This window comes from Rhodococcus sp. C1 (genome assembly GCF_020809065.1).
In the GTDB taxonomy this organism is placed as follows: domain Bacteria; phylum Actinomycetota; class Actinomycetes; order Mycobacteriales; family Mycobacteriaceae; genus Rhodococcus_F; species Rhodococcus_F qingshengii.
Window position 1 is genome coordinate 2,130,939 of record NZ_CP078080.1, and the last position, 114,389, is coordinate 2,245,327.

The window sequence follows — 114,389 nt, forward strand, 5'->3', positions numbered from 1 at the left end:
CGGTGCGGTGGTATCCCTTGGGATGGGGACCCCGGATGGTCATGTCTCCCGGGGATGGGAAGTAGGTGTCGCGCAGGCCGATCGGCGCGAAGATACGTCGATTCATCTCCTCGGCGAGGGGGCGGCCGGTAACCTTCTGTACGAGTAGGCCGGCCAGAATGTAGTTGGTGTTGCTGTACCCCCAACTCGTTCCGGGCGGTGCGTCGGCGGGGTGTTGGAACGCGACGTCGAGCAAATCGTGGGGGTCGGCGTAGCGGTATCTGATCTCTTCGTCATTGACGTGTATTCCGTAATCGGGGAGTCCGCTGGTGTGTTGGAGGAGTTGGCGGATGGTGATGTTGTGGCCGTCGATCCCGTCTCCGCGGACGAGTCCGGGTAGGTAGGTCTCGATGGGGGTGTCGAGTTCGATCTTTCCTTCGGCGACCAGTTGCAGGACCACTACTGCGGTGAAGGTTTTGGTGTTGCTGCCGATTCGTATCTGGCCGTTGGGGGGTACCTCTGATCCGGTGGTCAGATCACCGACTCCTGCGGTGTAGTTGCGGGAGTTGCCGTTTCGGTCTTGGATGCTTGCGAGGGCGGCGGGTAGTCCGTCCTCGCTCACCAGCGCGTCGAGGGAGCGTTGAACCGCGTCGGACTCGGTGGAGGAAGAACCGACGGTATCGGGACTGAGGGCGGATGACGGCGAGCAGGACGCCAGCGTCATGGCACCGAGGGCCGCCGCGGCAACGACCGAAAAGGTCCGGTGCCGTTTGCGGTCCTGCGGGCGATCTGAGGAAGGGAAGCCCTTTCGAATATTGTTATGCATCAGTAGAACTCCTGAGGATTGGTAGGGTTCGGGACATCGTTCGCTCGGGAAGAATTGTTGTTCGATGTTGCGTGCGAAGTCGTGCACGAACATGTTTCCTTCACTCCTCGCACATCGCTGCGTCGACAACTCGCTGTGCTGCTACGAAGGCGTCCTCGCTCATCGGGATGTGATTGAGCGTGAGAGTCACAGCGCGTCCTGTGGTATCGACTCCGCCCGAGGTGCCGAAGCCGGGAATTCCGCCGCCGTGACCCCAGATCTCCTTCCCGCAGGAGCTGTTCACGCGGACTAGTCCGAGTCCGTAGCTGTCCTGCGGGCTCCTGTCGAACGGCACGGTGTGTTTCATCTCGGCGAGCCTGTCATTCGAGACGAGTTCGCCGCGTAGCAAAGCCGTGAAGAAAGTGTTGAGGTCGGCGCCCGTTGCGACCATCGCACCTGAGGTGTCGGCCCACGACACGTCGCCATCGGTGACATCGACCTGAATGCCGTCAATCGGGTGATAGCCCTGTGCATGAGAACCGCGGATCTGTGTCTCGCGGGAGGCGGGAAAATAGGTGTCCATCAGTCCGAGCGGATCGATTATGCGGGTGGTGATCTCCTGCGCGGCAGGGCGTCCTGTGACCTTCTCGATGAGCATCCCGAGCAGAATGTAGTTCGTGTTCGAATAGACAGCCTTGTCTTTGGCTGCCGGGCCGGGTGGAAGAGACATCGCGATATCGACCAGTTCAGTGGGGGAGAAGTGCTCCGGTGGTTGTGCGCTTGTCCCCACCAGCAGCTGGCCGGGCTTGATGTCTTCCGGCCGTGCTCCGCCGGCGGCGAGGTAGTCCGTCAGTCCACTGGTGTGCTGCAAGAGATCTCGAATGGTGACTCGGTTGCCGTCGTTCCCGTTGCCTACGATCGTTCCGGGCAGGTAATGCTCGATGCTCATATCGAGGTCGAGCAGTCCGTCGTCGACGAGTTGCATGACGACGGTCGAGACGAAGGCCTTTGTGTTGCTGCCGATTCGGACCCGCGCATCATCGGGGATAGGCTCGCCGGTGGCGGTGTTTCCCATTCCTGCACGAATGATGCGAGTGCCCCGCGACGGGTCGGAGATCACGAGTTGTGCGCCGGGGATCCCCTGCTTGATGACGCCGTCGAGCGCCTGTTGCACGGCAGCGTCGCTTTGCCGAGTGGAATCAGTGGAGTCAGTGGTGTCACCACATCCGCTCACGCCCAATATGAGGGCTGCAGCGGTGACTGCCGGAAGCACGGTGAGCAAGGGGCGACGTCGAAGAGTGGTCATTGGTTGTGGTCTCCTGTTCGTCGAATCTCGTGGTGAGTTCCACATGCAGAGAACAGTATTGACGTGCATACGCGTCCTCCATGGTGCGAAGTGCAGTCTCTCGGTGGTGCGTGCCGGAGCGTACGGGGTGTAGCTGGCTGCACCTCGGAGTCCCGCGTCTCGCGGCCGATACTGTCGGTTTGACGAGCTATTTCGGAGTAGGCGGCCTTTGGTGATTGACAGGAGGCCTCAGCGACAAAGGGCGATATCCACCGCGTGTTCGAGTTTTCTCCGGGTGGCGTCGTCGACTACTTGCATGCTGACCGCGATGTTCGCTTCGCGTCCGTCGTCGGTAGCGCCCCCGCGTGTCTCGTATCCAGGGAAACTGCCGCCGTGGCTCCAGGACAGGCCGCCACACGGTAGCGGACGGCTGACCAATCCAAGTCCGTAGCGGGCATCGGGTCCGAAGGTTTCCTCCGCGGGGACGGTTGTGCGCATCTGGTCGAGTTGGGCTGCGGGGAGCAGTCGTCCGTCGAGGAGTGCGTGGAGAAACTGGTTGAGGTCCGAGGTGGTGGAGATCAATTGCCCTGCGGCCCATCCCCACGAGGGGTCTATCTCTGTGATGTCGACGGGAGGCGCGTCCGATGACTCCCGGTAGTAGCCGCGGGGGTGAAGTTCCGAGATCTTCTCGTCGTATCGTTCAGGAAAGTATGTGTGCTGCAGATCGATCGGCGCGAAGATTCGCCGGTTCATCTCCTCGGCGAGGGGTTTTTCAGTGATCTTCTGTACGAGTAGGCCGGCGAGGACGTAGTTGGTGTTGCTGTACTTCCAACTCGTTCCGGGGGCGAAGTCGGCAGGATGTTCGAGCGCGATGTCGAGAAGTTCGCGTGGGTCGTAATATCGGACTTCGTCTTCCAGGTAGTTGCTGTAGTTGGGGAGTCCGCTGGTGTGTTGGAGGAGTTGGCGGATGGTGATGTTGTGGCCGTCGATCCCGTCTCCGCGGACGAGTCCGGGTAGGTAGGTCTCGATGGGGGTGTCGAGTTCGATCTTTCCTTCGGCGACCAGTTGCAGGACCACTACTGCGGTGAAGGTTTTGGTGTTGCTGCCGATTCGTATCTGGCCGTTGGGGGGTACCTCTGATCCGGTGGTCAGGTCACCGACTCCTGCGGTGTAGTTGCGGGAGTTGCCGTTTCGGTCTTGGATGCTTGCGAGGGCGGCGGGTAGTCCGTCCTCGCTCACCAGTGCGTCGAGGGAGCGTTGAACCGCGTCGGACTCGGTGGAGGAAGAACCGACGGTATCGGGACTGAGGGCGGATGACGGCGAGCAGGACGCCAGCGTCATGGCACCGAGGGCCGCCGCGGCAACGACCGAAAAGGTCCGGTGCCGTTTGCGGTCCTGCGGGCGATCTGAGGAAGGGAAGCCCTTTCGAATATTGTTATGCATCAGTAGAACTCCTGAGGATTGGTAGGGTTCGGGACATCGTTCGCTCGGGAAGAATTGTTGTTCGATGTTGCGTGCGAAGTCGTGCACGAACATGTTTCCTTCACTCCTCGCACATCGCTGCGTCGACAACTCGCTGTGCTGCTACGAAGGCGTCCTCGCTCATCGGGATGTGATTGAGCGTGAGAGTCACAGCGCGTCCTGTGGTATCGACTCCGCCCGAGGTGCCGAAGCCGGGAATTCCGCCGCCGTGACCCCAGATCTCCTTCCCGCAGGAGCTGTTCACGCGGACTAGTCCGAGTCCGTAGCTGTCCTGCGGGCTCCTGTCGAACGGCACGGTGTGTTTCATCTCGGCGAGCCTGTCATTCGAGACGAGTTCGCCGCGTAGCAAAGCCGTGAAGAAAGTGTTGAGGTCGGCGCCCGTTGCGACCATCGCACCTGAGGTGTCGGCCCACGACACGTCGCCATCGGTGACATCGACCTGAATGCCGTCAATCGGGTGATAGCCCTGTGCATGAGAACCGCGGATCTGTGTCTCGCGGGAGGCGGGAAAATAGGTGTCCATCAGTCCGAGCGGATCGATTATGCGGGTGGTGATCTCCTGCGCGGCAGGGCGTCCTGTGACCTTCTCGATGAGCATCCCGAGCAGAATGTAGTTCGTGTTCGAATAGACAGCCTTGTCTTTGGCTGCCGGGCCGGGTGGAAGAGACATCGCGATATCGACCAGTTCAGTGGGGGAGAAGTGCTCCGGTGGTTGTGCGCTTGTCCCCACCAGCAGCTGGCCGGGCTTGATGTCTTCCGGCCGTGCTCCGCCGGCGGCGAGGTAGTCCGTCAGTCCACTGGTGTGCTGCAAGAGATCTCGAATGGTGACTCGGTTGCCGTCGTTCCCGTTGCCTACGATCGTTCCGGGCAGGTAATGCTCGATGCTCATATCGAGGTCGAGCAGTCCGTCGTCGACGAGTTGCATGACGACGGTCGAGACGAAGGCCTTTGTGTTGCTGCCGATTCGGACCCGCGCATCATCGGGGATAGGCTCGCCGGTGGCGGTGTTTCCCATTCCTGCACGAATGATGCGAGTGCCCCGCGACGGGTCGGAGATCACGAGTTGTGCGCCGGGGATCCCCTGCTTGATGACGCCGTCGAGCGCCTGTTGCACGGCAGCGTCGCTTTGCCGAGTGGAATCAGTGGAGTCAGTGGTGTCACCACATCCGCTCACGCCCAATATGAGGGCTGCAGCGGTGACTGCCGGAAGCACGGTGAGCAAGGGGCGACGTCGAAGAGTGGTCATTGGTTGTGGTCTCCTGTTCGTCGAATCTCGTGGTGAGTTCCACATGCAGAGAACAGTATTGACGTGCATACGCGTCCTCCATGGTGCGAAGTGCAGTCTCTCGGTGGTGCGTGCCGGAGCGTACGGGGTGTAGCTGGCTGCACCTCGGAGTCCCGCGTCTCGCGGCCGATACTGTCGGTTTGACGAGCTATTTCGGAGTAGGCGGCCTTTGGTGATTGACAGGAGGCCTCAGCGACAAAGGGCGATATCCACCGCGTGTTCGAGTTTTCTCCGGGTGGCGTCGTCGACTACTTGCATGCTGACCGCGATGTTCGCTTCGCGTCCGTCGTCGGTAGCGCCCCCGCGTGTCTCGTATCCAGGGAAACTGCCGCCGTGGCTCCAGGACAGGCCGCCACACGGTAGCGGACGGCTGACCAATCCAAGTCCGTAGCGGGCATCGGGTCCGAAGGTTTCCTCCGCGGGGACGGTTGTGCGCATCTGGTCGAGTTGGGCTGCGGGGAGCAGTCGTCCGTCGAGGAGTGCGTGGAGAAACTGGTTGAGGTCCGAGGTGGTGGAGATCAATTGCCCTGCGGCCCATCCCCACGAGGGGTCTATCTCTGTGATGTCGACGGGAGGCGCGTCCGATGACTCCCGGTAGTAGCCGCGGGGGTGAAGTTCCGAGATCTTCTCGTCGTATCGTTCAGGAAAGTATGTGTGCTGCAGATCGATCGGCGCGAAGATTCGCCGGTTCATCTCCTCGGCGAGGGGTTTTTCAGTGATCTTCTGTACGAGTAGGCCGGCGAGGACGTAGTTGGTGTTGCTGTACTTCCAACTCGTTCCGGGGGCGAAGTCGGCAGGATGTTCGAGCGCGATGTCGAGAAGTTCGCGTGGGTCGTAATATCGGACTTCGTCTTCCAGGTAGTTGCTGTAGTTGGGGAGTCCGCTGGTGTGTTGGAGGAGTTGGCGGATGGTGATGTTGTGGCCGTCGATCCCGTCTCCGCGGACGAGTCCGGGTAGGTAGGTCTCGATGGGGGTGTCGAGTTCGATCTTTCCTTCGGCGACCAGTTGCAGGACCACTACTGCGGTGAAGGTTTTGGTGTTGCTGCCGATTCGTATCTGGCCGTTGGGGGGTACCTCTGATCCGGTGGTCAGGTCACCGACTCCTGCGGTGTAGTTGTGGGAGTTGCCGTTTCGGTCTTGGATGCTTGCGAGGGCGGCGGGTAGTCCGTCCTCGCTCACCAGTGCGTCGAGTGAGTGTTGAACCGCATCGTGCCGCGCAGCGACGGTATCGGCGGACGACGAGCACGCACCGAGGGTGACCACGCTGAGAGTCATTGCGACGGAACAGAGGGCGCGGTGCCGTTTCCGGCTTTGTCTTTGGGGTGAGGGAGGTTGGCCCTGTCGACTGTGGCGGCGCATCAGTAGAACTCCTTGGAGAGATTGATCGGTCTGGACACGATCCTGTCCGCTGGAGGATTGGTCGCGCATCGCTCCGACGCGGGAAAACCATCTCCCTCGATCGGGGGAGGCCATCGCCGAGCGGCCCAGTCATACTTGTCGAATCATGATCACCGGACTACGACCGCTGATGCGAGGCTCTACATACTCAGCTGTACTTTTCGCCTTTTGTGGTGTGTTGGCAAGCCTGCCACTTCTGGTGGTTGCGATGTTGCCTGCTCTCGCGTGGCAATCCGCACCCGAGTTCGTCCGGGTGCTTTCGGTCCTGCTCATATGGGTGACTTTGGTAGGAGCACTCGGCCTGGTGCATCCTGTGCGACGCGCGCTCATCGTTTCTGCCCGCCGACTGCTGCAGGTGTCGCTGCCGAGTCCAGCGCTCGGACACCGTACTCCTAACCTCTCGGACATTGATCGCTGGCGGGCCCCGCTCTGGATTGTCCTGCATGTCATGGTGGGTTGGCTGGCGGCGCTCGCGACCAGCGTCCTTTTCATCATGGGTATTTCGCTCCCGGGGAACTGGCTCGGCGGCACGGCGCGAATCAGTCTGTTCGATACGTCGGTTGACGTGACGGGTGGATGGACCTGGGTCGTGGCGGCCGGCTGCCTCCTGCTTGCGGTAGGAATTTGTGTCCTGGTGGCAACACTGCTGAGATGGCTGGCGCCACGACTGTTGGGGCCGTCCACGGCCGAACGGCTCGCGCTGGCGGAAGAACGTGAACTGCAACTGGCCGAACGTAATCGGGTCGCTCACGAGTTGCACGACTCGATCGGACACACGCTCACCGCCGCCACGATCCAGGCGGCGGTGGCCGGCGAGGTGCTTGCCTCCGATCCTGCCGCAGCGAGGGCCGCCATGCGTAGCATCGAGGAGTCGACACGGGCAGCGCTCGAGGACCTGGACTACGTACTGGGTGTACTTCGCGAGGAGAGGCCTGGGGCTGTACCTTCTCGGACGCTGTCGGACTTGCCTGCGTTAATTGATCGGTTGCGGCATGCGGGGGCGGTTGTGGAGGTGAACCTTTCGGGTGACCTTTCACAGATCCAGGGGACACTCTCTCGCGCGGCGTACCGGATCCTGCAAGAGGGGACGACCAATGCTCTGCGGCACGGGGACAGCGGGCCGATCGAAATCACGGTGGCAGTCGGCTCGGAGAGCGTCGAGCTCAGAGTGGTCAACAGCATCGGGGCAGTGACCGGGGGAAAGGCAGACGTAGTTCGAAGATCAGGGCGCGGCCTGGCAGGTTTGGCCGAGCGCGTGCGACTCTTGAACGGTGAGTTCAAGGCTGGACCGGACGGAGCCCAGGGCTGGCGATTGAGTGTTCAGTTGCCGGTACGGGTGGCACGATGACCGAAGCCAATTGGAGTGAGGACGCCGCCAACCCTGCAAGCATGCCAGTCACCCTGCTGATTGCGGATGACGACGACGTTACCCGCAGCGGCCTGCGTATGCTGCTCGCAGCTCAGCCCGGGATTGTGGTCGTCGGCGAGGCTTCCGACGGTATCGAAGCAGTGGAGCTTTCGCGGCAACTTCGTCCGGATGTGGTGCTGATGGACGTGCGGATGCCGCTGCGCAACGGAATAGAGGCAACTCGGCACCTCCAGGCCGAGTGCACCGAACCGCCGAAAGTCTTGGTAATCACCACTTTCGAAAACGATGGCTACGTCACGGCCGCACTCAGTGCGGGCGCGAGTGGCTTCGTGCTGAAGCGGCTCCCAGTCCCGCAGATCGCAGCGGCAGTACGTGTGGTGGCGGCGGGCGAAGTGATCCTGTTCCCTGCCGCGCTACGCCGGATGGTTACGCCCCGCCCGTTGGTCTCCGCTGAGGCGTTCCCGAATGCAGCGCTGACAGCAAAGGAGGAAGAGGTATTGCGGTTGATGGCCACCGGGCTGTCCAACTCGGATATTGCTCAGGTTCTGGTTGTGAGCCTGGAGACAGTGAAAACGCATGTCGGGAACGTGCTGGCAAAGCTCGGTGCTCAGAATCGGACGCACGCTGTCGTCATCGCCTACGAGTCTGGTCTGGTGGTCCCGGGGTCAGGCACCGATACGGAACCCTGTGCAACTGGCGGTTGATTGATTTTGTCAGCGTGACCCGGTGAGGATTCGCCGACTGAACCTACAGATCCGTTCCTCTTGCCGAAACGCTCCGAGACGAAGTCACACCACCGGTCACCAGTGCGTACCGGGCACGAGTCGGGCGGCACGACGGCCGAGTTTGCGGATGCGCGAGCGCGAGTGGTGCTGTCGCGCCGGTGTTGCCGGAGCGTCTGCCGGAGTTTCCTTGTCTACCTGACCCTTTGCCGCCGGAGAATCGGGGAAGGCCTGGTACATCTGGTTGAGAATTCGGTCCTTGGTGTGCGGTGCGAACAGGGTTCCCAGATCACCCAGGGTTCCCAGTGGTACGTCGATGCGTTTGGGGCGGTCGATCAGCGCGCGGATCACCATTGCCGCAGCCTTTTCCGGGCTGGTGATCGGGCCGTTGTTGTATTCGCCGGTCGGAGCGATCATCGGTGTTTCGACCAGGGGCATGTGGATGGTCGTGAAAGTGATTCCGTCCGCCAGGGTTTCAGAGGCGGCTACGTCCGAGAAACCGTCGAGGGCGGCCTTGCTCGCCACGTAGGCCGAGAATCTAGGCGTTGCCGCCTGGACTCCCGCGCTGCTGATGTTCACGATGTGGCCGAAGCGGCGAGAACGCATGGTCGGTAACAAGGCGAGCACCAATCGCACAGCGCCGAAGTAGTTCACTGCCATCGTTCGTTCGTAGTCGTGGAAACGATCAGTGGAGTGGTAAATGCCGCGCCGGATGGATCGGCCGGCGTTGTTTACCAACATGTCTACGTGATCGTGTTCTGTCAGAATGCTTTTGATCGTGTGCTGGACCGACTCGTCGTCGGTGATGTCGCAGGGGTAACCGAACGCCTTGCCTCCGGCTGATCGAATCTCCAGTACCGCGGCATCGAGTTCGTCGGTGCGGCGTGCGATCAGGAGAACGGTGGCGCCTTTCTGAGCGGCGGCAATGGCCGATGCCTTGCCGATTCCGGAAGAGCCTCCGGTGATCAGAACGATCCGACCGACGAGTGGTCCTTCGGGATTGTTACGTCGTGCGCGATTGGGATCGAGGTTTGCGCGCCAGTACTTCCACAACACAGTGGAGTACGACCCGAACTCGGGGACCGCCAGTCCCGATCCGGCCAGGGCGGCAACGGTTCTCTCCGAGGTGAAGGTCGGCGCCATCGTCATGTTGTCGAGCAATGCTGCAGGCATGCCGATGCGATCGAGGAAGACCTTCCGTGCCGATTCCGCCGAGTCCATCGGCAAGGGCGAGACAAAGGGTTTGGCGATCACGCCCGGAAGGCTGAGTGCGGGCCGGGGTGCTCCGGCGGCCTTGGCGAGTCCGGCATAGATTTCGCGTACCGGTTGAGGTTTCGGATTCACGAGATGGAATGCTTCGCCGTCGTGGCCGGGTGCGTGCATCAATTCGACGAGGCCGGCGGCTACGTAATCGACGGGCACCACATTGGTTGCGCCGAGGTTGGGGATCGGGACGGGGAGTGCTGCAGGTAGTTTCGCGAGTAGCGCCAGTCCTGGAAACAAGTAGTACGGACCGTCGATCTTGTCCATCTCCCCGGTGACGGAGTTGCCGACCACGGCAGACGGCCGATAAACACGCCAGGTGAGGCCTTCTCGTTCTCGAACGAGCTTCTCGGCCTCGAACTTGGTTCGGTGGTAGGGCGTCGGAAAGCCTTGGCCGCAATCGAAATCGGTCTCGCTGAACGTGCCCGGATAGTCGCCTGCGACTGCGACCGATGACACGTGATGAAGGGTGGCTCCCAGTTTCGCAGCAAGTTCGACCACGGAGCGTGTGCCCTCGACATTCGTCGAAGCCTGCTCGTCTCCGGCGGTGATGTCGTAGATCGCGCCGAGGTGAAGGACGTGGTCGGCAGGTGGGGGAGAATCGATGCCCAGCCCAGGCTCGGTCAGATCTCCAATGAGCGGATGCACGCGATCGCCGCCGGGAATTGCCGACACCTGTTCTTCGAGTTTGGCGACAGAACCGGCTCTGACCAGCACATGGATCTGAGCAGTTTGATCACGCTCGAGCAGGAGTGGCAGTGCAGCTCGTCCGAGAAATCCAGTACCGCCAGTGACGATGTATGTGGCCATAGTCGGTAACTTACTCCAAAGTAAGATCAGCGGCTAGAGGGAAACGAACATCAATGCGTCATGACCCCGTCCTCGGCGTCGAAGTCGATGCCCGCGGAGATGATTCCGGAGAACAAGAAGGCGACGGCAAGCGCAAGAGCGGGGATTGCAAGGATCCATTCGAAAATTGTCATGCTCCAAGTCTGACGAAATCAGCTTCGGAGAACATCGCCCTGCGGAGCGATTTAGACGATCGGGCAGTCATCCTCGAGGACGACTGCCCGATCAGGGAAATCCACTAGGTCTGTTGCTGAAGAGTTTCGGGCGCGTGGGGGTGCGCCCTCGTCCTTGCGTCGCGTGACGTGATTTCGGATGAGATGTGGGCGGCCGTTGTTCCGAGGGTGTGAAGGCCACGTGCCGTCCGCCAGTAGACCGGCGCACCATCGTCGAGGCGATGGCGTGGACAGGCCGGCAAACCCTAGGCCGGTTCAGCGCCCGACAAGTCCTCGACCCTATACGGGGTCGTTCCTTCGAACAGAACACCGATCCCGAAAGGATCGGCCATCTCGAGCCTTGACTCAGCGAACCGCAGCAGCCAGGTTCCGTCAGCCCAGATCACCGCCTCAGGTTCGCCGAACAGTGACTCCGTGGCGTCCAACTCCACGAGTTCGGAGTGGCGGAGGCCGAACTGTGGCCCACGCAGCTGTTGACGCAGGTAATCGGCGGCGACTTCGGCAAACTCACCGAACCGGGCCATCACGGTCGCAGCGAGCTCACACACCGCAGACTCCGGCACGGTGGCCGGCTCGATAACCAGACTCACCGGCCTGGAGTCACCGACCCCCTGGACATCGATGATCGATGTCCAGCACGCCAACGAATCGTCCGAGTCGACACGCGAAAACACTGCTGAGCCGACCACAACACTCTCAGGTAAGTCATCCACGACCCCTAGTCAAACACGGCTCTCCGCAGGATCCCAGGCACTCTTCAGTGACATGATCCAGTCGCGATCAGTGGCCGATGCCGACCTTCGCGTGAACCTTTTTCATCCACACAGGAGCCCACCAGTTCGCTTCGCCCATCAACTTCACGAGCGAGGGCACGAGCAACATGCGGATGATGGTCGCGTCGACGATCAGCGCGACGATCATGCCGACGCCCAGGAACTTCATCACTGACAGCCCTGACATTGCGAAGGCCCCCGTCACCACTATCAGGAGTAAGGCGGCAGCCGTCACGATGCGGCCGGTGCGCTCGGTTCCGAACTTAACGGCTTCCTCTGTCGTCGCTCCCGCGTTCTTGGCCTCGACCATCCGTGACATCAGGAAAACCTCGTAGTCCGTGGACAATCCGAAGACCACCGCCAGGATGAGCACGACAAACGTAGCCTCCAGCGGAGTTTGACTGACCCCGAGGAGTTCGACGCCGTGTCCGTCCTGGAAGACGAAGGTGAGGACACCGAAGGTGGTCGCGAGGCTCAGGGCTGCCATCAGCACCGCCTTGATCGGCAGCACCACCGAACCGAACGCGAGGAACAACAGGATCAGGGTGGATCCGACCATGATGAGGATCATCACCGGTAGCCAGTGCAGGACGGCGTTGTTGCCGTCGTCGACCATGGCTTGACCGCCGCCGACAAGCAGCACCGTTCCGTCGGGAGCGGAGATTGCACGCAGATCTGTCACTGCGGCGCTCTGTGATTGGGGTGTAGAGCCCTCGCTGTAGAGAGCCTGAACCGCGACGAGTTGATTGGTGCTCGCGACGACGGTCGCCTGACCGATGCCCTCGACTTGACCGGCGGACTCGGCGATCGCCGCACCTTCGGCCGGGGTGAGAGTGTTCCCGTCCTCGGCCTGAAGGATCATCGTTGCGCCATTTCCGGTTTGCGGGAAGTCGTTGACCAACGTGTCCATCGCGACGCGAGCGGGGTCGTTGTCCGGTAGTGCGGTGTACGAGAGTTCTCCCAGCCGGGCGCCGAGCAGCGGCGAGGCCATCACGAGCAGCACAGCCACGATCGTCACCGAGACTGCGACCGGACGCTTCATCACCCACGTGACGACGCGGCCCCAGAACTTGCGCGAGCGTTCCTCGCCGCGTTGCGCCGCATCCTTGCGCCATGTCAGGGCGTTGATGCGATGCCCCAGAATGGCAAGCAGCGCAGGCACAGCGGTCAGCGACAGGACGGCCGCGCTCAATACCGCAGCGATCGCGCCGAAGCCCAGAGACCGGATGACGGCCTGGGGGAAAACGAGCATGCCGCTGAACGCACAGATCAGCAGTAGACCCGAGAACATGACGGTGCGACCCGCCGTCAGAACTGTCCGCTGAGCAGCCGCTCCCGGGTCCGAGCCCGAATTCAGTTCTTCACGGAACCGGCCGACCACGAACAGTCCGTAGTCGATGGCCAGTCCCAACCCGAGAAGAGAAGCGACGTTGATCGAGAACGAGGACACATCGGTGATCAGCGTGAGGATTCGCAGAACCGCCAAGGCGCTCAAGACACTGAGTACACCCACGAATACCGGAACCGCCGCAGCGACGATGCCGCCGAAGATGAAGACCAACAGCACCAGAGTGATCGGAATGGCGATGGCTTCGGCGACCACCAGGTCCTTCTCGAGCTTGGTGTTGAATGCGACGCCGACGACGGTGTTACCCGCGAATTGTGCCTCGGCACCTTCGACTTCGAGCTTCGGCAGGAGATCGGCGAAAGTGGCGGGCGTGACGCCCGAGTCCGGTGCCAACGTGATCGCAACGGCCGCCATGGATCCGTCGTTCGAGAGCAGGCTGGCCTTCGCTGCGGCGTCTGTTCCCCAATACGATTTCACCGAAGCGGTCGGCACTTCGGTTTTGAACTGGTCGACGGCGGCTGTCACTGCCGGCCCGATGTCGTCCAGAGTCTTGCCGTCCGTGGGCGAGTAGATCGCGATGATGTCCGGGGTCTGCGGTCCGAGATTGTCTTCGATGATGTCGGCGACCTTCGCGGAGTCGCTGCCCGGATCGATGAAGCCGCCCTGGCTGAGCTTGCCGAACACTCCGAGTCCCCACACCCCACTGATGAGAACTATCAGAACCGCGAGGCTCAGTACCCACCATTTCCGGGCGACGACGGTTTGGGCCCAGCGTGTCATGTATCAACTCCGGTGTGTGGGGGCGTCTGGCCAGATCGACTGTAGTGGGCGTTTGGTCTTGAATCGGAAACGTCATGCATACTGCTCGAAGCACTTGCAAGCCACGCGTGTGGGGGAAGCCGGTCCGAATCCGGCGCTGACCCGCAACGGTAGGTCGATTCTCGGTAGTCACCGAGTGTCGGCAAGCCCGATTACCCGCCGCGCGGTGTGCGACATCCATTCGTCGTGGTCTACGAAAAGGAAGTCCAGCAGGAGCTCTGGCCGAGGATCAGCGTGCGGGCGGAGTTGTCTGTCGGATTCTCATTCGTGGCTCAGAGCCCTTACGAGGTCCCCGTGTCACTTCAGTTCTCCCCGTCCCGCGCCGCCGCTGTTCTCATCGCGGTCGCCTTGGTTTCGGCAGGTTGTTCCAAAGGTCAGGAATCAGAGTCGGCGTCTGCTGCGGAATCCTTCGCACAGCCGGTGTCCGTGACCAACTGCGATCGCGAGATGACCTTCGATTCGCCGCCGCAGCGCATCGTGTCTTTGAACGGACACGTCACCGAAGCCCTCATCGAGATCGGCGCGGGTGATCGGATTGTCGGGCGGGCGTACAGCGACAACCCGCCAACTGCCGAGACCGCCGATGTATTCAACAAGATTCCCAGCCTTTCCGATACGTTCCCCAGCATGGAACAGGTCCTCGACGTCGATCCGGACTTCGTGGTCGGAGGAATGACCAGTGCCTTCAACGAGAAGCAGGGCCGTTCCCGAGACGCCTTCGGCGAGCGCGGAATCAACACCTTCTTGTTCTCCGAATACTGTGGCACCGGTTTCCCCGACATCGGATTGCTCGAGAACGACTACACGCAACTCGGTCGAGTCCTGGGCGTCGAAGATTCCGCCCGCGAGGTCGCAGAGGAGATCAGCGATGGTCTCGATTCCGTCCGCGCTTCGGTCGGAGACGCGGCGCCGGTACCGACCTTCTTCTACGACAGCGGTGACCAGGTTCCGACGACCATCGGCGGAGTCGGCGTCGGTCAATTGGTCGCGGAATACTCCGGCGTCTCGAACATCTTCGCCGAAGGGACAAAGCCCTACATCGACGCATCGTGGGAAGCTGTTGCCGAGCGTGCACCCCAGGCGATCGTGGTCATCGACTACGGCGACAAGACAGCCGAGCAGAAGATCGACTTCCTCCGTGCCCAGCCGTTGATGGCGACCACCCCTGCTGTGCAGCAGAACCGGTTCGTCGTGGTTCCTCTCGCTGACCTGTTCGAGAGTTCACGGTTGGTGCGTTCGGCACAGACCATCGCAACAGCCTTCCATTCAGGCGCTGACGCGGCGAAGTGACCCGCACGCGTTACGGGTACGGCGCCCTGCTTGTCGGCTTGGCGGTCGCCTTGGCGATCGTCCTGGGGTTGGCCGTCTCCTTGGGATCGGTTCGCATTCCCGTCGGTGACGTCTGGGCGATAGTCGGAGCCCGTTTGGCGCCAGGGACTTTCGAGACGTGGTGGACCGCGGCGCGGGAGTCGATCGTGATCGACTCCCGCCTGCCACGTGCACTCACTGCCGCGGTGGTGGGTGCTTCGTTGGCGATGTCGGGTGCTGTTGCTCAGGCTGTCACACGGAATCCTCTTGCCGACCCGTATCTGCTCGGAGTCTCGTCGGGCGCGGGATTCATGGTGGTGCTCGTGTCGGTGCTGGGTTTCGGCGCCGGCCTCCTCGGGGTTTTCACGATTCCGGTCGCAGCATTCGTCGGGGCGATGATCCCGTTGTTTCTCGCACTGCTGATCGGCGGCCGGTATCCGCAGCCGACCGCGATCATTTTGGTGGGTGTCGCGCTCGCCCAGATATTCTCGGCGCTCATCACCTTTTGCATCCTGGTATTGGCCGATGATCGGCACGTGACGTCGGTGATGCACTGGATTGCCGGCGGATTCGGTGATGCACGATGGTCGACGCTGATCTTCCCGACGATCACACTGGCCGTCGTCGGCACAGCCCTTCTGTTCAGTTCGCGGTGGATGGACGTTTTGCAGACCGGTGACGACGGGGCTGCTGCACTCGGTATGAACGTCCGACGGTTCCGTGTGTTGTCCTTGCTCGCGGTCTCCGTACTGGCGGGCGCAGCAGTCAGCGTTGCCGGTGGAATCGGTTTCATCGGTCTGCTGATCCCGCATCTGGCCGGCTTCATCGTCGGCACCAGAGCAATTCGACTGCTCCCTGCTGCAGCCCTGCTGGGCGCCGTCGCGATGGTTGCCGCGGATACCGCTGCGCGCTCGGTGGCACAATCCACTGAAGTTCCGGTCGGAGTGATCACGGCCCTCGTGGGTGCACCGATCTTCGTCTGGATGCTCTACCGGCAGTATCGGAGGCTCGAACAGTGACACAGGCCAGAACAGTGACACTCCCGAAAGACTCCGAAACTGCGCCCCTGCTCGAACTCGTCGAGACCCGGGCGCGGCTCGGAAATCGCGAAGTGTTGCGCGGCATCACTTTCGCAGTCAAGTCCGGTGAAATATTGGGCTTGGTCGGGCCGAACGGCAGTGGCAAGACGACGGCGCTGCGCTGCTGCTACAACGCTTTGACGCCGACAGGTGGCGCAGTTCTGATCGATCAAGTCGACTCGACGACGCTCTCGCGTAAGGACATCGCCCGAACTGTCTCGGCAAGTGTTCAGGAACCCACTGTCTCGGCAGGACTGTCGGTTCGTGAATCGATCGCGCTCGGACGAACTCCGCACCGCAGCTGGTTGGACCGAAGCACGGAGCGCGATACCACCATCGTGGACCGGTGCATCGAGCAGGTCGGTTTGGTCGAGCTTGCCGGACGAGACGTATCGACCCTGTCGGGTGGTGAGCGGCAACGTGTCTCGATAGCTCGCGCATTGGCTCAGGAGCCCAAGGTTCTGTTGTTGGACGAGCCGACCAATCATCTCGATCTTCGTCACCAGTTGATCGTGATGGAACTGCTTACCGAACTTGCGTCGGCGGGGCTCGCAGTTGTGGTCACGATGCACGATCTACGGTTGGCAGTCGAGTACTGCGACAACCTTGCCGTGCTCACCGAAGGTGAACTCCGCGCGTGTGGGTCTACGGTCGAGGTGTTGGACGAGCCGTTGTTGGCCGAGGTTTTCGGCATCAGGGCGCGAGTCGAACGCGGAGTACGTCCGCGGATGGAGATATTGGGGCTGGCATGACGGAATCGGTGGCCGGGATCTACGCCCGTATGGCAGTAGCTGTGCCGTTCTTCGACAACCTGAGCGCGTATCCGGATACGGTGCCCGCGGTGTTGATGACCGACCCCCAGTGGTTGGCAGCACGTGTCGCCGATACGGCAGAGCGATGGGGGAGTGCGGACAGTCGAGTGAACGGCACGTTGTGGTGGTACTCGGCCAGCTCGACGCTGACCGGCATTCCGATCGGAACCGGGATGGTCACCGGGTTCGCGGCCGATCCATCGTTGGACGGTGGGCGGATCTTCTTGCGTGACAACGGCTATCTGGGCGGTTTTGCTGCCGGATCGGTCATTCCGATCTCGCGGAGTGTGGCGGAGTTGGGCCACGCGATGTTCCGCTCGCTCAATCCCGTGATCGAGGTACTCGCCGAGGTGTCCGGCGTTCGGCAGCAGGCGCTGTGGGCGATCACAACGGACTCCATCGCCAATCGCAGCCTCGATGCCGCCGGTAATGCGCGGGAGCGCGGAAGTGCATTTGCGGCCGGTCTGATCGAAGTTCTCCGCGGTGAGAACCCGGGCATTCCGGTCCCGCGTTTCGTGGACGTGGATCGCAGAGAATCTGCTGTGCGCGTAAGTAATCCATTGACCCCGGTGGCATTCGGGCGACGCAGATTCACGCAGCGGGCGTCGTGCTGCCTGATCTACGAGGTACCCGGTGAAGGCAAATGCACCAGTTGCCCGAAGCGCGCACCCGAAGATCGGGTGCGCGCCTTGGCCGCTCTGGTGTGACTGTGGGTGGGCGGATTCAGGTGTTATCGGATCAGTGAGCTGCGACCTTGGAACGGTCGAGTCCCAGCGCGTCGGTCATCGTGAAGAACAGGTCCGTCTGGTCCGTGAGACCGCTGACGTTGGCCGCATGCGGGCCGAAAGCTGCTACGCGCAACTGAGTTCCGGTGTGTCCTTCGGACTCGACGGCCGGATCCTCGGACGTTCCGTAGCTGATCGTCATCTCCGAGCCGTCCTTCGTGGTCAGCTTGCGGGTCAGTCCGGGGTAGACGATTTCCTGGGCGCGCTCGACCGGGATGTTCTGGTCCTTGGCGATGGTGGCGATGTCGTCGGCGCTGACATTGGTGACGATCTGGCTGGTGTGAGCGTGGTCGGCTGTGACGATGACCAGGGTTTCTCCGTCGGTCTTCGCAAATTCGAGTGCCTTCTGCACAGCTTCGTCGAGGTCGACGGTTTCACCGATCTGACCGCATGCGTTGGCTGCGTGATCCTGCTTGTCGATCGAGGCACCTTCGACCTGGAGGAAGAATCCGTTGTCGTTGACCTTCAGTAGGTCGATGGCCTTCTGAGTCATGTCCGCGAGCTTGGGCACGTCGGAGGTTCGCTTGGGGTTGTCGACGCAGGTTTCGGCGGGCTGCAGGTAACCGTCGCGGGTGGCGACGGATCCTTCCCAGCGGACGGGCATGTTGCCGTCGGCGAACAAGCCGAGCACGGGTGCATCCTGATCGGCCTTGCCGACCTCGTTCATCTCGGCGGCGTTCTTCACCAGCTGGTAGCCACGGGCGGCGGCCTGCTCATTGAGTGTCTTGCCCTGCCAGTCACCGGCTTTCGCGGTCTCAGCGAAGGACTTGGCGCCGCCGGCGAAGGTGACGTCGGCGCGGGTGTCGAGGAGTTGTTCGCTGATCGATCCCTTGCCGCCGTTCTCGAGGGCGTTCTCCGGGCAGGACTTGGACGTCGCCTCCGGTCCGTAGCACTTGCGGCCACTGACGTGCGCGACCTGCACTGCGGGGGTGGCGTCCTGCACCTCGGCGGTGGAGACGTTGCCGGTGGCCTTGCCGTTCGCCTTGGCGATCTCGAGGACGGTCGACTGGGCCTGCCCCTTGATGTCGACCGAAATCGCGCCGTTGTAGGTCTTGGTGCCGGTGGACCATGCCGATCCGCTGGCTGCGGAGTCGGTGACGTAGTCGGGCTTGCCGTCCTTGGTCAGTGCGTAGTGTGTGTACTGGCCGGTGATCGGCAGGGCGTCGAGGCCGGGGAAGCTGCCCGCAGCGCCTTCGGCGTAGTTGCGTGCGGCGGTGATCTCCGAGTCGCCCATGCCGTCCCCGATCAGGAGGATGACGTTCTTCGCGCCGGAGGCATTGACGGCGTCGCGCACTGCGGCCGACTGATCACCGTCGATGCGACGAGCGCCACCGTTCGAGGACAGTTCGCCGGTCGCGGCGCGATCGACGGTCGCGCCGTTCGAGCCGGTGGCCTCGTCGGCGCTGCTGCTGCAGCCGGCAGCGGCCAGAACGGCGACGGCGCCGGCGACGGCCGTCAACCTACGTGTGTTGCGCGAGAACGACATACGAGTAGTACTCCTGGAAACAGTATGGATGGAGATTATGAACGCCGCTAATGATCTGGGGCGAAAGTGAACGGAGTGCAGACATGCGTACATCTGAATGTGACGAGACGGTGAGGGTTGAGATTCGCTCTGTTGACTGTGGGTGAGTGACCTGTCAGACTGAATCTGCATCGAACATCAGTTCGATGCATGTGGTGCGTCTTCCCTTTCGGCATCCTCGAGCAGTCGGTCGTCCCTGACGGCCGACTCGATCAGGTGCGAGGTCAGTGTGGGTTGGGGAAATGGGCCGCCGACGTGGTCCGAGATGGAACGGGTGCTTTCCGGACGACCCGGCCGTGTGGAACACGAGGATTTGTTTCCGGGCGATGGAAGCGACAGCCCCGCCTGGTCAAGAAAGCGCGGCGAGTACCACGCGGGCGAGCTCACCCGTGGTGCCGGTGTAATTCCTTACGCAGAACTGCACGCTCACTCGGCCTTCAGTTTCCTCGACGGTGCATCACCGCCGGAAGAGCTGGTCGAGGAAGCAGTGCGTCTCGGGCTCGAAGCTATCGCCGTCACCGATCACGACGGCTTCTACGGCGTGGTGAGGTTTGCGGAAGCCGCACGTGAATGGGGAATGCGCACCGTGTTCGGGGCCGAGTTGTCTCTGGATTCGGTACCCAGAACCGGCACGGCAGATCCCGGTGGAACGCACCTCCTGGTACTTGCCCGTGGGCAGGAAGGGTATCGTCGGCTCTCGCGGGAGATCGCTGCCGCGCATCTGGCGGGCGGCGAGAAGGGCAAACTGCAGTACGACTACGACGTGCTGACCGAAGCGGCCGGTGGCCACTGGCAGATCCTGACCGGGTGCCGGAAAGGTCATGTGCGGCAAGCCTTGACGTCGGATGGTCGCGAAGCAGCGGCGGATGCCTTGGGGGATCTGGTCGAGCGTTTCGGGGCGGAGCGAGTGTCGGTGGAACTCACTCATCATGGGTTGGCGGAGGACGACGAGCGCAATGCCGTTCTGGCCGAATTGGCGAGAGAGCATGGACTACGTACGGTGGCGACCACCGCCGCGCACTTCGCCGCTCCTCCGCGTCGACGCCTCGCCATGGCAATGGCGGCTGTGCGGTCGCGTCAAAGCTTGGACGAGGCAGCAGGATGGTTGGCCCCTACCGGCGGAGCGCACCTGCGGTCCGGCGCGGAGATGGCGGCACTGTTCTCGCTCTATCCCGAGGCTGTCAGTGGTGCCGCCGATCTTGGTCGTGAGTGCGCTTTCGATCTCAAGCTCATCGCGCCCAAATTGCCACCGTTCGACGTGCCAGCCGGGCATACCGAGGCGTCGTGGTTGCGTGAGCTCACCATGGTGGGGGCGCTGGAACGCTACGGACCGCCGGAAGGTGCACCGAAGGCATACAAACAGCTCGAACATGAACTTGCCATCATCGAGGGATTGAACTTTCCCGGATATTTCCTGGTGGTGCATGACATCGTGTCGTTCTGCAAGAACAACGACATCCTCTGTCAGGGAAGAGGTTCCGCTGCGAACTCGGCGGTGTGTTACGCGATCGGCATCACCAATGTCGATCCGGTTCGCAACAAACTGCTGTTCGAGAGGTTTCTTTCGCCTGAACGTGACGGCCCGCCGGACATCGACGTGGACATCGAGTCGGATCGCCGGGAAGAGGCGATCCAGCACGTGTACGCGAAGTACGGGCGTACGTATGCCGCGCAGGTAGCCAATGTCATCACCTATCGAGGAAAGTCGTCGGTGCGGGACATGGCTCGGGCGCTGGGCTTTTCGCAGGGACAGCAAGATGCGTGGAGTAAGCAGGTCGGCCGGTGGGGTGGTATCGACAAGAATGCGGATACCGATATTCCGCGTCCGGTACTCGAACTGGCGGCGCAGATCGAAGGCTATCCGCGGCACCTCGGTATCCACTCAGGCGGCATGGTCATCTGCGATCGTCCCATCGCCGACGTCTGCCCGGTGGAGTGGGCGCGGATGGCCAATCGCAGTGTCCTGCAATGGGACAAGGACGATTGCGCTGCCGCTGGGCTGGTCAAGTTCGATCTGCTCGGCCTCGGCATGCTCTCAGCTTTGCACTACATGATGGATCTGGTGGCCGAACACAAAGGCATCACAGTCGATCTGGCGCAACTCGATCTGTCGGAAACAGCGGTGTACGAGATGTTGCAGCGGGCAGATTCGGTGGGGGTGTTCCAAGTGGAATCACGTGCGCAGATGGCGACACTGCCGCGTCTGAAGCCTCGAAACTTCTACGACCTGGTAGTCGAGGTCGCGCTCATCCGTCCGGGGCCGATCCAAGGCGGATCAGTGCATCCGTACATTCGTCGGCGCAACAAACTCGAACCTGTGTCCTACGACCATCCGTCGCTCGAGAAGGCACTCGAACGCACGTTGGGGGTTCCGCTGTTCCAGGAACAGTTGATGCAGATGGCCGTCGACGTTGCGGGCTTCACGCCGTCCGAGGCCGATCAATTGCGTCGGGCAATGGGATCGAAACGCTCCACCGAGAAGATGGAACAACTGCGTGCGAGGTTCTATCAGGGCATGCGAGACCTACACGGCATCGGTGACGAGGTTGCCGACCGGATCTACGAAAAGCTGTATGCATTCGCTAATTTCGGTTTCCCGGAAAGCCATTCACAGAGTTTTGCCGCGCTGGTCTTCTACTCCTCGTGGTTCAAACTTCATCATCCCGCTGCGTTCTGCGCCGGACTTCTGCGCGCGCAGCCCATGGGTTTCTACTCGCCGCAGTCCTTGGTTGCCGATGCGCGCCGGCACGGAGTGCAGGTACACGGTGCAGACATCAATGTCAGCCTCGCGCATGCCACCGTCGAGGCAGGTGGATTCGAGGTTCGGCTGGGGCTGGGGGAAGTGCGCAACATCGGCGATGCACTCGCCGAGAAAATTGTCGAACAGCGCGACCTCGGTGGACCGTTCACGTCGTTTCTCGATCTGACGGGGCGGGTGGAACTGACTACCGCACAAGCTGAATCGCTGGCGACCGCCGGTGCGCTAGCCAGCTTCGGTATCTCGCGTAGAGAAGCGCTGTGGGCAGCGGGCGCTGCGGCGGGGGAGCGCCCCGACCGCTTGCCCGGTATCGGTGCGTCGGTCACAGCTCCCACCTTGCCCGGCATGAGCGACGTCGAATTGGCGGCGGCGGATGTCTGGGCGACAGGAGTATCTCCCGACACGTACCCGACACAATTCCTCCGCCCACAGCTCGACGCGCTCGGCGTGGTGCCGGCGTCGAGACTTCTCGACATCCCGGACGGTGACCGTGTGCTGGTGGGGGGAGCAGTCACACACCGGCAGCGTCCGGCCACAGCTGCGGGCGTCACGTTCATCAACCTCGAGGACGAAACCGGCATGGTCAACGTCGTGTGTTCGGTGGGGTTGTGGGCAAAGTACCGAAAATTGGCAAATACGGCGCCGGCGTTGCTTATTCGAGGGAAGGTGCAGAATGCAGAAGGCGCTGTCACCGTCGTGGCAGACCGGATGCAGCTGATGGATCTGCGAGTCACGGCCAAATCGCGAGACTTCCGTTAACGCCTGATTCTGGCCACCGTGTTAGTGCCGAGAGACAATTTTGTGCCGAGAGGACAAATGTGGAGCTCAACTCTGACCTCCGAGCATATGGTGCGGGTCACATTTGCTCCCTAGGGTTGTCGCTTGAGCGCGATCGATTCACCACACGCAGCCGCGGTCAGTTGCCTTGCGCGTGAATATCGTCGCCTTCCAAACGCGCTGAACCAAAAGCACTTCGAGTCGAAGAGGAACTTCATGAGCACAGCGATTCTCGTCGCACACGTACACCCCGCCGATCCGTCTTCGGAGGATGCGTTCAACCGCTGGTACGACGACGTGCATATTCCGCAGGTCGTCGAACGAGTGCCCGGAGTTGTCTCCGCCTCCAGATTCTTCCTGGCGGATGTGCAGTTGCTGCCCGAGGATGCATTGCCCGCGCGCCGCTACCTGAGCATCTATCAACTCGACACGGAAGATCTCGCGGGCACCGCGCAGGCGTTGGGAAGTGCTTTGGGCGACGGAACTCTCGACATGTCCGAGGCCATCGCGACCACCGGCGACACCGGACCCGAATTGCTTTTCTACGTCCCGACCGAGAATTGAAGGGGAACGCTGACATGTCCGATCTTCTCGCGAACAAAGTTGCAATTGTCACCGGCGCAGGTGCCGGAATCGGCGCCGCCATTGCCCGGGCGTTCGGGGCGGAGGGCGCGAGGGTCGTGGTCTCCGACATCAACGGTGGCGCAGCACAGGCAGTGGCGGACTCGATCGACGGAGCTATCGCTGTCACAACTGATGTCACCGACGAACAGCAGGTCAAGGATCTCGTCGCCAGAGCGGTCGAAGAGTTCGGCGGACTGAACGTCGTAGTACCCAACGCCGGTATCGCCACCACGACCCCGCTGATCGAGACCTCGTTCGAGGACTGGCGGAAAGTGATGTCGGTCAACCTCGATGGAGTGTTCTTGACAGTGCGTCATTCGCTGCCCGCTCTCGTCGCATCCGGTGGCGGTTCGATCGTGAACATCTCGTCGATCTCGTCGACCACCGGCTCGCCTTTGATCGGCAGCTATGCCGCAGCCAAAGCAGCAGTTCGCAATCTCACCGAAACCCTGTCAGCCGAACTTCGCTTCCACGGAATCCGCGCGAATGCATTGCTGCCCGGATTCATCGATACCGACCTGGTCAAGAGTCACCAGCAGGATTTCGAGAATGCCCTCGGCCTCGAGTCCGGGGGATTCGACGACTTGATGGTCACGAAGCAGACGCGCTATGGCCGGACCGAGGAAGTTGCCGCCGCCGCAGTGTTCTTTGCGAGCGACCAGTCGTCGTGGTGCAACGGCAGCAGCCTGGTTCTCGACGGAGGGTTCACCGCTTCTCTCCTCTGAGCAGCAGAACCCTTTCCGAACGTCACCCGATCACCATTCGTGCGAGGATCCACACCATGACCAACCGCGCCGTGTACGTACTCCCGCCTGGAGGATTGAACAACCTCGAATCGAGGACGATCGAGACCCCGGGCCCGGGTGCGGGTGAGGTGACGATCGCGATCCACGCGAATTCGCTCAACCACCATGACTACCTCGTGGCGACCGGAGAGATAGCAACCGACGGTCCGCGGATCCTGTTGTCCGATGCTGCCGGGGAGGTCGTTGCGGTCGGAGACGGCGTAACGCAGTTCAGCGTCGGAGATCGCGTGATGAGCACCTATTTGCCGCATTGGCGGAGCGGCACACCGGATTTCGACGGATTCGGAAATTCGCCGGGTGACGGTGTCGACGGGTTCGCCCGCGACACCGTCACCGTGCCGGTATCTGCTGTGACAGTGATGCCGCGAAACTACACCTACGAGGAAGCCGCTACCTTGCCCACCGCAGGTTTGTCAGCGTGGCGCGCACTATTTGCCGGAGTCCCGATCATCCCAGGGTCGTCGGTGTTGATCCCTGGGACCAGCACGGTGGCGCTGTTTGCCGTCCAGCTGGCCAAAGCTGTTGGAGCTCAGGTGATCGCAACGTCGTCGGCCCCCGACAAGATGGCACGATTGGTCGAGCTCGGTGCCGATCACGTGGTCAACTACCGTGAGCGCCCGGACTGGGGTTCGGAAGCGATGCGGCTCAGCGGCGGGATCGACCTCGTCCTCGACGTCGGCGGGCCGTCCACCCTCGGCCAATCTCTGGCGGCAGTCCGACCAGGCGGGCGAATCTGCGCGCTTGGCATCATGAACGGCCCCTCGTCGTCGATCGACCTGACTTCGCTACTGACCAAACAGGTCACCATCGAAGGTGTTCTGGTGGGCAGTCGTGCACATCAGGAGGAGATGGTCGCCGGGCTGGAGAGCCTGGCGCTTCGTCCCGTCATAGATTCTTCCTACAGCCTCGACCGCCTCGCTGACGCTTTCGAGCAGCAGAAATCCGGGCAGGCCTACGGCAAGATCGTCATCACAAACCCTTGATCGCTTGCCGGTCCCAACGGGGATCGGTGAGGATTTCCGCCGAGTCGCCGACAAATGCACGTGCGGCAGTCTGGTCGCCGCTCAGGGTGAATCTCAGCCACGCGGTGAGGTAGCCCCGGAATCCTTCGCCATCTGCGGCCCAATTGTGGCCGACGCCAAGCAGTCTGCCGCGGACCGCCGGTCCGGCGGTTTTGTCGAAGTACTCAGCTTGCGGATCGGCGGTGGAGACCGGGTCGTCGGCGCCGGTCATGAAGAACGTCGGTCCGGTCAACTGGGCCACGTCGATCACGTCGACAGGTCGCGAGGCCCACCACGGGTCAGGCAAATCGAGTACCGCCGTGGCGGTGATCAGATTCGCGGACTGGGTTGCCGCGTTGATCGCGCCACCGGCGCCCTGGGAGTGTCCGACCGAGGCAATGTTGTCGGTGTCGATCCGCTGGTGAAAAATGCTCTCAGCGTTGGTGTTCTGATCGACGACGTACTGGGCAGCCCCCAAGATCTCCGTCCCGTCGCCGGTGACGCTGCTGTCGGCCACCACAACGACAAAACCCCAAGAAGCGAGATGCTGCAGGAGCGCTTCGTACTCTTCGTAAGTCGCATAGCTGCCGTTGCCGAAGGTGACGACGGGATGCCGATTGCCATCAGACGACAAGCCGGCTGGGTAGAACAGTTGGTACCCGGGAACTGAATCGGCAGCCACTTCATGCGCACCCTTGGCTGCATACAGATCGCTGATCGATTCCGACGCGATGGATTCGGTGGTCGCGACTTCGGGAGTTGTCGGAACCCCCGCGGTGGCATGAGTGACGGCACCGGAGAGTGCCAGCACACACGATGCAGTCACGACGGCGAACGAGTACGTGGTTCGAGAAGGCATGGGCACAAGTATGTCTTGTACGGTCGCGGTCGGTCAGGCCGAGACGGGTGTGTGCCGATCTTCGCCGATTCGATCTCGAATGAGGAAGACGGCGATCACCCCGAAGACGACCAAGAGGACCGTCAGTAGAGAGGTGATGGCGGCGGCGCCGCTCACTTCCGTGGTCACCGAAGTGTCCAGCCCGCCGGTCGAGAGAATTGTGGTGGGGTCGGTGAGGCCGTGTAACACGATTGCGGCCCAGATCGTGCCCGTCACACGCATTGTCAGGTACATGCACATACCGAAACCGAAGGTGTAGACCACGGTGACCAGAACGGTTGACGCCTTCATCCCGGCGATGAGGTTGACGGTGTGCATGAGTGCAAACACCAGTGAAGACACGACGGCGACAAAGCGTTCCCGGTGGCCGGCGTCGCGCAACATCTTCACTGCCAGGCCACGGGTGGCCAATTCCTCGGTCAGGCCGACGCACGCACCGAGCACCAGCAGGGCGATTACCTCGCCGGTGGTCCAGGCGCTCCAATCCGTTCCCGCCAGATGCGCAACAATGGCGGCGACCACGATGATCGGACCGATCCACATCCAACCCCGCCCACGAATGGGTTGTGGGCCGAAGACGCCGCGCAGCCAGCCGACCTTTGTCGTGAAAACCAGCAGGGCGATCCCGCCGATCGCGATGGGCAATGCGACGCCGAGGAGGATGCTGGAGGCGCTTGCCACGACATTGTCCGTATCGATCTGGTCTGCAAAAACCCTGGAGGTAACCTGCCCGACAGCAAGATAGAACGCCAGGTAGACGACGATCAGCAGGAGCACTTTCCACACGGTGGGGCGACTCCAAAAACCGGACTTTTCGGGAACCGTATTGGTCATTGTCAGATCGTAAAGGGAGCTGCACGAAAACGCGCGGGTACCGTCTATTCGGACAGCAGCGAACACGAAGGCAGGCGCAGAAGAAATGTTGGAAGTCGATTTGAATGCACTGGACACGGCTTTGGCGGCGGGTGAGCCGTTGATCGACGTCCGTGAGGCCGACGAGTTCGCTCAGGTCCGAGTTCCCGGTGCGACGCTCATTCCGCTCAGCGAATTCGTCTCTCGCGTGGGTGAAATTCCGGACGCGGAAACGGTGTACATCATCTGCGCCGTCGGTGGTCGGAGCTTGCAAGCCGCTGAGTATCTGCAGGCTCGCGGCATCAATGCCGTTTCGGTGGCCGGTGGAACGATGGCGTGGTACCAGTCGGGGCGCCAGGTCGAGACCGGCGAATAGTGCGTAACTGTTGGGGCAGCTCCCGTTTACGGAGCCGCCCCAACACGTCACTTCCGCCAGAACAGGTGGTGCGTCACGCCGCTCGGGCTCGGCACAACGTCGAGGTTGAAGCGGTCGAGTAACTCGTCAGGTGTCTCCCACAGTCGTAGACCGGATCCGAATTCGATCGGGGAGACAGCGATGTGCATCGTGTCGACCAGATCGGCGTCGAGGAATTCACGGATAGTGCTGACTCCGCCGCCGAGTCGAACGTCCTTGCCCTGCGCTGCCTCACGTGCCTGCGCGAGGGCCGTCGCGGGGTCGGCGTCGACGAAGTGGAATGTCGTGTCCGATAGCGTGAACGACGGCCGCACGTGGTGGGTCAAGACAAAAACCGGGGTGTGGAACGGTGGCTCGTCGCCCCACCAGCCCTGCCACTCGAGATTCTCCCAAGGGCCGCGGTAGGGTGAGAATTTGTTGCGGCCCATGATTTCGGCGCCGATGTTGTTGGAGAAGTCCCGCGTGAAATAGTCGTCGAGGCCTCGGCTGCCGCCGGGATCGGTGCGATTGGGCCAGCTGGCCGTAGCTCCTGCCCACGCAAACATTTCACCGTGGTCCAGGCCGAACGGGCTCTCGAAGCTCTGGTCCGGACCGCAGGCTATTCCGTCACTCGAAACGCCGAAATTCTGCACTCGCAATAACTGACTCACCGTGTACTCCTGCTCTCGACAATGGTCTACGTGAGTACAGACCGTACGGCGAGCCAAAACTCATCGGTGCGAATTCATGCAGCCGCCGGTAGAACTCCACTGCGGATCGACCGGACGGTCCTGACCGCGACGGTTGCCCAGATGGGGATCAGTACGGTCAGCAGGGCAAGTGCGATTCCCAGGATCAGGGTGGAACCGGTGGCGACTCCGAAGGCATTCGCTCCGACGGCACATGCTCCGATGGGGAAGGTGAAGCTCCACCAGCCGAGCGAGAAGTCCAAGCCGCGGCGCAGTGCGTGGATGGTGACGACGGTGACGGTGACAAACGCGATCACGCCGATGATTCCGACGACGGTTCCGTAGGCGATCCCGAATTCGTGCAGGGTGTCGGCATGCTCGGGGCTGAGTGCATGCCGTGAGGCGGCGGCCAACAGGTTGGATGCCGCGATCGACTGTCCGATCACGCCCAACGGAATCCACAGTGAGGGAATGGCATTGAACGGGATCACGTCGACGCCGGCCGAACGGTTGCGTGCGAACTGCCTGGCGACGGCTACCAGAATGCCGATGGCGGCGGTCAGCGCCAGAGCGAACAGGATGTAGCAGAAAACCAGTACCGCGATGCGTGGAGCGCCTTCGGGCATGTGGGTGCTGACCGCTGCGCCGGTGGTGGCCGAGACCATCGGAGGTACGACGGGCATGAGCCAGAACGGCATTGCCGTCGCCATCCCGGCATCTCGAACGAGTCGAATCATCATCACGACGTAGGTGACCAGGCCGAGTGCCGTGCCGAGTGTCCACAGTGTCAGCGACACGGTGATCGCCACGTCGTGGCCGAGGAAGTCCGGGCCGGTGATGCCGGTTGCGGATCCCACGGTCAGCAGTGCCATTGCGACGGCGCCGTAGAAGGGGAACATCGCGGGGCTGTGCAGGTAGGCGAGGGCCTGACATCGATGTTGTGACCAATGGGTGGCAAATGCTCCGATCAAGGCGCACAGTACGAGAACCGCCAGAACCCAGAAGATCTCGGAGACCAGTTTCAAGCCCTCGATCTCCGGTTCGAGCGAAGCGGCGGCCACCGACACGATTCCCGTTCCCATCGCTGCCGCGAACCAGTTCGGAGTGATGTGGGCGAAGGTGGAACTCGTTGTGGTGGTCATGTATTTCACTGTCGTCTCATCCGGTCCGTACCGGTAGACCGGTTGTTCTTGAATGCCCACAAACTCGCCTTGTGGGTCTAATCTTGGGACTATGTCGTTGTCTCCTCGGGTGCCGGAACTCAGTGCCCTCGACGTCCTCCTTTCCGTAGGGCGTCTGGGCAGCATGGGTGCTGCCGGCCGGGAGCACGGACTCAGTCAGCAGGCGGTCAGCGCCCGGGTGCGTTCGGTCGAACGCCAACTCGGAATCAAGGTGTTCGATCGAGCGGCGACCGGTGTTCGTCCCACCGCCGAGGGCGGTCTGATTCTCGAGTGGGCAAGTCACATCCTCGTCAGTGCCGAGGAAATGGCATCGGGAGTTGCCGCACTTCGCGGTGAACGTGATGCTGCCGTCACGGTTGCCGCCAGCATGACCATCGCCGAGTATCTGGTTCCCGGATGGACGGTCGCGATGCGGCACAAGTTCCCCAACGTCGTGGCGTCGGTGAGCTTGCACAATTCCTCGGACGTCTCTGCTCAAGTTCAGGCCGGCCAGGCCGATATCGGATTTGTCGAAGGGCCGGATGTGCCGTCGGCGCTCGCGTCGTGCGAAGTAGCGCGTGATCACCTCGTCGTGGTTGTGCCGCCGGGACACGACTGGGCGAATGGTGTGCCCGTTCCGGTCGAGGAACTCGCACGCACACCGCTGATTCAGCGAGAATCAGGGTCCGGTACGCGCCTGACGCTCGAGAATGCTGTTCCCGATTGTGTGCCGCCGCTGCTCGAGCTCACCTCGTGTACCGCTGTCAAGGCTGCGGTGGTGGCAGGCAACGCCCCGGCTGTTCTGTCGTCGCTGGCAGTTGCCGCCGACCTGACGGACGGCCGACTGGTCGCGGTCAACGTCGACGGCTTGCGGATGCCGCGTCGACTCCAAGCCGTCTGGGATCCCGATCGCGGATTGCGCGGTGCGGCAAGAGATTTCCTCGATATAGCGCTCGGATCCAACACCGCTGTTCATTCACGCTGACGGCTACGGCCGCTATCGGACGGTGTCGATCCCCGCGAGGATGAGCTCGATGCCTGCCAGAAACTGTTCTCGGTCGTCGTGGTCGCGCAACTGCGCCGTCACCTGATTGAGGAACGGGTACTTCGCAGAGTCGAGTTCTTCCCATCGCGTGGCGACGCCCGCGAGGAAAGCGGACCGATCTGTCTCACGGGGGAGCAGACGGGCGCCCGCGGCGTACTGTCCGGCGAGACCGAGCACGTAGTTCAGGAGCGCGGACGCGCAGTCGAACTGTGCCGATTCGGGAACGCCGAGCGCCTGGAGTTGCTCGCCGAGACTTTCGAAGATCTGCATCACCGCTGATTGCCACGGTTCACGTGAGAGTTGGGTGCCGACCCAGGGGTGGGCGTCGATCGCGTCGAACACGCCGAGGGTGATGGTCCGGATCGCCTCCCGTGGGGCTGCACCTTCGGTTGCACCGGTTGTCACGCGGGCGATGACGTCGTCGGTCGCCGCGGCGAGCAGTTCGCTCTTGTTGGCAACGTGCCAGTAAATCGCCCCGCTACCTGTTGCCAGGCGTGCGGAGAGTGCGCGAAATGTCAGCGCGGCTTCGCCCTCGTCGTCGAGGATCTCGATCGCAGCCTCGACGATTCGCTCCTTCGAGAGCGCATCCGTACGTCGTTCGGTCCGCTGATTCCTGGTCGCCATGCGAACCATCTTGACATATCTGGAACGCCGTTCCAAGATGTCATTGGAACGACGTTCCAATCGAAGCCTGAAAGGAAACAAACATGAGCAACTCGATAACGATCATCGGGGCGGGCCTCGGCGGTCTGACCCTCGCGCGTGTCCTTCACGTTCATGGAATTCGGTCGAAGATCTACGAGGCGGAACTGTCGGCAGAAGCTCGCACGCAGGGCGGTCAACTCGACATCCACGAACACAACGGTCAGGCCGCGCTCGACGCTGCCGGCCTTACCGACGAGTTCCGCGCGATCATCCACGCGGGCGGCGCCGCGTCGCGCGTACTCGATCAACACGCCGCCGTGCTCCTCGACGAACCCGACGACGGCACGGGAGCACGTCCCGAGGTGCTGCGCGGCGACCTCCGTCGAATCCTGATTGATTCCCTTCCGGACTACACGATCGAATGGGGACGCAAAGTCGACACTGTGCGCTCGCTCGGAGATGATCGCCACGAGTTGACCTTCGTCGACGGTTCGACAGTGACCACCGACTTTCTCGTCGGTGCAGACGGTGCCTGGTCGAAGGTCCGGCCGCTGCTCTCCGATGCGAAGCCGGAATACGTCGGCACCACGTTCGTCGAGACCTACCTCTACGACGTCGACGAGAAGCATTCGGCTGCAGCCGAAGCCGTCGGGGACGGGGCGATGTACGCGCCCGCACCAGGAAAAGCGATCGCCGCGCATCGAGAGGCGGGAGACATCGTGCACACCTACGTTCAGCTGAACCGTCCGGCGGAGTGGTTTGCCGGTATCGATTTCACCGACGCCGCCGCTGCGACAGCGCGGGTCGCGGCCGAGTTCGACGGTTGGGCACCGGAACTCACGGCGCTGATCACCGATGGCGAAACCGCTCCGATTCCGCGCGCGATCCATGCACTTCCCGACGAGCACCGATGGGATCGCGTGCCTGGGGTGACGCTTCTCGGTGACGCGGCGCACCTGATGTCCCCGTCCGGTGAGGGTGCGAACTTGGCGATGTTCGACGGCGCCGAACTGGGAAAGGCGATCGCCACGCACCCCGACGACATCGAAGGGGCACTCGCCGAGTACGAAGAAGCGATGTTCGTGCGCAGCGCATCCGAGGCCGCGGACTCGCACGTGATCCTTGATCTCTGCCTCGGTGAAGGCACACCGTATTCACTGGTCGATTTCTTCACCGGCGCTGCTTCCATATCCGGATAATGGGCGAATGCCTGTTGATTCCACTCCTTGGTCTGCCGCGATTGCGCACGTGAGCGGTCTCTCGAAGGGCGGCCCGTTGGATCGAAATCACCGGGTGACGTTGCACTTTCATCCGGACCTCCCGTCTGAACGTGGTCTGACACTGGCCTCGATCGCACGTCAAGGCACCTATGTGACCCAGCTCGAGACTCGAACGAGCAACGGCGGACTGACGGCGCATCACGGCGGCGATCGTTGGCGTTGGGAGAGTCGGATATTCGGCGGAGCTTACGACGAGCGAGAGCCCTCGGAACGGCCGAAGTACGGAGCGTTGAACTTCTCCGCCGATCCCTACGGGGCATCCCCTCGGTTCGGCTCGTCCTACTTCCGGCTTGCCGAGCACACACTCGACCGCACCACCTTCTGCTTTCCCGACAGCGTCTTCGAGCCTGATCTCTTCGGAACGGCCGAAGCGATGAGCTTGGTCGACGCCGCACGGGCTGCCGAGCTCGACGATCCGCTCGACCACTACATCGAGGCGCACGTCCACGGCGCCGTCGACATCGGAACGGACGTCGAGGCGCTCGTTCTGGATCCGAGTTACCGGGGCACACTGATCGAAGAGATCGCCCACTCGCTCACGTGCCCGGTGCTGTGGCACGAGGGATACGCGGTCGATGTCGACGAGATAGCCGAACATCCCGAATACCGGGGAGCGGCCGTGATCGACCTTGCCCGAGAAATTGCGCACGGCAGGCGGCTGACGCCTGCCGTACTGGGGCTCGCACGGGGTGCATCCTTCGATCCGCAGGACGTCAAGAAGGTTTGGCACTACATCGCTCGATTCGGCGGCAGAGCGTAGAACTGGGCATTCGCGTACAGCTGCCCGTCGACGACCGCCGGTCCCGGGACCGCACATCGGTCCGAAGGGCGCGGTGAGGAAAGAGTGATTGATACGCAACATCGAGCATGAACTCCCGAAACAACTGCATCCGAAGATAGAAGTCGACCTTGATCCTCGGTCGAAGGGATGCATGAATCGATGGGCGCTCAACTCACCACCACCAGTGTCGACACACTCTGCGCGTACTGCGGGGTCGGCTGTGGTCTTGTCCTCGACATCATCACCGATCCGGAGACGGGACGTCGGAAGGCTGCGAAGTCTTCCGGTCTGAAGACACATCCCACCAACTTCGGGCGTCTGTGCACCAAAGGCACCACGACCGCAGACATGCTCGCAGGCCCGGGGCGCATGGAATCTGCATATCGCCGTCCGCGCCGAGGTGATGCGATCGAAGCGGCGGACATGGCCGCAGTCATCACTGACACCGCCCAGCGCCTGCGGGCAATCATCGACGAGCACGGTCCCGACGCGTTTGCGTTGTACGTGTCCGGGCAGATGTCACTCGAAGCTCAGTACCTGTCGAACAAACTGGCCAAGGGCTTCATCGGGACCAATCAGATCGAATCGAATTCCCGACTGTGCATGGCAAGTGCCGGCACCGGATACAAGCAATCGCTCGGGGCCGACGGACCGCCCGGTTCCTATCAGGACTTCGAACATGCCGACGTGTTCTTCGTGACCGGCGCGAACATGGCGGACTGCCATCCGATCCTCTTCCTTCGAATGCAGGAGCGGGTCAAGGCGGGCGCGAAGTTGATCGTCGTCGATCCTCGACGCACCGCCACCGCCGACAAGGCGAACTTGTTCCTGCAGATCGCTCCCGGCACCGATCTCGCGCTACTCAACGGACTACTCCACCTGCTCGTCGTAAACGGCCACACCGATCCGGACTTCATCGCCGACTTCACCGAAGGCTGGGAGGTCATGCCCAGTTTCCTCGCGGAGTACACTCCTGCGAAGGTCAGCGAGATCACCGGTATCTCCGAAGCCGACATCCACACGGCAGCGCAGTGGATCGGTGAGGCCGCCAACTGGATGAGCTGTTGGACAATGGGTTTGAACCAGAGCACCCACGGCACGTGGAACACCAACGCCATCTGCAACCTTCACCTCGCGACCGGTGCGATCTGCAAGCCCGGCAGCGGTCCGTTCTCGTTGACCGGTCAGCCGAACGCCATGGGTGGGCGTGAAATGGGCTACATGGGGCCAGGTTTGCCAGGTCAGCGCGCCGTGATGGTCGACGCCGATCGCGACTTCGTCGAGGACCGATGGGGGATCCCGCAGGGCTCGCTGCGCACCGACATCGGCGGTGGCACCATCGACATGTTCTCCCGAATGGCGGCGGGCGACATCAAAGCGTGCTGGATCATCTGCACCAATCCCGTTGCGACGGTAGCCAACCGCAAGACCGTCATCGACGGCTTGGAGAAGGCCCACCTCGTCATCACCCAGGATGCTTTCCTGGGCACCGAGACCAACGAATACGCCGATGTTCTGCTGCCTGCTTCGCTGTGGACAGAGTCCGACGGAGTGATGATCAATTCCGAACGCAACCTGACGCTCTTTCAGCAGGCACTGGATCCGGTTGGGCAGGCGCTGCCTGATTGGCAGATCATCGCCCGGATCGCCTGCGAGATGGGGTACGCCGAAGCGTTCACCTACACCTGTGCCGAAGAGGTGTTCGAAGAGATCAAGCAGTTCTGGAATCCGAAGACCGGCTACGACTTACGCGGCGTCACCTACGAGCGCCTCCGCAAGACATCGATTCAGTGGCCATGCCCGCCAGACAGTGATCAGGACCGTCATCCCATCCGATACGTCAATGACGGTGTCAGTCAAAGGCTCCTGATCCGCGAGGACGGCAGCACTCCGCGGCTCGCATTTCCCACCGCCACTGGCCGTGCGATGTTCTTCGCACGGCCGCACATGCTTCCCGCCGAAATGCCCGACGACGACTACCCCTTCCTGCTCAACACCGGTCGTCTCGCGCACCAGTGGCACACCATGACCAAGACCGGCAAGGTGGCCAAGTTGAACAGGCTCAACCCAGGTCCCTTCGTCGAGATCCATCCCGACGACGCCGCCAGGCTCGGCATCGTCGACCAGGATGCGATCGAGGTTGCCTCACGCCGCGGTCGCGCTGTGCTTCCGGCTGTTGTCACCGACCGAGTGCGTCCGGGGAACTGCTTTGCCCCATTTCACTGGAACGACGCCTTCGGTGAATATCTGTCCATCAACGCCGTCACCAACGACGCCATCGACCCTGCCTCGCAGCAACCGGAGTTCAAAGCCTGCGCTGTCACTATGACGAAGGTCGCCGTGAACACACCTGAAACAGTGCTCGCCGAGGCGCCGCTGGTGGCTTCCGCGCCAGCTGATCGGGCTTTGTCGCGAACTGATGTCCTCGCGGATGTCATCGGTCAAACAGGAACACCTGCAGTGGTATTCGATGCGCTCCAGCAGAGCTACCTGGCCGGTCTTCTCGCCGCGTTGCGTGCGGACGCCGATCGCACTGCCGGGGTCCCGACGTTGCCGTCGACGGCGCCGTTCGACGCCGAAAAGCGGATGTGGGTCGACGGTGTACTGGCCGGCCTGTACTCGCGAACCGCGCTCCCTGACACCGACGGGCCCGCGTTGTCCTCGGCTCCGGGCATTGCGACAGAACGCGCGCCGATCGTGGTGCTCTGGGCATCGCAGACCGGAAATGCGGAAGAATTTGCCGCCGCCTGCGCTGCTCGCCTTGGGGAAGTTGGCTTGCCCGTGGTGATGCATGCAATGGACGAGTTCCAGGCCGCCGACCTGGCGGCCACCCGAGAGGTCCTGTTGATCACCAGTACCTCCGGTGACGGCGAATCCCCGGACAACGGCAGCGGTTTCTGGGATGCGTTGGCTGCTGACACGGCGCCCCGCATGGCCGAGACACGGTATGCAGTCATCGCTTTCGGCGACTCGAACTATGACGACTTCTGTGGGCATGGACGAAAGCTTGACGCCCGCCTTGCTGAACTGGGGGCCAGTCGTATCGTCGATCGCGCCGACTGTGAGCCCGATTTCGAGGACACCGCTGCTGGATGGCTGGACTCTGTCACGGCTGAACTTCAGCGCTCGGCGGCTGGTGAGACGGCCGACGTCGTCGTTGCAAAGAAGAATTCTGGGACAACCGTTGCAACCCCGCCGATTTCACCGGCGATGCCGGCGCCGCTGCAGTACAACAAGAAGGCGCCACTGACCACAGCCTTGACGCGCAATGTCGTGCTCAACCGTCCGGGTTCTTCCAAAGACGTGCGGCAGTTGGGCTTTCACCTTCCAGGTGACACGGTCAGTTACGAAGCCGGCGACGCTCTCGGAGTCTGGCCCCGAAACAGCTCTCCGTTCGTCGACGAGTGGCTCACCCTTACTGGCCTCGACGGTGACGAGACCGTCGAACTGGGGCAGTACGGGGAAATGACGCTGCGTACCGCGCTCACCGAGCGCCTGGAGATCACTCGAATCTCGACCGACATGATTCGATTCGTGCATCAACGAACCCGCGATTCGGACCTGGCCGAGTTGTTGAAGCCGGAGAATGTCTCCACGTTCAAAGACTGGTCGTGGGGACGACAGTCCGTCGACATTCTCGCGCAGTCGCCCGTTCGTGCCTCGACCGACGAATGGCTCTCGCTGCTCAAACCGATTCAGCCGCGGCTGTATTCGATATCTTCCAGTCCGAAGGAGAACCCACGCGAAGTGCAGTTGACGGTGTCCGCGGTGCGATACAACGTTGCGGGTGTCCCACGGCGTGGAGTGTGCTCGACTTACCTCGCCGACCACGCTCACGATGACGACATCGGTATCTACGTGCAGAAGTCGACCCACTTCCGGCCACCTTCCGATCCCGAGACCCCGATGATCATGGTCGGTCCGGGGACCGGCATTGCACCGTTCCGTGCCTTCCTGCATGAGCGGCGGGCATTGGGGCACACGGGCCCGAACTGGCTGTTCTTCGGAGAACAGCACGCCGCGACCGACTTCTACTACCGCGAAGAAATCGAAGAATTGCGGAAAGACGGATTCCTCACCGAACTCGACCTCGCGTTTTCCCGGGATCAAGCCGACAAGGTCTACGTGCAGGACCGGATGCGTGAGCGGGGTGCGCTGCTGTGGGAGTGGTTGCAGAAGGGAGCGCACTTCTACGTCTGCGGCGATGCCAACCGGATGGCCAAGGACGTCGACAGTGCCCTCAACGGGGTGGTCGCTCAACACGGAAAACTGGCTCCTCGCAGTGCCGAGGCATACGTGAAGGCTCTTTCGGCGGAGAAGCGCTATGTCCGGGACGTCTACTGACGTCGATCAGACAGCGCCCTTGAACCCGTGCTGACGCCAGGCCTCGTACGTCACGAGGGCGGCAGCGTTGGACAGGTTGAGGGACCGGCGTCCGGGCAGCATCGGGATACGCAGGCGCTCGGTGACGTGTTCGTCCGCCAATACTTCTTCGGACAGTCCGGTGGGTTCGGGCCCGAACAGCAGGACGTCGCCGGGTTGGTAGGCGATATCGGCATACGACGTGGTCGCGTGCGCGGTGAAGGCGAACACGCGAGCGGGGGTGACGGCTTCCCAGGCAGCGGTCAGGTTTTCGTGGACCGTGACAGTCGCCAGGTCGTGGTAGTCCAAGCCTGCGCGCTTGAGCTTCGGCTCCGACAAGTCGAACCCGAGAGGGGCGACCAGGTGGAGTTCGCAACCGGTGCCCGCGACCATGCGGATCGCGTTTCCGGTGTTGGGTGGGATGCGGGGCTCGTGGAACATCAGCTTGAACACAACCGGACTGTATCATCTCACTTTGTGTCAACCTCTGCGAATCCTAGCCGTGTCCTCGGTCGATTGCGGATCTCCCGCGCCACTGAAGAGTCAACTTCTATCGAGCGGCAACGCGAGATCATCTCCCAGTGGGCCGATACCCACGGTCACACCGTGGTTGCTTGGGCAGTGGATGAGGACGTATCGGGGTCTGTCGATGCGTTCGACACCCCGGCTCTGGGTCCGTGGTTGACGGACCCGAGCAAGATGCACGAGTGGGACATCATCGTGGCGTGGAAGCTCGACCGGCTCGGCAGGAACGCTATCCAGCTCAACAAGCTGTTCGGCTGGTGCGGTGGGCACGGTAAGACGCTGGTCTCGTGCTCCGAGTCGATAGATCTCGGAACCTGGGCAGGTCGGATGCTGGCCGGTGTCATCGCTGGTCTTGCAGAGGGGGAGCTGGAGGCTATCCGGGAGCGGACCTTGGCATCACGGGCCAAGCTCCGAGAGCGTGCCCGGTGGGCTGGAGGTAAACCCCCGTTCGGGTACACAGCTGTCAAACGGACAGACGGCCAAGGCTGGGCCTTGGAGATTGACCCCCTGGCTTCGACGCTCGTGCGTCGGATCGTCGACTCTGTGCTCGATGACCAGCCATTCACGGCAACCGCCAGAAACTTGAATGAGGAGGGTGTTCTCACCCCAGGTGACTACTACCGCACCGTGAGAGCTGGTACTCCGTCGTTGCACAAAGACGACGGAATCATCGAACCTCGGTCCAAGTGGGCACCGACCACTATCCGGCAGCTACTCCGGTCCAAGGCTCTCCGAGGACACGTTCACCACAACGGCGAGACGGTTCGTGGTGACGATGGTCAGCCGCTCCAGATGGCTGAACCGCTTGTGACGACTGACGAATGGGAACTAATCCAGGCGTACCTGGACCGGAGAGCCGAGTCTCGCAAGGGGATCAAACGATCCGAGTCCAGCCCGCTATCTGGTGTAGCGGTCTGCCTGGTGTGTGGGAACCCTCTGCACCACACCCGGCACAAAACCAAAGGTCACTACTACCGGTACTACCGTTGCGCTGAGAAGCACACGACACAGATCCCAGCCGCGTACCTGGAGGAGCTGGTAGAGGAGCATTGCCTCCGTCAGGTCGGGGACATGGAGGTCCGGGAGCGTGTCTGGGTTCCTGGTGACTCTCGGGATGCGGACCTGAAAAACGCTCAGTCGGCTCTGGATGAGTTGACCAAGGCTCTCGGGGGTATGAGGTCAGCTCAGGCTGTTCAACGGATCCACGAGCAGCTCCTGGCTGTTGACACCCGGATCATCGCTCTCGAATCGACCCCAGTTCGTGAGGCCCGGTGGGAGTACCGGGCTACCGGCGGCACGTACCTTGACGCTTGGGGAGCAGCCAACACCGATGGTCGGCGCGAACTACTCCTCAGGTCCGGTATCACTGTTGCCGTACACCTGGAGACCGGAGGGGTCCGTCGGTCGAAGTTCCACGATGGAACAGTGTCCGCTGATATCCGCATTCCCGTGGGCTTCTACGAGTCACTCGGGCTGCAGAGGCCCGAGGGCATCACCGGGACGTTCGAGGCGATGACCGAGTTCGACATCGCCGGGGTTGAGATCCAGGATCGTACGGCGGTGTTCACGTCGAAGTCCGGCGAGCGGGTCGAGTTCCCGCTGGAGTGACCGGGCACCGGGGCCGGCCAAAAAACACGGCAGGCCCCAACACCCTCGAATCCTGTAGCAGACCCCTTCTGGGACCTGAGGTCCACGCTGAGCCACTTTTTATCGTTTCTGGTACCCATAGGCAACCCGAGTTGTTCAGGCGCTGACGGCGCAATGGCTACAGATTCCGAACAGGTGGCGGTTGCCACACTCAGGGACAGTTTCCTGCCGATCGCAGGCATATACATATTGAGGGCCGAGTGAGGACCTGGGAGGCCCACATGGCGGCGGTGAACTACACCACACGTTGTGACTGGGTTCAGAAATAGACAGACATATAACAAATAGACAGACATATAACACTGAGAAGAGAAACAGGCCCGGTGAACTGAGTCACATATAGGGGTGGTTTTCGGCCTGTTGGCCTCGAGTGGAACCCATATACAGGTTGTAGGGGTTGAGGAGATCCAGACCGGCCATGAGGGCCCGGTCGAGTGAGCCCGACCCAGTGAACTACGCCACACGTAGTGCTTGAACCCGACCTCTCGGTCGCGAGTGGAAGGCATATACAAGTGAACAGAAAAGGGAGGGAGTTCCTCCCTCCTGCTATGGATCGCGTCACAAACAGGGACAGATTCTTGCAAATCTCACCCATATACGGTGGGAGAAGAAAAACGGGGGAGATGAAGAGGGGAAGTTCCTCCCCTTCTAAGAGCCGCCTGAAGCGGCTCATCTTCTAGTACCGGCCTTCAAGGGCCGGTTATCAGTATGAACCTGCAACTGCAGGTTCTTCTGCCGCGCCTGATGCGCGGCTACCAATTCTTGCTGGCCGCTCCCCGTCGGGGTGAGCGCCGCATCCGGGTGTTCCCCAGGCACCCGAGGTCGGTCGGTGTAGTTCTCTCCTCCGTCGACCGCCCTGAACTTCCCGAGGTGGACTTGTTCTCCTGACCTCGGTAGGCCGCTGGCCTGATTCACCAGCGGATAAGGGACTTAACCGTCCCGTTCTCCCCGTGGGGGGAGTTGCTCGAGAGCCCCGGCCTGCTGGTCATGCAGGCCGGGGTTTTTCTCGGCCTGCATCACATGAGTACTCACGCTGAAATAGAGGCACTATGCCCGACACCCAGTGCCCTCAGGGGCACGAGATCCGAACATCTGCCGACCGAGACGGCGGTGGTTACTGCCGCCGCTGCAGATCCGAGCGCGAGAAGCGCCAACGGATCGGCAAGTCCGCAGCTTGGACTGTTGTCCGCGCTTTCGAAAGCGCAGGCGTCCGGTTCCAGGACGACGGCGTACCCATCGAACCCGCCGAGGTAGTCCGACAACTGTCCGAGGCCTACGCAGCCGGTGCGTTCGACACGCACCCCGACTGACCGCCTACGAAATCCAACCAGCCCAAGGAGGCAACCGCCGATGGCGAACATCCCCGAGAACACACAACTGCACGCGCTGCCCGCGTACTGGCGTGAGCAGATCCGCAAGCTGCGAAGCGAGAACTTCGAGCTGAGGAAACGGCTGAAGCAACAGTCGAACCAACACATCGCCGAGCTGGAGGCTCGCCTCGATGCCTGAGACGCTCGCGATCATCCAGTGGGACCAGGCGTACAACCGCAACGGCAACGGCAAGCTGCCACGCGCCGTCCTGAATGTGATTCGTACGTACATGAACAACCGCACCCTGACCGGCTGGGTCACAGCCGAGACCCTGGCTGAGGGCACCGGGATGACGGTGCGGAACGTGCGGAAGCAGATCGCCGCCAACGTGGCGGCTGGCTGGATCGAGATTGTCGAGTCCGGCAACTCATCGAAAGCCACCGTGTACCGACTGACGTACCCAGACCCTGAACCACAGTTCACGGTTCCTGACCACGAGACCGTGTCCGAGAGTTCACGGTCTACCCCGGAACGGTGTCCCACAGTTCACGGTAACCGTGTCCCACAGTTCACCCCTACTACTCCTAGAACTTCTCCTCAAGAGAAGTTCTCTACTACTCCTAGGACGGGGAACTCTGGTTCACCCTTCGGGGAACCCGACCTCCCCGACCTGAAGAGACAGAACGAGACCGGCCATGAGAGCCGGTCTCTTGCGGTTGAGGGTTCAGAACCAACTGCAGAGAATCGGCCGGCTGATTCTGAACCTGCATCTGCTGGGGCCGCCGAGGCCCCCGAGGAGTACCGGCCTATCGGCCTGCAACCGCTGGCCCGGTCATCGAGTGTTGACCCATTCGTCAGCGAGCCTGCCTGGCGAGCTGAGGTAGTCGTGAGCGAGAAGCGAGCGGCTCGACTGCTCGAGCCTGCATCCGCATCACACCGGATCCCTGATCCGTTCCCGAGCTGACCACAACTTGACATACCCGAGGCCACGACCCACGTCGTGGCCTTTCGCATATCCAGAGGAGAGAACACATGGACGCACTGACCGAGGCAGTCGTACGAGCTGCCGAGCACCGAGGCCCGGAACGGGTCTGGAACGTCGGCCCCGAGGCCGTCGTCAGCCTGAGCCCTGGCAAGGGCCATCCGTTCGACGGCCTGACCATCACCCACTGGACGGAGGGCTAATGAGCACGCCAGAAACTAACACCCCGACTCCCAGCTCTGAGGGCAACGCTGAGGGAGTTTCTACCGATTCCGGTAACGCGGGTACCCCCGAGGTCGAGAACGGCCCTCGGAAAGACAATCGCGAAGCTCGGTACCGAACCGAGCGGAACGCTGCCCGAGGGGAGTTGGCCACCGCTGCAGCTCGCATCGAACGGATGCAGCGTGCCGAGGTCGAACGACTAGCCGCAGACGCAGGCCTCAGCCACGCGTCCGACGTGTTCACCCTCAGCGGCAACGGACCGGCTGACTACCTCGACGACGACGGCAACGTCGACCCGGCCCGCGTGGCGGCTGATGTCGCCGCCGTCCTGACCGAGCGTCCTGGTCTGCGGAAGAAGGCTCCCGTGTTCGATCCTTCCCAGGGCTTTGGCGGCCCGCCGAAACCGCAGCCTGAAGAGCCATCGCTCGCCGCGATGATCAAGGGCACCGTCGCGGATCCCTGGTCTGCACGCCAGTAATTGAACTCCCGCTCTGCACACCGTCCGTGGCGGCAGTGGAGCGACTAAGCCTCTGTGAGGCAACAAAATCCGAGTCTGTGGCTCGGTGACTTCCAACACCAATCCAGGCCTCTGGCATCGAGCCAGCTGCCTTTCTCATGTCCACAGGAGGACACATGACTGTTTTTAACTCCAACCTCGCCAACGCCTGGACCCCCGAGGACTACGGCAAGTCCATCGACCTGGTTGTGGACGCTGAGTCCATCGCGTTCCTGGTCGCAACCGTCACCAACACCGACAAGCACACAATCCGGTTCCCAATCCTGGTCGACGACGCCGCGACCGGCTGGGTTGCGGAGAAGGCAACCATCCCGCTGACCGATCCCGAGACCGGCGAACTGGTCGTGACCCCGACCAAGGTCGCTGGTCGTGTCGAACTCTCCAACGAGTCCGTCATGGACTCCGACCCCGAGGTTCTGGACGAGACGGCCAAGGGCCTCGGGCGTAGCCTGGCCAAGCGGATTGACAGTGCATTCTTCGGCGACGCGATCACCCACGGCCCGAGTGGTCTGCTGTCGCTGACTGATGCTCAGGTGGTCGACGCCGGCGCATTCACCAACCTGGACCCTTTTCACGACGCGAAGCTGGAGGCGTTCAACAACAACGCCGAACTGACGCAATTCGTGCTGGCTCCCGATGTCGCGAATACCCTCGCCAAGGTCAAGACCGCTAGCGGCTCGAACGCTGGCCTGCTCGAGACCGTGGACGACGGTGTCCGCCTGGCTGGTGTTCCGGTCTACGTCTCCCGTGCCGTCACACCGGGCAACGCCTGGGGTCTGGACAAGAAGCAGATCCGCACGGTTCGCCGACTGGGCACGACCATCGTTGCGGACGGCAGCGCGTCGTTCGAATCCGACGCGACCCAGCTTCGCGCTACGTCCCGCGTCGGCTTCGGGTTCGCTAACCCGGCTGGCATCGTGCGTCTCTACGCCGCCGCCTAGTCGTGCTCTTGCCGGAGCGGCCCATCCTCGTGATGAGGGCCGCTTCGGCGGGGCCTTGGCCGCTACAGCGCCCGAAGTGAGGAATGCGTGGTCATTCTGGCACGTCGTCAGGGATTTTTTTGGCGAGGTAACCAAAAAACAGCTGGGCACCCCCCAATCCCAGATCCTTGAGTCGCTGATAGGCATCGTCGAGACCGCTCTCGTAGTCTGACTCAAGCTGTCGCGATAGGTTATCCCTCTTCGCATTCACCAGGGAGACAAGATTGTTTAGCGTTTCATCGTCCTTCGACTGGCGGAAGCTGATGATAAACTGAGACGCTAGCGACACAAGCAGAATTGCTCCATAAATAGCGGACAGTAGAGCCGCTAAGATTGCCACGTCCCCGGTCGATGTTATTTGAGGGACGGTGGTTACAAACATCGATGCCATGGAGTAGAACAGAAACTTCACGAACGACGCAGCACCTTCAACTTTGAATTGATCGGGACTTGCAACGTAAATGGAGTAGTTGATCGCCGCGAGAAGCACGATCGATTGGAGGAAAAGCCATACATAGGTCAACGCATTCAAAACAAATATTGAAAGACTACGTCGATAGCGTTGGAGAAGTACTGCGTAGAATCCGAGGAGTTTCACCGCGAGAAGGCCCGTAGAAACACTGTTCACAAACTGTTCGAGCTGCCCTTTATCGAACCGCTCGACTTTATCACTTCGGAGTTCTGGATCCAGCATGAAGGTGTTGAGAGTAGCAGGACGCGTAACTCCGGCTATGATCATTTGCTGATATTGAAGAAATTTCGATGCCCGCACTCCGGAAATCAGCGCTTGTGAATAATGATACAAAATTGCTACAGACAGCACTATTGCACATATAACGGACAGCCAGGCGGTTGTACTCATGAGTGCCACGAATAGTACGGTTACCTCGACCGCACGAAGGAAGAATCTCATACGGAAGCGTTTAAATAAAGATGCAATGACGGTCGCGAGCGCCAGTAGTAGATTCCAGCTATGTATAGCGATCAGCAGTTTTGGCATCTTCCAGAATAAGAGCACTAACGGGAATGCGGCAGCGTAGAGCAATGCCCATACGCCGCGCTTGTGTAGAACGAGGACTGTCGCGAGCAAGAGCAGTATAACCAATGCCCGGAAATCTGCAATCTTATTCCATGGTTCACCAAGCCGGTCTGCGAGATAGCGATCGTAGTCGAAGAAGAGCAGCTTGGTCAGACCTAAGGTCCACAACAGGGACCCCAGTATATCGCCGACAATGAATACGCTACGCCATGATCGGCGCTTAGATGGAGCAGGTTTATCTGTCTCCGACTCGGTGGTAGTCGAGTCTTCGACGACGGTCGGATCAATTTTGTCCCAGATAGAAACTGTCACTTCGTCCCCCACCTTGCGCCTTTTGACTCGTCGTGCACAGCTCTGTGCCTGCTAATACTTGCGGAGCCATCCTATCCGCAGCGCACCCCAGGCCCCTGCGGTTTGCCCCAGGGGGGTTACCCCTACCCCCCAACAAAGACCGGGACGTTATGCGCCTGAGCCATCGGATGCTGTGGCATCGAGGTGAATTGTCGGCATGCCGATGCCGGACCCGCCTGTTTTTCTGCCCCTGATATTTCCCTGACCTGCATATATGGCCCTTCGAGGGCCTCTCAAACGACCACTTAAGGAGGCCTTATGGCCGACAAACCCCCCATTCCGAGGGCTCCCACGGGCCTTTTTGCCCGTGGAAGGCAGCTCTGGAGGGAGCTGCACGACGTCTACGACTTCGCAGATGCACCCGAGAAGACCGCCATCCTGGAAGAGGCGTGCCGCACCGCCGACGTGGTCAAGCGACTGCAGGCGATCGTGGACTCAGCCGACGAGATCCGCGTCCGAGGCTCCCAGGGGCAGCCGGTGTCCCTGCCCGAGCTGCAGGAGCTGCGCCAGTACCGGGCGCTGATGGTGCAACTGCTCAAGGCGCTCGGGTGTCCCGACGACGAGGACACCCTGACCCGGTCCGAGCTGGGCAAGCTCGGCGCTGCAGGTCGTTGGAAGCCGGGTGCCTGATGGGACGACCGAAACGCCACACCCGCACCCGGTCAGCCTCGAGCCCTGAGGCTTTGGCTGCCCTTCTCCCGAACGAAATCAAGTCACTCGAGGGTCTGTGTACCCCCAGTGATCACCTGGCGCTGCGGGTACACGTCGTCGACTGGCTCAGCTACGCCGTACCAGGTCAGGACCAGGTTTTGGTCTCAACCGTGATGGGCGCAGCCGGTTTGTCGGCTGCTGACTTCTACCGGCAAGCACTCGGGGCCGGCCAAAAGCAGGCAGGCGCTCCACACTACGAAAGCGAGACTTAATGACGTATGCATCAGCGGCTGACGTAACCACACTGTGGGCCAAAGAACCCGAGCCTGAGGTTATCTCGCTTATCGAGCGCCGACTCGAACAGGTCGAACGAATGATCAAGCGCCGAATCCCTGATCTGGCCGTACGGATCACGGCTGGAGACATCGACGAGGCCGACGTAGTCGACATCGAGGCCGACTCGGTTCTACGCGTCGTCCGCAACCCTGACGGGTACTTGAGCGAGACCGACGGTGGATACACCTACCAGCTTCAATCGGATCTCTCCAGTGGCAAGCTGACAATCACCGACGAGGAGTGGGAGATCCTCGGCGTCAAACCCGCCACCCGAATGACGGTCATCGTCCCCAATCTCGTTGCACCCGTGCGAGGTCCGTTGTTCGGATCGGGGGGCTAGTCGTGAGGCTTCTATGCCTCCATGCCGTCGTCACTTGATGCCGTTGAGGTAGGCGATCGCAGACCGAAGCCTGTCGGTGTCGTCTTCGAAGTGTCCGATCCCAGCGTTGCAACTGAAGCAGAGTAGGCCTCTAACCTTGCTGGAAGTGTGGCAATGATCTACGTGCAAGTACCCATATCCTCTGCCCTCTTCTTCAGCCCCGCATATCGCACAAACACCTCCCTGCTCAGCGAACATGCGGTCGTAGTCGGCTGCAGTGATTCCGTACTTCGTGAGATACCTGTTGTTGCGGTGCCATGCAGCTAGACAGGTAGTGCAGTACGACAGCCGCCTGCCGCTGGGCGATGTCATCTCTGCACGTGGCACTGATTTCATGCACCCAGGGCAAACAAGGATGGGTGCGTTTCGAGTGCAGTCCCGGCACCTTTTCGCACGGATGTCGCACGGTCCTTGGCACGTTAGGCACGTGCCCTGTCCGTCTCGATATTTACCTGGCACAGACACTTTCATCTACTTAATGCGTGAACACGTGACGATGTCACTGTGTGACTACTCGACTACTCGATGGTTGCTTGGTGGCCTCGTTGACCACCGAATCCGTCGGTCTGAACCGGAGGGAACGGCTACTCAGTAGCTGGGTGGATCTCTGGTGGAGGAATCACCTTGCCGATCCGCATCGGCTTTGCCTTGCGAGCAGGTGCAGTCCCTTTTAGTTCCCATCGCCCTCGGAGCTCCAGGTGTGGGCTTGCACGGTCAAGTACGTGCTGGAACAGGTAGCCGTCATCATCGGTGAACTCGATACGTGGGAACGGGTAGTGAGACTCCCGAATCGTAGGGGGGATCGCCAGGTACTCGACACCACGGGATTCCGAGTCGGGCACGAACGGTGCGTAGTCGGCGAACTCGGAATTGGTCGGCATGCAAATGAACTCGGTAAGGATCTCCGGTGGATCTGGCCGCATGGCAACCAGGCCGATCCACCTCACATCGTGGATCGGATGTCCGGACCGGTTGGTGAGGGTGACAGACCAGCCGGACACTCCGCCCGCGGTTTCACCTGGGATTGTGCGGACCTGGACAGCTCCGGTCCTACGCGTCACCCGTGCGCGTTCGTCGGCCACGCGGTCTTGTTGTTCAGCTTGCTGCTCTGTTCGGGTCCGCAGAAGTTGCCGCAACGTCACGTACGCCATAGACGCAGCAGCCGCAGTGCCGAGCCCACCTACCCAGGTACCGAGGGGTCCGAGCTGGATCTCCCAGTCTTCCAACCGGCCTACCGCCGCGAGGGATAGGCCGATGGAGACGAGTCCGAGGATAAGGGCGACGATGCCGATGGTCCGTGAACTGGTATTCCATAGGCGGGTCCAGGAGGTTCTCCAGAGAGTCACCGAGCAAATGTAGCCGCTGGTACCGACGCAGCAGCAGAGTGCGGAGCCCTTCGGGCACTGCACAGAACCGAGCGGAGCACCCAAGGGTGCCGGTGTCGTAAACCCCACCCCGGAACAACCCACGAACCATGCCCCGATATCGCGTCTCGGCAACACCAGTAGCCCATCCGCAGAATGCGAACAGGCTGGCGCTGACCCTCGCAGCGTCCGGCCGGAACCATCCACGAGAGCGCCCGTGCCGGTTCACGGGATTAATAACACCGGGAGTGTCTAGTTACGAGGTCGGGACACCCGGAGACGACCTGGCAGGCCAAAGGCCCGCACCGCACCCCCAGGGATTGCGCCCTGGGAGGCGGAACGGGTCGTTAGCTGGCGCGGTGGGTGCCGGACTCAAACAGGGCCACGCCCTGGCTGCGCTCCCGGATGAAATCGACAGGAGGAGCGGTCTTTCCGAGGTCGACACGCTCGGGATACGTGCTCTCAACCTCGCAGGTGACAGTGGATACAGCTATGCTGCGAGAACGGTTCATAACGGGTCTCTTCCGTTGTGTCCTAGACCCTGGTCAGGTGCGGAAACACCTGCCGGGGTCGTTTCATTAGTGGGGCCTACCTGGGGTTATCCAGTTGCGCTAAAGCTGCAATCCCACTCGTGGAACATCACTCGGAACACTCGAGGAACTGTACCGGGCGGCATATCGGTGCCCGCGTCTGCGAGAAGAGCGGTGGAGAAGTGTGGGCGAGTTGGTAACAAACCGGCCAGTCCGTGCGAACCTATTTCCGGCACTCTTCTCAGAACGGACATTTCATGAACCCTCCCGCCGGTTGGAACCCCGACCCCTTCGACCCCACGATCGACCGTTACTGGGACGGTCAGCAGTGGACCGCGCAGACACGGCCCAAGGGCGTCGACGCACCCACTCAGGCTTTCGGCACTCCCACGCAGGTCTTCGGCGCACCCGGATCGGCGGTGCCGGACACTAGCGCCGAGGAAGGCAAGACGCGGCGTAAGTGGCCGTGGATCGCCGGCGCGGCAGTCGTGGGGCTGGTTGCCATCGCCGCGGCGACGGGAGCGGGCAAGTCGGAAGAATCGACGACGCCTGCTGCGACCTCTTCGACGACAGCTGCAGCGACGACAACCAAGAGCACGGTCCCGTCGACGACGAAGACCACGACTTCGTCCCTCTTGCCGACGACGACAACGATCGTGCCGCCACCGACGACAACCACCGTGGCAATTGTGCCGCTGGTTCCGCAGGTCCCGGAGACCACGACTACGCCGTATGTTCCGCCCGCTCCTGCGTACACACCGCCGAAGACAACAGAACCGGCGTACGTTCCGCCGCCGGCCAAGGTGCCCGACGCGGGGGTGTATTACGCCAACTGTGCAGCCGTGCGAGCGGCCGGTGCTGCCCCGATCTACCGCGGCGATCCCGGCTATTCGTCCAAGCTTGATCGTGACGGTGACGGCGTGGCCTGCGAGACCTAGGCGATCGAACCGGTGTCGGTGCGGCGGGGCAGTATGGACGGCATGCTCCCCGAAGAATCCGACGATGTCGTCGGCGAAGATTATTCAGACGCGCGGCTGGCCGGGCAGAAGTGGCGTCAGCGCACTTTCACCAATTGCAATTTCCGAGATGCCGATCTCACGGGACTCACGACGGAGTCGGTGGTGTTCACGGACTGTGATTTCACCGGCACCGATCTGGGGGAGTCCGTGCACACGGGAACTGCGTTTCGCTCGTGCAATTTTGCTCGGACCAGCCTGTGGCACAGCACGTTCCGAAACTGCAGTCTGCTCGGGTCGACGTTCGACGGTTGCCGCATCCGGCCGTTGACGCTCGACGAAGTCGACTTCTCGTTGACCTCACTCGGTGGGGCGGACCTGAGGAAGATCGACTTCACCTCATGCCGATTCCGTGAAGCGAACCTGGTTCGGGCCGACATGCGGGGCGCGGTGCTGGCGTCGGCGGATCTGTCCGGTGCTCGTACGGGTGGACTCAAACTCGAAGGTGCAGATCTGCGCGGTGCGCGGATCGATCCGAGCCTGTGGACGTCCGCGTCCGTCGGAAACGCGCAGATCGAGTTGATGCAGGCGGTGGCGTACGCGTCGGCGCACGGTCTTGTCGTCGACATGAAGTAGCAGCGCCTAGCTCTCCACGCGCTCCTCGAGGCGCACCGTCACCAGCTCGCCGGTCTCCTTGCCGATGGCTTTGCGAAGATCGGCTTTGACCGGCAGCTTGTGGTTACCGTCTCCCAACGCCATGAACGAACTCTGGAACGGATGTCCGTCGATCGTCCCGCGCACCTTGACCAGGCCGCGGGTGCCGAAGAACTCGGCGGACTCCGGCCAGATCACATAAGTCCACCCGCCCTTGGCGTCGCTCTTCTGCAGGGTGGCCGTGAATTCCTTGTCCAGCAACATGATGTCGGTCCTTTCGAACTCGTCCCAGTCGATCAGCGGATGAATTCCCGTGCGAGCAGATCCATCAACAGTCCGTCCTTCCACGCACCGTGGCGATCTCGCGAATACTCGCGCATCACCCCGACGTCCTTGAAGCCCACCGATCGGTAGCACGCGATGGCGACGGAGTTGTCGACTTCCGGGTCGATGACCAGACGGTGGAATGCGAGGTCGTCGATCAGGTGGGCACACAGCACCCGTATCGATTCGCGACCGAACCCTCGGCCGTGGAAGTCGGGATCGAGGAACAAGTCGAGCCCGGCGTGGCGGAAGTCGGGGTTGTCTTCCGCTTCGTACCACTGGATGAAGCCGATCAGGTGGTCGCCGTGGAAGATGCTGTAGTGCGTGGTGCCAGCCTCCGGCGCTGCAGGCCAGTCGTCGTCGGGATTTTGCCACCAGTGCACGACGTCCGGGTGCAGGTGAATTGCTCGCAGACGGGCGTGATGATCGGGCGCGACGGGGGAGAGGAGCACCCTCGGGCCGCGTAGTTCCGGAGCCGTTGTCACTCATCGACCCTAACCTGGAACAATGGTCGCCGTGACTGCAACGATCCTCGACGGCAAAGCTACCCGCGACGAAATCTTCGAAGACCTGAAGGTGCGGGTGAGCGCTCTGAAGGCAGAGGGCATCACACCCGGCTTGGGCACCATCCTGGTGGGCGACGACCCCGGATCCGCGGCTTACGTGCGCGGCAAGCACAACGACTGCGCCAAGGTCGGTATCAATTCTTTGCGACGCGACCTGCCTGCCGACATCACGCAGGAGCAGCTCAACGCGACGATCGACGAGCTCAATGCCAATCCCGAGTGCACCGGCTACATCGTGCAGTTGCCGCTTCCCAAGCACCTTGACGAGAACGCAGCCCTCGAGCGCATCGACCCCGACAAGGACGCCGACGGCTTGCACCCGGTCAACCTCGGTCGACTGGTGTTGGGCAAGGAAGCCCCGCTGCCGTGCACCCCGCGTGGAATCCTGCATCTCCTGCGCCGCTACGAGGTCCCTATTGCAGGCGCACACGTGGTGGTAGTCGGACGAGGCGTCACAGTCGGTCGCCCGATCGGATTGCTGCTGACTCGTCGTAGCGAGAACGCGACGGTCACGCTCTGCCACACCGGTACCCGCGATCTCGCGGCCGAGGTTCGCCGCGCCGACATCATCGTCGCCGCCGCCGGCGTTCCCGGTCTCATCACCGCCGACATGGTCAAGCCTGGAGCAGCGGTTCTCGATGTCGGCGTCAGTCGCACCGACGACGGCCTGCGCGGCGACGTCGCAGCCGACGTCAGCGAGGTCGCCGGCTTCGTCTCACCCAACCCCGGTGGTGTCGGACCGCTGACCCGCGCGTTCCTGATCACCAACGTGGTCGAACGCGCCGAGCGGGTTCTGGCCGAGGCCTGAGTCCGATGTCCTCACTGGTCGGCCTCGCGAAGAAGAATCTGCCCATGCTCGCGGTCCTCGCCGTGATCGCGGCAGCGGTTGTTCTCGTGCTGGCCGACCGGTGGCGCCGCGGCGCCCTCGTCTTCGGTGTTGCCGTCATCATCGGAGCTGCCGCTCGGTGGTTCGTTCCCGAGAACCGTGTGGGGTTGCTCGCGGTGCGTGGAAGGGTCTTCGACACCGCGGCGATGGGCGTTATGGGTGTGCTGATCGCGACGCTCGCCCTGACCATCGATCCGCTCGGTACCGACTGAGAAGATCAGCCCCCGTAGAACGAGCGAATGTCGATATCACTCAAAGGGATCCACTCCGGTGAATGTGCGGATGTCGACTTCTTTCCAGCCTTGACCGGTGCACTCCGTAACGTCACCGCAAGTGCAGGTTCCTCGTCGATTCGCCCGGCGAGGGCGTAGATCGCGGCGAGATGGTGAACGCACGGCGAGCGTCTACCTGAGCAGTCGCAGCTGGCAGTGCACTCCGAAAGATCAACGGCTACTGCGATATTTCGAGCCTGCAGTTCGGTGACGATGCTGTCCGGCAGTTCGCCGGTGGAGACGGATCTGTTCGCCTTTCCAGCCGAACGGAGAAGGCTCTTCACTGCAGCGATCTCGGATTTGGTCCAGAGCGGGACACCAATCGTCACTGACGAAGTTTTTGCCTTGGTGCTCACCTCGGCGACGACGGTCCCCGACGAGACGACGGTGAACTCCACGGAACCGTTGCGTGCCAGGGTGCGAGCCGTCGGCAGGGACGGGTTCGGACCGGACGCCGCGGTCCGCTCCACCGTGCGCAGCCACGCTCGACCCCAAGCGGTGACGCCGAATTCGTTGGCCATCAGATGATCACCGCGCCGTCGAGTTCGAGAAGTTCACGCAGTTCGGTGTCGGGGAGATCGGCCAGCGCGGCCTCGACGTTCCCGGAGACAGCATCGGCCACAACTCGTTTGGACTCGTGCATCGCTGCTATGTGATCCTCCACGGTACCGCCCGTCACCAAGGTGTGGACGTTGACGGTGCGTTTCTGGCCGATGCGGTGTGCCCGGTCGGTTGCTTGATCCTCGACGGCTGGGTTCCACCACCGGTCGTAGTGCACGACATGACTTGCGCGCGTGAGGTTGAGGCCGAAGCCGGCGGCGCGCAAGCTCAGAATCAGAACCGGTGGTGAATCCGTCTCGTTCTGGAACGCGTCGACCATCGCGTCTCGTTTGTCGGTGTTCAGGCCGCCGTGGAGGAAAGGCACGGCACCGATACCCAGTTCGGCTCCCAGGTGTCGCGAGAGCATCTCGCCCATCGTCCGGTACTGCGTGAATATCAGTGCGCGATCGCCGTCGTCGACGATCTCGGCGATCATTTCCGTTGCGCGGTCGAGCTTTCCGGATCTTCCGTAGAGGTCGTCCGTATCGCCGGTGACCTGCGCCGGGTGATTGCATACCTGCTTGAGAGTGGTCAGAAGCGCAAGGATGTTGCCACGCCGGGCAATTCCCGTGCCCAATCCGGAGTCGAACGCATCGGCAACTGCCGACCGGTAGATGCGCGCCTGTTCCGACGTCAGAGTGCACGAGACCGTGGAGAACTGCTTGGGCGGAAGATCCTTGGCCACTGTGTCTTTGGTTCTGCGCAGAATGAAGGGATCGATGACCGCGGCAAGCCTGGTCGCCGCGGTGGCCGATCGACCGGATTCGATCGGTACGGCAAAGCGTTGACGAAACCGTGCGCGAGTTCCGAGGACGTCGGGATTGGCGACGCGAAAGAGCGACCACAATTCTTCGAGACGGTTCTCCACCGGCGTGCCGGTCATCGCTACCTTGACGTCCGCCGACAACTGCATTGCTGCTTTCGCGGCGAGGGAAGCGGGGTTCTTGATCTGTTGCGCCTCGTCGAAGACCACTGAACTCCAATGGACCGGGGCCAATTGGGCTGCGTCGGAACGCAAGACGCTGTAGCTGGTCAGAACCGTAGTGCCGGCGGGGATACGAGTGGGAAGTGCACGGGCGGCCCCGTGATGAACGTGCAGTGGCAGATGCGGAGCGAATCGCTCGATCTCGCGGCGCCAGTTTCCTATCACCGAGGTGGGACACACAACCAGATGCGGACCGTCGCCGGCGCGGATCGCGATCATCGAAATCGCTTGCAGTGTCTTACCCAAACCCATCTCGTCGGCCAAGATCCCACCGCCCGAACCCGACAGAGCCGTCAGCCAGGCAACTCCCTGCATTTGATACGGGCGCAGAGTCGCCTGAATCTTTGCTCGGCGAAGACTCTCGATGGCCGCGCGCGCTTCCGTGAACAACCGCACCGTGGACGCGGCGCTTCGGATCTTCGTGTCGTCGCGCTCGATAGCGGCATGCGCTGCGGTCGGAATGTCATGTGCGCCGGTGTCGATGACGCGCTTCCACGCGAGCAGCGACGATCCGAGGTCGCCGCGACCAGCATCGAGGTTGTGGAACGCGTCGATCGCGGTGGTGAGGTCGAGCAGTTGCGCTTCGACGTCGGTTGCTGTGATCGACTCGTCGACCGGGATCGCAAGCCTGCACACGCCCGGCGACCCGGTCGGCATCCCCAGTGCCGACAGCCGCGCTGCCGGGTCTGCGTCACCCCAGAACGCGAAGGACATGTGCTCGGGAATGTACGTAGCCTGCAGGCGCGTCGAGCATGGCTGATTCACGTTCGCCGATGCTAGCCGCGCCGGCTCACGTTCGCCAATGAGAATGTCGGGAAAACCCGCAGATCAGCTGTGGTTTTCCCGACATTGACGAATCCTGAAAACGTGGCTCTGTGCCGAATCAGCGAGCCGTACGCGCGAACTCCATCGTTCGGCGAAGCAGTCCGGCGACGGCGTCCGCCTCCGTCAGGAAGCCGTCGTGGCCGTCCTTGGACTTGAGAATCTCGAGGCCGCTGCACGTGGAAATTCCGTCGGCGATCTCCTCCTGCAAGCGAAGGGGATACAGCCGATCCGAGTCGACGCCGCCCACCACGACCGGTGCCGTGATCGATGCCAACGCCGCCGCAACACCGCCGCGTCCACGACCGATGTCGTGCCGGTTCATGGCCTCGGTCAGTAGGACGTACGTGCTCGGGTCGAAGCGGTCGACCAGCTTGTCTGCCTGATGTTCCAGGTAACTTTGTACGGCGTATCGTCCACCGTTCCAAGGATTTTCGTCGTTCTGAGCGGAGTTCTCGAAGCGTGCGTCCAGTTCGGACTCGGTGCGGTACGTCAGGTGCGCGATGCGACGGGCGATGCCGAGTCCGGTGCGAGGTGCCCGCCCCGTTCCGTGGTAGTCACCGCCCTGCCAATCCGGATCGGAGACGATGGCAGCGATCTGCGTCGTCTGGGTGCCGATCTGATCTGCAGTGGCCCGTGAACCGGTTGCGAGAACCAACGCGGAGCGAATGCCGTCCGGGTAGGTAACTGCCCATTCGAGGGTGCGCATGCCCCCCATGGATCCGCCGACTACCGAGGCCAACTGGTCGATCCCGAGGAGATCGACGAGCTTCTTCTCCGCCGCGATCTGATCCCGGATGGAGATCTCCGGGAACCTGCTGCCCCACGGCTTGCCGTCGTCGGCCGGCGAACTGGGACCGGTCGTGCCGCGACAACCACCGAGGACATTGGTTGCGATGACGCACCATTCGCCGGTGTCGATCGGTTCGCCGGGGCCGACCATCCCGTTCCACCAGCCGGGGGAGGGCTGATTCGCGGAGATCGGTCCGGTGACGTGTGAGTCTCCGGTCAGTGCGTGCTCGACGAGTACGACGTTGTCGCGGTTCGGGGAAAGCTCACCCCACCGCTGAACGGCGAGCGAAACCGATGGGAGCACCGCGCCGCTCTCGAGTTCCAAGGCACCGATGTCGACGAACCCCACCTGGCCGTCGGGTGGGGGCAGGAGGTCGATCCTGGGCTCCAATTCGTTCACGGTCACGAGTTTGCCACCGCTGCCAGGCCGACGGTGAGATCGGCGAGGATGTCGTCGATTCCTTCGATGCCGACCGCGAGGCGGACGAGCCCGGGTGTGACACCGGAGGCGAGCTGCTCTTCGGGGGTGAGCTGCGAGTGTGTCGTCGAGGCGGGGTGGATCACGAGTGAGCGAACGTCACCGATGTTGGCGACGTGGCTGTGCAGCGTCAGGGCGTTGACGAACGTCTTGCCCGCATCGATACCGCCGGGCAGCTCGAAGGTGACGATGGCGCCGGTTCCCTTGGGCGTCAGCTGCTTTCCACGTTCGAACCATGGCGAGGAGGGAAGTCCCGCGTAGGAAACGGAAGCCACCTCACCGTGGCCGTCGAGGAATTCGGCGACCTTCTGTGCATTGGATACGTGGCGCTCGATGCGCAGGCTCAAGGTTTCGATACCCTGCGCGATGAGGAACGCGTTGAACGGCGCCACGGCGGAACCGAGATCGCGCAGCAGTTGGACGCGGGCCTTGAGTGCGAACGCCGGCGCGCCGAGGTCCGCGAAGGTGACGCCGTGGTAGCTGGGATCAGGCGTCGTGAAGTTCGTGTGGCGACCCTGCGTCCAGTCGAAAGTGCCACCGTCGACGATGACGCCGGCGATCGCGGTGCCGTGTCCACCAAGGTATTTGGTGGCGGAGTGAACGACGATGTCGGCGCCGTGTTCGAGTGGGCGAAGCAGGTACGGCGTCGCGACTGTGTTGTCCACGATCAACGGAAGACCGTTCTCGTGGGCCAGTGACGAGATACCGGGTAGGTCGAGGATGTGGTTCTTCGGATTGGCGATCGTTTCGCCGTAGAACGCCTTCGTATTCGGGCGAATGGCTTCGCGCCACTGCTCGAGATTGTCGGGATCCTCGACGAACGTGACTTCGATACCCAGCTTGCGAAGGGTGTAGTGCAGGAGGTTGTACGTGCCGCCGTACAGGTACGGGCTGGAGACGATGTGGTCGCCGGCCTCGGCGATGTTGAGGATCGCGATGGTCTCGGCGGCCTGACCCGAGGAGAGGAGGAGTGCGGCGACTCCGCCTTCGAGGGCAGCGATGCGCTGCTCGACGGCGTCCTGTGTGGGATTCATGATCCGCGTGTAGATGTTGCCCGGCTCGGCGAGGCCGAACAGTGCAGCAGCGTGATCGGTGCTGTCGAAGACGTAGCTGGTGGTCTGGTAGATCGGCAGAGCGCGCGCATTGGTGGCGGTGTCCGCTGTTTGTCCGGCGTGCACCTGCTTGGTCTCGAACGACCAGTTCGCGGTCGGATCCGAAGTTGCTGCGGCGTCGGCTGTGTTGTCGGTCATGATTTGTTCACTCCAGTGGTCTGACGGATAGATGTCGGACGGGGGCGAATGATCGCCGCCCCGTGCTGGGGTCTATCTACAAGTGCGACACATACTGAAATACCTCCGTGGGGCTCGGCCCGGTCTGGGGTCCGTCCCTGTCGGACCCGCGCTTGTCACCCGAATTGCGGTGGAACTGCGCGAGCAGATCCACGTCGGGAAACCTGGTCATCACCCGGGGCACCCCACCGCGGTTGGAGGGTTGCCGTCCAGCGAGCCGGGGCTTGACGCTGGCACTCATGACCAAGTCGGATTCTACCGGGAAGTGAGCGCAGTCCTGACACGGGGCGAAATGTGAGCCGCAACCGCACGCGAGGCAGAGCGACGCAGCCCACTAGCAGGCAAAAGTTACTCGCGAGTAGAGACCGATGAGTGGACCTGCCGGTTGCGGCCTCACGGGTTAGCAGTACGCTTGTCTTGTTTGGGACTCATCTCCCGAGATCAGTCCACACCGTCTAGGTTTGATAATCGAACCGTTCGCGGACCCACTCACAAAGTGTGACCGCAACCGTGTAACCAGGGAAACTTCCTAGGAGGACGCGAAGCACCCATGTCCAAAATCAAGGTTGAGGGCACCGTCGTCGAACTCGACGGCGATGAGATGACGCGCATTATCTGGCAGTTCATCAAAGACAAGTTGATCCATCCGTATCTCGATGTGAACCTCGAGTACTACGACCTCGGTATCGAGTACCGCGACGAGACCGACGACCAGGTCACCATCGACGCAGCGCACGCGATCCAGAAGCACGGCGTCGGCGTCAAATGCGCCACGATCACGCCGGACGAGGCACGTGTCGAGGAATTCGGTCTCAAGAAGATGTGGCGTTCCCCGAACGGAACGATCCGCAACATTCTCGGCGGCACGATCTTCCGCGCACCGATCATCATCTCCAACGTTCCGCGACTCGTTCCGGGCTGGACCAAGCCGATCATCATCGGCCGTCACGCATTCGGCGACCAGTACCGCGCCACAGACTTCAAGGTCCCCGGCCCCGGCAAGGTGATGATCACCTACACGCCTGAGGACGGCAGCGCACCGATCGAGCACGAACTGGTCAACTTCCCCGAAGAGGGCGGCGTCGTCCAGGGGCAGTACAACTTCACCACGTCCATCCGTGACTTCGCTCGCGCGTCGCTCACCTACGGACTGCAGCAGAACTACCCGGTGTACCTGTCCACCAAGAACACCATTCTCAAGGCGTACGACGGTGCCTTCAAGGACATCTTCCAGCACGTCTACGAGACCGAGTTCAAGGCTGAGTTCGATGCTGCAGGTCTGACCTACGAGCACCGCCTCATCGACGACATGGTCGCTTCCGCACTCAAGTGGGAGGGCGGATACGTCTGGGCATGCAAGAACTACGACGGCGACGTCCAGTCCGACACCGTGGCCCAGGGCTTCGGTTCGCTCGGCCTCATGACGTCGGTTCTGCTGACACCGGACGGAAAGACCTGTGAGGCAGAGGCTGCTCACGGCACCGTGACGCGTCACTACCGTCAGCACCAGCAGGGCAAGCCCACCTCGACCAACCCGATCGCGTCCATCTTCGCGTGGACCCGCGGGCTCGAGCATCGTGGCAAGCTCGACAGCACCCCTGAGGTCATCGGCTTCGCGCAGGCGCTCGAAGACGTTGTCATCAAGACCGTCGAAAGCGGCCAGATGACCAAGGACCTCTCGATGCTGGTCGGCGGCGATCAGGGCTACCTGACCACCGAGGAGTTCCTCGGCGCGCTCGACGTGAACCTGCAGAAGGCCATGGCCGCGAAGTAGATTCACCGCTTCACCTGTCAAATGGGACGTCTGGGAAACCGGGCGTCCCATTTGTGTTCGCGGTCTCAAGTGAGTGAACTCACCCGCTCTCACTTGGAAGTTCAACCAGGTGTGAGACCACAATTGATCAGTGACTTCGTCTACCCTCTCCCTTTCTGACACCTCGACACCCGGGGTTCGTTCCGCCAGAGGTCCGGCGATGCTCGCTCTTGCCCTCGGCGGTTTCGGTATCGGCACCACCGAGTTCGTCGCCATGGGATTGCTCCCGGAAATGGCAACCGGGCTCGGTGTCTCGGAACCCATCGCGGGCCACGTGATCTCGGCATACGCGCTCGGGGTTGTCGTCGGTGCTCCACTGATCGCTGCACTCACCGCACGAGTACCGCGCCGCACCCTGTTGATCGCACTCATGGTCGCGTTCACCGTCGGCAATGCCGCCTCGGTTTTCGCGCCCTCGTACACGACGCTGATGATGGCCCGCTTCGTCGCCGGATTGCCGCACGGCGCCTACTTCGGAGTCGCCGCATTGGTCGCAGCTCACCTGGCCGAACCGGGAAAACGCGCGAAGGCCGTCGCGATGGTGATGATGGGTCTCTCCGTGGCCAACGTGATCGGTGTGCCGGTCGCGGCCTGGATCGGCCAGGCACTCGGCTGGCGCAGTGCCTTCGCCTTGGTCGCCGTGATCGGGGTGGCAACGGTTGCTTCGCTGTTCGTCTGGATTCCGCGTTTGGACGGCATGCCGGTGACGAATCCGATCACCGAACTCGGGGCACTGGGCCGCGTTCAGGTGTGGATGACCCTGATCGTGGGCATGGTCGGATTCGGCGGGATGTTTGCCGTCTACACCTACATCAGTACGACTCTCACCGACGTGTCCGGGCTTGGCGCTTCGTTCATTCCCCTCGCACTCATGCTGTACGGACTGGGCATGGTGGCCGGCAACTTCGTCGGTGGATACCTCGCGGATCGCGCACTGATGAAGGGCTTGTTCCTGTCGATGGGATCCCTCGTGGTCATCCTCGCGATCTTCGTTATCGCCGTGCGCAATCCGTATACGGCGCTCGTCTTCGTCTTCCTCATCGGGCTCGCCGGGTCGTCGATGGTGCCTGGCCTCCAGACACGGTTGATGGATGTCGCCGAGGATGCTCAGACCTTGGCCGCGTCTCTCAATCACGCCGCACTCAACATCGCCAACGCCTTCGGAGCGTGGATCGGCGGCGTCGTCATCGCAGCCGGTTACGGGTACACCGCGCCCGCAGCGGTGGGGTCGTTGCTGGCCGTCGCTGGTCTCGTCGTGCTGGCGGTAGCGGTGATTCTGCAGCGTAGGGCCGCGCGCTGACCTGGGCGCCCATCCGCGTCGGTGGAATCGGCTACGGTGCTTGCCGTGCCACAAACTGCTGACTCCCACATTCTTGCGCCCCACACCATCACGTCCGTGAACGTCAACGGCGTTCGAGCAGCGGCCCGTAAGGGCATGCTCGACTGGCTGGAGAAGACGTCGGCGGATTTCATCTGCCTTCAGGAAACGCGTGCGTCGGACGACCAGCTTCGCGAGACTCTCGAGCCGGCACTCGGCAAAGGATGGTTCCTGGTCTCCGCCGAGCCGTCCGCGAAGGGACGCAACGGAGTCGCGGTGCTCTCACGCACGGAACCTGACGCGGTGCGGATCGGTCACGGGGACGACGAGTTTCTCGACGCCGGTCGATACATCGAAGCCGACTTCGCCGATCTGACCGTCGCGAGCCTGTACTTGCCCTCAGGTGAGGCGCTCACGCCGAAGCAGGAGGAGAAGGAGCGGTTCATGGCATCCTTCGCAGTTCACCTCGCCTCCACCGCTGCGGCGGCCGAGGCTGCCGATCGTCACGTGGTGGTCAGCGGCGATTGGAACATCGCGCACACCGAACTCGACCTCAAGAACTGGAAGACCAACAAGAAGTCCTCGGGATTCCTCCCCGAGGAGCGCGCCTGGATGGATCTGCTGTTCGCCGAAGATTCCGCGTGGGTGGACGTCTTCCGCACCCTCCATCCGGGTGTCGACGGCCCGTACTCGTGGTGGTCGTACCGCGGAAAGGCATTCGACAACGATTCGGGTTGGCGTATCGATTACCAGGTTGCCACTCGCGGATACGCCGAGCGGGCCAAGGTCGCGCTCGTGGAACGCGCTGAGTCCTACGACCTCCGTTGGTCGGATCATGCGCCTGTCACCGTCTCGTACCGATAGAGACGCGTATGTCTGAAGGTCTGAAAATGCCGAGCGCAAAGACGCGCAACGCCATCATCACCGTCGTGGTGGCGGTGGTTGCGCTCGTACTGGCGGTCACCCTTTCTTCACGTGACTCCGACAGTTCGGCGTCGTCGGTGACGAAGTCCTCGAGTGCCCAGTCCTCGACTGTTCAAGCCAAGCCTGGCGCCACCACCAAGGCCGCGCCGTCGAGTTCCGCGCCCTCGAATTCCGCTGCCAAGCCAACGCAGCAGACAAGCACCGATGCGCCGGCACGAGTGCTCGCCACGCTGGTCGAGATCGACGCCGGGAGGTGGCCGGATTCCGCCAATGCGCCGGGCACCAAGGGCGGCATCACCTTCCGCAACAGCGAAGGCCGCCTACCCGCTGTCGGTGCCGGTGGCGGACGTGTCGTCTATCAGGAATGGGACGTGAACCCGAAGAAGAACGGCCAAGGACGCGACGCCGAGCGAATCGTCACCGGCAACGACGGTTCGGCGTGGTACACCCTCGATCACTACGACACGTTTGTGAGGATTCGCTGATGTCCGACTCGTCTACGGTCAGCGTGGCGCAGTGGCTGGATCCGTATTCGGATGTGGCTTCGGTGGCGCTGCAGAGCGACCCGGCCGTTGCAGATGATCTTGCACGTCAACTCCGTGCCGAGAATTTTGTCGTTCGGGTGGTTCGCGGAGAGAACATGCGGACAACGGCGCAGGTCTTCGACGAGTTTGCGGCAGCCTTCCAGTTTCCGTCCCACTTCGGGCGAAACAAAGACGCTTTCGACGATGTCATGCGCGATCTCGACGACGTCCTCGGACTCGGCGCCGGATATGTAGTTGTGGTCCGAGGCGCGGGTTCTCTACTGTCCGAGCAACAGGATCAGTTGGAGTGGTTCCGCGAAACGATGGACTTCTACGCCGAAGAATGGGAACCCGTCGTTTTCCGGACCGTCTACCAGTTCGGTGCGGAGGACCTCACCGCCCACGGTGAAGACCTCGTCGAACTCGACTACCCGGGCACCACGCCACTGCACTGATTTCCACTCGTGAAAAGATCGGAACCATGTCGACCCCTGCAGAACAGAAGCCCACCGCAAAGCCTCGCGTGCTTTCCGGAATCCAGCCGACGTCGGATTCTTTCCACCTCGGCAACTACCTGGGTGCGCTGCAGCAGTGGGTTCCGTTGCAGGACGATTTCGACGCTTTCTACTTCATTCCGGATCTTCACGCCATCACGGTGACGCAGGACCCGAAGGAATTGCGTCGTCGCACCAAGGTTGCGGTGGCTCAGCTCCTTGCGGTGGGGATCGATCCGGATCGGGCGACGCTGTTCGTACAGAGTCAGGTTCCCGAGCACGCACAGTTGGCGTGGGTCCTGAACTGCATCACCGGTTTCGGTGAAGCCAGCCGTATGACGCAGTTCAAGGACAAGTCCGCCAAGCAAGGCAGCGACAACGCCAGTGTCGGCTTGTTCACGTATCCGGTTCTGATGGCCGCGGACATCCTTCTGTACCGCCCGCAGCGAGTCCCCGTGGGTGAGGATCAGCGTCAGCACCTCGAACTCGCACGCGATCTGGCCGGACGGTTCAACACCCGCTACGGCAAGGCGTTCGTCGTTCCCGAGCCGCAGATCATCAAGGGCACGGCAAAGATCTACGACCTGCAGGATCCAACCGCGAAGATGAGCAAGTCCGCTGCCAGTGCGGCCGGACTGATCAATCTGCTCGACGATCCGAAGGTGTCGGCGAAGAAGATCAAGTCGGCCGTCACCGACAACGAGCGCGAGATTCGTTTCGACCCGCAGGCCAAGCCGGGCGTCAGCAACCTGCTCACCATTCAGTCGGCTCTCTCGGGAGTACCGATCGAGACTCTGGTGGCCGGTTACGAGGGCAAGGGATACGGCGACCTCAAGACCGATACCGCTGACGTGCTGACCGAGTTCGTCACCCCACTCAAGGCGAAGGTCGACGGTTACCTTGCCGACGAGGCAGAGCTGGATCGCATCATCGCGGCCGGAGCGCACCGCGCCCGTGAGGTGTCTTCACGCACTCTCGCCGCTGTCTATGACAAGGTCGGATTCCTGGCACCGAAGGGCTGACTTACGCGAATTCGGACTCACGACGCCTGACCGAACATGAGGGGGACGGCAATGGCTGACACGGACGACGACGCACCGAGCTTCCTCGAGAAGCAACGGGCAGCGCGACCCTGGCTCGATCATCTGGTTCGCGCGGCCGGACGGTTTCAAGAGCAAAAAGGCGACTATTACGCTGCTGGTATCACGTACTTCAGCGTTCTCGCGTTGATTCCGATCATGATGGTCGCGTTTGCAGTGGCCGGTTTCGTATTGGCCGGGCATCCCGAGTACCTGGAGTCGATTCAGGAGCAGATCACCAAGAGCATTCCGGGCAGCTTGGGTGACACCATCAACACGCTGATCGATTCGGCCATCGACTCGCGCGCGAGCGTCGGAATCTTCGGCCTCCTGGGTGCTGCGTACGCGGGTCTCGGTTGGATGGCAAATGTTCGCGACGCGCTGACGGCGATGTGGGAGAGCAAGCGCGAGCCGAAGGGTTTCGTACGTACCAAACTTGGTGACGCAGGGGCCCTCGTCGGTCTGGCTCTCGCCATGGTCGTCTCACTGGGAATGTCGGCGCTGAGCAGTGGGCCGGTTGCGACTCAGATCGTGAAATGGCTCAACCTCGAGAACATCACCGGTGTCGGCGTGGGGCTCAGAGTTGTTTCACTGTTGCTCTCCCTCCTGGCGACGTGGGCGGTGTTCCTGTGGGTGATCGCCCGGCTGCCGCGCGAGCCTGTCACGCTGCGTAGCGCTGCGCAGGCAGCGGTTATCGCCGCGATCGTGTTCGAGATCTTCAAGCAGGTGGGTGCGATCTACCTCGCTGCCGTCACCAACGGACCAGCGGGCGTGGCATTCGGTCCGATCATCGGTTTGCTCGTGTTCGTGTTCACGGCGTCACGGATGCTGCTGTTCTGCACGGCGTGGGCGGCGACGACCAAGGAAAGTATGGCCCTGGCGTTCGTTCCGCCGCCGGATCCCGCAGTGATCTCGCCGCGAATCGTTGTCAGTGACGGTGCTTCACCGTCTCGCGTGGCTGCGCTGATCGCCACGGGTGCGGTTGCCGGCCTGGGTCTTTCGGGCTTCATGCGTCGTCGGCCGCGCTAGCGCCTCCGACGGTTGAGGGCAACGGCTCCCGCCACCAGCGCGATCACCACTACTCCGCCGACCGCACCGATGAGTATGCGGTCAGTGGTGTCGGATTCGGCGTCGGTAGCGGTGGGTGCAGCCGAGATCGAGCCTGGTGCAGCGGCAGACGGTGTGCGAGTGACATCGGGCGAGGCATCGTCGGTGGATCGGTCCGTCAACGAGCCGACGGTTGTGCTCGCGGGGAGCGCATATCCGTAGTCGAGTAGACGGGCAGCTTGTTCCCACGGACGGATCGGCTTGGCTTCGCCGCCCATCAATGTCACCAGTAGTTTCCGGCCGTTACGCTCCGCGCCACCCACATACGTGTGGCGGGCGTCGTCGGTGAAGCCGGTCTTGCCGCCCAATGCGCCGTCGTAGTTGTAGAGCAGCTGATTGTCGTTGGCGAGAGTGAATCCGGGGCGGTCCTGATCGTCGGGAATCGTCGGATCCTTGGGGAAGCCGGGAAATTCGACGGTCTCGGTATGGATCAGACCGGCAAACGTCGGATTCTGCAGGGCGGTATGGAAAATCACGGCCAGGTCGTACGGCGAGCTGCTCATCCCCGGGCCGTCGAGTCCGGATGGAGTTGCCGTGCGAGTGTCGAGGGCGCCGAGTTCGGCCGCGAGCGCGTTCATTTTCGACACGGCTGCAGCGTCACCGCCGAGTTGGCGGGCAAGAGCATGCGCGGCATCGTTTCCCGACGCCATGACCAGACCCTGCATCAGTTGCCGGTTGGTGTACTTGCCGCCCTTTCCGATGCCGACAGCGCTACCTTCAGCGTCCGCGTCTTCGGCCGTTGCGGTGATTTCGGTGTCGAGATCGAGTTCGTCGAGCGCGACGAGAGCCAACAGCATCTTGATGGTGCTGGCCGGGCGGTAGCGACCGTGCGGATCTTTGGCGGCGAGAACCTCGCCGGTTTCGGCGTCCGCGAGTACCCATCCGGATGCCGCGATGTCGGCTGGGAGCGGGGGAGCGCCGTCAGGAAGTACGACGCCACACTCGCCGAGCTTGTCTCCACCGACGGGGCTTTCCGGAATCGGGACGGCAGTCGGGGCCGTGGATCCGGGCGCGGGTGCTTCGGAGAGATCGATCGCCGGCGCCGGACTACTCGTGAACGGGCAGCTGTCGGTGTTGGGTGTTGTGAACGGTGCCTCGGTGGTGGTGGTGGGCGGCGGCGGGGCCGGTTGGGCGCCGGCCACTCCCGAGGTCCCTACGACACCGGTAAACGCAATGCTCCCTGAGAGCACTGTTCCGGCTACTGCCACTGCACACTTTCGACGCCACATCATCGATATACGAGGGTATGCGAACCTGAGGGAACGTCCGAATCGCCACGCAAGCAGAGGGATCGAAAACAGGCGATTCGGTTTGTACATCGGTCATAGTGGATGGATGAACTTCGCAGGCACGCGTGGACGCCAGACGCTCGCGGCAATGACGCTCGTTGGAGCATTGACCGCTGTCGTCGGATGTTCCGGCGATTCGGAACCGTCGGCCGAGAGCCAAATCTCTGCGGTCGTCGGTCAGAGTTTCGAATTCATGGCCGAAAGGGACTGGGAGGCAGTGGACAGCACTCAATGCAGTTCGATGCGCAGCGAGAGTCCGCGAGTCGAAGAGTCGCCGTTCGACGACGCACTTGCCAGTCTGAGGCTGGACGGAGTGGAGAACATCGTCGTGAACGGGGATTCGGCGACAGCCAACACCCGCCATTACAGCACCGAGGATCCGTCCGAGATGATGCGCGAAGACATCACGTTGATCAAGGAGAACGGTGCCTGGGTTGTGTGCTGACGTCTTTATGTGGTGACAATCGGAGATCGCCGCCGATGAGTTCCACCACCACGCAGAGTCTGTAACAGTGGGGTAGTCGGCTACTCGAATGGCGCACACGCACTGACGACAGGGGATCGGTATGGGCAAGATCGTGGTGACAGAATTCGTGTCCTTGGACATGGTGATGGAAGCTCCCGGTGGCGAACCGGGTTATGCGCACACTGGATGGGTCTTTCCGTACCAGGAGGGCGATCAGATGAAGTTCAAACTCGACGAAACCCTCGCCGCGGACGTCCTTCTGCTCGGGCGGCGGACCTACGAGAGCTTCGCCGGTGCCTGGCCCGAGCGCGAGGACGACCAAGGCTTTGCGGACAAGATGAACGAGATGCCCAAGTACGTCGTCACGAGTTCGACCGAACCGCTCGAATGGAACAACTCGACGGCGCTCGACGGTCCCATCGAGGAATCTGTCCCGAAGCTCAAGGAGCAGATCGACGGCGAGATCTTGGTCGCGGGAAGTCGGACGCTCGTCCACGCGTTGTTGCTGGCCGGTCTGGTCGACGAGCTTCGTCTGATGGTCTTCCCGGTCATTCTCGGGTCCGGCGGGAGAGTGTTCCCCGAATCGGCCGACAAGATCGTCCTCGAGTTGAAGGACGATCGTCGGTACGAATCCGGAGTTCAGGTACTGACGTACCACCCCACGGTCACGTAGACCTCTCGAAAACATCTGTGGCCGAGCCTCTTCGAGAGTCTCGGCCACAGATGTCTTGTCGGCTAACTGTTCTCGGGGAAGCCGAGGTTGATGCCGCCGTGGCTAGGGTCGAGCCAGCGACTGGTGACGGCTTTACCTCGCGTGAAGAAATGAACACCTTCTGTCCCGTGAGCGTGGGTGTCACCGAAGAGGCTGTTCTTCCAGCCGCCGAAGCTGTAGTAGGCCATGGGAACCGGGATGGGGACGTTGATGCCGATCATGCCGACCTCCACCTCGTTCTGGAAGCGTCGGGCAGCGCCGCCGTCGTTGGTGAAGATGGCGGTGCCGTTTCCGTACGGGTTGTTGTTGATCAGTTCGAGGGCTTGGTCGTAGGTATCGACACGCACGACGGAGAGGACAGGCCCGAAGATTTCGTCGGTGTAGATCGACATGTCGGTGGTGACGTGGTCGATGAGGGTGGGCCCGAGCCAGAAGCCGTCCGGTCCACCATCGGCCTGAACTGTGCGTCCGTCGACCACGATCGTGGCACCGTCCTTCTCCCCGGCATCGACATAGGACGCGACCTTGTCGCGATGGGCCTTGGTGACGAGCGGACCCATGTCGGAGTTCTTGGTGCCGTCACCGGTGACGAGGGGAGTGGTGCGTTCGACGATCTTGGCAACCAGTTCGTCGGCGATGTCGCCGACTGCAACCAGGGCGGAGATCGCCATGCATCGTTCGCCCGCGGAGCCGAATCCCGCGTTGACCATTGCGTCGGCGGCGAGGTCGAGGTCGGCGTCCGGCAGAACGATGGCGTGGTTCTTGGCGCCGCCGAGTGCTTGCACGCGTTTGCCGTTGGCGGTGCCGGTGGCATAGACGTACTGGGCGATGGGGGTGGATCCGACAAACGAAATCGCTTTGACTGCTTTGTTTTCCAGAAGTTCGTCGACGGCGAGCTTGTCACCTTGGAGGACGTTGAAGACGCCGGGGGGCAGACCGGCTTCGGCCCAGAGTTCGGCGAGCCAGATCGCCGCGGTGGGGTCCTTCTCCGAGGGCTTGAGAATCACGGTGTTCCCGGCGGCGATGGCGACCGGGAAGAACCACATGGGGACCATCGCGGGAAAGTTGAAGGGCGAGATGATGCCGACGGGGCCGAGGGGTTGGCGGATGGAGTAGACGTCGACCTTGGTCGATGCATTCTCGGTGTATCCGCCCTTGAGGAGATGCGGTATTCCGCAAGCGAATTCGACAACTTCCTGCCCGCGGCTGATTTCGCCGAGGGCGTCGGAGAGAACCTTGCCGTGCTCGGCTGTGATGATCTCGGCGAGTTCACCTTTGCGAGCATTGAGGAGTTCGCGGAAGCTGAACAGTACCTGTGTGCGCCGGGCCAGTGAGGTGTCACGCCAGGCGGGGAAGGCCGCCGCAGCCGCGTCGATGACAGCGCGGGCGTCCTCGAGGTTCGCCAGGGCCAGTCGGCCGGTGATCTGTCCGGTGGCGGGGTTGGTGACGGTGGCGGTGTCCTCGGACGTTCCGGCGAACGGCTTGCCGTCCAGCCAGTGCGCGATGACGCGAGTATCAGTGCTGGTCATGGTATTTCCTAGTGGTCTGGTGACTCAGGAGTTCGGGGAGGTGTACTTGGCGACGTAGTCGTTCATCGTCTCGCGCTGGTACCGGGAAACCTCGTGCGCGTTTTCGTTCTCGGCGAAGACGCTCGACACCATCACGGTGTTCTCACGTTCGTAGAAGCCGAGTTTGCCGAGACCGCCGAAGAATTCGTCCCAGTTGACGTCTCCGTCACCGATTTTGAGATGCTGATGCACTCGAACGGCATTGCCTGGCGGGTTGGTGATGTAGCGCAGTCCGTGGGAACGGTGATGATCCATGGTGTCCGCCACGTGAACGAGTCGGACCATGTCGCCGGCGGCCTCCATGATGGCGGGAAGGTCCCCACCCATGTGGAATTGGTGGCACGCCACGATCACCATGCCGAGGTTCTTGGAGTTCACACCACGGATCGTGCGGATCGCGGCTAGTCCGTCTTCGACAAAATCGTCCGGGTGGGGGTCGATCAGGACGTCGATTCCCTCGCGTTCGATGATCGGAACCAGTTCCTCCATCGAACGATAGAACGCACGCTCGGACTCTTCGGCCTTTTCGGGGCGGCCGGAGAATTCGGTGTTCATGACGTTGACACCGAGATCGACCGTGATCTGGATGGCCCGCTTCCAGTAACGCACGGCTGCTTCGCGGGCGTCCTCGTCCGGGCCGGACCAGCGAAGGACCGGGAGTACCGACGCGATGCCGACCCCAGCACTCGCGCAAGCTTTCCGAAATTTGGCGACGAGCGCGTCGTCGGCTTTCGGGTGATTGAAGAACGGGATCATGTCGACGTGCGGTGTGAGCTGCAGGTACTCGTACCCGAGATCGGCAACAACCTGAGGTAGCTCGAGTAGTGAGTAATCGTGATGGAAAGGTGTGGGGTCGAGTGCGACCTTCATCGCTAAGCTCCGGCCACAGAGTCGCGCGCAACCATGTCCACGACGACGCGCTGACCCGTCTCCAGAGACTTCACACCGGCGGCGCAGACAGCGGCCGCGGCGTACCCGTCCCAAGCACCTGGTCCGTCGATGTAGTTGCCGGTGCCGGCGCCCGTCTTCACTGCCTTGATCCACCGGGCGAACTCGGTGTCGTAGGCCTGCCCGAAGCGTTCGCGGAATCCTGGGGTGATCTGCCCACTCCAGTTGCCGGGCTTGGTCTTTCGGATCAGTCCCACGTCGAGTCCGATCATCGCGCTTCCGAGTTCGCCGACAACTTCGGTGCGCACCTCGTAGGCAACTCCGGTGGTGACAAACACCTCGGCGTCGACGTGTCTGCCGGACTCGGTCTCGAATATCGCGATCTGTGGGTCTTGAATGCCCTCGGGAGCAAGCGAATTCGCGGCCGGTCGGATGATCTGCACTGAGGTGATCTCTTCGTCGAGCAGGAATCGTGTCACGTCGACCTCGTGGACGAGTGAGTCCTTGACGATCATCGCGCTGTCGAAGCCGTTCGGAACCGCAGGATTGCGGTGCGCGCAGTGCACAACGAGAGGGCGACCGAGATCGCCGCTGTCGATCAAATCCTTGAGCTGGGTGTATTCGTGGTCGAACCGGCGCATGAAACCAACCTGGATCAGTCTTTTTCCCAGCGCTGCTTCGGCTTTGACGATCGTGAGCGAACTGTCCGCGTCGGTGGTCAGCGGCTTTTCGCAGAGAACAGGCTTGCCCGCTTCGAGGCAGGCAAGAACCTGCTTCTCATGGGTCGGGCCCGGGGTTGCGAGAACAACGGCGTCGACGTCCTCGGCTGCGATGGCATCGAACGGATCGACGACGACGCGCGCCCCTGGCGTCAGTGCTGCGATTTCCTCGGCGCGGGCGAGAGAGTAGTCGTTGACGACGGTGACGCGGGCACCGCCGATTTTGTTGGTGATGCGGTCGACGTGATCGGCCCCCATGATGCCGACGCCGAGCACTGCGATCCGGAGATCCTGGTTGTCAGACATGCGGTGGTACTCCTCGATTGTGTTGCTCAGTTGAAACGGACGGCGGGGACGCCACAGGTGGACAGGTATTTCTGAGTGCGCGCTGCGATGGGCAGCGGTGTGTCGGGATGGCAGGGATACATGTCCTGCTCGACGATCGCGAACACGTCGATGCCGAGCTTCTCGATGGCCTCCAGAAGCGGCGGCATGTCGGGGATTCCGCGCGGCGGTTCGATCATGGCACCGAGTTTGACGGCCTCACCGAACGGCAGGTCCTCCGCCTCAACCTTGGCGACTATCGCCGGATCCACCTGTTTGAGGTGTAGGTACCCGATGCGCTCCGGATGTTTGTTGATAATTGCGAGATTGTCGCCGCCGCAGTAGCTGATGTGGCCGGTGTCGAGACACAGATTCACGAAACGCTCGTCGGTCCCTTCGAGGAACTTGTAGACGTTGTCTTCGATGTCGACGTGACTGTCGGCATGAGGATGGTACTGCGCCATGACGCCGTACTCCTCGAGCATTGCCTTCCCGAGAGCGTTCATGCCGTCGGTTTTCTTACGCCACTGCTCGGGCGTCAGATTGCGGTCTTCGAGTACCGCTCCGGTGGAAGGGTCGCGCCACATCTCAGGGATGACCACCACGTGCTTGCCGCCGACGGCTGCGGTCAACTTGGCGACGTCCTTGATCTGATTCCAGACGGCATCCCAGGAATCGTCCTGGTGCAGGTGTTCGAAAACGGTACCGGCCGAAAGCTTCAGGCCGCGGGCGCCGAGTTCGTCCGTCAACTTGGCTGGATCGGTCGGAAGGTATCCGAACGGGCCGAGTTCGATCCATTCGTATCCCGACGCGGATACCTCGTCGAGGAATCGTGTGTAAGGGGTCTGCTGTGGATCGTCCGGAAACCACACGCCCCAGGAGTCGGGGGCTGATCCGACGCGAATCGCGCTCATGTCTAGATTCCTTTCGCGGGCAAGCTTTATGGGGTGTGGTTGTGCGGAATTTTCATTCGGATGGACGGAGGTACGGTCGCTGGATCTTCTTCCAGGACTCGTAAGTTGTCCGTGCCTTCTTGGTGGACTCCAGTTCGGAGGTGGCCGATACCGGTACATCCCACCAGGATTCGCTATCCGGGGCGCCGATCAGCGGATCGGTTTCGACGTGGATGACGGTGCTGGTGTCGCTTGCTTTGGCAACCTTGATCGCGTCGGCGAACTCGGCAGCGGTGTTGGCGCGGATGACGTCGACACCGAGGCTGGCAGCGTTCGCGGCCAGATCGACCGGGAGAACCCCTCCGTCGAGACGTCCGTCATTCGAGCGGTAGCGGTACTGCGTGCCGAAGCGCTGGGAACCCAGCGACTCGGACAGTGAACCGATGGAGGCAAATCCGTGATTCTGCACCAGGACGACGATGACCTTGAGGCGTTCCTGTACGGCGGTGACCAATTCGGTGGCCATCATCAGATAGGAACCGTCTCCGACCATCACGAACACGTCGCGATCGGGGCACGCCATGCGGACGCCTAGACCGCCGGCAACTTCGTATCCCATGCACGAGTACCCGTATTCGACGTGATACCCCTTGGAATCACGGGTTCGCCACAGCTTGTGGAGGTCACCCGGCATGGACCCGGCAGCGCACACCACGACGTCACGTGGATCGGACAGTGTGTTGACCAGGCCGATCACCTGATTCTGATTCAGTGACCCGTCGGCAGCGGGTTCGGCTGGGTTGTAGACGGATTCGACGATCGCATCCCAATCGCGAGCGAGGTCACCGATCCTGGACGCATATTCGTCGTCCACCCGGTAGTCGTTCAGTGCAAGTGCCAGCGCGTCGAGTGCCTCACGTGCGTCGGCGACAACGCTGACTCCGCCCTGCTTCACGGAGTCCAGTGATGCGACGTTGATGTTGACGAAGCGAACGTCGGGATTGGTGAACGCGGTGCGGGACGCGCTCGTGAAATCGCTGTACCGCGTACCGATTCCGATGACGACGTCAGCCTCGGTGGCCAGTGCGTTTGCAGCCGTAGTGCCGGTGGACCCCACCGCCCCGACGGATTGTGGATGGTCGTAGACCAATGAACCCTTGCCGGCCTGGCTCTGCCCCACGGGGATTCCGGTCTGCGCGCAGAACGCTGCCAGAGAGTCGGTGGCCTGGCTGTAGATCACGCCGCCGCCGGCGACGATCAGTGGCTTGCGAGCCGAGCGGATGATCGCGGCGGCGCGTTCGATCACCGATCGTTCGGGGAGCGGGCGGGCCACGTGCCACACCCGTTCGGCGAAGAAGGACTCGGGCCAGTCGAAAGCCTCGGCCTGCACGTCCTGCGGGATGGCGATGGTGACCGCGCCGGTCTCGACGGGATCAGTGAGAACGCGCATCCCGGCGAGCAGAGCGCTCGGCAACTGCTCCGGGCGCCATACCCGATCGAAGTATCGTGAGACGGGTTTGAAAGCGTCGTTGACTGTGACGTCGCCGCTCGACGGGAGTTCGAGTTCCTGTAAGACGGGGGCACTGGCGCGGGTCGCGAAAGTGTCTGCGGGAAGGAGTAATACAGGTAGACGATTGATGGTGGCCAGTGCCGCGCCGGTGATCATATTGGTGGCACCGGGGCCGACGCTGGACGAGACCGCCCACGTCTGCAGGCGGTCCTTCATGCGGGCGTGCGCGACAGCCGAGTGCACCATCGCCTGTTCATTGCGGCCGAGCACGTAGGGGAGTGTCGGCTCACGGCCGGCGTCGAGATCCTGGATCTCGGCCTGCAAGAGTGCCTGTCCCAGTCCGGCGACGTTGCCGTGCCCGAAGATTCCGAAGCAGCCGGCGAACAGCTTGGTGCGCTGGCCGTCGCGTTCGGTGTACTGGTTGGCGAGGAAGCGGACGACAGCTTGAGAAACAGTGAGGTATACGGTCGGCTCGTCGCGAGGTGGACGATTGCCTGTTGCGTTGTTGGTGGGTGCCACAGCTTTCACTTCCGTCAGTTGTGGGACTGCAACGGCAGTCGAGGGTCGATGTCCTGGTGATCCCAGCTTCCACGTAGCCAGGTGTGTTGCGGATCGTCACAGATGTTCCACGCCCGGATCTCGCCCGAACCTGCCATGACATTGAGGTAGTACATGTGGTGGCCCGGCGCTGCGATGGACGGGCCGTGATAGCCGTGCGGCACGAGGACGACGTCGCCCGAGCGGACTTCCTCGAGCACCTCGATAGGTCTCTCGGCGGTTCCGTACACGCGGTGGTAGCCGAAACCTTCGGTCCCGGTGGGGCTTCTGTCGATCTCGAAGTAGTAGATCTCTTCCAGGGCCGATTCGACGTCGCTGTTCTCGTCGTGTTTGTGGCTGGGATACGATGACCAGTTCCCGCCGGGGGTGATGACCTCACACGCGATGATGGAGTCGGCCTCGAAAGTGTCTGCGGTGGCGAAGTTGTGAACCTGTCGGCTGCAGTTCCCGGCACCGCGGAGCTCGACCGCAACTCCTGAAGCCGGACCGTAGCGATGGGGGAGCTTTGCGCCGGCGCGCGCTCCGCACAGAGCGAAGCGGCCCCCGTCAGCGCTGCTGACCGAGTAGTCGGCGTCGCGTCCTACGTACGCGAAATCGCTCGGGCCGTCGAAAACCGATGCGCGGCCAGTGAGGGGAATCTCCGTCCCCTCGGCAACAACCACGGCCGAACCCGCAAGTGGAACGACGATGATTTCGTTCTCGCCGGACCGCAGGTGGACGTTCGCACCCGGGGCGAGTTCGAGTATCCACAAGCTGGATTCGGTCCACCCGGCAGACTCCGGCGTGACCACTGTCGTGAAATCACCGTCGGCGGACGATCCGGCGGGGACGTAGTACTTGCTGAACATCTTGCTCCTGCCAGGTCGGTTCTAGTGGACTAGCTTGACTGCGGTGTCGACGGCCGCGGTCACGTCGCCGTCGGGTGGGTATAGCAGCGCGCGTCCGACGATCAGTCCGCGCACGGACGGCAGCTGAAGTGCAGCGTCCCACTTTGCGTACGTTTCTTCCGGCGCGATCTGCGGATCGCCGCCCAACAGGAGCGTCGGGAGGGTGGTCGCATCCATGACGCGTTCCATCTCGTCGACGACCGGCAGTTTCATCCACGTGTACGCCGAGGTGGAGCCGAGGCCCTGGGAGATATGGATGGACTTGATGACGGCGTCGGGGCTGAGATCGTTGACCACCTTGCCGTTTACGCGACTAGAGAGGAACGGCTCGAGCATCGCGATCAGTCCGGCCGCGGCCAGTTCGTCCACGGCTTCCGCACATGCCGTCATGGTGGGCAGAGTGCCCGCGTCGTCGAGTGCGATGCGCAGCAGCATCTTTCCGCCGTTCATACCGAACTTTGCGGTACCGGCCGCGGTGTAACCCGTCATGCGGTCGTCGAGTTCGAAGCTGGCGCCTGCCAGGCCGCCGCGGTTCATCGACGAGAAGACGACCTTGTCGTCGAGGGCGCCGAGGAGGAGCAGATCGTCGAGTATGTCCGCGGTGCCGAGAACGCCGTCGACTCCGGGATTGTCGAGAGCAGTGCGCAACCGGTCCAGCAGATCGGTACGACTGTTCATCGCTGTCGGCTTGCCACCGACAGACAGTGCCCCACGGGCCGGGTGATCGGCCGCGACGATCATGAGCCGGCCATTGCCTCGAACAGTGGCGCGAGGAGTTCGCGCTGCCCAGGCCTTTTCGATGATCTGCGGATCGCTCGCACGCAGTTCCGTCACTTCGGCGTAGGTGGTGGCGAGGGGGCGGGCGGCGAGCTTGTCAGACATTGACTGCCTCCGTGGCTGTGGCTTCGGCGAGATCGTGGACTTCTTCGGCGGTCGGCATCGCAGTGGAGCATTCGAGCCGAGATGCGACTATCGCGCCGGCCGCGTTGGCGTAGCGCAGTACCTTCTCCAGCGGCCACCCGGCCAACAGTCCGTGGCACAGTGATCCGCCGAAGCTGTCGCCTGCTCCCAGCCCGTTGACCACGTCGACGGCGTTGGGCGGCACGGTGATCGATTGCTTTCGTGTTTTGCCGAGTACACCCTTCGGGCCCTGCTTCACGATGGCCAGTTCGACTCCGAGGTCGAGAAGCGCGTCGGCGGCCTTGTTCGGGTTGGTCTCACCGACCGCGATCTCGCACTCTTCGCGGTTTCCGACGGCTACTGCCACGTGCGCGAGAGCGCGCTGCACCTGAGTGGTTGCTTCCTGGGGCGTCGACCAGAACATCGGGCGGTAGTCCAGATCCAGAACCGTCAGCGGGCGTCGTTCGCGGGCTTCCCAGGCCGCGAAGTGTGCACTGCGACTCGGTTCTTCGGACAGCCCCGTCACAGTCGACCAGTAGAGGGACGCTGTTCGAACGGCGTCGAGGTCGATGTCTTCCGGGGTGATCCGAAGATCGGGCGCGTGCGGCTTGCGGTAGAAGTACAGCGGAAAGTCGTCAGGAGGGAAGATCTCGCAGAACGTCACCGGTGTCGGGTACTCGGAATTGGTGACGACAAACCTGTTGTCGACGCCCAGACGTGCCAACTCGCGTGTGACGAACTTCCCGAAAGGATCGCTGCCTACGCCGGAGATCAGTGCTGCTCGCCGGCCGAGGCGTGCAGCCGCCACCGAGACATTGGCTGCGCTGCCGCCGAGGAACTTGCCGAACGTCTCGACGTCCTCGAGTCCGACACCGGTCTGAAGTGGGTAGATGTCCACCCCCGATCGGCCGATGGCAAGCACGTCGAAGGGTGCGTCAGGGATGTGTGACCCGCTCTGGTGAGTGTTGATGCTTGTCAAAACTGACTCCCGAGAGTTCGTGGTGGGTTGCCCACGCAGGGCACCGATGTATGACTGAAACTGTGCGCCGCGACACAGCGATTGTCAATAGTTTGTCTGGACATTATGACTTGCGGTCAAGTGAATGTTAGTGTTCGCATACACTGCCGAGAGAAGTAGCGTCGATACGGCGCCTTCCCAAGACAGATCGGAGTTGGCCGTGGTCGCAGCACTCGCCGTCGAGTTGGACCGCTCGAGCCCGGTGCCGCTGTATTTTCAGCTGGCACAGGCAATCGAGGGCGCTATTCTCGGTGGCGAACTTGCCCCAGGTGATCGCTTCGAGAATGAACTGGCGTTGGCCAAACGGCTCAATCTCTCACGTCCGACCACTCGACGCGCGATCCAGGAGCTGGTGGACAAGGGACTACTTGTTCGCAAGCGGGGAGTCGGAACTCAGGTGGTGCAAAGTCCGGTGCACCGCCCGGTCGAGCTCACCAGCCTGTTCGACGACCTTGCGAGGGCCGGCCAGGCGCCGACGACCAAGCTGCTCGAGTTCACGGTGGGAGTTCCCGCCGAGGACGTTGCCGCGGAACTCAACCTCGAACCTGACGCCGAAGTGGCCACCATCAGGCGTCTGCGAAGCACCAACGGCGAACCGCTTGCCGTGATGACCAACTACATTCCGGTGGACATCGCACCCGATCCCGAGGAGTTGGAGACGCAGGGGCTGTACCAAACCTTGCGAACTCGCGGCGTTCACATCCGTGTGGCGCGGCAGCGAATCGGCGCTCGGGCGGCGACTCGCGAAGAAGCAGGATTGCTCGACGAGAAAGTGGGTGCTGCCCTCTTGACCATGAGCCGCACTGCATTTGACGATTCAGGTAGCGCCGTCGAGTACGGCAGCCACTGCTACCGAGCGTCGCGTTACTACTTCGACACCACCGTGGTCGACCGCTAGATCTCGATCCCGGTGACACGAGTACCCGCCTGACCGAGTCAGTGGGGGTGATTTGTGATCCCAGCATTTCTGCGATCCTTCGATCATTTGACCCGAACGGAGCCTCATGACAGGCATTTCAGTAGCAGTTGCCGGATTCGGATGGATGGGCCGCGTCCACACGCAGGCGTATCTGCGTCTGCGGCAGCACTATCCGCAGCTTCCCGTGATCCGCCTGGCCGCCGTCGCCGACGAGGTGCCTGGCAGAGGGGAGGAAGCAGCGGACCAATTCGGTTTCGAAGCTTTCACCCAGGATTGGCGCGATATCGCAGCCGATCCGGCCATCGACGCGGTGAGCATCACGGCCCCGAACTTCTTGCACCGTGAAATCGGCGTCGCAATGGCAGAGGCCGGCAAACACATCTGGATCGAGAAGCCCGTCGGCTTGTCCACGGAAGACGCCAAAGCTGTTGCCGTAGCAGTCTCGAAGGCCGGTGTGCAGTCGACCGTCGGCTTCAACTACCGAAACGCGCCGGCTGTGGCCCTGGCAAAGAGCCTGATCGACTCAGGGGAGTTGGGCACGATCACGCACTCGCGTTTTCGTTTCCTCAGCGACTATGCGGCCCACCCTGAAGGTGCTTTGAGTTGGCGATACGAGCGTGAGCGCGGCGGCGCCGGCGTCCTGGGCGACTTGGCTTCGCACGGCATCGATCTGATTCGTCATCTTCTCGGTGACGTCGACGCTCTCGTTGCGGATACTGCGATCTTCATCCCGGAGCGTGCGCGTCCGTCCGCCGCTACCAGTGGACATGCGCGGGCCAGCGGTGGGGAGATGGGGGCTGTCGAGAACGAAGACTTCGTCAGCGCACTGCTGCGCCTCGGGTCGGGTGGCCGGTGCACCCTCGAAGCATGCCGCGTCGCCGTGGGAGAGCAGAACAATTACGGATTCGAGATTCACGGCACGAAAGGTGCCGTGTTCTGGGACTACCGCCGGATGGGTGAACTGGGCACCAGCCTCGGCTCGAAGTACCAGGACCAATCCGTCACGACGGTTCTGGTCGGCCCCGAGTCCGGTGAGTTCGGCCGCTTCCAGCCTGGCGCGGCCAACGCGATGGGCTACGACGACCTGAAAGTGATCGAGGCTCGCAATTTCATCGCCTCGATCGTGGACGGAGCGCCGCAGGGCGCGACCATCGCTGATGCAGTCGCGTCCGCACAGGCTCTGGACGCGATGGTCGCCTCGGTGACCTCCGGCAGCTGGATTTCTCTCGGCTGATCGACAGCTCCTCCGAAAGGCTCTGGTGCAGTGACATTTCCCCGCGGACTGGCGCTGCTCGTGGCAGCAGCGCTGTTCATGGAGATGCTGGACGCGACGATTCTCGCAACGGCACTGCCGTCGATCGCCCAATCTTTCGGAGTTGATGCCGTCGACGTCAATGTCGCCGTTTCTTCGTACCTCCTGGTGTTGGCCGTCCTGATCCCGGCGAGCGGATGGATGGCCGACAGATTCGGAACGCGACGTGTCTTCATCTCTGCCATAGCCGTTTTCACGGTGGCGTCGGTGGGATGTGCACTGAGCACCTCCCTCCCGATGCTGGTGGGAATGCGTGCTTTACAAGGGGTAGGCGGCGCCATGATGGTGCCGGTAGGGCGGCTCGCAGTATTGCGGGTGACGTCGAAGGCGGAACTCGTACGGGCTATCGCCTACTTGACGTGGCCGGCGCTCACAGCGCCGGTTCTTGCGCCCGCTGTGGGTGGAGCCATCGTGTCGATCGCTTCGTGGCGCTGGATCTTTCTGATCAACGTTCCGATCGGGATCGTCGGGTTTCTGCTGGCATTGCGCATGGTGCCCGACATTCGGGAGGCGCAGGAACGGAGCCTTGACTGGCTGGGATTGGTGGTGATCGGAGCAGGCGTCGCAGTGCTTGTTGTGGCGCTCGAGAGCGTGCACAGTGCCGGAACCGACTGGCTAAGAGTGGGCCTCGGGATCGTTGCGGCTCTGATCTTGTTGAGCTTGGCCGTCATTCACCTCGTCCGGTCGGATCACCCGCTCATCGCGCTCGGCGTCCTCCGGCTTCGATCGTTTCGGCTCGTCGCGTCGAGCGGCTCGCTGTACCGGCTCGTGATCATGGGCGTGCCGTTTGTGCTGCCGTTGTTGTTCCAAGTGGGATTCGGAATGTCGGCGTTCAAGGCCGGTCTGCTGGTGATGGCTCTGTTCGCGGGGAATATCGCGATCAAACCGCTCACCACTCCGCTCATGCGCAGATTCGGGATCAGACTAGTTCTGGTGGGAAACGGAGTTCTGTCGGTGGTGTGCTTCGGTGCGCTGGTACTGATCTCGTCGACGACACCGGACGTCGTAATCGCTGTCGCACTGTTTGTCAGTGGCGCGTTGCGATCCATCGGGTTCACCGCGTACAACAGCTTGGCGTTCGCCGACGTCGACTCGGGTGAGCTGACCGATGCCAATACTCTGCATGCAACGCTGCAAGAGTTGGCATCCGGTCTAGGTATTGCACTGTCCGCGTTGGTGATCACGCTCTGCACACCGTTGGCGGAGTCGGGGGATCTGAGCGGCGGAGTGCCGTTTTCTCTGACGCTGGGTGTTCTCGGGGCCATGCTGGTGCCGACGGTGATCGAGAGTTGGCGGCTCCCACGCGATACAGGTGCTGTGGTGTTGGTGCGCCGATGATGAAGCGTCTTCCGCCACCTTCATGATAACGCGGGACCCGGGGCTTGCGGCAAGGCCCCGGTGATGGTGCACACTCGTCTGCTGCGAGCAAGCAAAAGCCTTGCCCGGAGGAGGGGATCGCATGAGTGACGTCATCATTGTCGGTGCTGGACCAACTGGATTGATGCTGGCAGGTGAGCTCCGGCTGCAGGGCGTCGATGTCGTCGTCGTGGACAAGGACGAGGAGCCGACTCAGTTCGTCCGTGCCCTCGGCATCCATGTGCGCAGCATCGAAATCATGGAGCAGCGCGGGTTGCTGGACAAGTTCCTCGCGCACGGCCGCAAGTATCCGCTCGGTGGATTCTTCGCGGGGATCAGCAAACCGGCACCGGCGCACCTCGATACTGCGCACGGGTACGTACTGGGCATTCCTCAGCCCGAGATCGACAGGATTCTTGCCGAACATGCCACCGAAGTCGGTGCGGACATTCAGCGAGGGAAGCGCGTCGTCGCGATCCGTCAAGATACCGATAGCGTCACAGCGGAATTGTCCGACGGCACAACACTTCACGCGCGTTATCTCGTGGGCTGCGACGGCGGCCGCAGCACTGTTCGGAAGCTGATCGACGTCGGGTTTCCCGGCGAGCCGTCGAGCGCCGACACGTTGATCGGCGAAATGGACGTGACCATGCCGGCTGATGAACTGGCCGCCGTTGTCGCCGAAATCCGGGAAACGCACAAACGATTCGGAGTCGGTCCCGCCGGCAATGGTGCTTTTCGCGTCGTGGTACCCGCGGCCGAAGTTGCCGACGGTCGCGCGGTTCCCACCACCCTCGACGACATCAAACAACAGCTACTGGCCATTGCGGGTACCGACTTCGGTGTGCACTCGCCGCGGTGGCTCTCGCGCTTCGGTGACGCCACCCGTCTGGCGGAGCACTACCGGCGCGACCGGGTGTTCCTCGCCGGCGACGCCGCACACATCCACCCACCGATGGGCGGACAAGGCCTCAATCTCGGTGTCCAAGATGCCTTCAACCTCGGCTGGAAGCTCGCCGCAGAGATTAACGGTTGGGCGCCGGAGAGCCTGCTCGATACTTACGAATCGGAACGGCGTCCGGTGGCTGCCGACGTCCTCGACAACACGCGCGCGCAGGCGGAGCTGATCTCCACCGCAGCCGGTCCACAAGCCGTGCGGCGCTTGATCTCCGAGCTGATGGAATTCGAAGACGTCAAGCGCTATCTGACCGAGAAGATCACTGCGATCTCGATTCGCTACGACTTCGGCGAAGGTGACGACCTACTCGGTCGGAGGCTGCGGAACATCGCGTTGACGCGCGGCAACCTGTACGACCTGATGCGATCCGGCCGCGGACTTCTTCTCGACCAGGGTGGCCAACTGTCCGTCGATGGTTGGAGCGATCGCGCCGACCACATCGTTGACACAAGCACTGAATTGAACGCTCCGGCTGTCCTGCTTCGGCCGGACGGTCATGTGGCATGGGTCGGGGATTCGCAGGCGGAGTTGGATACTCAGCTGTCCATGTGGTTCGGCCGGCCAACGGCGTAGGGCTATCTGGTTCCACCTCTAAGCCGACTGGTCGCTTGACACGCCGGCCAATGGGCTGTGTATTGGTCCGATACTTCGTCGTGGTCGCGATAGAGCTGTTTGCGTTTGCGCGTTGGAAGTCGGTCGCCGAAGACAATGCCGTTGATGTGGTCAGTCTCGTGTTGGAAGCAGCGCCCGAGGGTGCCACCTGCAGTGATTTCGATCGAGTTGCCGTATTGATCGTTTCCGCGACAGGTGGAGAAGTCGGGTCGTGCGAGGTCAGTGTATGAACCGGGAAGGGACAGACAGCCTTCGCCGTAGTCGACTAGCTGCCGGTGGACTCCTTCAGGAAGGTCGACGACCGGATTGCAGACGACGCCGGTGCGTTGCGTCCCTACTTCGTCGGTGCAGTCGTAGATGAACACCGCGAGGTCGACGCCGATCTGTTGAGCTGCGAGTCCTGCGCCGTGTGCGGCGGTGTTGGTAGCGAACATGTCTGCCAGCAGATCTTGGAGATCGCTGCCGAATTCAGTCACTGGCCGAGCAGGCGCATGAAGGACAGGGGTGCCCCAGCGAATGATCGGTTGCGCGGTACCTAGGCGGAGAAGTTCGGAGACAGGCATGAGGTTCATGTTCCGCTCTGCTCCTGCCCAACGCAACGAGAGTGTTCGCGTTCGACCGTTGTGTTTCTCACTGCAGTACATTGCCGATTTACTCTCGGGCGTCGCGGACCGCTGTCTGAACATTGGATCTGGTGCAACTTTCACTCAGCTCGCTTGGCGGTCCCTTCGCCTCCACGCTGTCGAGCCTGACCTGGGTTGATGTGGAGTCGAACACCCTCGTAGGTGACTGTGTACGGCACGTCGTCGTCCGGGTCGCCGGAGTCCGCAGGGTCCGGTAGTTCCGCGATCTGTTCGATGACGGTCTGGGCTCGCGCAGCGCCGGGATCGAACATCTCCTGAAACGGCCCGACGAACGATCCGCCGAGTCCGCGGCGCTTCGCCCGGACAGCCGCCCACCCGAATACGGCCAACGGGCCGATCATGGCGAACAGCACTAACAAGTCCCACCCCATGCTTCGAGCGTACCGACCGACCGCCTTCAAACGGCATTTCGGCCATTCCGGACGGCGCATGGCCCAACATCAGTGCGAAAAACGCGCGGCTATTCGACACAGGGACTCCTTCGCTGTGGTCAGGCCGTCCTGCCAAGTCTCCTCAGCTCATTCGTCTCTCGGACTGTGCCTTCAGTAGATCGGCCAGTCGATCAGGTGAGATCCGCTCGCGAACCGCCTCCGTCACGAGTTCGGCCTGCGTCTGAGGCGCGAGGCCGTCGATCGGTTGGTCTCGGTCCAGATTGGTCGGGAAGGCGTAGCCCTCGGCCGAGGCGGCGACGGCGCACCGAACTGCCTCGTCGGACCCCGCCTCGCTGAGAGCGAGCAGTGCAGGATAGATCGCGTTGACGAGTGCCTCCCGGTCGATGGTTCCGAGGGCTCGACCGAAGGCCGACGACACCTGGAGAAGATTTGCCATACGCAGGACGTCCGCGGACTTGTTGTGGCCGGCGGCGTGGAATAGTGCTGGGTTGAAGAAGACGGCATCTCCCTTCTTCAAAGGTAATTGGACGTAGTTGGCTTCGAAGAACTCCTTGAACTCGGGACGCTCGAACGCGAGGTATCCGGATTCGTATTGCTGGGAGTACGGCAGATACTTCGTCGGGCCCGTTTCGGCAGGCATATCCACGTGGGCGACGGCACCTTGCAGGGTGAGGGCCGGGGTCAATCGGTGAACATGCGCCCGAAACTTTGCGGCTACGTCGCTCGACATGAAGCCGAGGTGGTAGTCGCGATGTGGATTCTGTGCGGCGCCACCGGGATTGACGACGTTGACGTCTGACGTCACCTGATACATGGGGCCGAGCCAGGCTTCCGAAGCTAAAGCGACAATGCTGTTTGCGTAGTAGTCGACGTAAGCCTTGGGATCTTCGAGCGCCAACTTCAGTTGTGCTCCCCAGATCCGGTCATTGGCTCCGGGTTTGGCGAAGTGATCCCCGGACGTCGCGCCGGATTCGTGTTGGCGCGCAATGAGTTCACGGAAGACCGCACTGGCGCGATCCAATACCTCCGCGTCGAACGCGCCTTGGAAGACCGTGATGCCTGGACCGGTGAGTAACGCGCGGGCGATCTCGTCCTGAATCTCCGCCCGGATTTCAGGATTCGACAATTTGTCGACCAGAGCATCCGAGCGGTAGAGAAGAACGCCGTCGGCCACCGAATGGGCGTACGGGTAATCGGCGGGGTCTGTCTCGTGTGCGACCAGAGCGGCGAAGTCTTCGATGTTGCAATCTTCTCGGTGCAACCTACCCGCGGACGGCACGGTGTTGTCGGTCAGTGCTCGAGTCATTCGGGGACCTTTCCTGCAGTGTTCAAGATGCGCTGTACCTCAAAGACTGCCAAGGAGAAGCCATCGAAACTACCCCCGAAATCCATCAAAAAGACCTCAGAATTCTTCGCTCAATAGCTTGATCCAGTTCCAATTTAGCTGGACAACATAATGTCCTTACATATTTCGAGATTCGACTCTACAGTTCGAGGCATGACAACTTCTACTGTTCTGGAACTTCCTCGCACCCGGGTTGCCGATCCGATCGACGCCCCGACTTTGTGCTGGGGGATCCTCGGTCCCGGCTGGATTGCACAGCGCTTCGTGGAATCCCTGCAGACCGATACAGCTCAAGAGGTGGCGGCAGTTGCTTCGCGCGGACTGGCCCGAGCTCAGGCCTTCGCGGACCAATGGGGGATCCGATGCGCTCACGGTAGCTACGGCGCTTTGCTTGCGTCCGAGGAGGTGGACGTCGTCTATGTTGCAACGCCGCACACAGCCCATTTCGATTGTGCGATGGCTGCATTGGATCACGGCAAGCATGTCGTGATCGAAAAACCGCTTGCCTTGAACGGTGCACAGGGGCGTGCCATTCGAGAGAGGGCAACGGCGCTCGGACTGTTCTGTATGGAAGCGATGTGGACGTCGTTCTTGCCCAAGTTCGACGTGATCGACCAGATCATCGAGGCTGGATTTCTGGGAACCATACGTACGGTTCTGGCAGATCACGGTGAACGGTTCGAGACCGATCACCGTATTTACGATCCGGCGCTCGCGGGCGGGCCGCTTCTCGACCTCGGGACCTATCCGGTCAGTCTTGCGCATCGCGTACTAGGTGTTCCGAGTTCGGTTCTCGCTCTCGGCCAACCGGCCAACCACCAAGTGAACGGCCAGATTTCCGCGGTGCTCTCGTGGTCCGGTGTAGCTCAGGCCAGTCTGAGCACCACCATCCTCGCTGACACGCCCAACACCGCGTCGATCTGCGGTGACAAGGGGATGATCATTCTGGACTCGACGTTCTACCGCCCCGGGTCCTTTACGGTCCGGCTCGGAGACGGAAGATCTGCGCGCTACGACGACCCGGTCGACGGATACGTCGGAGGTCTCGCGTTCGAGGCGGCCGAGGCGGCGCGGCGGATCACCGCCGGGGATATCGAGTCGCCGGTCCATCCGCTCGACGCGGCCATTGCGACGCTCGACATCCTCGACGAGATCCGCCGTCAGGTAGGGATCACGTTCCCGGGGGAGGCCTAGAGTGTGAAGGCGTTCCGGAAAGCAGTGAGTGCGGTGTCACTGTCTCCGGATGCCCAGCCCTCCAATCCGATCGTGCCGGTGTAACCCTGCTCGGCGAGAACGCGTGCGATGGCTGGGTAGTTGATCTCGCCGGTTCCGGGTTCGCATCGGCCGGGTACGTCGGCCACCTGAATCTCGCCGATGTTGTCACCACAACGCCGCACGAGTTCGATGAGGTTTCCTTCGCCGATCTGTGCGTGGTAGAGGTCGAGCATCATCTTGAGGTTGGGGTGTGAGACGGATTCCACCAGTGCCAGAGTGTCTTTGGCTCTGGCCATCGGTACGCCAGGGTGATCGACGATCGTATTGAGATTCTCGAGGCAGAAGACGACTCCGGCGTCTTCACCCAGTCGCGCGATCTTCTCGAGAGCGCGTTGGGCCGTCAGCCACATCGCTCCCGTAGTTCGATACTGCGGGCGCGCGGCCTGTCCGTCGATCAGCTCGCCGGTATGGAAGTTCAGCCGAGGAACGCCGAGTTTCGCTGCCGGCGTGAGGCATAGCGCCGCTGTACGTACGAGTTCGGCGCTGCCCGCTTCGTCGAACAAATCGCCGTGAAGATAGCCGGTCATCGAGGAGAACCGAGCCCCGGTGGCGACCAGAGCATCGAGGTCCTTGTCTTGCCAACTCCAGATCTCGGCTGCGAACCCCGCCTCCGAGATCCGCCGAATGCGTTCGACGACAGGGAGTTCGGTGAACGTCATCTCGGCAGAGACTGCCAAATCGAAGGGGCTCACTGCGGCACCGACAGCAGCGATACGGGCAGTCCGGTTTCCACGGATTCTTTTGCAGCCAGTGCGATTTCCAGGGCGTTGCGAGCATCGAGACCGTCGACCGACGGCGCGCTGCCGGAGCGGATGCAGTCTGCGAAGTGCGCTAGCTGGGCAACATAGGCGTCGTGAAACAGTTCGATGTTCACCCGAGGTGTGTCGGCCCGAACGCCCGGTGAGCTGTAATGACGCATCGCGGTCCGCGTGACCTCGCCTGCACTCACCATTCCACCGGAACCGAAAACCTCGCCGCGAACGTCGTAACCGTAGGTGGCCTGGAAGTTGGCCTCGGCCGACGCGAAGGCGCCGTTGTCGAACCGCAACTGAACCATCGACGTATCGAGGTACCCCTGCTCCTTGTACTGCGGATGGACGAGAGCATCGGCCTGCGCGAACACCTCGACGACGCGTGCCCCCGGGTTGAGCCAGAGCAGGGCGTCGAAGTCGTGAAACAGTGTCTCGTTGAAGATCGTCCACGGCTTGACTCGAGAGGCGACGTCGGCGGTGATTCCCGGATCGCGAGTCAGAGAGCGAAGTAGCTGCGGTGTCCCGATCCCACCGGAGGTGATCACGTCGTGTGCCGCGGCGAAGTCGGCGGCGAAGCGCCGGTTGAAACCGACCTGCAGCGCAACATTGTTCGCGGCGCATGCGCCGATTGCGCGATCGGCGTCCTCGAGTGTCAAAGCCATCGGCTTTTCGCAGAAGACATGCTTGCCGGCCTCCGCTGCTGCTACCACGAGATCGGTGTGAGTTGATGCGGGCGTACTGATGAGCACCGCTTCGACGGTCGGATCGGTAATCAGCTCAAGGGCGTCGGTGTACGCGCGGGCGTCGGGACTGACACGTTCGATCAACGACGCCGCAGCGCCGGGCGCAGGATCGGCGACGGCGACGAGACGGGTGCCGGGGATACGCAGCGCGACGGACTCGCCGTGGAAACGGCCGATCCATCCAGCGCCGATCAGACCGACTGCAACAGAGGCAGACATGGGGGCTCCGTTCGGAGTGAGGATGAGGAACTAGATCGTTCTAGTCGTGTCAGTAAAGCGCTGGTTGCCTCGTGCGTCAACGTTTCGGCGTGTATTCGCTGGAACGATCTAGTCTGTGGAGGTGAACAGTCGACGCCCCACCTTGCAAGACGTAGCAGACCTGGCCGGTGTGTCACGCGCACTGGTGTCCATCGTCATTCGCGATGTCCCGGGTGCCAGCGATGCGACGCGGGTACGGGTCAAGGCGGCCGCGGACGAACTCGGCTATCGACCCGACAACGCGGCGCGACTGCTGCGCCAGCATCGCAGCCGCCTGATCGGTGTCAGTTATGTTGCCGCGCAAACCTTTCACGCGGAGCTGCTCGACGAGATCTACGACGCAGCCGAACGCTTGCGCTACGACGTCGTTCTCAGCGCCGTCTCGGACCGCAGGCCTGGCTCGCGCGCCGTGCGCACCCTGCTCGACGACCGATGCGAGGCGATCTTGCTGTTGGGTTCGCAGGCGCCGGAATCGGAGATCGTCGACCTGGCGGCCAAGGTTCCCGTCGTCGTGCTCGCCCGGAAGATGCCCTCAGCACATGTGGACGTTGTCCGCACGGACGACGAGGCGGGCGCCGTGATGGCCGTGAATCATCTCGTCGGACTCGGGCACCGCTCGATTGTCCATGTCGACGGCGGACGCGGTCCGGGCGCCCAGGAGAGGCGTCAGGGCTACCGGAAGGCCATGCGGGCGGCCGGACTGGAATCGCGGATACTTCCCGGCGGCCTCACGGAGGAGTTCGGCGCGGACGCCGCGCGGTCGATGGTCGAACAAGGGATTCCCGGTGCGGTCTTCGCTTTCAATGATCGTTGCGCGCTAGGAGTCCTGGACGTCTTCTTGCGTGCGGGAGTCTCGGTGCCCGGCGACGTCTCCGTGATCGGATTCGACAACAGTGCATTGGCAGGTTTGGCGCACATCGATCTGACCAGCGTCGGGCAGGACACGGCGTTTCTGGGTGGCGCCGCGGTGGAGCGAATCTCCGAACGTCTCGACGCCGGAAGTGGACTCTTGGGCAAGGACATAGTCGCGCAACCACAACTTGTAGTTCGAGGTTCAACTGGACCTGCAGCGCGTTGACCTGGCCTTTCCGCTCCCTTCAGTTTGTCTGGTCTTTGATAAGCAGTCCTAATGTCAGAACAAACTATTGACATTCGACTGTGACGGGTATTACATCTTTCACATACAACCGAGCACCATCCGTTCGCGGGCCGTTGGTTGATGTCGAGAGGGAGTTCACATGTCGTTTCTCACGGGACGCAAGAGCGTTGCCGTACTGGCCGGAGCCTCAGTCGTGGTCTTGGGTCTGGCCGCCTGTTCCAGCACCGGCGGTAAGCCGGATTCATCCGGATCCGGAATGGGCGCGGGTACGGCGGACACGCCCCGCGCCACCATTGCGATGATCACCCACGAAGTGCCCGGTGACACGTTCTGGGATCTGGTGCGCAAGGGAGCCGAAACCGCAGCGGCCAAGGACAACATCGAACTTCGGTACTCCGCCGATCCCGAGGCACCGAATCAGGCCAACTTGGTTCAGAGCGCGATCGACAGCAAGGTCGACGGGATCGCCGTCACCCTCGCGAAGCCCGACGCCATGGTTGCCGCGGTCCAAAGTGCCACCGCCGCGGGCATTCCGGTGGTCGCCCTCAACTCGGGCCTCGAAACCTGGAAGGACATGGGCGTCAAGGAGTACTTCGGTCAGGACGAGTCGATTGCCGGTGAAGCTGCCGGCGAGCGACTCAACACCGAAGGAGCCACCAAGGTGCTGTGCGTGATTCAGGAGCAGGGCAACGTGAGCCTCGAATCACGGTGCGCCGGTGTGAAGAAGTCGTTCAAGGGAACGACGGAGATTCTCAACGTCAACGGCAAGGACATGCCGTCGGTGGAGTCGACCATCACCGCGAAACTTCAACAGGACCCGGCAATCGATCGAGTTCTCGCGCTCGGTGCGCCGTTCGCATTGACGTCCGTGACGTCGGTCGGCAATGCGGGCAGCAAGGCTAAGGTCGTCACCTTCGACACCAACGCGGCGCTCGTCGACGCCATCAAATCCGGTGACGTGCAGTGGGCAGTGGACCAGCAACCCTTCCTGCAGGGCTACCTCGCCATCGATTCGCTGTGGCTTTACCTCAATAACGGCAACGTGATCGGTGGTGGCTTGCCCACCCTGACCGGACCCGCGTTCATCGACAACACCAACATCGACTCGGTCGCCGAGTACGCCAAGAACGGAACTCGCTGATCCGGGCGCACGGAGGGCTGAGAGTCCGCCCTCCGTGCGCCTGTCCAGCACGGAAGGGAAATCATGTCCACTCAGGCAGATCTCGACCTTGCCGCCCATAAAGTCGTGACCGATGAACGGGTGAAGGAGCAAAAGCGCATTCAGCGTCTGCTGCTCCGCCCGGAGATGGGTTCACTTGTCGGCGCCATCGCCATCTTCATCTTCTTCTGTATCGTCGCGGCACCGTTCCGTACGCCGGAAGCGCTTGCGACAGTGCTCTACTCCAGCTCCACGATCGGCATCATGGCTTGCGCGGTCGCCCTGCTCATGATCGGCGGCGAGTTCGACCTCTCCGCCGGCGTCGCAGTCACCACGTCCTCGCTCGCCGCGTCGATGATCGCCTACAACCTGCACCTCAACCTGTGGGTGGGCGCGATTCTGGCGCTGGTCGTCTCGCTCGCCGTCGGATTCTTCAACGGCTACCTCGTCATGAAGACGAAGATTCCCAGCTTCCTCATCACCTTGAGTTCGTTCCTGATGTTGACCGGCATCAACCTGGCCGTCACCAAGCTCGTGAGTGGTCAGGTGGCCACACCCAGCGTCTCCGACATGGCCGGATTCGATTCCGCGAAAAAGGTATTCGCGTCGTCGTTCTCGGTCTTCGGGGTGTCCGTCAAGATCACGGTCGTGTGGTGGCTGCTGTTCACCGCGATTGCAACATTTGTTTTGTTCAAGACCAAGATCGGCAACTGGATCTTCGCGGTCGGCGGCAATCAGGACAGTGCCCGCGCGATCGGTGTCCCGGTGACCGCAGTCAAGATCGGTTTGTTCATGACCGTCGGCTTTGCTGCCTGGTTCGTGGGCATGCATCTGCTGTTCTCGTTCAACACCGTTCAGTCCGGTCAGGGTGTCGGTAACGAGTTCCTGTACATCATCGCCGCAGTCATCGGCGGTTGCCTGCTCACCGGTGGTTACGGAACCGCGATCGGCGCTGCGATCGGCGCATTCATCTTCGGTATGACCAACCAGGGCATCGTCTACGCAGGCTGGAACCCGGACTGGTTCAAGTTCTTCCTCGGCGCCATGCTGCTCTTCGCGGTCATCGCCAACAACGCATTCCGCAACTACGCTGCGAAAAGGTGACACATGAGTACCACAGCTGAAGTTCCCGCTCTCTCGAACTCGGGCGGCAACGTGCCACTGATCGAGCTCAAGGACGTCGGTAAGCAATACGGAAACATCATCGCGCTCAAGGGAATCAACCTGCGCGTCGGTGCGGGTGAAGTAACAGGCGTGCTCGGTGACAACGGCGCAGGCAAGTCCACGCTGATCAAGATCATCGCCGGTCTGCACCAACAGAGCGAAGGTGAACTACTCGTCGACGGTGAACCGACAACGTTCCACTCGCCGAAAGAAGCTCTCGGCAAAGGCATCGCGACGGTCTATCAGGACCTCGCCGTCGTTGCGTTGATGCCGGTGTGGCGCAACTTCTTCCTCGGGCAGGAACTGCGCAAGGGCGGTCTGATCAAGTCGCTCGACGCCAACGCCATGCGCGCGACGACTCTTTCGGAACTCTCGAAGATGGGCATCGAACTACCTGACGTCGACGCACCGATCGGTAGTCTCTCGGGCGGTCAGCGTCAGTGTGTTGCCATCGCCCGCGCCATCTTCTTCGGCGCGCGCGTGCTGATTCTCGACGAGCCGACAGCAGCGCTCGGCGTCAAACAGTCGGGAATGGTGTTGCGCTACATCACCGCTGCCAAGGAACAGGGATTCGGCGTCATCTTCATCACGCACAATCCGCACCACGCGTACATGGTCGGCGATCACTTCGTGCTCCTCAACCGAGGCAGGCAGAAGCTCGACGCCAAGTACGACGACATCTCACTCGAAGAACTGACCAAGGAGATGGCGGGCGGTGACGAGCTCGAGACGCTGACCCACGAGCTTCGCCGCTAGATCAAAACCTCGCGACTACAGCCTCGGTTCGAATCGAACCGAGGCTGTAGTCGTTTCGTCACAGGATGGTCGTCGGCCGAACCCCGAGGCCGGAATGCATGTACGCCTCGTCGATCATCGTCATGTTGGCTACCGCGTCGCCCGGCCCGATCGGCAGCGCCGAGACCCCGGACAGATGATCGGCGAACGCTTCGAGTTGATAGGTGTACGACGACTTCGTGCCCAGATGCTCGACGCTCGTGCGCCCACCGGCCGTGACGGAGACACGGTCGTCGATGTCCGGCTGCAGGAAGTTGTGTACCAGGACGTCTCCTTCAGTGCCGAATACTCGGAAGGTGAAGTGATACCGCTCGTCCAACATCGTGGTCACCACGGATGCCGTGGCGCCGCTGGGGTATTCGAGTTCGATGTCGAACCACGAATCAACCCTCGGAGCATATTCCTCGTGGCGGGTCTCGGTCACCACTGGCGCACCACCACAGACGTCACTCAGCGTCCGGGAAGCATGTAACCCGTAGCAGCCCAGGTCCATCAGTGACCCGCCTGCCAAGGCGAGCTCCCACCGCGGGTCGTTCTCGGATGGTGTGGGCATCCGCAGTACGGTTTCCACCCGAGTGACCGCGCCGACGGCGCCGCTTCGAACCAGATCCAGCAGGCGCCGGTTCACCGGATGAAAGAGGTAGTGGAACCCCTCGAGCAGCGTCACGCCGCTCACGCGTGCTGCCTCGGCTACAGCACGCGCTTCCACCGCGTTGCTCGAAAACGGTTTCTCCGTCAGCACGTGCTTGCCGGCCTGAACGGCGGCGAGATTCCACGGTCCGTGCAGGCTGTTGGGCAGCGCGTTGTAGACGACATCCACCTCCGGATCCGAGATCAGCTCGGCGTACGAACCGACCACCCGTTCGATCCCATGCTGGGCCGCATAGGCTCTGGCCCGCTCGGGGTCGCGTGCGGCAACGGCCACCAGGCGGTGCCCGGTGGCCGTTGCAGGTTTGATCATCGCGTTCTCGGCGATGCGTGAGGCTCCCAGAATGCCTATCCGCAGCGGGGTAGGAGGTGTCACAGAACCGACCGCAGATACTCGACGCTCGCTCGCACATCGCGCACCGGTCCCTCGTCCGACGGCGCTTCGGCCAGAATGGTGTCCTGCTCGAGCACGTACCACCCGTCGAAACCGTGGCGCTGCAATATGGCTGTGACACCGGCGATGTCGACGTCGCCGCCACCGAGTGGACGGTACATTCCCGCCTTCACGCCGTCGGTGTAGGTGAGCTCACCTCTGCGAACGCGTGATGCGAGGGCATCGTCGACGTCCTTGAGATGCACGTGGGTGATGCGCTCGGGAGCTTGACGCGCCAGGTCGACCGGATCGGTGCCGCCGATCAACAGGTGGCCGGTATCCAGGCACAGGGGGATGGCCGAGCCGTCGAGCACTCGCAGGACCTCGTCGCGCTGCTCGATCATCGTTCCGACGTGAGGGTGGACAACTGCCCTGATTCCGCGCTCGGCCGCGGCGTCGGTGAGGCGATCGAGATTGTGCAGCAGGGTTTTCCAACTCTGCTCGTCCAGTTCCGGGCGTGAATCGTAGCCGTCGGAACCCGTCGCGGCGGCCAGGACCAAAACCTCGGCACCCGAGGCGACGAAACCATCGAGGATGGGGGAGATGCCGGGAACCGGATCATGATCGCGATCATGCAGCAGTACCGGTGCGAACCCGCCGACTGCGCTCAGATCGTGATCCGCGAGCACCTTGGCCATTTCGGCGGGTGCAGTCGGCAGAAAGCCCTCCGGTCCGATTTCCGTTGCCGCCAGACCGACTTCGCGCATTTCCCGGAGGACTTGCGCAGGGTCGAGCTGGTAGCCCCAGCCCGGGACTTCGCACACGCCCCAGGAGATCGGTGCGCCGGCGATGCGAGGAGTGCTCATGTGTGTGCCTCATTCTTGTCGTGAAGGAACAGATCTTTGACTTCGGTGATCGTGACGGGCCGACCCTCGCGCAGAGAGTGCGTTGCAGCTTCGGAGATCCAGGCCGACTCGACCGCATCTGCGGGCGTGCACGGTGATTCCCGACGCCCGGCGACAACGCCGAGGAATGCTTCGAGTTCCGCACGGTAGGCGGACGTGAAGCGGTCCATGAAGAACGTGTACGGCTCCTTCGAGGGGAACGATGTTTCGGGGTCGAGGGAGCGGAGTGGCAAGCGGTCGTCCAGCCCGGCAACGACGGAGTCCGCCGAGCCGAGTACCTCGAGTCGGCAGTCGTAGCCGCGGCCGTTGTAGCGGGTATTCGACACGACCGCGATGGTTCCGCCTTCGAAAGTGAGAACCGTTGCGGCGGTGTCGACGTCACCGGCATCGGCGATCCCGCGATCACCCTGATTCGAGCCGGTGGCAAAAACAGTGGTGACTTCGCGGCCGCTGATCCACCGTACGATGTCGAAGTCGTGGATCGAGCAGTCGCGGAAGATGCCGCCTGAGTGTTCGACGTACGAGATCGGCGGGGGAGCGGGGTCGAGGGTGGTCGATCGGAGAGTGTGGATCCAACCGAGTTCTCCGGATCGAACCGCGTCGTACGCCGCCACAAATGACGGGTCGAATCGGCGCTGAAATCCGATCTGGACTGGTACCGACGTCTGCTCGGCAGTCGCGAGCACACGAACGGAGGATTCGATGGAGTCGGCTACCGGCTTTTCGCAGAACGTCGGGATGTCTAGGCGAACAGCGGCTTCGATCAATTCGGCATGTGAACTCGACGGCGCAGCGATCAGAACGCCGTCGATGCCTGACGCTAGGAGCGCGTCGGGATCGGCAGCGGACTCCACGTCGAGTTCGCTTGCCACGTCCGAGGTTCGACGTGCGTCGACATCGGTGACAACCAGTGCGTCGACGCCGTTTAGCGTCAGCAGGTTTCGGGCGTGGTAGCTGCCGATTCGTCCGAGGCCGACGACTCCGATACGAGCGCCCATCAGTCCAGCCCTCCGAAGACGTTCTGGTCCCAGTCGATGATCGAACCCGTCACGACTCCGCTGCGATCGGAGAGCAGGAAGACGACGAAGTCGGCGATTTCGTCGACCTGTCCGAGCTTGCCCATGGGGAGGGTGCTGCCCGCACGTTTCTGCCAGTCGTCACCAGCGTCGTGAAAAGCTCTCTGCGTGAGGTCTTCACCCTCGGTCTGTGTCCACCCGATGTCGAGACCGTTGATCCGGATTCGATCCCAGCGATGCGCATGGGCGGCGTTGCGGGTCAGCCCCGCCAGCCCGGCCTTCGCTGCCACGTACGGCGCGAGATACGGTTGCCCGCCGAGTTCGGACGTGGAGATGATGTTGACGATGGACCCGGGGACCGCACGCTCGCGCATGTCTTTGACTGCTGCCTGCATCGTGAAGAACGGACCGCGAAGGTTCACCGCGATGTGCTGGTCGAAGAGTTCTTCGGTGGTGTCGAGCAGCGTTCCACGTGAAGTGAGCCCGGCGGAATTGACCAGAGCATCCACGCGGCCGAAGTGAGAGATCGTCTCGGCCACGCTGTCGAGCGCGGAATCCGTTTGTGCCACATCGGCTTCGATGAAGTGAGTTCCCGGAAGTTCTGTCTCGAGAGCCTTTCCGACGTCCGGGCGTCGGCCGGTGAAAGCCACCTGAGCGCCCTCACGGACTGCGGCGCGTACGATTCCGGCGCCGACGCCTTGCGAGCCGCCACTGACCAGTAAGACGGTGTCGGCCAGGAGTGCGGGCCTGGTTACGCCCGGCGTAGAAGTCATGGGTTTAGTCTGGCTGTGACGAAGACCTCGAGCAACAGCAAAAAACCATCAAATATCCATCATTGTGAGGTAGTTGTGGCGCATCGATTCAAAGTACGGGAGATCGCTCAGCAGTCGGGCCTGAGTGAGGCCACCGTCGACCGGGTGCTCAACGACCGTCCTGGAGTTCGCGACGGCACACGATCGGAGGTTCGCCAGGCGATCACGGACCTGGAACGTCAACGCTCGCAACTGAAACTGGTCGGTCGCACGTTCATCGTCGACGTCGTGTTGCAAACTCCTGCAAGGTTTTCCGACGCCGTCCGTGACGCGCTCGAGGCCGAACTGCCCACCCTTGCACCCGCTGTAGTTCGTTCCAGGTTTCACTTTCGTGAAACCGGTTCGGTAGAAGCGATGACGTCGACGCTCGACAAGATTCGCCGGCGTGGCTCCCACGGAGTCATCGTCAAGGCTCCCGACACTCCGGAAGTCGTGGCGGCGATCGACCGGTTGGTGGCGGCAAGGATTCCGGTCGTCACGTTGGTGACCGACGTTGCCGGCAGCAGGCGAGCCGCCTACATCGGCATCGACAACCGAGCCGCTGGAGCCACCGCCGCGTACTTGATAGATCAGTGGCTGGGGGATCGGGAAGGCAACGTGCTGGTCAGCATGAGCAGTGGGTTCTTCCGCGGGGAGGAAGAACGGGAGATGGGATTTCGCTCCGCCATCCGAGTCTCGGCTCCGCATCGACGGTTGATCGACATTCCGAACAGTGACGGTCTGGATCAGACGAGTAGGAAACTGGTGCGAGCGGCACTCGAATCCGATCCGCAGATCCGTGCCGTGTATTCGATCGGTGGTGGCAACCTGGCCACGGTCGACGCGTTCGACGAACTGAACCGTGAGTGCAGTGTCTTCATCGCCCACGATCTCGACGGTGACAATCGAAAGTTGCTGGGGGAGAGGCGAATATCAGCGGTGCTCCACCACGATCTGCGTGCGGATGTTCGCACTGCCTGTCAGGTGGTCATGAAGGAACACGGCGCCATGGGCGCCCACTTCGGTTTTACGACGTCACCGGTTCAGGTCGTGACTCCGCTCAACATGCCCCCGACATAGCTGTGCGCGGTCAAGGAGTCCGGAGACTCCCTAACCGCGCACAGGCCGAAGGCCTAACGAGCTAGGAGCAGCGTGCCCAAGTTTCTGAACGATTCGATTGCCCGATGCAGATAACCTGAGGTCAGTGGTAACAGCGCGTCGCTTTACGTCGAAGCGTTAGCGACGGCTTCGATTGCGGTTGTTTGAAAGACTCCTTCGGTCAGTCGGCCCTGATCGCGCAGACGAACGAGTAGCGGAATGTTCGTGAGTCTGTTGAGGAAGTTTCCGTAGTCAGGAACCCGTTCGAGTGGATCTGTTCCGAGATCGAAATCGCGGCGTAGCGCGGCGGTTCCGGCGCGAATGGTGTCGCCAGCGGTGGTGTTGTCAGAGGTTGCGTCGATTCGTCGCAGCATCGCCGTAGCGCGGTCCCTGACACAACCCGTGGGATGGTCATCCGCGAAATCCTTGATGATGCGCTCTACTCGTTGTTCGCGTCGGGAGTCGATCTCGCGTTCGCGGGCCAGTCGCAGGGTGTCCGTGAGTTTCTCGATGAGGGAGGCGAAGTTTGCGTCGAGGTCGCCTACGCCGTTGGGCTGGGTCTCATCACCGTCATGCTCTTTGAGGAAACCAAGGAGCTCCTTTGCGAAGCCGGCCTTACCTATCTCGGTTCCAAATGTTGCTTTGAAGGCTTTCGCGACGGCATCCCACATCGAGATCGTGCCAGCTTGGATTTCAGTCTGGATGGCGATGTCCGTGAGGCGGCTTGCCTCGGTCTCATCCAGGCTCAGGAGGTGCTTTGCATAGAGGCGTGCCGAAATGCCGGCCAGCGTGAGCGGAACTAAGTCTTCGGGTTCCATTATGGTCACTCCGGATTCACACTTCGCTCCGATTTCGGTCGCCCAATCGCCAACCATGACGATTAGATCGTCTGTCACCGTGGGCTTTCCCTTGGCGCCGCCTTTGTGGATCTGGGCCCTCGCGGTAACTCCGGCCGTGTCGCTGTCGAGGAGAACCGCGCACGCAGGTTTGTACTGATCGCGGCCGCGAGCGAGGTAGAGCATGTACGCGACGTTGGAGCCTCCCGGAACGAGAGTGACCTGGTTGAGATCGAGGCACTTGCTGGGTGCGGTTCCGCTGCGGCGGACCCTAGCGTTCATTCCTGCGATCAGGATCTGGTCGGCGATCCCTTCTACGAACAAATTGTCGCCCCCGACGAAGGCCGTCTCTGCTACGAAAGCGCCCAACGATGTTCGTAGTGGCTCGTAATGATTCTGGGTGGCGTCCTTGACGAGGCGGGTTCCTTCGTCGCGAGCACCCTTGTCCACGACGCGGACGCGGTGGCCAGCGTTTCGGTTGATCAGAAATGGGGAGTGGGTGACATACACGACCTGGTCGGTCCGGTCCGAGTCTTCCGGATGAGCGTGATCTTCGAGTACGCGCAGGAGGTCCTGTTGACCGAGGGCAGATAGGTAGGCATCTGGTTCGTCCATCAGGAGGACCTCTGGTCGCCCCTCGGGGCGGTCGTGAGACCGTAGCTGAACGTAGTAGCTGAGGAAGTAGGTGAGTCCGCGGCTGCGTTCACTGAAGGAATAGTCTGTGCCGGTGCGGTCGCGGATGGTGAAAACAAGTTCGTGCTCTCGTGGGGAGACTCGGAGTTGGAAATCTTCGTCCTGGCTCCACCATTTCGAGATGTTCAGGTGGCGGGCGATCGACTTGTTCATCTCTTGGATGAGAGCGTTGACGAGACCCTCCTTCTCGTTTGCAATGGCCTCCTGGAGATCCTTGAATGCCGAAGGGTCGATCCGAGCGACTTTCGTGAGCAGTAGCCGACCCAGTTTCTGCTGTTCGGTCTCACCCGGATCGGTCGCCGTCAAAATCTCGACCAGTGCCACCGATCTGGGCGCGATGTCTTCGATGGACCTGATCTCGTTGAGGGTTTCGAGGAGTTCGTGCCGTCGAGTCCGACTGGCCACGAGTGTGGCAGTTTGGGCGAGGGCGGCGATGGAAACCGAGTCGGGTAGGTCGATTTGCGTCTTGAGGTGATGGGCATGAGGAAGCAGCTCCTCAAGGCCTTTGCGTTGATCGTCGTCGAGCGCAATGCGCTGCCCTGCATCGTTGAGGACCTCGACCGCGTCAGGGTTGGGGCGGAGCATTAGTAGGTCGCCGTTGGAGTGCAAAGGAATCTCCAGTGCCGTTAGCGCCTCTGTGTCATTTGCGGTGAGGGCGAAGACAGCACCAACTTCAGGGAACAGCCGCTGGCCCTTCTCGACGGAGAACAGCGTTGAGTATCGGCAGAAGTCGTTCTGGCTGTGGTTCTTTCCGGTGAGAAGAATGTTGATGGCGTCGAGCAAGTGTGACTTACCGGACTCGTTGGCTCCGACGACGGAGGTGATGTCGTGTTCGAGGCCAATTGACACGTGTGGAAGCCATCCATCGGCAGTCATCTGCCAGTCATTGCGTCTCGCGCCTGGAATCGCCTTCAACTCGTAGTCGTAGTTGAACGACTTGTACCATCGAATCAGCATCTTGCGGATGCGCATCTTGGGGTGCCTATTCCGTCGGGTTCTTGGCTGGGTTGCCTTTGATTCGTTCTGCGCGCTCTTCTGCGTAGCGAGGTGCGAGCGCCTCCATTTGCTGCATCACCTGGATGATCGCTTCCGGCTGCTTGTCCGGCGGGTAGCCGTACTTGCGAAGCAATCTCTTGATGCTGGCCCGCAGTTTGGCTTTGACGTCTTCGCGGACGGTCCAGTCGGTACGGGTGTCGCGCCGCATGGCGGCCACCAGATCTCGGGCGATGTGGGCGAGTACGTCGTCGCCCATCACGTCGACGGCTGCCTCGTTCTGCGCCACGACATCATAGAAGGCAAGTTCGTCGGATTCGAGCGGGGGTTCAAATTTCTTGCCGCGGTCTGCCTCGGCCACAACCTCTTTAGCCATCTCGACCAACTCGGCAATGACTTCGGCGGCGGTGAGCTGCTGATTGGTGTAGCGCGTCATCAGATCGTTGATCCGCTCGGAGAACAGTTTGCGCCGCACCTCGTTGCCTCGGGTGACAGCTGCCGACTTCTCGAGCAGGCTGGCCTTGAGCGCTTCGATTGCCAAGTGCGCCTTGCTGGGCTCGGACGCCTCTTTCTGCCACGTGGGCGTGAGAGCGTCCAGACGCGGTAGTTCCAGACCGGCTTCGCGATAGATGTCGATGACACCGGTGGAGGCCGCCGACGTGACGATGATGTCGCCGAGTCGGCGGAGAATGTCGTCGGGAATCGGCTCACCACGCGACACCCGTTCCTGAGCGTCGAGCTTGGCCATCCAGGTGCGGACCTCCTCGTGGAAGCGCACCTCGAACCGAACGGTTTCCAACTCGGTGGTTCCCGCGGCCAGTGCCCAGGCGCGGGCGAGCTTCGCAGACTGATTGCGGTACGACTCACCCAGTGGCCGCGCCTCCGGGTCCTCCGGATCAGTGTTGCCCGGCGTCAGCGGTGATCGCAGCTTGGTTGTCACGGAGAGCACCGCTTTGATCCAACCGCTCTTGGCATCCGCGTTGAAGATCGACTTCCACTCGTCGCCGACCAGCTCGGAGAGTGAGGACAGCAAGTCGTGGACGATTTGCGCGGCCTCGTCCGCAGTCCGCCCCACAACGCGGTCGCCGGTCTGATCGGTATCGCGTGTGAACTCGGCAAGAGCCTTCGTGAGGTTTTCCGCCAGCGGTGCGTACGCGACGAGCAATCCATCCTGCTTGCCGCGATAGGTACGGTTCACCCGAGCCAACGTCTGCATGAGCAAAGCGCCCTTGAGCGGACGGTCCAGATACAAGGTGTGCAGTGCCGGAGCGTCGAATCCGGTGAGCATCATGTCTTTGACAATGACGATCTCGAGATCGTCATCAGGGTTCTTGGTCCTCTTCTTCACTGCTGCAGTAGCACTGGGACGACGCATGTGCTTTTTGATCAATGCCGAATCGGACGGATTTGCCGTGTAGACGACCTTGATTTTTCCCTTGTCGTCGGCGTCGTCATGCCACTCCGGTCGCAGCGAGACGATCTCGTCGTAGAGGCGAGCCGCGATGTTACGGGTAGCGCAGACGATCATCGCCTTGCCGGACCCGCCGATGAAGGGGCGCATCGCCTCGCGCCGCGTCTCCCAATGCTTGACGAAGTCGTCGGCGAGTACCTCGAGCCGCTGTGGAGCGCCGTACACGGTGTCGAGTACGGCGACACTGCGCTGGAGGCGGTCTTTGTCTGCCTGGTCGAGCTGCCCGGTTGCTTCCTCCGCGGCGTCGTCCAGATCGTCGTCGTCGACACCGTCGACTCGAACGAGTTTGATCAATCGAGGCTCGAACGACACGGGAACGGTCGCACCGTCTGCGACAGCCCGGTGCAGGTCGTAAACGTCGATGTCGTCGCCGAAGACCTTGCGAGTATCGCGCTCACCCTCGGCGATCGGTGTGCCGGTGAAGGCGATCAACGTCGCATTCGGAAGTGCGTTTTTCAGGTGTGCGGCGTAGCCGTCGATGGAATCGTAGTGGCTGCGATGCGCCTCGTCGGCCATCACAATGATGTTGCGCCGATCCGACAGCATCGGGTGATCGGCGCCGGCCTCACGCTCGTCTTTGGACAGCCCGAACTTCTGGAGTGTCGTGAAGTAGATTCCGCCGGTGCGTCGTTCGGTGAGCTGCTCGCGGAGCTGTTCCCGGGAAGCCACCTGCTGTGGCGACTGAGGTAGCAAGGTGCTGCGCTGGAAGCCGTCGAACAGTTGGGTATCGAGTTCCGTGCGGTCGGTGATCACCACAATGGTTGGATTGGCCAGACGCGGATGGCGCATCACCTTGGCGGAGTAAAGCTCCATTTCCATCGACTTGCCCGAACCCTGCGTGTGCCACACCACGCCGGCACGGCCGTCGCTGTCGACTGCGCGGACAGTGCTCGCCACAGCTTTGGTGACAGCAAAGTATTGGTGGGGCTTGGCAATTCGCTTGGTGAGCCCCGACGCGTCCTCGTCGAAGGCGATATAGTCACGCACCAACTGTCCGAAGCGTTCGACGTTGAACACGCCTGCGAGTGTCAAACCGAGTTCGGTGACGGGATCGCCGTCTTGCGCAGCTTCACCGGGGCCGACGAGCCGGCCGTCGTCGTCGACGTTCCACGGCGCAAAGTGGTGCCATGGAGTGAACGGAGTGCCGTAGCGGGCGGTGACACCGTCGCTGGCAACCACGACGGCAGCGAAGCGGAAAGCCATCGGGAACTCGTGCAGGTATGTCTGCAGCTGATTGAAAGCGCCTTCGGCACTGGTGTTCTTGGCCCCGGCCTTTTTGAGTTCGATGACAGCCAGCGGCAGTCCGTTGACGTAGAGGACCACGTCGAAGCGGCGCTCGTACTCACGATTGCGGATGGTTACCTGGTTGACCACATGGTAGCGGTTCTTGGCCGGATCCCCGGAGAAGAATCGAATCGTGGGGTTGACCTGGCTACCGTTCTCGTCGACGTAGGTGATACCTCGATATCCGTCGGTGAGAACGCGGTGCAGCCGGTAGTTCTCCGAAATTGCATCTTGAGACTGCGGAGTCAGGACTTCGGCGATAGCCTGCTGCAGATACTCTTCTGGCACTTCGGGATTGAGGTTACGTAAGGCCGTATTGAGGGTTCCCCGAAGAACGATCTCGTGCCATGATTCTCGTTCACCTGAGCCGGGCGCAACCTCCGCTCCGTGTACTGGCTGCCATTCGAGGTCGCCGAGTTCATCGAGAACCCACTGTTCCCAAGCTGCTTCATTCATCGGGTCACCCACGTCAAACCTCCTGCTCGACTTGCTTTTCAGCATCCTTGACGGTGATCTTCCCGCTCATGAGAAGTGGGAGGAGTTCGTCGCGAGTATTGGCAAGTGTCTCAGATTCGCGCTCAGCTATGGTGGCGCGTCCAAGTAATGCCGATAGTTTCGCTTCGAGTCTGAGGGTTTCGCTTCCAGACGGCATCGGCAGCATTGTCGATCGAACATCTGATCCGTTGATGGACGCGAAAACAGTTCCACCTCCTTGGAACTCGTCCCATACCGTCTCAAATGCGCGCATCGAGAAAAATAGTGTGGCCGGTTGCGAGTCGGAAGCGATACTTGCAAGTCCGCGCCCAATAGCGGTGTCACCAACCGCAAGGTTTGTCTTGCCGACCGGTGCTCGGACTGCGAACAGGACGGCGCCATCTGGTGCTGTCCTGGCCGGATGCAAAGTGAATATGCGCTTGGCGGGGTAAACTGCCCCGAAATCGCGCACACCTTGAAAGAACGGAATTCCGATGCCGTCGTCGTTAAGGTACTCCCCCCGCGGCGAGGTGCCCATTGTGATTGTTGCTAGCTCGGCCAACGCTGTGGGCGCAAGGTCACAGGCTTGCACCATCGACTCACCCAACTCCAATATTAGCGTCACTAGACGCTGATTGGCTGCGATCTTGTCGTCCAGTGCGCCGAGTACCTCAACGATGGCCTTCATCTCTCGATTGCTTAGAATTGGAACCGGCAGTCTTCCAAGTATCTCAGAATTCATCGACAGCATCGTGGAGCCTGAGGCGTGCCTAATTAGCCATTCGCGCGATGCGCGGGCCTGCAATACATACCCGTATGCGCGAGCGCTCAATTCGTTCTCGAATCGAACTGCAATTGCGTCACTTCCGAGAAATAGCCTGCCAAATCGGGGGTCGACCCAGGAGGAACGATCGACCGTACCCTTCCTAGAGACGACTACGTCGCGGGGATCAAGTATGTACTGAGGGAGCCGTTCCACAACCTCTTTGCCAACCCGAGGAGTTCGTGGCTCGATTGCGATAACTCCAGATCGAATCTCGCCAACTGAAACGACGGCGTGCATTTCGGCCGTCCTGAATGGTGTGTATTCGCTCGCCCGAAGTTGTGTTCCGAATGGGCCGGTTTTGATTGACCTTACGGTCAGAACGTCGTTCAAAGTGGTCATACCAGCCTACCTAGCTGTCCTCGGACGGCAGCATCTAGCTGTGCTGACTCATCGAGGGCCGCTGTGAGAACATTCGTCAATCTCGTGACCTTCTCGTTTACTGGCTCATCATCTGTTGTGGCATCGGGTGCTCCTACGTACCTGCCGGGGGCGACCGCCCAGTTCGCCGCCTCGATTTCCTGCAACGCGGCGCTCTTACAGAAGCCAGGCATGTCCACATACGTTCCCTTTGCGGAATCCCGCCCGCGCCATGTGCGGAAAGTATTTGAAATGCGTTGTATGTCGTCATCGGACAAGGTGCGCTCGACCCGGTCGACCATGTACCCGAGTTCGCGGGCATCGATGAAAAGAACTTCTCCACGTCGATCGATATTGCCCCTGCTGCCAATTCCCTTGTCCTTGGCGAAGAACCAGACGCAAACCGGGATAGCTACTGATCGGAACAGGTTGGCAGGCATTGCAATCACACAGGAGACCACGTCGTCTTCGAGCATTGCCCGGCGGATATCTCCTTCGCTGCCGGTATTGGATGCCATGGTGCCGTTGGCCATGACGACTGCAGCCTCACCCTGCACCTTGAGCTTGCTCAAGATGTGTTGCATCCAAGCGTAGTTCGCGTTGCGAGCTGGCGGCACACCATACTTCCAGCGTTTGTCGTCCGCGCTTCGCGACCAATCCTTGATGTTGAAGGGCGGATTCGCCATGACGAAGTCGGCCTGCATCTCTGGGTGGATGTCGCGGGCAAACGTATCGCCCCAGCGGGAGCCGAGTCCCTGCGAGTCGATGCCGTGGATGGCGAGGTTCATTTTCGCTAGTCGCCAGGTGCGCTCGTTGAGCTCCTGGCCGTACACAGCCAGGTTGGTCGGATCCTCGTTGTGCCGGGCAAGGAACTTCTCCGCTTGAACGAACATGCCACCCGATCCACAACACGGATCGTAGATCCGGCCGTGATGGGGTTCGAGGATCTCCACTAGAGTCCGCACCAGAACGGGCGGGGTGTAGAACTCGCCACCACGTTTGCCTTCGGCCTTCGCGAACTTTTCGAGGAAGTACTCGTATACCTCGCCGAGCAGGTCGCGGGCCTTCGACGCGCCCTCGCCGGTGAACCGGGCCGAGTTGAAGAGGTCGACCAGCTCACCGAGGCGCCGCTGATCTATGTTGTCGCGCCCGTAGATAGTCGGCAGGGTGGCCTCAAGGGAGGCGTTGTCCTTGGCGAGCAGGCGCATAGCGGTATCGATCAGATCGCCGACACTCCTCGAGTCCTCGCTGGCCGAGGCCGCGATGCCGGCGGCGTTCGCGGAGATGAAACTCCACCGTGCCGCGGGAGCGACCCAAAAGACGCCGTTTCCGACGTATTCGTCTACGTCTTCAAGAGTTTCGGCGATGTATGCGGCATCTTCGCCGTCCAATTCGGCGTTGATAGCCTCACGACGCTCCTCGAAGGCGTCGGAGACATACTTGAGAAACACCAAGCCGAGGACGACGTCTTTGTACTGACTGGCATCCATGGAGCCGCGCAGTTTGTCGGCGGCCCTCCATAAGGTGTCTTGGAGTTCTTTGGCTGTCGACGGAGCCAGGGGCTGTTTCGTCTTGGTTGTCATCACTCGGCTTTCGTTGTGTGGGACGTACGTACTGTGGCTGTGAGGCTGCCAGTGGACAACCCCTCGATGAGTTCGGTATCGAGCGCCTCGAGGTCTCGAATTTCGTTGAGCAGAAATCGTTTTCGATTCTCAACGCGGTGCGCTATCTCGGTGATGGCCGGGACTGCATCCACCGGAACAGTCTGCAACTGCCAGGTGCTGCGATCCGACCCCGGTTGTGAGGCGATGTTCGCAGCAACCACGGCCGGGACCAGTCGACGGTCATGGCTTGCGTCATCTTTGCACCGAAAGATTCTTGCCGGGGTCGCGACAGCATGTCCGCCGTGGTAGTCGACCAAAGCAGCACACCCGCCGACGGTGACGTAGACAACGTCGCCAGGTTCGGTGAGGGTAGAGCGCGGTGCAACCTCTTCCAGGGTGAGGCGGTCGATACCGCGCCGGCCCAGCGACATTGGATCGCGTACTTCTTCTGGACCGATCACCTTTACCCAGCCGGTTTGGGGGACAGCGAGGTGCTCAGCGGGAATCCGAGCCCCAGCCAGGTCTCGCCCGAATCCTCGCGACGCGCGAGCGAAAGTGATGTTGCCTGGCTGTGACTCTGCGACGGAGAGGTCCATCCCGTCGAGGAGTCCCCGGTTCAATTCCCATACTCGCGCCAGGCGCTCGCCGCCGTCTACCCGCACACTCGTCGCAGGGGGCGCGGTCAACGTCGACTGTCGCAGGAAAACGTCGGACTTCAATACGGTGCTGGTGCGAAAGGCATGCGCGTATAGATCGATGGAATTGGATACTGCCGTAGCTGTATCTGCGGCAATCGCCTCACGAGCGGCGAAATCTGTATTTGTGTCCGAATGGGATCCGACCACTGTCCAGGTGGAGGACGGTCTACCGAAGACCCAGAGTGCGAGTCGTCGCCGCCCACCAAATCGACTCAGACCCTTGGGGAGTCGTGCGACGTAACGCAGGGGGGCGGTGTAAGACTCTGATGGGACGAGTAGGCGTCGTCGCCTGCTCGCGCCGTGGCGATCAGTCATGAGATTGGCGGGCCCCACCACCAGCAGTAGGTCGAGTTCGCTCAGGTCCATCAGCAAGTCCTCGACATGGTCGAAAAACTCGGAATCGCCCGAAACTGACAGCCATTGCATGATGTGGAGAACGCCGATCGTATCGGCCGTGTTCGACCGGACCTCGGTATAGGGTTCGATCGGAAATTCTTGTGCAGCAAGACTTCTCCAGGCAACTTGGTTGCACAAGTGTTCGGGCGATGATGCCCGACGGCGGATGGTCCACCGTTCGTGCTCCTCGGCGCGTGTTGCGAGCGCAGTCGTCAATAGAAGGCCGCCGGGCCCGGCGGGTGCGATCTCCCGGGGTTCAACTCGCTGAACCTCGATAATTGCTCTAGTCAACAGGTCTTCGCCTGTCTGGGTCAGGGCCTCTCCAGCCCAGGGTCCGCTGGGAGCGATCAAGCTGTCCACGACGTGCTGGAGTGCACTGCCTCCCGAGTATGCGGCCTCTGCCAACTCGTCGACCGCCTCGCGTAATGCGACGTCGCCAAGTGCGTCGAATGCCGTGGCTGGATCAAGGACTGATCCGATCGCGTGGGCGTCGATTGCCAGTACGGTATCGATCGGATCGGACTCGGCGAGCGGCTCACCCGTGATGTGGTGAAGAAGTAGAAGAGCGGACGCACTCTCGACATCGCGCATCACACGTTCGAACGCGGACGAGTGTAGGGGTGATTCGATTTTTGCGTCGATGTTGTTTCCGTGGCCCGTTTCGCGAAGCCACTGAATTACCTTTTGAGTGTCGAACTGAAGAGGCGTCTCGTTGACGGGTGCCGGAAAAGGCTGGTCGGTGGAGGCGAAGCGCGTGCGCCACATCGAGACGACTGGCCGTTTTACTCGTGCGAGCCGCGCGACTCCTTGCATAGTCAAGGTTTGCTCAGTCGTAGTTTGCATAGTCGGGCCTCCTTCCGTTTTCGTCCGTTTCCGACTGTCAATACGTTAGCCCACAAAGTGTGGCTGGTTGGTGACGATGGTGATAAGTAGTCTTATCAACGGTTTGTGTTGCGGTATGCCGCGGTCGTTCCAATGATTGAGTCACACATCACGGAGGGACCGACAATGACTCGACACCGGATGAACCCCCGCAGCCGAACGCAACTCGATGGGTTGTACAGAATGGCTGCACCTGGCTGCGAACCTTGGAAGCTGGAAGACCCGATATGCCCGACCGGTAAACGACGGTTGCCGACGGAACATGCCGCCGCGTCGGCACTCCGTAACGCGCAACAGCTACGGGTCCGGCGCGCAAAGGGAAAGTACCGAGGAAAACTCGAGAATCGTGCATACGCCTGTGGCGCATGCGGCGGATTCCACCTCACGTCATTGACCGCGGAGGAATACGAGAGCCGCCGCGATTGATGGCAGGCGCTCGTCGGCGTGCGTGGAGGTTCGGCATACGCTGTGGTTGGTGAGTGTTGGTGCTGTTTCGGCCCAATCGCAGCAAAGGAGTTGTAGGCCCGTGGATCTCGCGATAGATCTGGGTAATGGTGGACTCGTCGCGGCGCGTGACGCCGAGCGGCACCCCGGTTATCTATGCCCACACTGCTGCGTCCAGGTCCATCTGAGGCGAGGACGCGCGAAGATCGCGCATTTTGCGCACAACCCAGGTGAGGGAAGCGCTCAGTGTGAGCTGTACCACCCCGGCTCATCGGTGTATAGGATCGCGGGCGACCCGTTGGCAGACGGAGGCATGCCGCTGTATCTGCATCTGAATTCCGACGATCACGGTTGGACCATGTTTATCGAGTGTGACGTGCTCTCGATCGCAGAGAGTCGGAACACCGCGTATGGGCTGCTGTTTTTCGATGGCTTGGTGCTGAATCGGCCGGGCGAGCAACCGCGCAAGGTGCGGGCCGACGCCTTGGCAGCTGGATCTGGACGGAACCGGATCACGATCACACCGTCTCGACAGAAGCTGTCGGTTCGTATGATCGGAACGTGGCCTCGGTCGATTCGATCGAATCGATGGCAACGGAATCTCGTGGGATTGCCGCGTGGCGGTGCAGTTTTCGTGAAGTTTCGCGGAGGCACATATCGGCGGTACGACTCGATGACGTCGGTTTATTGGGGCGATTCAGTCGTAGTGGTGCGCCCTGATGCCGTAATACCTCCTACCGAGCTTTCGCCGGTCCAGTTGGGAACAGTCCCGACTGCTGCGGGAACCTGGCATGCTTGGCGCGTAGTTCTTCCCTCGGTTGCACGTCGCGCGGTGATCGACTGGCTGGCGGACTTTGGGGTCGTAGTCGAAACCCGTCGCTCTCGCACGCGCATAGTGACACCTCCCGTCGAATATGCGGGCGACGGGAAACCACGGTTTCTGTTGGGCGAACCGGTTGTGGCGACCGTAGCAGAAGCGGCGAGCATTCTTATCGCCGAATCCGACGTCACGATAAGTGCGCTCAAGCTGCCCGGGCGTGCTCGGGCCGCTTCGGAGCAGGGAATTGCGGTTACGGCTATCGAATCGGGGCCACTGCGATTGCGCACAAATGTTCCACGAGATGTTATCAATTCCGAGATCGTGACGGAGACGTCGGTGGATCGCGACTCGTTCACGCCTATATGGTTTCTGCGCCATGGCGAAACGATGCTTGCCCCGTTCAATGCCAGCGAAGAGACGGATATCGAGGCTCAGATTGAAATTCATTCGGAGCTGGCGGGCTTGACGTTTACCGCGACTGTGCACAGCATGGATGGACGTGTGGAAACACGCCATAACGATGGCGCGCTACAACTGTCGAAATGGCTTCGGCGGTTTCGAGGGAACACCCGACTTATCGAGGTCGATGCTGGAAATCTGGGTTTCGTCCGGCTGGAGTTCGACACTGCGCCGTGTGTGGTGCGAGAAGTGCCGGCAGCATCCCTGCGGCAGTCGGACTGGTTGACCGCTTACACGATTGCGTCCGAACTATCTGGCGATAACAGTGATCTTCGTTGGCGCAACCCACATCAAATTCGTCCGAATCACTCCTCTATTGTCGGCGCATGGTCGTAGCTCCTGGAACCCGGATAGTTGGCAGAGTCGAGTGGATATCGGATACGGGCAGAGCAGGGGTGGTCCCGGCCTACAACGACTTCGGGGCGGGTTGGCTGGTTGCGGATCCAAACGATTATCCGACGCGCGGTCAGATAACTTGGCGAAAGCAGAATTGGTCGGTTGATCGCGGATTGGTTGTCTTGTTCGAGGCAGCCGAGAATCGCGGCGAAGATCTTATCGAAGCCAAGGCGCCACAGTATTTGTGCCCGGTCGTCCATTACCCGGATTTCACTTACGACGAGGCGCTCGAGCGATTGATTGCAGGTCGGTTTCCTGCTGGGCCGGAGGTATCCGCGGGCAAGGACATTTACGTATGGTGCAAGGGAGATCTGTTACTCGGACCGTTGACCCCGAAGATTGACGGCGACACATACCTTGTCCCGTCCGACTCAGTGCGATTCGAACAGGTTGCCTACCGAGAGAACGAAAATGCCATTTTTCGATTTCCTGGAGACTTGGCCTTCTGTGCACCGACTTCTCCGATCACCGGCTACTTCGACTGCCGTCCAGACGCCGACATCTTGCGGACGGCGGTCCGGGATGCTGTTGGAGTGTCGGACAAGTCAACTCTTGGCACACCGGAATTTCTTGCGACAAGAGCACTGATGCAGAAAGCAGCAGACTCCCTTCGTGACGGTGACAGTATTGCTGACCGCCAATACAAGTACGATCGCATACACCGCGCGTTGAAGATATGCGGTGACAGTGAAGAGGTCCGCCGGCATGCGGCTGAACTCTCAGCCCTCCTTTTCGAGGATCCGGCAGTTCGGAACGATCTCGAACGACGTAAAGCCGAACACCTCGCAGACGCCTTCGTAGCAGCGAAAGACGAAGTGTTGGCGAAGCTGAAAGATGAGCAGGGCCGGCTCGAGCGGATGCGTGAAGAGAGCGTCGCGCTTGCGAACGAGAAGGTAGAGCACGCTGCGGAATTAGATCGATTGCGCTCCGAGCTTGAATCCACCGAGACTGCGGTGTCCGGGCAGCTTGCAGACCTGGAGCACACGGTGACCGAACGCGTGACAGATCTGGTTGACGATGCGTCCGGCCTACTGGCCGAGTCGGTTCTGTTGCGGGCACTCGGAGTGGGCGCGTCCACACAGGCGCCCGCGATCCCCGCCGCAGCGGCTCCTCTGCTCGCGTGGTCGCCTGGATGGCGAACGAGTCCGGTGATCGAGGCGCGCCCTCTGAACGAGTCCCTAGTGAGCGTTGGTCGAGAATCAGGAATAGATCATTCGGTCCTGCAACGAATTCACGCCGCTGTTGTTGCCGAATTACTACCTGTTCTGACCGGTAACGGCGCGACAGCTGCGTTGACTGCGTATGCCACGGCTGTGTGCGCCGGCAGAATTGCGGCACTACCTGTGGCACACGACTTTCTCCACCCGGTTGATCTTCTCGGTGTCCGCGCCGCTGATCCGCGAGCAACTCGGATGCACGCAGGCCTTCTGTCGGGCGTGAGTGACGCCGTGCGAGAAGGCGGAACGGCGTTGCTCGTTCTAGAAGCATTCAACCGTGCTCCAACCGAGTCCTATTTGATGCCGTGGCTCCAGGTTCCCGATCGAGGTATCGCGGTCCCGATGACGGCGCAGCAGATTCTTGGATCGGAACGAATCGTGCCTCACCCGAGTCTTCTCGTCGCTGCCACTGCTGCCGCCGGCCGCACCACGGCGCCGGTGAGTCCTGATCTGTGGGGGTTTGCCGTCGCGATTGACGTCCCGCGTCGTTCCGGCGGGAAAGTGAACGTGGACACTCGCACCTCCTCACCCGAGGGTGCGTTCGGCGCGAAAGCAGCTGTCGAGTCATTGGAGGATGCAGTTGCAGGATACTGGCCCATCGACGACGGCGTGCTCGACACTGCACGCCGGTTCGCATCGGCACTGGACCTAGTCGGTGAGTCCGACAGAATCCCAACGGCATTGGCGGAATGTATCCTCGTTCCGGCGCTTTCGACGTCCATGGGAGGCCACGACCTCGAGCTTGCAGTCAACGCGGTGCTGGACTGGAGTCGAACATCCGATCCGAAGGAGCGCCGCCGGTTGTACAGCTTGGCACAACGATTCCACAGTAGGTTCGCATGATTCCTGGTGCTCCGCGAATCACGACTCTGGCGGGTGAGGGTATCGTCGGCTATCTCCGGGCCGAGCTGGGCGTAGCACGCGGTGCAACAACCGAAGGTCTTACCTGCGAGCTGATCCGAGCCGTGGCCTGGGCCTCAACTGGGGGACGTGCACCGGTCAGCACCCGGGGATTGCTTGATCGACTCATGGAACCGGCCCTGGCAATTGTGCAGCGCAAGGGTGGCGTTGACGCGCGGCGTAACGAACTCCGTCGCATGATGAATACCCTGGCGATCGTGGGCGACCTCGTAGAACTACAACGCGGTCAGTGGTTGTCGGCGAGCGGGTGCATCGTCAGACTCGACGGGACTCCAACGCCGACATTCCTACTCATCAGCGGCATTCCACTGCGTGAGTTCGATGAAGGGGCGCGCGTGGCGGTCGAAGTCGATGGCACCCGTCGCATCATCCGTGACGCGGAGTGTGTGAGCTTGTTCGACCTTCCGGTCATCGAATATCGAGATTGGGCGCGTACGCCTCGAATGCCGTTGCAGGACTGGACCGACGGCACGCTTACCTTGCCGCTTCGCCGACAAAACGACGAGTGGGCTGATGCTTGCGAAATGCAGTTGTATTCACCGCAGCTGGTAGCTCTGCATAAGGCGCAGGCGCACCGTTGGACTTCACTGCAGGGGAGTCCTGACGGTAGGACCCTGGCGCGCTTCACGATGTTCGGAGAGGCGGCATACGCGGTCGTCGAAGTCGCGCAGGGCACGGTGGCAGGGTTCCGTGAATGTGCCCCGCAGGACGTGCGCCGTCTGATGTACGGCCTCGACCAGCAACACAAGAACCCGACAGCCGCAACTTTGGCCTCGGTAGCAGGTGCCGGCACAACTTCCGTACGACTTCACAACGCTCTGCCCTACGCGGAGGCACGGGGCATGCTGGCTCTGGTCGAAGACTCCGTCGATGCACGCCCCCTGGTGACACGACACGGTGCAGCGGTCCGAGTGCTGCTCGACGGGTTGGGGATTCAGCTCAGAGATGGCAGCGGCGCCAAATCGGAATGACGTGAAAATGCCTGTGCGCGGTCAGGGAGTCCGGAGACTCCCTAACCGCGCACAGGCCGAAGGCCTAACGAGCGAAGAGCAGCGCTCGCTTGACTTCCTGAATAGCCTTTGTCACCTGGATGCCGCGGGGGCACGCGTCGGTGCAGTTGAACGTGGTGCGGCAACGCCACACGCCGTCCTTGTCGTTCAGGATGTCGAGACGCTCGGAAGCGGCCTCGTCACGGCTGTCGAAGATGAACCGGTGTGCGTTCACAATGGCAGCGGGACCGAAGTAGCTGCCGTCGCTCCAGTACACGGGGCACGACGTGGTGCAGCATGCGCAGAGAATGCACTTGGTGGTGTCGTCGAAACGTGCACGGTCGTGCTGGCTCTGGATGCGCTCACGAGTGGGCTCGTTGCCACTGGTGATGAGGAACGGCTTCACGGCGCGGAATGCGTCGAAGAAGGGCTCCATGTCGACAACCAGGTCCTTCTCGACGGGCAGGCCCTTGATGGGCTCGACCGTGATGGTGACAGGCTTGCCGTCCTTGGGGAGCATGTCCTTCATCAGCAGCTTGCAGGCCAGACGGTTCACACCGTTGATCCGCATGGCGTCCGATCCACAGACACCGTGTGCGCAGCTGCGACGGAACGTGAGGGTGCCGTCGAGGTAACCCTTCACGTACAGGAGCAGGTTGAGCAGACGGTCGGTGGGCAGTGCCGGGACCTGGAAACTGTCCCAGTGCTGGCCCTCGCCCGATTCGGGGTTCATCCGCGCGATCTTGAGAGTGACCATGACGGCCCCCTCGGGAACAGCGGGGAGTTTGGGTGCATCTACAGCAGGCGCAGACATCAGTACTTACGCTCCATCGGCTCGTAGCGGGTCTGGATCACCGGCTTGTAGTCCAGACGGATGTCGGAGAGCAGGCCGTCACCCTCCTTGTACGCCATCGTGTGCTTCATGTACTCGGCGTCGTTGCGGTCCGGGAAGTCCTCGCGAGCGTGGCCGCCGCGCGATTCCTTGCGGTTGAGGGCGCCGACGACGGTGACCTCTGCCATTTCGAGGAGGAAGCCCAGCTCGATGGCCTCGAGCAGGTCGCTGTTGTAGCGCTTGCCCTTGTCCTGGACCGTGATGTGGTTGTAGCGCTCCTTGAGAGCACGCACATCCTTGAGAGCCTGGGTGAGGCGCTCTTCGGTGCGGAAGACGGAGGCGTTGTTGTCCATCGACTGCTGCAGCTCGGTGCGGATGTCCGCAACGCGCTCGTGGCCGTGATCGGACAGGATGACGCCGACCCAGTCTTCGACCATGGCGGCCGGGGTTTCCGGCATGTCGACGAACTCGGTGGAGTTCGCGTACTCGGCGGCAGCGATGCCGGCGCGGCGGCCGAACACGTTGATGTCGAGGAGCGAGTTGGTACCGAGACGGTTTGCACCGTGTACGGAGACACAGGCGCATTCGCCGGCCGCGTACAGACCCTTGACGATCTCGTCGTTGTTGCGCAGCACCTCACCGTTGATCTTGGTGGGAATACCGCCCATGACGTAGTGGCACGTCGGGTAGACGGGCACGGGCTCCTTGACGGGGTCCACGCCGAGGTAGGTGCGCGAGAACTCCATGATGTCGGGGAGCTTCTCGTCGAGAACTTCCTCGGGGATGTGCGTCACGTCGATGTAGACGTAGTCCTTGTTCGGGCCGGCGCCGCGGCCTTCGAGAACCTCGAGGACCATCGAACGAGCCACGATGTCACGCGGAGCGAGGTCCTTGATGGTGGGTGCGTAACGCTCCATGAAGCGTTCACCGTCGGCATTACGGAGAATGCCACCTTCACCGCGGACGGCTTCCGAGATCAGGATGCCGAGACCGGCGAGTCCTGTCGGGTGGAACTGGTGGAACTCCATGTCCTCGAGGGGCAGGCCCTTGCGGAAGATGATGCCCATGCCGTCACCGGTGAGGGTGTGCGCGTTGGACGTCGTCTTGTACATGCGTCCCGAGCCGCCGGTCGCGAAGACGATCGACTTGGCGTGGAAGATGTGCAGCTCGCCGGTCGAGAGCTCGTAGCAGATGACACCGGTGGCAACCGGGCCGTCCTCGGTCTCGGTGATGGCGATGTCGAGCGCGTAGAACTCGTTGAAGAACTCGACGTCGTGCTTGACGCAGTTCTGGTAGAGCGTCTGCAGGATCATGTGACCGGTGCGGTCGGCGGCGTAACACGCACGGCGGACGGGTGCCTTGCCGTGGTCGCGTGTGTGGCCACCGAATCGACGCTGGTCGATCTTGCCTTCGGGCGTGCGGTTGAACGGCAGACCCATCTTCTCGAGGTCGAGCACCGCATCGATGGCCTCCTTGGCCATGATCTCGACGGCGTCCTGGTCGGCGAGGTAGTCGCCGCCCTTGACGGTGTCGAAGGTGTGCCACTCCCAGTTGTCTTCCTCCACGTTCGCCAGTGCGGCACACATGCCGCCCTGGGCCGCGCCGGTGTGGCTGCGGGTGGGGTAGAGCTTGGTCAGTACGGCCGTGCGGGCACGGGGGCCAGCTTCGATTGCCGCACGCATGCCTGCGCCACCGGCGCCGACGATGACCACGTCATAACGATGTTCCTGCATGAAGTCTGTGCTCCCCTAGCTCGCCGAGATATTGGGGTCGAAGGTGAAGATGACGTACGTGCCCAGGCCCATGATCAGGATCATCGAGAGAACGAGGATCGTGGTCAGCCAGAAGCGCGTGGAGTCCTTGCGGGAGTAGTCCGCGATGACCGTGCGCAGACCGTTACCGCCGTGCAGCTGTGCCAGCCACAACATCGTCAGATCCCAGAACTGCCAGAATGGGCTGGACCAGCGACCTGCGACGAACGCGAAGTTCAAACGGTGAACGCCACCGTCGAGCATCAGCATGATGAACATGTGGCCCAGGACCAGAACGATCAGGGCGACGCCGGAGAAGCGCATGAAGAGCCATGCGTACAACTCGAAGTTGTTCCGAGCCTTCGCGCGCGGGGACCGCGGGTTGTCCAGGCTTGCGGGACGGTCGTATGAGGTGCCCAGGCTCTTGGCTTCGGGTCCGTGAGTAGTCGCCATGTCAGTGCTCCGCAAACATGTTGATGAGGATGCGTCCGGCGCCTGGGATCATCACCAGGAACCAGATCGTCAGAATGGTCCAGAGCATGACGCGCTGGTACTTCGGGCCCTTCGACCAGAAGTCCACCAACATCACGCGCACGCCGTTGAGGGCGTGGTAGAGGACTACGCCGACGAGGCCGATCTCCATGAGGCCGACGAGGGGGTTCTTGTACGTGTCGATGACGGCGTCGTACGTATCGGGATTGACCCGAACGAGTGCCGTATCGAGAACGTGTACGAATAGGAAGAAGAAAGTAGCGACGCCTGTGATCCGGTGTAGAACCCAGGACCACATTCCGGGGTCGCCCCGGTAAAGCGACCTCGTGCGCTCCTTCTGAGGAGCGGCTTCAGTCGTAG

The 114,389-nt window shown here is 61.8% G+C and carries 103 protein-coding genes and 2 riboswitches (1 of these 105 only partly in view); of the genes, 51 read left to right on the top strand and 52 right to left on the bottom strand.

Features of this window, described 5'->3' with window-relative positions:
* The 5 genes from KTR60_RS09815 to KTR60_RS09835 all read right to left on the bottom strand — a co-directional run.
* On the bottom strand, window positions 1-805 hold the 5' portion of the coding sequence (locus KTR60_RS09815; RefSeq protein WP_228402086.1) for a serine hydrolase domain-containing protein. Its footprint begins 392 nt before the window's first position; the window shows 805 of its 1,197 coding nt (coding positions 1-805); its start codon is at window positions 803-805; its stop codon lies off the left edge, out of view.
* Between the two features lie 100 nt (window positions 806-905).
* The gene (locus tag KTR60_RS09820; protein ID WP_228402087.1) at window positions 906-2,090 is read right to left on the bottom strand and encodes a serine hydrolase domain-containing protein; all 1,185 of its coding nucleotides are present in this window, start codon (window positions 2,088-2,090) and stop codon (window positions 906-908) included.
* 228 nt (window positions 2,091-2,318) lie between these two features.
* Entirely contained in the window at window positions 2,319-3,512 is a 1,194-nt protein-coding gene (locus tag KTR60_RS09825) for a serine hydrolase domain-containing protein (protein WP_228402088.1), read from the bottom strand.
* A 100-nt stretch (window positions 3,513-3,612) separates the two neighbouring features.
* Window positions 3,613-4,797, bottom strand: coding sequence for a serine hydrolase domain-containing protein (locus tag KTR60_RS09830; protein WP_228402087.1), 1,185 nt, complete (start codon window positions 4,795-4,797; stop codon window positions 3,613-3,615).
* 228 nt (window positions 4,798-5,025) lie between these two features.
* Entirely contained in the window at window positions 5,026-6,111 is a 1,086-nt protein-coding gene (locus KTR60_RS09835; RefSeq protein WP_228402089.1) for a serine hydrolase domain-containing protein, read from the bottom strand.
* 229 nt (window positions 6,112-6,340) lie between these two features.
* On the opposite strand from KTR60_RS09835, the gene KTR60_RS09840 reads away from it, so the two are divergent.
* Together KTR60_RS09840 and KTR60_RS09845 are read left to right on the top strand one after the other, a co-directional pair.
* The gene (locus KTR60_RS09840) at window positions 6,341-7,582 is read left to right on the top strand and encodes a sensor histidine kinase (RefSeq protein WP_047271820.1); all 1,242 of its coding nucleotides are present in this window, start codon (window positions 6,341-6,343) and stop codon (window positions 7,580-7,582) included.
* On the top strand, window positions 7,579-8,307 hold the full coding sequence (locus KTR60_RS09845; RefSeq protein WP_054826543.1) for a response regulator transcription factor: 729 nt from the start codon (window positions 7,579-7,581) through the stop codon (window positions 8,305-8,307). Before KTR60_RS09840 ends, KTR60_RS09845 begins: the two co-directional genes overlap by 4 nt.
* 96 nt (window positions 8,308-8,403) lie before the next feature.
* Here the strand turns inward: KTR60_RS09845 and KTR60_RS09850 are convergent, their stop codons facing one another.
* The 4 genes from KTR60_RS09850 to KTR60_RS09860 all read right to left on the bottom strand — a co-directional run bounded on the left by KTR60_RS09850 (window position 8,404) and on the right by KTR60_RS09860 (window position 13,511).
* Window positions 8,404-10,398, bottom strand: coding sequence for an SDR family oxidoreductase (locus KTR60_RS09850; RefSeq protein WP_228402090.1), 1,995 nt, complete (start codon window positions 10,396-10,398; stop codon window positions 8,404-8,406).
* A 50-nt stretch (window positions 10,399-10,448) separates the two neighbouring features.
* On the bottom strand, window positions 10,449-10,571 hold the full coding sequence (locus KTR60_RS29200; protein WP_003940840.1) for a hypothetical protein: 123 nt from the start codon (window positions 10,569-10,571) through the stop codon (window positions 10,449-10,451).
* 284 nt (window positions 10,572-10,855) lie between these two features.
* On the bottom strand, window positions 10,856-11,323 hold the full coding sequence (locus KTR60_RS09855) for a hypothetical protein (RefSeq protein WP_228402091.1): 468 nt from the start codon (window positions 11,321-11,323) through the stop codon (window positions 10,856-10,858).
* Between the two features lie 67 nt (window positions 11,324-11,390).
* A complete protein-coding gene (locus KTR60_RS09860; RefSeq protein WP_003940878.1) occupies window positions 11,391-13,511 on the bottom strand; it encodes an MMPL family transporter in 2,121 nt (706 codons plus the stop codon).
* 71 nt (window positions 13,512-13,582) lie between these two features.
* A riboswitch (cobalamin riboswitch) is annotated at window positions 13,583-13,729 on the top strand.
* Between the two features lie 115 nt (window positions 13,730-13,844).
* Between KTR60_RS09860 and KTR60_RS09865 the strand changes: the two genes are divergently transcribed.
* Genes KTR60_RS09865 through KTR60_RS09880 form a run of 4 tightly spaced genes read left to right on the top strand, consistent with a single transcriptional unit; the run spans window position 13,845 to window position 17,456 of the window.
* Complete coding sequence (locus KTR60_RS09865) at window positions 13,845-14,840, top strand: ABC transporter substrate-binding protein (protein ID WP_042449828.1); 996 nt, start codon at window positions 13,845-13,847, stop codon at window positions 14,838-14,840.
* Entirely contained in the window at window positions 14,837-15,877 is a 1,041-nt protein-coding gene (locus KTR60_RS09870) for a FecCD family ABC transporter permease (protein ID WP_050654847.1), read from the top strand. The genes KTR60_RS09865 and KTR60_RS09870 overlap by 4 nt, the downstream gene beginning before the upstream one ends.
* Window positions 15,874-16,689 (top strand): ABC transporter ATP-binding protein, encoded by an 816-nt coding sequence (locus KTR60_RS09875; protein ID WP_372452363.1) that lies wholly within the window; start codon window positions 15,874-15,876, stop codon window positions 16,687-16,689. The genes KTR60_RS09870 and KTR60_RS09875 overlap by 4 nt, the downstream gene beginning before the upstream one ends.
* Entirely contained in the window at window positions 16,686-17,456 is a 771-nt protein-coding gene (locus KTR60_RS09880) for a (2Fe-2S)-binding protein (RefSeq protein WP_003940787.1), read from the top strand. The genes KTR60_RS09875 and KTR60_RS09880 overlap by 4 nt, the downstream gene beginning before the upstream one ends.
* Window positions 17,457-17,487: 31 nt before the next feature.
* On the opposite strand, the gene phoA is transcribed toward KTR60_RS09880, so the two are convergent.
* On the bottom strand, window positions 17,488-19,020 hold the full coding sequence (gene phoA / locus KTR60_RS09885; protein ID WP_003940796.1) for an alkaline phosphatase: 1,533 nt from the start codon (window positions 19,018-19,020) through the stop codon (window positions 17,488-17,490).
* Between the two features lie 268 nt (window positions 19,021-19,288).
* Between phoA and KTR60_RS09890 the strand changes: the two genes are divergently transcribed.
* The 4 genes from KTR60_RS09890 to KTR60_RS09905 all read left to right on the top strand — a co-directional run bounded on the left by KTR60_RS09890 (window position 19,289) and on the right by KTR60_RS09905 (window position 25,007).
* The gene (locus KTR60_RS09890) at window positions 19,289-22,576 is read left to right on the top strand and encodes an error-prone DNA polymerase (RefSeq protein WP_228402092.1); all 3,288 of its coding nucleotides are present in this window, start codon (window positions 19,289-19,291) and stop codon (window positions 22,574-22,576) included.
* A gap of 234 nt (window positions 22,577-22,810) precedes the next feature.
* On the top strand, window positions 22,811-23,158 hold the full coding sequence (locus KTR60_RS09895) for a hypothetical protein (protein WP_007727425.1): 348 nt from the start codon (window positions 22,811-22,813) through the stop codon (window positions 23,156-23,158).
* 14 nt (window positions 23,159-23,172) lie between these two features.
* Entirely contained in the window at window positions 23,173-23,943 is a 771-nt protein-coding gene (locus KTR60_RS09900; RefSeq protein ID WP_003940866.1) for a glucose 1-dehydrogenase, read from the top strand.
* A gap of 56 nt (window positions 23,944-23,999) precedes the next feature.
* Window positions 24,000-25,007, top strand: a complete 1,008-nt coding sequence (locus tag KTR60_RS09905; RefSeq protein ID WP_007727420.1) for a zinc-dependent alcohol dehydrogenase family protein — start codon at window positions 24,000-24,002, stop codon at window positions 25,005-25,007.
* Here the strand turns inward: KTR60_RS09905 and KTR60_RS09910 are convergent.
* Together KTR60_RS09910 and KTR60_RS09915 are read right to left on the bottom strand one after the other, a co-directional pair.
* Entirely contained in the window at window positions 24,994-25,884 is an 891-nt protein-coding gene (locus tag KTR60_RS09910) for a dienelactone hydrolase family protein (RefSeq protein WP_228402093.1), read from the bottom strand. The two genes, KTR60_RS09905 and KTR60_RS09910, sit on opposite strands and share 14 nt — an antisense overlap.
* Before the next feature lie 33 nt (window positions 25,885-25,917).
* Window positions 25,918-26,757 (bottom strand): CPBP family intramembrane glutamic endopeptidase, encoded by an 840-nt coding sequence (locus KTR60_RS09915; RefSeq protein WP_039972807.1) that lies wholly within the window; start codon window positions 26,755-26,757, stop codon window positions 25,918-25,920.
* 85 nt (window positions 26,758-26,842) lie between these two features.
* Here KTR60_RS09915 and KTR60_RS09920 point away from each other — a divergent pair, with 85 nt between their 5' ends.
* Window positions 26,843-27,151, top strand: coding sequence for a rhodanese-like domain-containing protein (locus KTR60_RS09920; protein WP_003940684.1), 309 nt, complete (start codon window positions 26,843-26,845; stop codon window positions 27,149-27,151).
* A 47-nt stretch (window positions 27,152-27,198) separates the two neighbouring features.
* On the opposite strand, the gene KTR60_RS09925 is transcribed toward KTR60_RS09920, so the two are convergent.
* Window positions 27,199-27,840: a dihydrofolate reductase family protein gene (locus KTR60_RS09925; protein ID WP_003940771.1), complete on the bottom strand. Its 642-nt coding sequence runs from the start codon at window positions 27,838-27,840 to the stop codon at window positions 27,199-27,201.
* Window positions 27,841-27,914: 74 nt separating this feature from the next.
* The gene (locus tag KTR60_RS09930) at window positions 27,915-29,000 is read right to left on the bottom strand and encodes a TDT family transporter (RefSeq protein ID WP_042449826.1); all 1,086 of its coding nucleotides are present in this window, start codon (window positions 28,998-29,000) and stop codon (window positions 27,915-27,917) included.
* Between the two features lie 91 nt (window positions 29,001-29,091).
* Here KTR60_RS09930 and KTR60_RS09935 point away from each other — a divergent pair, with 91 nt between their 5' ends.
* Window positions 29,092-30,003 carry a LysR family transcriptional regulator gene (locus tag KTR60_RS09935; RefSeq protein ID WP_030535095.1) on the top strand — a complete coding sequence of 304 codons (912 nt, stop codon included), beginning with the start codon at window positions 29,092-29,094 and terminating at the stop codon, window positions 30,001-30,003.
* 12 nt (window positions 30,004-30,015) lie between these two features.
* Here KTR60_RS09935 and KTR60_RS09940 read toward each other — a convergent pair whose 3' ends face one another.
* Complete coding sequence (locus KTR60_RS09940; RefSeq protein WP_007727412.1) at window positions 30,016-30,696, bottom strand: TetR/AcrR family transcriptional regulator; 681 nt, start codon at window positions 30,694-30,696, stop codon at window positions 30,016-30,018.
* 74 nt (window positions 30,697-30,770) lie between these two features.
* Here KTR60_RS09940 and KTR60_RS09945 point away from each other — a divergent pair, with 74 nt between their 5' ends.
* The 3 genes from KTR60_RS09945 to KTR60_RS09955 all read left to right on the top strand — a co-directional run bounded on the left by KTR60_RS09945 (window position 30,771) and on the right by KTR60_RS09955 (window position 37,113).
* Complete coding sequence (locus tag KTR60_RS09945) at window positions 30,771-31,907, top strand: FAD-dependent oxidoreductase (protein WP_007727411.1); 1,137 nt, start codon at window positions 30,771-30,773, stop codon at window positions 31,905-31,907.
* Window positions 31,908-31,914: 7 nt separating this feature from the next.
* On the top strand, window positions 31,915-32,748 hold the full coding sequence (locus tag KTR60_RS09950) for a DUF3626 domain-containing protein (RefSeq protein ID WP_228402094.1): 834 nt from the start codon (window positions 31,915-31,917) through the stop codon (window positions 32,746-32,748).
* Window positions 32,749-32,928: 180 nt separating this feature from the next.
* Complete coding sequence (locus tag KTR60_RS09955; protein WP_228402095.1) at window positions 32,929-37,113, top strand: bifunctional nitrate reductase/sulfite reductase flavoprotein subunit alpha; 4,185 nt, start codon at window positions 32,929-32,931, stop codon at window positions 37,111-37,113.
* Between the two features lie 6 nt (window positions 37,114-37,119).
* On the opposite strand, the gene KTR60_RS09960 is transcribed toward KTR60_RS09955, so the two are convergent.
* The gene (locus KTR60_RS09960; RefSeq protein ID WP_228402096.1) at window positions 37,120-37,584 is read right to left on the bottom strand and encodes a tRNA (cytidine(34)-2'-O)-methyltransferase; all 465 of its coding nucleotides are present in this window, start codon (window positions 37,582-37,584) and stop codon (window positions 37,120-37,122) included.
* 24 nt (window positions 37,585-37,608) lie between these two features.
* On the opposite strand from KTR60_RS09960, the gene KTR60_RS09965 reads away from it, so the two are divergent.
* The 7 genes from KTR60_RS09965 (at window position 37,609) to KTR60_RS09995 (ending at window position 43,276) form a co-directional block, all read left to right on the top strand.
* Window positions 37,609-39,264, top strand: coding sequence for a recombinase family protein (locus tag KTR60_RS09965; protein WP_228402097.1), 1,656 nt, complete (start codon window positions 37,609-37,611; stop codon window positions 39,262-39,264).
* A 747-nt stretch (window positions 39,265-40,011) separates the two neighbouring features.
* Window positions 40,012-40,191, top strand: coding sequence for a hypothetical protein (locus tag KTR60_RS09970; RefSeq protein ID WP_228402098.1), 180 nt, complete (start codon window positions 40,012-40,014; stop codon window positions 40,189-40,191).
* A gap of 161 nt (window positions 40,192-40,352) precedes the next feature.
* The gene (locus KTR60_RS09975) at window positions 40,353-40,613 is read left to right on the top strand and encodes a hypothetical protein (RefSeq protein WP_228402099.1); all 261 of its coding nucleotides are present in this window, start codon (window positions 40,353-40,355) and stop codon (window positions 40,611-40,613) included.
* A gap of 40 nt (window positions 40,614-40,653) precedes the next feature.
* A complete protein-coding gene (locus KTR60_RS09980) occupies window positions 40,654-40,812 on the top strand; it encodes a hypothetical protein (RefSeq protein ID WP_228402100.1) in 159 nt (52 codons plus the stop codon).
* 834 nt (window positions 40,813-41,646) lie between these two features.
* Entirely contained in the window at window positions 41,647-41,799 is a 153-nt protein-coding gene (locus KTR60_RS09985; protein WP_228402101.1) for a hypothetical protein, read from the top strand.
* On the top strand, window positions 41,799-42,296 hold the full coding sequence (locus KTR60_RS09990; protein ID WP_228402102.1) for a hypothetical protein: 498 nt from the start codon (window positions 41,799-41,801) through the stop codon (window positions 42,294-42,296). The genes KTR60_RS09985 and KTR60_RS09990 overlap by 1 nt, the downstream gene beginning before the upstream one ends.
* A 155-nt stretch (window positions 42,297-42,451) precedes the next feature.
* Window positions 42,452-43,276 carry a phage major capsid protein gene (locus KTR60_RS09995; protein WP_228402103.1) on the top strand — a complete coding sequence of 275 codons (825 nt, stop codon included), beginning with the start codon at window positions 42,452-42,454 and terminating at the stop codon, window positions 43,274-43,276.
* Window positions 43,277-43,367: 91 nt separating this feature from the next.
* On the opposite strand, the gene KTR60_RS10000 is transcribed toward KTR60_RS09995, so the two are convergent.
* A complete protein-coding gene (locus KTR60_RS10000) occupies window positions 43,368-44,678 on the bottom strand; it encodes a hypothetical protein (protein ID WP_228402104.1) in 1,311 nt (436 codons plus the stop codon).
* A gap of 285 nt (window positions 44,679-44,963) precedes the next feature.
* Between KTR60_RS10000 and KTR60_RS10005 the strand changes: the two genes are divergently transcribed.
* Genes KTR60_RS10005 through KTR60_RS10015 form a run of 3 tightly spaced genes read left to right on the top strand, consistent with a single transcriptional unit; the run spans window position 44,964 to window position 46,032 of the window.
* On the top strand, window positions 44,964-45,335 hold the full coding sequence (locus KTR60_RS10005; protein ID WP_228402105.1) for a hypothetical protein: 372 nt from the start codon (window positions 44,964-44,966) through the stop codon (window positions 45,333-45,335).
* On the top strand, window positions 45,335-45,628 hold the full coding sequence (locus KTR60_RS10010; RefSeq protein ID WP_228402106.1) for a hypothetical protein: 294 nt from the start codon (window positions 45,335-45,337) through the stop codon (window positions 45,626-45,628). The genes KTR60_RS10005 and KTR60_RS10010 overlap by 1 nt, the downstream gene beginning before the upstream one ends.
* Entirely contained in the window at window positions 45,628-46,032 is a 405-nt protein-coding gene (locus KTR60_RS10015; protein ID WP_228402107.1) for a Gp19/Gp15/Gp42 family protein, read from the top strand. The genes KTR60_RS10010 and KTR60_RS10015 overlap by 1 nt, the downstream gene beginning before the upstream one ends.
* A 30-nt stretch (window positions 46,033-46,062) precedes the next feature.
* On the opposite strand, the gene KTR60_RS29310 is transcribed toward KTR60_RS10015, so the two are convergent.
* Together KTR60_RS29310 and KTR60_RS10020 are read right to left on the bottom strand one after the other, a co-directional pair.
* Entirely contained in the window at window positions 46,063-46,542 is a 480-nt protein-coding gene (locus KTR60_RS29310; RefSeq protein ID WP_416309266.1) for an endonuclease VII domain-containing protein, read from the bottom strand.
* 113 nt (window positions 46,543-46,655) lie between these two features.
* Complete coding sequence (locus tag KTR60_RS10020; RefSeq protein ID WP_228402108.1) at window positions 46,656-47,417, bottom strand: hypothetical protein; 762 nt, start codon at window positions 47,415-47,417, stop codon at window positions 46,656-46,658.
* 805 nt (window positions 47,418-48,222) lie between these two features.
* On the opposite strand from KTR60_RS10020, the gene KTR60_RS10025 reads away from it, so the two are divergent.
* Together KTR60_RS10025 and KTR60_RS10030 are read left to right on the top strand one after the other, a co-directional pair.
* Window positions 48,223-48,903: an excalibur calcium-binding domain-containing protein gene (locus tag KTR60_RS10025; RefSeq protein ID WP_007727407.1), complete on the top strand. Its 681-nt coding sequence runs from the start codon at window positions 48,223-48,225 to the stop codon at window positions 48,901-48,903.
* Window positions 48,904-48,936: 33 nt separating this feature from the next.
* A complete protein-coding gene (locus tag KTR60_RS10030) occupies window positions 48,937-49,557 on the top strand; it encodes a pentapeptide repeat-containing protein (protein ID WP_003940770.1) in 621 nt (206 codons plus the stop codon).
* Between the two features lie 6 nt (window positions 49,558-49,563).
* On the opposite strand, the gene KTR60_RS10035 is transcribed toward KTR60_RS10030, so the two are convergent.
* Together KTR60_RS10035 and KTR60_RS10040 are read right to left on the bottom strand one after the other, a co-directional pair.
* Window positions 49,564-49,839, bottom strand: coding sequence for a DUF1905 domain-containing protein (locus KTR60_RS10035; protein WP_019747652.1), 276 nt, complete (start codon window positions 49,837-49,839; stop codon window positions 49,564-49,566).
* Between the two features lie 32 nt (window positions 49,840-49,871).
* A complete protein-coding gene (locus KTR60_RS10040; protein WP_065455160.1) occupies window positions 49,872-50,384 on the bottom strand; it encodes a GNAT family N-acetyltransferase in 513 nt (170 codons plus the stop codon).
* A gap of 31 nt (window positions 50,385-50,415) precedes the next feature.
* On the opposite strand from KTR60_RS10040, the gene KTR60_RS10045 reads away from it, so the two are divergent.
* Both KTR60_RS10045 and KTR60_RS10050 read left to right on the top strand, forming a co-directional pair.
* The gene (locus KTR60_RS10045; protein WP_064112569.1) at window positions 50,416-51,273 is read left to right on the top strand and encodes a bifunctional methylenetetrahydrofolate dehydrogenase/methenyltetrahydrofolate cyclohydrolase; all 858 of its coding nucleotides are present in this window, start codon (window positions 50,416-50,418) and stop codon (window positions 51,271-51,273) included.
* A 5-nt stretch (window positions 51,274-51,278) separates the two neighbouring features.
* Complete coding sequence (locus tag KTR60_RS10050; RefSeq protein ID WP_003940740.1) at window positions 51,279-51,563, top strand: DUF3017 domain-containing protein; 285 nt, start codon at window positions 51,279-51,281, stop codon at window positions 51,561-51,563.
* 5 nt (window positions 51,564-51,568) lie between these two features.
* Here the strand turns inward: KTR60_RS10050 and KTR60_RS10055 are convergent, their stop codons facing one another.
* The 4 genes from KTR60_RS10055 to KTR60_RS10070 all read right to left on the bottom strand — a co-directional run bounded on the left by KTR60_RS10055 (window position 51,569) and on the right by KTR60_RS10070 (window position 56,550).
* The gene (locus tag KTR60_RS10055; RefSeq protein WP_050654857.1) at window positions 51,569-52,144 is read right to left on the bottom strand and encodes a hypothetical protein; all 576 of its coding nucleotides are present in this window, start codon (window positions 52,142-52,144) and stop codon (window positions 51,569-51,571) included.
* Window positions 52,144-53,973 (bottom strand): DEAD/DEAH box helicase, encoded by a 1,830-nt coding sequence (locus tag KTR60_RS10060; protein WP_228402109.1) that lies wholly within the window; start codon window positions 53,971-53,973, stop codon window positions 52,144-52,146. Before KTR60_RS10060 ends, KTR60_RS10055 begins: the two co-directional genes overlap by 1 nt.
* 118 nt (window positions 53,974-54,091) lie before the next feature.
* Window positions 54,092-55,228: a homoserine O-acetyltransferase MetX gene (gene metX / locus KTR60_RS10065; protein ID WP_007727395.1), complete on the bottom strand. Its 1,137-nt coding sequence runs from the start codon at window positions 55,226-55,228 to the stop codon at window positions 54,092-54,094.
* The gene (locus tag KTR60_RS10070) at window positions 55,225-56,550 is read right to left on the bottom strand and encodes a bifunctional o-acetylhomoserine/o-acetylserine sulfhydrylase (RefSeq protein WP_064443387.1); all 1,326 of its coding nucleotides are present in this window, start codon (window positions 56,548-56,550) and stop codon (window positions 55,225-55,227) included. The genes metX and KTR60_RS10070 overlap by 4 nt, the downstream gene beginning before the upstream one ends.
* A gap of 143 nt (window positions 56,551-56,693) precedes the next feature.
* Window positions 56,694-56,834: riboswitch (SAM riboswitch) on the bottom strand.
* Window positions 56,835-57,139: 305 nt separating this feature from the next.
* On the opposite strand from KTR60_RS10070, the gene KTR60_RS10075 reads away from it, so the two are divergent.
* The 7 genes from KTR60_RS10075 (at window position 57,140) to yhjD (ending at window position 63,770) form a co-directional block, all read left to right on the top strand.
* Window positions 57,140-58,363 (top strand): NADP-dependent isocitrate dehydrogenase, encoded by a 1,224-nt coding sequence (locus tag KTR60_RS10075; RefSeq protein WP_003940772.1) that lies wholly within the window; start codon window positions 57,140-57,142, stop codon window positions 58,361-58,363.
* Between the two features lie 199 nt (window positions 58,364-58,562).
* On the top strand, window positions 58,563-59,702 hold the full coding sequence (locus tag KTR60_RS10080; RefSeq protein WP_228402269.1) for an MFS transporter: 1,140 nt from the start codon (window positions 58,563-58,565) through the stop codon (window positions 59,700-59,702).
* A 135-nt stretch (window positions 59,703-59,837) separates the two neighbouring features.
* Window positions 59,838-60,584 carry an exodeoxyribonuclease III gene (locus KTR60_RS10085; protein ID WP_054827640.1) on the top strand — a complete coding sequence of 249 codons (747 nt, stop codon included), beginning with the start codon at window positions 59,838-59,840 and terminating at the stop codon, window positions 60,582-60,584.
* A 26-nt stretch (window positions 60,585-60,610) separates the two neighbouring features.
* Window positions 60,611-61,129, top strand: a complete 519-nt coding sequence (locus KTR60_RS10090) for a ribonuclease domain-containing protein (RefSeq protein ID WP_050793967.1) — start codon at window positions 60,611-60,613, stop codon at window positions 61,127-61,129.
* Window positions 61,129-61,623: a barstar family protein gene (locus KTR60_RS10095; RefSeq protein WP_228402110.1), complete on the top strand. Its 495-nt coding sequence runs from the start codon at window positions 61,129-61,131 to the stop codon at window positions 61,621-61,623. Before KTR60_RS10090 ends, KTR60_RS10095 begins: the two co-directional genes overlap by 1 nt.
* A gap of 26 nt (window positions 61,624-61,649) precedes the next feature.
* On the top strand, window positions 61,650-62,684 hold the full coding sequence (gene trpS / locus KTR60_RS10100; RefSeq protein WP_003941025.1) for a tryptophan--tRNA ligase: 1,035 nt from the start codon (window positions 61,650-61,652) through the stop codon (window positions 62,682-62,684).
* A 51-nt stretch (window positions 62,685-62,735) separates the two neighbouring features.
* Entirely contained in the window at window positions 62,736-63,770 is a 1,035-nt protein-coding gene (gene yhjD / locus KTR60_RS10105; RefSeq protein WP_007727380.1) for an inner membrane protein YhjD, read from the top strand.
* Here the strand turns inward: yhjD and KTR60_RS10110 are convergent.
* On the bottom strand, window positions 63,767-65,080 hold the full coding sequence (locus KTR60_RS10110) for a D-alanyl-D-alanine carboxypeptidase family protein (protein ID WP_202426900.1): 1,314 nt from the start codon (window positions 65,078-65,080) through the stop codon (window positions 63,767-63,769). The two genes, yhjD and KTR60_RS10110, sit on opposite strands and share 4 nt — an antisense overlap.
* 103 nt (window positions 65,081-65,183) lie before the next feature.
* On the opposite strand from KTR60_RS10110, the gene KTR60_RS10115 reads away from it, so the two are divergent.
* Complete coding sequence (locus tag KTR60_RS10115; protein WP_021343646.1) at window positions 65,184-65,582, top strand: hypothetical protein; 399 nt, start codon at window positions 65,184-65,186, stop codon at window positions 65,580-65,582.
* 121 nt (window positions 65,583-65,703) lie between these two features.
* Window positions 65,704-66,276 (top strand): dihydrofolate reductase family protein, encoded by a 573-nt coding sequence (locus tag KTR60_RS10120; protein ID WP_003940686.1) that lies wholly within the window; start codon window positions 65,704-65,706, stop codon window positions 66,274-66,276.
* A gap of 62 nt (window positions 66,277-66,338) precedes the next feature.
* On the opposite strand, the gene KTR60_RS10125 is transcribed toward KTR60_RS10120, so the two are convergent.
* The 8 genes from KTR60_RS10125 to iolC are packed head-to-tail and all read right to left on the bottom strand — an operon-like array spanning window position 66,339 to window position 75,541.
* On the bottom strand, window positions 66,339-67,844 hold the full coding sequence (locus tag KTR60_RS10125; protein WP_003941032.1) for a CoA-acylating methylmalonate-semialdehyde dehydrogenase: 1,506 nt from the start codon (window positions 67,842-67,844) through the stop codon (window positions 66,339-66,341).
* Window positions 67,845-67,868: 24 nt separating this feature from the next.
* Window positions 67,869-68,753: a sugar phosphate isomerase/epimerase family protein gene (locus KTR60_RS10130; protein WP_063316670.1), complete on the bottom strand. Its 885-nt coding sequence runs from the start codon at window positions 68,751-68,753 to the stop codon at window positions 67,869-67,871.
* A 2-nt stretch (window positions 68,754-68,755) separates the two neighbouring features.
* On the bottom strand, window positions 68,756-69,796 hold the full coding sequence (locus KTR60_RS10135) for a Gfo/Idh/MocA family protein (protein WP_228402111.1): 1,041 nt from the start codon (window positions 69,794-69,796) through the stop codon (window positions 68,756-68,758).
* A gap of 26 nt (window positions 69,797-69,822) precedes the next feature.
* A complete protein-coding gene (locus KTR60_RS10140) occupies window positions 69,823-70,728 on the bottom strand; it encodes a sugar phosphate isomerase/epimerase family protein (RefSeq protein ID WP_007727370.1) in 906 nt (301 codons plus the stop codon).
* Between the two features lie 52 nt (window positions 70,729-70,780).
* Window positions 70,781-72,736 (bottom strand): 3D-(3,5/4)-trihydroxycyclohexane-1,2-dione acylhydrolase (decyclizing), encoded by a 1,956-nt coding sequence (gene iolD, locus KTR60_RS10145; protein WP_030535076.1) that lies wholly within the window; start codon window positions 72,734-72,736, stop codon window positions 70,781-70,783.
* Window positions 72,737-72,750: 14 nt separating this feature from the next.
* Complete coding sequence (iolB, locus tag KTR60_RS10150; protein ID WP_042449658.1) at window positions 72,751-73,623, bottom strand: 5-deoxy-glucuronate isomerase; 873 nt, start codon at window positions 73,621-73,623, stop codon at window positions 72,751-72,753.
* Between the two features lie 21 nt (window positions 73,624-73,644).
* Window positions 73,645-74,544 carry a hypothetical protein gene (locus KTR60_RS10155; protein ID WP_021332504.1) on the bottom strand — a complete coding sequence of 300 codons (900 nt, stop codon included), beginning with the start codon at window positions 74,542-74,544 and terminating at the stop codon, window positions 73,645-73,647.
* The gene (gene iolC, locus KTR60_RS10160; protein ID WP_181991923.1) at window positions 74,537-75,541 is read right to left on the bottom strand and encodes a 5-dehydro-2-deoxygluconokinase; all 1,005 of its coding nucleotides are present in this window, start codon (window positions 75,539-75,541) and stop codon (window positions 74,537-74,539) included. Before iolC ends, KTR60_RS10155 begins: the two co-directional genes overlap by 8 nt.
* Before the next feature lie 199 nt (window positions 75,542-75,740).
* Between iolC and KTR60_RS10165 the strand changes: the two genes are divergently transcribed.
* The 4 genes from KTR60_RS10165 to iri all read left to right on the top strand — a co-directional run bounded on the left by KTR60_RS10165 (window position 75,741) and on the right by iri (window position 80,698).
* Window positions 75,741-76,478, top strand: a complete 738-nt coding sequence (locus tag KTR60_RS10165) for a GntR family transcriptional regulator (protein WP_003941006.1) — start codon at window positions 75,741-75,743, stop codon at window positions 76,476-76,478.
* Window positions 76,479-76,584: 106 nt separating this feature from the next.
* A complete protein-coding gene (locus KTR60_RS10170) occupies window positions 76,585-77,733 on the top strand; it encodes a Gfo/Idh/MocA family protein (protein ID WP_021332507.1) in 1,149 nt (382 codons plus the stop codon).
* A gap of 30 nt (window positions 77,734-77,763) precedes the next feature.
* Complete coding sequence (locus tag KTR60_RS10175; RefSeq protein ID WP_193595425.1) at window positions 77,764-79,149, top strand: MFS transporter; 1,386 nt, start codon at window positions 77,764-77,766, stop codon at window positions 79,147-79,149.
* Window positions 79,150-79,270: 121 nt separating this feature from the next.
* Window positions 79,271-80,698 (top strand): rifampin monooxygenase Iri, encoded by a 1,428-nt coding sequence (iri, locus tag KTR60_RS10180; protein WP_064112675.1) that lies wholly within the window; start codon window positions 79,271-79,273, stop codon window positions 80,696-80,698.
* A 2-nt stretch (window positions 80,699-80,700) separates the two neighbouring features.
* On the opposite strand, the gene def is transcribed toward iri, so the two are convergent.
* The 3 genes from def to KTR60_RS10195 form a co-directional block, all read right to left on the bottom strand.
* Window positions 80,701-81,309: a peptide deformylase gene (def, locus tag KTR60_RS10185; protein ID WP_228232563.1), complete on the bottom strand. Its 609-nt coding sequence runs from the start codon at window positions 81,307-81,309 to the stop codon at window positions 80,701-80,703.
* Between the two features lie 131 nt (window positions 81,310-81,440).
* The gene (locus KTR60_RS10190) at window positions 81,441-81,752 is read right to left on the bottom strand and encodes a hypothetical protein (RefSeq protein WP_050654913.1); all 312 of its coding nucleotides are present in this window, start codon (window positions 81,750-81,752) and stop codon (window positions 81,441-81,443) included.
* Window positions 81,753-81,894: 142 nt separating this feature from the next.
* Entirely contained in the window at window positions 81,895-83,079 is a 1,185-nt protein-coding gene (locus KTR60_RS10195; protein WP_050654866.1) for a phytanoyl-CoA dioxygenase family protein, read from the bottom strand.
* 192 nt (window positions 83,080-83,271) lie between these two features.
* Between KTR60_RS10195 and KTR60_RS10200 the strand changes: the two genes are divergently transcribed.
* Entirely contained in the window at window positions 83,272-84,312 is a 1,041-nt protein-coding gene (locus tag KTR60_RS10200) for a Gfo/Idh/MocA family protein (RefSeq protein WP_064112718.1), read from the top strand.
* Here KTR60_RS10200 and KTR60_RS10205 read toward each other — a convergent pair.
* Complete coding sequence (locus KTR60_RS10205) at window positions 84,309-85,085, bottom strand: TIM barrel protein (RefSeq protein WP_080726629.1); 777 nt, start codon at window positions 85,083-85,085, stop codon at window positions 84,309-84,311. The two genes, KTR60_RS10200 and KTR60_RS10205, sit on opposite strands and share 4 nt — an antisense overlap.
* Complete coding sequence (locus KTR60_RS10210; RefSeq protein WP_228402112.1) at window positions 85,082-86,107, bottom strand: Gfo/Idh/MocA family oxidoreductase; 1,026 nt, start codon at window positions 86,105-86,107, stop codon at window positions 85,082-85,084. The genes KTR60_RS10205 and KTR60_RS10210 overlap by 4 nt, the downstream gene beginning before the upstream one ends.
* A gap of 115 nt (window positions 86,108-86,222) precedes the next feature.
* On the opposite strand from KTR60_RS10210, the gene KTR60_RS10215 reads away from it, so the two are divergent.
* From KTR60_RS10215 to KTR60_RS10230, 4 genes are all read left to right on the top strand, one after another.
* Window positions 86,223-87,224 (top strand): LacI family DNA-binding transcriptional regulator, encoded by a 1,002-nt coding sequence (locus tag KTR60_RS10215; RefSeq protein WP_228402113.1) that lies wholly within the window; start codon window positions 86,223-86,225, stop codon window positions 87,222-87,224.
* Between the two features lie 160 nt (window positions 87,225-87,384).
* Window positions 87,385-88,386: a substrate-binding domain-containing protein gene (locus KTR60_RS10220; protein ID WP_007727338.1), complete on the top strand. Its 1,002-nt coding sequence runs from the start codon at window positions 87,385-87,387 to the stop codon at window positions 88,384-88,386.
* A 63-nt stretch (window positions 88,387-88,449) separates the two neighbouring features.
* Window positions 88,450-89,508: an ABC transporter permease gene (locus KTR60_RS10225; RefSeq protein ID WP_003940759.1), complete on the top strand. Its 1,059-nt coding sequence runs from the start codon at window positions 88,450-88,452 to the stop codon at window positions 89,506-89,508.
* A gap of 3 nt (window positions 89,509-89,511) precedes the next feature.
* Window positions 89,512-90,324 carry an ATP-binding cassette domain-containing protein gene (locus KTR60_RS10230; RefSeq protein WP_007727336.1) on the top strand — a complete coding sequence of 271 codons (813 nt, stop codon included), beginning with the start codon at window positions 89,512-89,514 and terminating at the stop codon, window positions 90,322-90,324.
* A gap of 58 nt (window positions 90,325-90,382) precedes the next feature.
* Here the strand turns inward: KTR60_RS10230 and KTR60_RS10235 are convergent, their stop codons facing one another.
* From KTR60_RS10235 to KTR60_RS10250, 4 genes are read right to left on the bottom strand one after another with little or no spacing between them, the layout of a single operon-like run.
* The gene (locus KTR60_RS10235; protein ID WP_007727334.1) at window positions 90,383-91,324 is read right to left on the bottom strand and encodes a Gfo/Idh/MocA family protein; all 942 of its coding nucleotides are present in this window, start codon (window positions 91,322-91,324) and stop codon (window positions 90,383-90,385) included.
* 59 nt (window positions 91,325-91,383) lie between these two features.
* A complete protein-coding gene (locus KTR60_RS10240; RefSeq protein ID WP_007727332.1) occupies window positions 91,384-92,250 on the bottom strand; it encodes a TIM barrel protein in 867 nt (288 codons plus the stop codon).
* Window positions 92,247-93,287 carry a Gfo/Idh/MocA family oxidoreductase gene (locus KTR60_RS10245; protein WP_228402114.1) on the bottom strand — a complete coding sequence of 347 codons (1,041 nt, stop codon included), beginning with the start codon at window positions 93,285-93,287 and terminating at the stop codon, window positions 92,247-92,249. Before KTR60_RS10245 ends, KTR60_RS10240 begins: the two co-directional genes overlap by 4 nt.
* Window positions 93,287-94,078, bottom strand: a complete 792-nt coding sequence (locus tag KTR60_RS10250) for an SDR family oxidoreductase (RefSeq protein WP_228402115.1) — start codon at window positions 94,076-94,078, stop codon at window positions 93,287-93,289. The genes KTR60_RS10245 and KTR60_RS10250 overlap by 1 nt, the downstream gene beginning before the upstream one ends.
* Window positions 94,079-94,153: 75 nt before the next feature.
* Here KTR60_RS10250 and KTR60_RS10255 point away from each other — a divergent pair, with 75 nt between their 5' ends.
* Window positions 94,154-95,176, top strand: coding sequence for a LacI family DNA-binding transcriptional regulator (locus tag KTR60_RS10255; protein ID WP_228402116.1), 1,023 nt, complete (start codon window positions 94,154-94,156; stop codon window positions 95,174-95,176).
* Between the two features lie 143 nt (window positions 95,177-95,319).
* On the opposite strand, the gene KTR60_RS10260 is transcribed toward KTR60_RS10255, so the two are convergent.
* The 5 genes from KTR60_RS10260 to KTR60_RS10280 are packed head-to-tail and all read right to left on the bottom strand — an operon-like array spanning window position 95,320 to window position 105,417.
* Window positions 95,320-97,695 carry an ATP-binding protein gene (locus tag KTR60_RS10260; protein ID WP_228402117.1) on the bottom strand — a complete coding sequence of 792 codons (2,376 nt, stop codon included), beginning with the start codon at window positions 97,693-97,695 and terminating at the stop codon, window positions 95,320-95,322.
* A 10-nt stretch (window positions 97,696-97,705) separates the two neighbouring features.
* Complete coding sequence (locus KTR60_RS10265) at window positions 97,706-100,927, bottom strand: type I restriction endonuclease subunit R (RefSeq protein WP_228402118.1); 3,222 nt, start codon at window positions 100,925-100,927, stop codon at window positions 97,706-97,708.
* A 13-nt stretch (window positions 100,928-100,940) separates the two neighbouring features.
* On the bottom strand, window positions 100,941-102,110 hold the full coding sequence (locus tag KTR60_RS10270; RefSeq protein ID WP_228402119.1) for a restriction endonuclease subunit S: 1,170 nt from the start codon (window positions 102,108-102,110) through the stop codon (window positions 100,941-100,943).
* Window positions 102,107-103,711: a type I restriction-modification system subunit M gene (locus KTR60_RS10275; RefSeq protein WP_228402120.1), complete on the bottom strand. Its 1,605-nt coding sequence runs from the start codon at window positions 103,709-103,711 to the stop codon at window positions 102,107-102,109. Before KTR60_RS10275 ends, KTR60_RS10270 begins: the two co-directional genes overlap by 4 nt.
* Window positions 103,711-105,417 (bottom strand): hypothetical protein, encoded by a 1,707-nt coding sequence (locus KTR60_RS10280; protein ID WP_228402121.1) that lies wholly within the window; start codon window positions 105,415-105,417, stop codon window positions 103,711-103,713. The genes KTR60_RS10275 and KTR60_RS10280 overlap by 1 nt, the downstream gene beginning before the upstream one ends.
* Window positions 105,418-106,465: 1,048 nt before the next feature.
* Here KTR60_RS10280 and KTR60_RS10285 point away from each other — a divergent pair.
* The 3 genes from KTR60_RS10285 to KTR60_RS10295 all read left to right on the top strand — a co-directional run bounded on the left by KTR60_RS10285 (window position 106,466) and on the right by KTR60_RS10295 (window position 110,936).
* Window positions 106,466-107,767, top strand: a complete 1,302-nt coding sequence (locus KTR60_RS10285) for a hypothetical protein (protein WP_228402122.1) — start codon at window positions 106,466-106,468, stop codon at window positions 107,765-107,767.
* 647 nt (window positions 107,768-108,414) lie between these two features.
* Window positions 108,415-109,887 (top strand): hypothetical protein, encoded by a 1,473-nt coding sequence (locus KTR60_RS10290; protein WP_218748920.1) that lies wholly within the window; start codon window positions 108,415-108,417, stop codon window positions 109,885-109,887.
* Entirely contained in the window at window positions 109,884-110,936 is a 1,053-nt protein-coding gene (locus KTR60_RS10295; protein ID WP_218748918.1) for a hypothetical protein, read from the top strand. Before KTR60_RS10290 ends, KTR60_RS10295 begins: the two co-directional genes overlap by 4 nt.
* A gap of 64 nt (window positions 110,937-111,000) precedes the next feature.
* On the opposite strand, the gene KTR60_RS10300 is transcribed toward KTR60_RS10295, so the two are convergent.
* From KTR60_RS10300 to sdhC, 4 genes are read right to left on the bottom strand one after another with little or no spacing between them, the layout of a single operon-like run.
* Window positions 111,001-111,768, bottom strand: coding sequence for a succinate dehydrogenase iron-sulfur subunit (locus tag KTR60_RS10300; RefSeq protein ID WP_003940925.1), 768 nt, complete (start codon window positions 111,766-111,768; stop codon window positions 111,001-111,003).
* Window positions 111,768-113,519 (bottom strand): succinate dehydrogenase flavoprotein subunit, encoded by a 1,752-nt coding sequence (gene sdhA / locus KTR60_RS10305; protein WP_003941011.1) that lies wholly within the window; start codon window positions 113,517-113,519, stop codon window positions 111,768-111,770. Before sdhA ends, KTR60_RS10300 begins: the two co-directional genes overlap by 1 nt.
* A 15-nt stretch (window positions 113,520-113,534) precedes the next feature.
* Window positions 113,535-113,990, bottom strand: a complete 456-nt coding sequence (locus KTR60_RS10310; RefSeq protein WP_003940699.1) for a succinate dehydrogenase hydrophobic membrane anchor subunit — start codon at window positions 113,988-113,990, stop codon at window positions 113,535-113,537.
* Window position 113,991: 1 nt separating this feature from the next.
* Entirely contained in the window at window positions 113,992-114,327 is a 336-nt protein-coding gene (gene sdhC / locus KTR60_RS10315; RefSeq protein WP_007727327.1) for a succinate dehydrogenase, cytochrome b556 subunit, read from the bottom strand.
* Window positions 114,328-114,389 lie beyond the last annotated feature (62 nt).

What these genes read in the sequence shown, in the direction of transcription:
- KTR60_RS10290 (WP_218748920.1), top strand. Translation starts at nt 108,415, where the DNA reads ATGCAGAAAGCAGCAGACTCCCTTCGTGACGGTGACAGTATTGCTGAC.
- sdhA (WP_003941011.1), bottom strand. Translation starts at nt 113,519, where the DNA reads ATGCAGGAACATCGTTATGACGTGGTCATCGTCGGCGCCGGTGGCGCA.
- KTR60_RS10275 (WP_228402120.1), bottom strand. Translation starts at nt 103,711, where the DNA reads ATGACAACCAAGACGAAACAGCCCCTGGCTCCGTCGACAGCCAAAGAA.
- KTR60_RS09910 (WP_228402093.1), bottom strand. Translation starts at nt 25,884, where the DNA reads ATGCCTTCTCGAACCACGTACTCGTTCGCCGTCGTGACTGCATCGTGT.
- KTR60_RS09915 (WP_039972807.1), bottom strand. Translation starts at nt 26,757, where the DNA reads ATGACCAATACGGTTCCCGAAAAGTCCGGTTTTTGGAGTCGCCCCACC.
- iolB (WP_042449658.1), bottom strand. Translation starts at nt 73,623, where the DNA reads ATGTTCAGCAAGTACTACGTCCCCGCCGGATCGTCCGCCGACGGTGAT.
- KTR60_RS29310 (WP_416309266.1), bottom strand. Translation starts at nt 46,542, where the DNA reads ATGAAAGTGTCTGTGCCAGGTAAATATCGAGACGGACAGGGCACGTGC.
- KTR60_RS10090 (WP_050793967.1), top strand. Translation starts at nt 60,611, where the DNA reads ATGCCGAGCGCAAAGACGCGCAACGCCATCATCACCGTCGTGGTGGCG.
- KTR60_RS10245 (WP_228402114.1), bottom strand. Translation starts at nt 93,287, where the DNA reads ATGGGCGCTCGTATCGGAGTCGTCGGCCTCGGACGAATCGGCAGCTAC.
- KTR60_RS10170 (WP_021332507.1), top strand. Translation starts at nt 76,585, where the DNA reads ATGACAGGCATTTCAGTAGCAGTTGCCGGATTCGGATGGATGGGCCGC.
- KTR60_RS10195 (WP_050654866.1), bottom strand. Translation starts at nt 83,079, where the DNA reads ATGACTCGAGCACTGACCGACAACACCGTGCCGTCCGCGGGTAGGTTG.
- KTR60_RS10235 (WP_007727334.1), bottom strand. Translation starts at nt 91,324, where the DNA reads ATGATCAAACCTGCAACGGCCACCGGGCACCGCCTGGTGGCCGTTGCC.
- KTR60_RS09945 (WP_007727411.1), top strand. Translation starts at nt 30,771, where the DNA reads ATGAGCAACTCGATAACGATCATCGGGGCGGGCCTCGGCGGTCTGACC.
- KTR60_RS10240 (WP_007727332.1), bottom strand. Translation starts at nt 92,250, where the DNA reads ATGAGCACTCCTCGCATCGCCGGCGCACCGATCTCCTGGGGCGTGTGC.
- KTR60_RS09955 (WP_228402095.1), top strand. Translation starts at nt 32,929, where the DNA reads ATGGGCGCTCAACTCACCACCACCAGTGTCGACACACTCTGCGCGTAC.
- KTR60_RS10050 (WP_003940740.1), top strand. Translation starts at nt 51,279, where the DNA reads ATGTCCTCACTGGTCGGCCTCGCGAAGAAGAATCTGCCCATGCTCGCG.
- KTR60_RS09980 (WP_228402100.1), top strand. Translation starts at nt 40,654, where the DNA reads ATGGCGAACATCCCCGAGAACACACAACTGCACGCGCTGCCCGCGTAC.
- KTR60_RS09840 (WP_047271820.1), top strand. Translation starts at nt 6,341, where the DNA reads ATGATCACCGGACTACGACCGCTGATGCGAGGCTCTACATACTCAGCT.
- KTR60_RS10015 (WP_228402107.1), top strand. Translation starts at nt 45,628, where the DNA reads ATGACGTATGCATCAGCGGCTGACGTAACCACACTGTGGGCCAAAGAA.
- KTR60_RS10070 (WP_064443387.1), bottom strand. Translation starts at nt 56,550, where the DNA reads ATGACCGACAACACAGCCGACGCCGCAGCAACTTCGGATCCGACCGCG.
- KTR60_RS10260 (WP_228402117.1), bottom strand. Translation starts at nt 97,695, where the DNA reads ATGCGCATCCGCAAGATGCTGATTCGATGGTACAAGTCGTTCAACTAC.
- KTR60_RS09895 (WP_007727425.1), top strand. Translation starts at nt 22,811, where the DNA reads ATGAGCACAGCGATTCTCGTCGCACACGTACACCCCGCCGATCCGTCT.
- KTR60_RS10140 (WP_007727370.1), bottom strand. Translation starts at nt 70,728, where the DNA reads ATGAGCGCGATTCGCGTCGGATCAGCCCCCGACTCCTGGGGCGTGTGG.
- KTR60_RS10280 (WP_228402121.1), bottom strand. Translation starts at nt 105,417, where the DNA reads ATGCGCGATGTCGAGAGTGCGTCCGCTCTTCTACTTCTTCACCACATC.
- KTR60_RS09850 (WP_228402090.1), bottom strand. Translation starts at nt 10,398, where the DNA reads ATGGCCACATACATCGTCACTGGCGGTACTGGATTTCTCGGACGAGCT.
- sdhC (WP_007727327.1), bottom strand. Translation starts at nt 114,327, where the DNA reads ATGTGGTCCTGGGTTCTACACCGGATCACAGGCGTCGCTACTTTCTTC.
- KTR60_RS10115 (WP_021343646.1), top strand. Translation starts at nt 65,184, where the DNA reads ATGAACTTCGCAGGCACGCGTGGACGCCAGACGCTCGCGGCAATGACG.
- KTR60_RS10295 (WP_218748918.1), top strand. Translation starts at nt 109,884, where the DNA reads ATGATTCCTGGTGCTCCGCGAATCACGACTCTGGCGGGTGAGGGTATC.
- KTR60_RS09880 (WP_003940787.1), top strand. Translation starts at nt 16,686, where the DNA reads ATGACGGAATCGGTGGCCGGGATCTACGCCCGTATGGCAGTAGCTGTG.
- KTR60_RS10085 (WP_054827640.1), top strand. Translation starts at nt 59,838, where the DNA reads ATGCTCGACTGGCTGGAGAAGACGTCGGCGGATTTCATCTGCCTTCAG.
- KTR60_RS09940 (WP_007727412.1), bottom strand. Translation starts at nt 30,696, where the DNA reads ATGGTTCGCATGGCGACCAGGAATCAGCGGACCGAACGACGTACGGAT.
- KTR60_RS10035 (WP_019747652.1), bottom strand. Translation starts at nt 49,839, where the DNA reads ATGTTGCTGGACAAGGAATTCACGGCCACCCTGCAGAAGAGCGACGCC.
- yhjD (WP_007727380.1), top strand. Translation starts at nt 62,736, where the DNA reads ATGGCTGACACGGACGACGACGCACCGAGCTTCCTCGAGAAGCAACGG.
- KTR60_RS09830 (WP_228402087.1), bottom strand. Translation starts at nt 4,797, where the DNA reads ATGACCACTCTTCGACGTCGCCCCTTGCTCACCGTGCTTCCGGCAGTC.
- KTR60_RS10200 (WP_064112718.1), top strand. Translation starts at nt 83,272, where the DNA reads ATGACAACTTCTACTGTTCTGGAACTTCCTCGCACCCGGGTTGCCGAT.
- KTR60_RS10230 (WP_007727336.1), top strand. Translation starts at nt 89,512, where the DNA reads ATGAGTACCACAGCTGAAGTTCCCGCTCTCTCGAACTCGGGCGGCAAC.
- def (WP_228232563.1), bottom strand. Translation starts at nt 81,309, where the DNA reads ATGAACCTCATGCCTGTCTCCGAACTTCTCCGCCTAGGTACCGCGCAA.
- KTR60_RS09835 (WP_228402089.1), bottom strand. Translation starts at nt 6,111, where the DNA reads ATGACTCTCAGCGTGGTCACCCTCGGTGCGTGCTCGTCGTCCGCCGAT.
- KTR60_RS29200 (WP_003940840.1), bottom strand. Translation starts at nt 10,571, where the DNA reads ATGACAATTTTCGAATGGATCCTTGCAATCCCCGCTCTTGCGCTTGCC.
- KTR60_RS10095 (WP_228402110.1), top strand. Translation starts at nt 61,129, where the DNA reads ATGTCCGACTCGTCTACGGTCAGCGTGGCGCAGTGGCTGGATCCGTAT.
- KTR60_RS10210 (WP_228402112.1), bottom strand. Translation starts at nt 86,107, where the DNA reads ATGTCTGCCTCTGTTGCAGTCGGTCTGATCGGCGCTGGATGGATCGGC.
- trpS (WP_003941025.1), top strand. Translation starts at nt 61,650, where the DNA reads ATGTCGACCCCTGCAGAACAGAAGCCCACCGCAAAGCCTCGCGTGCTT.
- KTR60_RS10285 (WP_228402122.1), top strand. Translation starts at nt 106,466, where the DNA reads ATGCCGCTGTATCTGCATCTGAATTCCGACGATCACGGTTGGACCATG.
- KTR60_RS09970 (WP_228402098.1), top strand. Translation starts at nt 40,012, where the DNA reads ATGAACCTGCAACTGCAGGTTCTTCTGCCGCGCCTGATGCGCGGCTAC.
- KTR60_RS09860 (WP_003940878.1), bottom strand. Translation starts at nt 13,511, where the DNA reads ATGACACGCTGGGCCCAAACCGTCGTCGCCCGGAAATGGTGGGTACTG.
- KTR60_RS10030 (WP_003940770.1), top strand. Translation starts at nt 48,937, where the DNA reads ATGGACGGCATGCTCCCCGAAGAATCCGACGATGTCGTCGGCGAAGAT.
- KTR60_RS10130 (WP_063316670.1), bottom strand. Translation starts at nt 68,753, where the DNA reads ATGAAGGTCGCACTCGACCCCACACCTTTCCATCACGATTACTCACTA.
- KTR60_RS09920 (WP_003940684.1), top strand. Translation starts at nt 26,843, where the DNA reads ATGTTGGAAGTCGATTTGAATGCACTGGACACGGCTTTGGCGGCGGGT.
- KTR60_RS10025 (WP_007727407.1), top strand. Translation starts at nt 48,223, where the DNA reads ATGAACCCTCCCGCCGGTTGGAACCCCGACCCCTTCGACCCCACGATC.
- iri (WP_064112675.1), top strand. Translation starts at nt 79,271, where the DNA reads ATGAGTGACGTCATCATTGTCGGTGCTGGACCAACTGGATTGATGCTG.
- KTR60_RS10080 (WP_228402269.1), top strand. Translation starts at nt 58,563, where the DNA reads ATGCTCGCTCTTGCCCTCGGCGGTTTCGGTATCGGCACCACCGAGTTC.
- KTR60_RS10220 (WP_007727338.1), top strand. Translation starts at nt 87,385, where the DNA reads ATGTCGTTTCTCACGGGACGCAAGAGCGTTGCCGTACTGGCCGGAGCC.
- KTR60_RS09905 (WP_007727420.1), top strand. Translation starts at nt 24,000, where the DNA reads ATGACCAACCGCGCCGTGTACGTACTCCCGCCTGGAGGATTGAACAAC.
- phoA (WP_003940796.1), bottom strand. Translation starts at nt 19,020, where the DNA reads ATGTCGTTCTCGCGCAACACACGTAGGTTGACGGCCGTCGCCGGCGCC.
- KTR60_RS10250 (WP_228402115.1), bottom strand. Translation starts at nt 94,078, where the DNA reads ATGACTTCTACGCCGGGCGTAACCAGGCCCGCACTCCTGGCCGACACC.
- KTR60_RS09900 (WP_003940866.1), top strand. Translation starts at nt 23,173, where the DNA reads ATGTCCGATCTTCTCGCGAACAAAGTTGCAATTGTCACCGGCGCAGGT.
- KTR60_RS10225 (WP_003940759.1), top strand. Translation starts at nt 88,450, where the DNA reads ATGTCCACTCAGGCAGATCTCGACCTTGCCGCCCATAAAGTCGTGACC.
- KTR60_RS10265 (WP_228402118.1), bottom strand. Translation starts at nt 100,927, where the DNA reads ATGAATGAAGCAGCTTGGGAACAGTGGGTTCTCGATGAACTCGGCGAC.
- KTR60_RS09935 (WP_030535095.1), top strand. Translation starts at nt 29,092, where the DNA reads ATGTCGTTGTCTCCTCGGGTGCCGGAACTCAGTGCCCTCGACGTCCTC.
- KTR60_RS10125 (WP_003941032.1), bottom strand. Translation starts at nt 67,844, where the DNA reads ATGACCAGCACTGATACTCGCGTCATCGCGCACTGGCTGGACGGCAAG.
- KTR60_RS10190 (WP_050654913.1), bottom strand. Translation starts at nt 81,752, where the DNA reads ATGGGGTGGGACTTGTTAGTGCTGTTCGCCATGATCGGCCCGTTGGCC.
- KTR60_RS10300 (WP_003940925.1), bottom strand. Translation starts at nt 111,768, where the DNA reads ATGTCTGCGCCTGCTGTAGATGCACCCAAACTCCCCGCTGTTCCCGAG.
- KTR60_RS10055 (WP_050654857.1), bottom strand. Translation starts at nt 52,144, where the DNA reads ATGGCCAACGAATTCGGCGTCACCGCTTGGGGTCGAGCGTGGCTGCGC.
- KTR60_RS09990 (WP_228402102.1), top strand. Translation starts at nt 41,799, where the DNA reads ATGAGCACGCCAGAAACTAACACCCCGACTCCCAGCTCTGAGGGCAAC.
- KTR60_RS09995 (WP_228402103.1), top strand. Translation starts at nt 42,452, where the DNA reads ATGACTGTTTTTAACTCCAACCTCGCCAACGCCTGGACCCCCGAGGAC.
- KTR60_RS10075 (WP_003940772.1), top strand. Translation starts at nt 57,140, where the DNA reads ATGTCCAAAATCAAGGTTGAGGGCACCGTCGTCGAACTCGACGGCGAT.
- KTR60_RS10110 (WP_202426900.1), bottom strand. Translation starts at nt 65,080, where the DNA reads ATGATGTGGCGTCGAAAGTGTGCAGTGGCAGTAGCCGGAACAGTGCTC.
- KTR60_RS09820 (WP_228402087.1), bottom strand. Translation starts at nt 2,090, where the DNA reads ATGACCACTCTTCGACGTCGCCCCTTGCTCACCGTGCTTCCGGCAGTC.
- KTR60_RS10135 (WP_228402111.1), bottom strand. Translation starts at nt 69,796, where the DNA reads ATGTCTGACAACCAGGATCTCCGGATCGCAGTGCTCGGCGTCGGCATC.
- KTR60_RS10310 (WP_003940699.1), bottom strand. Translation starts at nt 113,990, where the DNA reads ATGGCGACTACTCACGGACCCGAAGCCAAGAGCCTGGGCACCTCATAC.
- KTR60_RS10155 (WP_021332504.1), bottom strand. Translation starts at nt 74,544, where the DNA reads ATGTCTGACAAGCTCGCCGCCCGCCCCCTCGCCACCACCTACGCCGAA.
- KTR60_RS09975 (WP_228402099.1), top strand. Translation starts at nt 40,353, where the DNA reads ATGCCCGACACCCAGTGCCCTCAGGGGCACGAGATCCGAACATCTGCC.
- KTR60_RS09950 (WP_228402094.1), top strand. Translation starts at nt 31,915, where the DNA reads ATGCCTGTTGATTCCACTCCTTGGTCTGCCGCGATTGCGCACGTGAGC.
- KTR60_RS09825 (WP_228402088.1), bottom strand. Translation starts at nt 3,512, where the DNA reads ATGCATAACAATATTCGAAAGGGCTTCCCTTCCTCAGATCGCCCGCAG.
- KTR60_RS09985 (WP_228402101.1), top strand. Translation starts at nt 41,647, where the DNA reads ATGGACGCACTGACCGAGGCAGTCGTACGAGCTGCCGAGCACCGAGGC.
- KTR60_RS09930 (WP_042449826.1), bottom strand. Translation starts at nt 29,000, where the DNA reads ATGACCACCACAACGAGTTCCACCTTCGCCCACATCACTCCGAACTGG.
- KTR60_RS10005 (WP_228402105.1), top strand. Translation starts at nt 44,964, where the DNA reads ATGGCCGACAAACCCCCCATTCCGAGGGCTCCCACGGGCCTTTTTGCC.
- KTR60_RS10010 (WP_228402106.1), top strand. Translation starts at nt 45,335, where the DNA reads ATGGGACGACCGAAACGCCACACCCGCACCCGGTCAGCCTCGAGCCCT.
- KTR60_RS10120 (WP_003940686.1), top strand. Translation starts at nt 65,704, where the DNA reads ATGGGCAAGATCGTGGTGACAGAATTCGTGTCCTTGGACATGGTGATG.
- KTR60_RS10270 (WP_228402119.1), bottom strand. Translation starts at nt 102,110, where the DNA reads ATGACCACTTTGAACGACGTTCTGACCGTAAGGTCAATCAAAACCGGC.
- KTR60_RS09845 (WP_054826543.1), top strand. Translation starts at nt 7,579, where the DNA reads ATGACCGAAGCCAATTGGAGTGAGGACGCCGCCAACCCTGCAAGCATG.